General features: G+C 47.2%; 65 protein-coding genes, 1 tRNA gene, 1 pseudogene and 1 riboswitch. Of the genes and pseudogenes, 37 read left to right on the top strand and 30 right to left on the bottom strand.

All coding sequences use genetic code 11. The features are described 5' to 3' along the window. Positions 1 to 398: DUF4372 domain-containing protein (locus C7379_RS08480; RefSeq protein ID WP_116616921.1), on the bottom strand; the 398-nt coding region annotated here is incomplete at its 3' end. A 116-nt stretch (positions 399 to 514) separates the two neighbouring features. Between C7379_RS08480 and C7379_RS08475 the strand changes: the two genes are divergently transcribed. The 9 genes from C7379_RS08475 to C7379_RS12605 all read left to right on the top strand — a co-directional run bounded on the left by C7379_RS08475 (position 515) and on the right by C7379_RS12605 (position 6,655). After that, positions 515 to 1,171: a transposase gene (locus tag C7379_RS08475; protein WP_116616920.1), complete on the top strand. Its 657-nt coding sequence runs from the start codon at positions 515 to 517 to the stop codon at positions 1,169 to 1,171. 290 nt (positions 1,172 to 1,461) lie between these two features. Further along, entirely contained in the window at positions 1,462 to 1,779 is a 318-nt protein-coding gene (locus C7379_RS08470; protein WP_116616919.1) for a helix-turn-helix domain-containing protein, read from the top strand. A gap of 3 nt (positions 1,780 to 1,782) precedes the next feature. Further along, entirely contained in the window at positions 1,783 to 3,036 is a 1,254-nt protein-coding gene (locus C7379_RS08465; protein WP_116616918.1) for a type II toxin-antitoxin system HipA family toxin, read from the top strand. A 51-nt stretch (positions 3,037 to 3,087) separates the two neighbouring features. Continuing rightward, complete coding sequence (locus C7379_RS08460; protein ID WP_116616917.1) at positions 3,088 to 3,756, top strand: AlkZ-related protein; 669 nt, start codon at positions 3,088 to 3,090, stop codon at positions 3,754 to 3,756. Beyond that, on the top strand, positions 3,757 to 3,993 hold the full coding sequence (locus C7379_RS08455; RefSeq protein ID WP_116616916.1) for a hypothetical protein: 237 nt from the start codon (positions 3,757 to 3,759) through the stop codon (positions 3,991 to 3,993). A gap of 325 nt (positions 3,994 to 4,318) precedes the next feature. Further along, positions 4,319 to 5,479, top strand: a complete 1,161-nt coding sequence (locus tag C7379_RS08450) for a TlpA disulfide reductase family protein (RefSeq protein WP_116616915.1) — start codon at positions 4,319 to 4,321, stop codon at positions 5,477 to 5,479. Positions 5,480 to 5,630: 151 nt separating this feature from the next. Next, on the top strand, positions 5,631 to 5,885 hold the full coding sequence (locus C7379_RS08445) for a transposase (RefSeq protein ID WP_116616914.1): 255 nt from the start codon (positions 5,631 to 5,633) through the stop codon (positions 5,883 to 5,885). Positions 5,886 to 5,897: 12 nt separating this feature from the next. Continuing rightward, complete coding sequence (locus tag C7379_RS08440; RefSeq protein WP_116616913.1) at positions 5,898 to 6,404, top strand: hypothetical protein; 507 nt, start codon at positions 5,898 to 5,900, stop codon at positions 6,402 to 6,404. Further along, on the top strand, positions 6,320 to 6,655 hold the full coding sequence (locus C7379_RS12605) for a hypothetical protein (protein WP_133241883.1): 336 nt from the start codon (positions 6,320 to 6,322) through the stop codon (positions 6,653 to 6,655). Before C7379_RS08440 ends, C7379_RS12605 begins: the two co-directional genes overlap by 85 nt. A gap of 105 nt (positions 6,656 to 6,760) precedes the next feature. Here the strand turns inward: C7379_RS12605 and C7379_RS13135 are convergent, their stop codons facing one another. The 8 genes and pseudogenes from C7379_RS13135 to C7379_RS08395 form a co-directional block, all read right to left on the bottom strand. Beyond that, positions 6,761 to 7,219, bottom strand: a complete 459-nt coding sequence (locus C7379_RS13135; RefSeq protein WP_419185309.1) for a hypothetical protein — start codon at positions 7,217 to 7,219, stop codon at positions 6,761 to 6,763. After that, a pseudogene (locus C7379_RS08430) lies at positions 7,205 to 7,732 on the bottom strand (hypothetical protein); the annotation flags it as partial. The gene C7379_RS13135 and the pseudogene C7379_RS08430, both read right to left, overlap by 15 nt. A gap of 48 nt (positions 7,733 to 7,780) precedes the next feature. Beyond that, complete coding sequence (locus C7379_RS08425) at positions 7,781 to 8,848, bottom strand: Gfo/Idh/MocA family protein (RefSeq protein WP_116616927.1); 1,068 nt, start codon at positions 8,846 to 8,848, stop codon at positions 7,781 to 7,783. A gap of 9 nt (positions 8,849 to 8,857) precedes the next feature. Next, the gene (locus tag C7379_RS08420; RefSeq protein ID WP_116616912.1) at positions 8,858 to 9,925 is read right to left on the bottom strand and encodes a radical SAM protein; all 1,068 of its coding nucleotides are present in this window, start codon (positions 9,923 to 9,925) and stop codon (positions 8,858 to 8,860) included. A 99-nt stretch (positions 9,926 to 10,024) separates the two neighbouring features. Then, a complete protein-coding gene (locus tag C7379_RS08415) occupies positions 10,025 to 11,731 on the bottom strand; it encodes a sigma-70 family RNA polymerase sigma factor (protein ID WP_116616911.1) in 1,707 nt (568 codons plus the stop codon). A gap of 892 nt (positions 11,732 to 12,623) precedes the next feature. Beyond that, the gene (locus C7379_RS13130) at positions 12,624 to 13,787 is read right to left on the bottom strand and encodes a GNAT family N-acetyltransferase (RefSeq protein WP_116616909.1); all 1,164 of its coding nucleotides are present in this window, start codon (positions 13,785 to 13,787) and stop codon (positions 12,624 to 12,626) included. A 48-nt stretch (positions 13,788 to 13,835) separates the two neighbouring features. Next, on the bottom strand, positions 13,836 to 14,660 hold the full coding sequence (locus C7379_RS08400) for a DUF7017 domain-containing protein (RefSeq protein WP_116616926.1): 825 nt from the start codon (positions 14,658 to 14,660) through the stop codon (positions 13,836 to 13,838). 706 nt (positions 14,661 to 15,366) lie between these two features. Then, a complete protein-coding gene (locus tag C7379_RS08395) occupies positions 15,367 to 16,134 on the bottom strand; it encodes a radical SAM protein (RefSeq protein WP_116616908.1) in 768 nt (255 codons plus the stop codon). A 169-nt stretch (positions 16,135 to 16,303) separates the two neighbouring features. Here C7379_RS08395 and C7379_RS08390 point away from each other — a divergent pair, with 169 nt between their 5' ends. Genes C7379_RS08390 through folK form a run of 6 tightly spaced genes read left to right on the top strand, consistent with a single transcriptional unit; the run spans position 16,304 to position 20,761 of the window. Beyond that, a complete protein-coding gene (locus C7379_RS08390; protein WP_116616907.1) occupies positions 16,304 to 17,185 on the top strand; it encodes a cell division protein FtsX in 882 nt (293 codons plus the stop codon). Positions 17,186 to 17,219: 34 nt separating this feature from the next. Next, the gene (locus tag C7379_RS08385) at positions 17,220 to 17,519 is read left to right on the top strand and encodes a DUF3098 domain-containing protein (RefSeq protein WP_116616906.1); all 300 of its coding nucleotides are present in this window, start codon (positions 17,220 to 17,222) and stop codon (positions 17,517 to 17,519) included. Positions 17,520 to 17,531: 12 nt separating this feature from the next. Further along, positions 17,532 to 18,362, top strand: coding sequence for an undecaprenyl-diphosphate phosphatase (locus C7379_RS08380; protein WP_116616905.1), 831 nt, complete (start codon positions 17,532 to 17,534; stop codon positions 18,360 to 18,362). 5 nt (positions 18,363 to 18,367) lie between these two features. After that, complete coding sequence (truB, locus tag C7379_RS08375) at positions 18,368 to 19,063, top strand: tRNA pseudouridine(55) synthase TruB (RefSeq protein WP_116616925.1); 696 nt, start codon at positions 18,368 to 18,370, stop codon at positions 19,061 to 19,063. Positions 19,064 to 19,114: 51 nt separating this feature from the next. Next, entirely contained in the window at positions 19,115 to 20,305 is a 1,191-nt protein-coding gene (queA, locus tag C7379_RS08370) for a tRNA preQ1(34) S-adenosylmethionine ribosyltransferase-isomerase QueA (protein ID WP_116616904.1), read from the top strand. A 24-nt stretch (positions 20,306 to 20,329) separates the two neighbouring features. Continuing rightward, positions 20,330 to 20,761, top strand: a complete 432-nt coding sequence (folK, locus tag C7379_RS08365) for a 2-amino-4-hydroxy-6-hydroxymethyldihydropteridine diphosphokinase (protein ID WP_116616903.1) — start codon at positions 20,330 to 20,332, stop codon at positions 20,759 to 20,761. A gap of 152 nt (positions 20,762 to 20,913) precedes the next feature. On the opposite strand, the gene rpsO is transcribed toward folK, so the two are convergent. Then, the gene (rpsO, locus tag C7379_RS08360; RefSeq protein ID WP_036894350.1) at positions 20,914 to 21,183 is read right to left on the bottom strand and encodes a 30S ribosomal protein S15; all 270 of its coding nucleotides are present in this window, start codon (positions 21,181 to 21,183) and stop codon (positions 20,914 to 20,916) included. Positions 21,184 to 21,388: 205 nt separating this feature from the next. Between rpsO and typA the strand changes: the two genes are divergently transcribed. After that, positions 21,389 to 23,191: a translational GTPase TypA gene (typA, locus tag C7379_RS08355; RefSeq protein WP_116616902.1), complete on the top strand. Its 1,803-nt coding sequence runs from the start codon at positions 21,389 to 21,391 to the stop codon at positions 23,189 to 23,191. A 125-nt stretch (positions 23,192 to 23,316) separates the two neighbouring features. Here the strand turns inward: typA and C7379_RS08350 are convergent, their stop codons facing one another. Together C7379_RS08350 and C7379_RS08345 are read right to left on the bottom strand one after the other, a co-directional pair. Further along, a complete protein-coding gene (locus C7379_RS08350; protein WP_116616901.1) occupies positions 23,317 to 24,159 on the bottom strand; it encodes a GSCFA domain-containing protein in 843 nt (280 codons plus the stop codon). A gap of 60 nt (positions 24,160 to 24,219) precedes the next feature. After that, positions 24,220 to 26,718 carry a YfhO family protein gene (locus C7379_RS08345; protein ID WP_116616900.1) on the bottom strand — a complete coding sequence of 833 codons (2,499 nt, stop codon included), beginning with the start codon at positions 26,716 to 26,718 and terminating at the stop codon, positions 24,220 to 24,222. 113 nt (positions 26,719 to 26,831) lie between these two features. Here C7379_RS08345 and C7379_RS08340 point away from each other — a divergent pair, with 113 nt between their 5' ends. Together C7379_RS08340 and C7379_RS08335 are read left to right on the top strand one after the other, a co-directional pair. After that, entirely contained in the window at positions 26,832 to 27,530 is a 699-nt protein-coding gene (locus C7379_RS08340; protein WP_116616899.1) for a 5'-methylthioadenosine/adenosylhomocysteine nucleosidase, read from the top strand. Between the two features lie 36 nt (positions 27,531 to 27,566). Continuing rightward, positions 27,567 to 28,046, top strand: a complete 480-nt coding sequence (locus tag C7379_RS08335) for an S-ribosylhomocysteine lyase (RefSeq protein ID WP_116616898.1) — start codon at positions 27,567 to 27,569, stop codon at positions 28,044 to 28,046. Positions 28,047 to 28,683: 637 nt separating this feature from the next. Here the strand turns inward: C7379_RS08335 and C7379_RS08325 are convergent. Next, positions 28,684 to 29,391 (bottom strand): porin family protein, encoded by a 708-nt coding sequence (locus tag C7379_RS08325; protein WP_165815050.1) that lies wholly within the window; start codon positions 29,389 to 29,391, stop codon positions 28,684 to 28,686. Positions 29,392 to 29,530: 139 nt separating this feature from the next. Here C7379_RS08325 and C7379_RS08320 point away from each other — a divergent pair, with 139 nt between their 5' ends. The 3 genes from C7379_RS08320 to kduI all read left to right on the top strand — a co-directional run bounded on the left by C7379_RS08320 (position 29,531) and on the right by kduI (position 34,610). After that, positions 29,531 to 32,008 (top strand): bifunctional UDP-N-acetylmuramoyl-tripeptide:D-alanyl-D-alanine ligase/alanine racemase, encoded by a 2,478-nt coding sequence (locus tag C7379_RS08320; protein WP_116616895.1) that lies wholly within the window; start codon positions 29,531 to 29,533, stop codon positions 32,006 to 32,008. A 219-nt stretch (positions 32,009 to 32,227) separates the two neighbouring features. Then, positions 32,228 to 33,619, top strand: a complete 1,392-nt coding sequence (locus tag C7379_RS08315) for a PTS galactitol transporter subunit IIC (RefSeq protein WP_116616894.1) — start codon at positions 32,228 to 32,230, stop codon at positions 33,617 to 33,619. A gap of 22 nt (positions 33,620 to 33,641) precedes the next feature. Beyond that, a complete protein-coding gene (gene kduI / locus C7379_RS08310) occupies positions 33,642 to 34,610 on the top strand; it encodes a 5-dehydro-4-deoxy-D-glucuronate isomerase (RefSeq protein WP_116616893.1) in 969 nt (322 codons plus the stop codon). A 359-nt stretch (positions 34,611 to 34,969) separates the two neighbouring features. On the opposite strand, the gene C7379_RS08305 is transcribed toward kduI, so the two are convergent. After that, positions 34,970 to 35,710 (bottom strand): nitroreductase family protein, encoded by a 741-nt coding sequence (locus tag C7379_RS08305; protein WP_116616892.1) that lies wholly within the window; start codon positions 35,708 to 35,710, stop codon positions 34,970 to 34,972. 151 nt (positions 35,711 to 35,861) lie between these two features. Here C7379_RS08305 and C7379_RS08300 point away from each other — a divergent pair, with 151 nt between their 5' ends. The 5 genes from C7379_RS08300 to dnaA all read left to right on the top strand — a co-directional run bounded on the left by C7379_RS08300 (position 35,862) and on the right by dnaA (position 42,897). Beyond that, a complete protein-coding gene (locus tag C7379_RS08300) occupies positions 35,862 to 38,435 on the top strand; it encodes an adenosylcobalamin-dependent ribonucleoside-diphosphate reductase (RefSeq protein ID WP_116616891.1) in 2,574 nt (857 codons plus the stop codon). A 9-nt stretch (positions 38,436 to 38,444) separates the two neighbouring features. Further along, positions 38,445 to 38,825: a dihydroneopterin aldolase gene (gene folB / locus C7379_RS08295; protein WP_165815049.1), complete on the top strand. Its 381-nt coding sequence runs from the start codon at positions 38,445 to 38,447 to the stop codon at positions 38,823 to 38,825. Positions 38,826 to 38,877: 52 nt separating this feature from the next. Beyond that, positions 38,878 to 40,161, top strand: a complete 1,284-nt coding sequence (locus C7379_RS08290) for an N-acetylmuramoyl-L-alanine amidase family protein (RefSeq protein WP_116616889.1) — start codon at positions 38,878 to 38,880, stop codon at positions 40,159 to 40,161. Positions 40,162 to 40,184: 23 nt separating this feature from the next. Further along, entirely contained in the window at positions 40,185 to 41,108 is a 924-nt protein-coding gene (locus tag C7379_RS08285) for an MlaD family protein (protein WP_116616888.1), read from the top strand. Between the two features lie 379 nt (positions 41,109 to 41,487). Then, positions 41,488 to 42,897: a chromosomal replication initiator protein DnaA gene (dnaA, locus tag C7379_RS08280; protein WP_116616887.1), complete on the top strand. Its 1,410-nt coding sequence runs from the start codon at positions 41,488 to 41,490 to the stop codon at positions 42,895 to 42,897. Positions 42,898 to 43,046: 149 nt separating this feature from the next. Here the strand turns inward: dnaA and C7379_RS08275 are convergent, their stop codons facing one another. The 8 genes from C7379_RS08275 to hflX form a co-directional block, all read right to left on the bottom strand. Further along, on the bottom strand, positions 43,047 to 45,125 hold the full coding sequence (locus tag C7379_RS08275) for a TonB-dependent receptor plug domain-containing protein (RefSeq protein ID WP_116616886.1): 2,079 nt from the start codon (positions 45,123 to 45,125) through the stop codon (positions 43,047 to 43,049). A gap of 631 nt (positions 45,126 to 45,756) precedes the next feature. Further along, the gene (locus C7379_RS08270) at positions 45,757 to 46,809 is read right to left on the bottom strand and encodes a DUF7309 domain-containing protein (protein ID WP_116616885.1); all 1,053 of its coding nucleotides are present in this window, start codon (positions 46,807 to 46,809) and stop codon (positions 45,757 to 45,759) included. 189 nt (positions 46,810 to 46,998) lie between these two features. Further along, positions 46,999 to 47,580: a nicotinamide riboside transporter PnuC gene (gene pnuC / locus C7379_RS08265; RefSeq protein WP_116616924.1), complete on the bottom strand. Its 582-nt coding sequence runs from the start codon at positions 47,578 to 47,580 to the stop codon at positions 46,999 to 47,001. Positions 47,581 to 47,744: 164 nt separating this feature from the next. Next, positions 47,745 to 50,132 carry a TonB-dependent receptor gene (locus tag C7379_RS08260; protein WP_116616884.1) on the bottom strand — a complete coding sequence of 796 codons (2,388 nt, stop codon included), beginning with the start codon at positions 50,130 to 50,132 and terminating at the stop codon, positions 47,745 to 47,747. Between the two features lie 26 nt (positions 50,133 to 50,158). Continuing rightward, positions 50,159 to 50,256, bottom strand: a riboswitch (TPP riboswitch). 208 nt (positions 50,257 to 50,464) lie between these two features. Further along, entirely contained in the window at positions 50,465 to 52,120 is a 1,656-nt protein-coding gene (locus tag C7379_RS08255; RefSeq protein ID WP_116616883.1) for a fumarate hydratase, read from the bottom strand. A 123-nt stretch (positions 52,121 to 52,243) separates the two neighbouring features. Continuing rightward, complete coding sequence (locus C7379_RS08250; protein ID WP_116616882.1) at positions 52,244 to 55,153, bottom strand: M16 family metallopeptidase; 2,910 nt, start codon at positions 55,151 to 55,153, stop codon at positions 52,244 to 52,246. Positions 55,154 to 55,199: 46 nt separating this feature from the next. Continuing rightward, on the bottom strand, positions 55,200 to 57,053 hold the full coding sequence (locus C7379_RS08245) for a DUF4954 family protein (protein WP_116616881.1): 1,854 nt from the start codon (positions 57,051 to 57,053) through the stop codon (positions 55,200 to 55,202). Between the two features lie 143 nt (positions 57,054 to 57,196). Beyond that, positions 57,197 to 58,444 (bottom strand): GTPase HflX, encoded by a 1,248-nt coding sequence (gene hflX / locus C7379_RS08240; RefSeq protein ID WP_116616880.1) that lies wholly within the window; start codon positions 58,442 to 58,444, stop codon positions 57,197 to 57,199. A gap of 1,008 nt (positions 58,445 to 59,452) precedes the next feature. Between hflX and nagB the strand changes: the two genes are divergently transcribed. Continuing rightward, a complete protein-coding gene (gene nagB / locus C7379_RS08235; protein WP_116616879.1) occupies positions 59,453 to 60,244 on the top strand; it encodes a glucosamine-6-phosphate deaminase in 792 nt (263 codons plus the stop codon). Between the two features lie 132 nt (positions 60,245 to 60,376). On the opposite strand, the gene C7379_RS08230 is transcribed toward nagB, so the two are convergent. Next, entirely contained in the window at positions 60,377 to 60,703 is a 327-nt protein-coding gene (locus C7379_RS08230; protein WP_116616878.1) for a hypothetical protein, read from the bottom strand. 90 nt (positions 60,704 to 60,793) lie between these two features. Here C7379_RS08230 and C7379_RS08225 point away from each other — a divergent pair, with 90 nt between their 5' ends. Further along, positions 60,794 to 63,517: a 3'-5' exonuclease gene (locus C7379_RS08225; protein ID WP_116616877.1), complete on the top strand. Its 2,724-nt coding sequence runs from the start codon at positions 60,794 to 60,796 to the stop codon at positions 63,515 to 63,517. A gap of 131 nt (positions 63,518 to 63,648) precedes the next feature. Here C7379_RS08225 and C7379_RS08220 read toward each other — a convergent pair whose 3' ends face one another. The 5 genes from C7379_RS08220 to C7379_RS08200 all read right to left on the bottom strand — a co-directional run bounded on the left by C7379_RS08220 (position 63,649) and on the right by C7379_RS08200 (position 76,732). After that, complete coding sequence (locus tag C7379_RS08220) at positions 63,649 to 65,646, bottom strand: OPT family oligopeptide transporter (protein ID WP_116616876.1); 1,998 nt, start codon at positions 65,644 to 65,646, stop codon at positions 63,649 to 63,651. Between the two features lie 597 nt (positions 65,647 to 66,243). After that, positions 66,244 to 68,832, bottom strand: a complete 2,589-nt coding sequence (gene clpB, locus C7379_RS08215; RefSeq protein WP_116616875.1) for an ATP-dependent chaperone ClpB — start codon at positions 68,830 to 68,832, stop codon at positions 66,244 to 66,246. A 219-nt stretch (positions 68,833 to 69,051) separates the two neighbouring features. After that, positions 69,052 to 69,912 (bottom strand): 4-hydroxy-3-methylbut-2-enyl diphosphate reductase, encoded by an 861-nt coding sequence (locus tag C7379_RS08210; RefSeq protein ID WP_116616874.1) that lies wholly within the window; start codon positions 69,910 to 69,912, stop codon positions 69,052 to 69,054. Between the two features lie 145 nt (positions 69,913 to 70,057). Then, positions 70,058 to 71,125, bottom strand: coding sequence for a DUF1573 domain-containing protein (locus tag C7379_RS08205; RefSeq protein ID WP_116616923.1), 1,068 nt, complete (start codon positions 71,123 to 71,125; stop codon positions 70,058 to 70,060). 42 nt (positions 71,126 to 71,167) lie between these two features. Continuing rightward, a complete protein-coding gene (locus C7379_RS08200) occupies positions 71,168 to 76,732 on the bottom strand; it encodes an alpha-2-macroglobulin family protein (RefSeq protein WP_116616873.1) in 5,565 nt (1,854 codons plus the stop codon). A gap of 1,108 nt (positions 76,733 to 77,840) precedes the next feature. Between C7379_RS08200 and C7379_RS08190 the strand changes: the two genes are divergently transcribed. Beyond that, positions 77,841 to 78,251 carry a lytic transglycosylase domain-containing protein gene (locus C7379_RS08190; RefSeq protein WP_473234643.1) on the top strand — a complete coding sequence of 137 codons (411 nt, stop codon included), beginning with the start codon at positions 77,841 to 77,843 and terminating at the stop codon, positions 78,249 to 78,251. 153 nt (positions 78,252 to 78,404) lie between these two features. On the opposite strand, the gene cmk is transcribed toward C7379_RS08190, so the two are convergent. Further along, positions 78,405 to 79,127: a (d)CMP kinase gene (gene cmk / locus C7379_RS08185; RefSeq protein ID WP_116616870.1), complete on the bottom strand. Its 723-nt coding sequence runs from the start codon at positions 79,125 to 79,127 to the stop codon at positions 78,405 to 78,407. A gap of 66 nt (positions 79,128 to 79,193) precedes the next feature. Beyond that, entirely contained in the window at positions 79,194 to 80,144 is a 951-nt protein-coding gene (porQ, locus tag C7379_RS08180) for a type IX secretion system protein PorQ (RefSeq protein ID WP_116616869.1), read from the bottom strand. Positions 80,145 to 80,250: 106 nt separating this feature from the next. On the opposite strand from porQ, the gene C7379_RS08175 reads away from it, so the two are divergent. From C7379_RS08175 to C7379_RS08140, 8 genes are all read left to right on the top strand, one after another. Beyond that, a complete protein-coding gene (locus tag C7379_RS08175; protein WP_116616868.1) occupies positions 80,251 to 80,955 on the top strand; it encodes an energy transducer TonB in 705 nt (234 codons plus the stop codon). Positions 80,956 to 80,993: 38 nt separating this feature from the next. Next, positions 80,994 to 81,971 (top strand): polyprenyl synthetase family protein, encoded by a 978-nt coding sequence (locus C7379_RS08170; protein ID WP_116616867.1) that lies wholly within the window; start codon positions 80,994 to 80,996, stop codon positions 81,969 to 81,971. A 1-nt stretch (position 81,972) separates the two neighbouring features. Further along, the gene (locus C7379_RS08165; RefSeq protein WP_116616866.1) at positions 81,973 to 82,791 is read left to right on the top strand and encodes a TatD family hydrolase; all 819 of its coding nucleotides are present in this window, start codon (positions 81,973 to 81,975) and stop codon (positions 82,789 to 82,791) included. A 95-nt stretch (positions 82,792 to 82,886) separates the two neighbouring features. After that, a tRNA-Ser gene (locus tag C7379_RS08160) sits at positions 82,887 to 82,974 on the top strand. A 146-nt stretch (positions 82,975 to 83,120) separates the two neighbouring features. After that, positions 83,121 to 83,900 carry a MotA/TolQ/ExbB proton channel family protein gene (locus C7379_RS08155; protein WP_116616922.1) on the top strand — a complete coding sequence of 260 codons (780 nt, stop codon included), beginning with the start codon at positions 83,121 to 83,123 and terminating at the stop codon, positions 83,898 to 83,900. Beyond that, a complete protein-coding gene (locus C7379_RS08150) occupies positions 83,897 to 84,406 on the top strand; it encodes a hypothetical protein (protein ID WP_116616865.1) in 510 nt (169 codons plus the stop codon). The genes C7379_RS08155 and C7379_RS08150 overlap by 4 nt, the downstream gene beginning before the upstream one ends. Beyond that, positions 84,403 to 84,954, top strand: coding sequence for an ExbD/TolR family protein (locus C7379_RS08145; RefSeq protein WP_116616864.1), 552 nt, complete (start codon positions 84,403 to 84,405; stop codon positions 84,952 to 84,954). Before C7379_RS08150 ends, C7379_RS08145 begins: the two co-directional genes overlap by 4 nt. After that, entirely contained in the window at positions 84,951 to 85,415 is a 465-nt protein-coding gene (locus tag C7379_RS08140) for an ExbD/TolR family protein (RefSeq protein ID WP_116616863.1), read from the top strand. The genes C7379_RS08145 and C7379_RS08140 overlap by 4 nt, the downstream gene beginning before the upstream one ends. The last annotated feature ends 273 nt before the right edge of the window (positions 85,416 to 85,688 follow it).

The raw sequence follows: 85,688 nt of genomic DNA, 5'->3' as shown, positions 1-85,688 counted from the left end.
CTCAGACGTTTTATCCATTCCTCCGTACCATTGCGTCGGCTGTCCGAAGAAAGTCTGTCCTTATTGGACTCGTAAAGGTCGCGGTACACGTCCTCGAAGAACTTCTCCGAGCGTCTGGCGTTCGCGTCTGACAGGGTACTGCGCTTAGGAACCCTGTCAATGCCTATGTGGTGAAGCTTGCGCACCTCGGCCGTCATTGCCGCCTCTATCTCGCGCAGGGAGTCGAAACGTATGATGACTGCATACAGCATCGTAAGAAGATGGGTGAAGCCGTCAAAGGTCTTCACATACCGCTCACCGCCGTTTTGGCGGCTTATTTCAACTATTTTGTCATGGTCGAGAGATTTTATTAGCTGACCATATACCGGCTGTCCGAAGAAATGTGTACTTTTGCCCATGTTATCTGAGTTTGGGAACAAAAGCAAAGATAACAAAAAGGGCTGATACCTCGTGAGAAGTGTCAGCCCTAAATTTGTATCTTACCCAAAAGTTTAGCGGACAGTAATAGTAAAAAATGATGTTCGAGCAGAACGTCCGCAGATGTGCCGATCGCATCATCAGCATCTACCAGCCGCATCTCCGTTCCATTGTCAGGGGCAAGGCGAAGGCCACGGTTGAGTTCGGTGCGAAAATCGGTGCTAGCATCGTGAGCGGTTACACCTATGTGGACCATGTCAGCCGGGATGCCTATAACGAATCATCCGACCTCGGCATGCAGTTGGAACTCTACAAAAGGCGTTTTGGAATGCTGCCCAAGGAGATACAGGCCGACAAGCTCTATCTGGGGAAAGAGAATAGGATGCACATCAAGTCCTGCCATGTCAATTGCTACAACCGTCCACTGGGCAGGCCTCCCAAGGAAAAGAACGACACGCACGCAGAGGACAAGAAGAGAGCCATCGGCGAGCGAAATGAGATAGAAGGCACATTTGGAACAACCAAGAGAGTTTACCGAGCCAACGACATCCGAGCGAAACTTGACCAAACGGCTGACACTTGGATAGGAGCTTGCTTCTTCGCTAAGAACATCATGAAGTTCCTAAGGGGACTTCTTTGTCTCATTTTCGAAAAATCGGGCTTGAAGACCTTCCAAAAGAGAATTATGAGCATTTTTGACAGCATGGAGGCTGTATTACCCACACCACAAGGTTGTATGAAAGAAATAAATTAGCAGACCCTAGTTAAAGACTTCAAGGATAAAACCTTCGAAGGGTGTTTGCAGTATCATGGCATTAAGATAAGTATGTATGACATGCTATATGATGGCTACAATGTTGAAATAGAAAATATACATTGGTGTCCCAAACATGTTGAAATAGAATTAAAGCCAACAAGTTATGAACGGGGAGAAAGATGTGGAAGGCAATATTGGAAAGAAATATCCGAAAGATAAAAGAAAATCATAATAAAGTATTATAAACTAAACATATTGTCGTATCTTTGCACTGTAAAAGATACATTATGACGAAGTTTACCAAAGCTAACTGGATGACCAGAGCACTGCAAGAGAAGTTGAATGTAGTGGGTGAGCAGTTCCGCCTTGCACGATTGCGCCGAGACCTGACGATGGATCAGGTGGCACAACGTGCGCAATGCACGCGACTTACCCTCTCACGTTTGGAGAAGGGTGAGCCTACGGTGTCGCTCGGTGTGGTGATGCGTGTACTTAATGCACTGCAGCTTGAAGATGATATTCTGTATTTGGCACAAGACGATGAGTTAGGGCACATGGTACAGGACTTAGGTATCAAGAATAAGAAACGAGCTTCAAAGAGATAAGGTATGGAGAAATTAGAGGTAATAGCCAGTTTCGACTGGATAGGCAAAGAAGAAAAAATTGGCACTCTTGGGCATGAATACCTAAGAGGCTCTGACGTGTTTTCCTTTGAGTTTGATAAGAACTGGCTCAAACGCTATCCTAAGATCGACTTCGGGTGTGACCTTCGCCCCTATACAGGTATTCAATATAGCCAGGGTAATCATATTTTTGGCTGCTTCTCTGATGCGTTGCCAGACCGCTGGGGACGGCGACTGATAGACCTCCGTGCTAAACTGGAAACCAAAGGGAAAACGAACTATTCTTTATCCGACTGGGATTATCTCAAAGGTGTGGAAGACGAACTGCGTATGGGCGGCTTCCGTTTCAGAGATCCTGCAACAGGCGAGTATATCAGTTGTTCGCTCGATTATAGCGTACCTTCTACTATACACATCGACGAACTTTTGCAAGCTGCAAGAGAGATTGAGAAAAGTGAGTACAAGCATTTGGAGCCAGAGAAGAAATGGGTGCAACGACTCTTCCAACCTGGTTCCTCAATGGGTGGTGCTAGACCCAAGGTCTGTGTGCAGAGCGATGGCCAGCTATATATAGCCAAATTTCCCTCAATCAACGACAATATCAATGTATCGCGCTGGGAGCACTTTGCCCATCTGATGGCGAAGGAATGTGGCATCAATGTGGCTGAAACAAAAGTGATCAAGGCTGGTAATGGGCAGGATATTCTGTTATCAAAACGCTTTGACAGAAATGACCAAGGGCAAAGGGTACATATGGCCTCTTCTCTCACCTTACTCGGTCTGACCGATGGTGATGGTGAGCGGACACGCAAAGGGTATCTTGACATTGTAGATTTCATCATATCGGGTGGAGGAAATCATGTGGAGGAAAACCTGCAGGAACTTTACCGACGTGTAGCCTTCAATATCTGCATTGGCAATACCGATGACCACTTCCGCAATCACGCCTTTCTGCTCAATAAAGAAGGTTGGGAGCTATCTCCTGCCTATGATATAAACCCCACCAACAGCATGTACCAGGCATTGTTGGTCGATGGTAACACGAATGAATCTTCTTTAGACCATCTTTATAAGGCGAATGAGCTTTATATGCTTGACGAGCGTACTGCTAAAGCAATCATCACCGATGTGCTTTGCTCTATGAAGGATTGGGAAAGAATGGCTAAGGATGTGGGACTGATGAGAGGTGAAGTTACTCATTTCGTTGATAGGTTTGAAGAAGGACTGAAATTTCAGTAACATCACCATTAGTATAAGTACTAAAAGCAATTTTGTAAAACCAATATCAAGATGAATCATCCAGACATATACTCACCAACTGGTCTCACGGACTTTATCCACGAGGTCGGCTTCCTTCCTCTGCTTGATAGTGGCATCAGCAGCTATTCTGCAGAAGAGATCGTTGATGACGACTGCCGTTATGTGGTCTTTCCAGATGGTGGTTGGGACTGGCCACTATGGAAGTGGAAGGGACAAATCGTTACCGAAGGCGATACTGTATATGGCAAGTTCTTCAACAGGAAGGCAGGTTTCATTGCCAAGGAATGGTGGGCTGATTTCTGCAACTATCGCCGTAGTAAATTCCCCCTGCCAGCAGAAGGCACCATTGAGGATGCCATTCTTACGACCCTTCGCATGAACGAAAGCCTGATCACTCGCGAGTTGCGTTCAGCCTGTGGTTTCGAAGGCAAAGGAATGCGAAGCAAATTTGATAGTTACATCACACGCCTCCAGATGGCAACTTACATCGTAGTAGAGAACTTCGTATATCCCACCGACAAGCATGGCAAGGAATACGGTTGGGGATGGTCTTTGCTATCTACCCCTGAAGCACTCTATGGCAGAGAGGCTTGCCGATGTGATTGTACGCCCGAAGAATCATACCTAAGACTTCTCAACCATTTCAAAAGCCTATTGCCAGAGGCAGCCGACAAGCAAATCAATAAACTCATAGGATAAATGAACGCTATAGATACCACCAATATGTGCTTGCACCTTCAGAAGAAGCTGTTTGAGCCGGAAGGCATTTACCATGCTATATGGCAAGCAATGGAGGAAGACGAATCTCTGACTGCCGTTTTGCGTAACTGTCAGCTGCACATCTACCGTGATGGAAAGAAGATCCTTGTCCTGGCTGGTAAAGCAGAACCCAAGGTAATTAGGGAAGATAACCTTAATTCATTGCTGAATACATGATGATAATTCTTCTATCGCAGCATTTTGCTTAACTGAAAAACTACTTGCATAAATTTATCCAAGTAGTTACTTGCAATATAGCTTACCTTCGCCCAAACCCATTCACATATATTAATTAGGGTCTACTAAAAAAAATATAAGTTTTTGATATTCAATGATATATATCGTAATATTTGTATAATTCACCAAAAATGACTATCTTTGGGTGCTAAAACATTAAAGAAGCAAAACGAAAACACTTTGACAAATCAACTATTTTACCTAATTTTGTCGTGAATGAGGCTGCTAGCCGAAACATTGGAAAACAACTTTAAATCCCAATAAGATGAAAAGAGCATGTAAATTGAAATTCTTTTTTTTGTCGGTGGCAACGTGGCTGTTTTCGTCAGGGTCCTCGGCACAGGGCAATTTCACGATGAGCGGCGCGCTGACCGGCGTTGGAAACGACTCCATCCTCGTGGAGTATGTAGAGCGAAACCCGGACAAGAAGATCATCAATTTTGCTACGCCCGTCAACAACGGCCATTTCAATTTTTCGCTTTCTATAGACAAGGCCTATCAAGGGTCACTACGGTTGAAATCCAGTCCCAAAAAGGTCATGTACTTTTTCTTTGTCCCCGACGAATTTGTCAACATAGAAGGAGATTTCATCGACCTGTACAGCGTTCGCATTTCGGGCAGCGCGTTCTATCAGCAGTACGCCAAAGTGACGGACGTGGGAAGGCCTTTCCATAAGGAATTTGACATCGCCCTAAAAGAGTATGTGGCGGGAGTGGCTGCCGGTGGCAATGCTGTTCGTCTCGACAGCATACGCAAAGCCGCCAACCGTGACATCAATCGGCGCAAGCACCCTGTGGTCGAGGAGTACATTGTACAGCATCCCGACGAGGACGCCACGGCGACTTTGGTGCTCGACGTGAATATGGACCGTGTGGTTCCGGTCATACGGAAGCTCAGTCCCGCAGTGCGCAACGGTCGTTTCAAAGGATATTTGGATATGTGGCAGGAAGCCTTCGAGCGGATAGCCGTGATGAGGAAAGCTCGGAAAGAAGTGGCCGACACGGCTAAAGTCGGCGCGATGGCCCCCGATTTTTCCCTCCCCACGCCACAGGGTGATACGCTCACGCTCAGTTCCCTGCGGGGCAAATATGTGCTGCTGGATTTCTGGGGCTCATGGTGCACATGGTGCATCAAGGGATTTCCCAAAATGAAAGAATGCTATGCCCGATACGGCGACCGCATTGAGTTTGTGGGCATCGATTGCAACGACAAATCCGAAAAATGGAAACAGGCTTTGGAGAAATACCAGTTGCCGTGGCCGCAGGTGAGAGATGCCGATGCGAAGGTCGAGACCGCATATAGGGTGAAAGGCTATCCTTATAAGGTGCTGATAGGTCCCGATGGGAAGATATTGAAAACTTATTTGGGCGAGGTAGAGACGTTCTATCAGGAGTTGGGCCAAATCATAACCTCTGACAAAGACTAGTGCCAGACGTTTTTCAACTAATTCGGCGAACACTAATTAGGGTCTGCTAAATAACTTTAACTATTTGATAATTAACTATTTATGTTGTATAAAATTTGGCCAATTCGCCCACAATGACTACCTTTGGATGTTAAAGCATTCAAGAATCGAGATGAAATACTACTCACAATATCGCAGTCACGACCTGTTTGAACTTCAGGAGTCACTTTTGGGATTGAGCAAATCCAACCGTTGGGTCAAGCTGGCCGACCACCTTCCCCGGGGCAGGATAGAGAGAGAATACAACAAACGCCTGAGGAACAGTCACAATGGCGCCGGCAACAAGCCCGCCCGCATGGTGGTGGGAGAGCTAATCGTGAAGCATGTGGAAAAACTGAGCGACGAGAAGACCATCCAAGCCATTTAGGAGAACCCCTACATGCAGTACCTGCTTGGGCTTGAGAAGTTTACGGAAAAGCCGGTATTCGTTCCAGAGTTGTTCGTCCTTGTCCGCAAGCGACTCGACCATGACTTCTTCAACATGCTGACCCTGATGCTGGCGGAAACAGATGGGAGCAAGCCGAAGAAGGAACACACCGACGAGGACGGCAACGATCACGGCGGTACGATGAAGATTGACGCCACATGCAGCGACGCCGAGGTACGCTATCCAACGGATTCCAACCTGTTGGAGGACGGCAGCAGGCTGATAGACCGCCTGCTTGACAAGTTCTGCGCACGCCACAAGGTGAAGAAACCGCAGACCCACCGTGCGGAAGCCCGCCAGGCCTTCATCGGGCTGATTAAGAAGAAACGCAAGGGGAAGAAACTCATTGACAAGACAAAAGTGATCCAGATACGATGCCTGCAGGCAGACCTCCCAAGGAAGAGAACGACACACACGCAGAGGATAAGAAGAGAACCATCGGCGAGCGAAATGAGATAGAAGGCACATTTGGAACAACCAAGAGAGTTTACCGAGCCAACGACATCCGATCGAAACTTGACCAAACGGTTGACACTTGGATAGGAGTTTGCTTCTTCGCTAAGAACATCATGAAGTTCCTAAGGGGACTTCTTTGTCTTATTTTCGAAAAATCGGGCTTGAAGACCTTCCAAAAGAGAATGATGAGCATTTTTGACAGCATGGAGGCTGTATTACCCATACCACAAGGCTGTATGAAAGAAATAAATTAGCAGACCCTAACTATGAATTTAGCCCTTTTTGATCTCGAAGACCAAAAAGGGCTAAAAGTCGTGATAAAGACATACTCCTTTAGATAGATATGTTTGCGTTATTCACTATTCTATCAACTTTCCATGTTTTCTGAGTATTGAGAGAAACTCTCCCCATTCTGTTGCTCGTTTTTCTCGTGATTCCGCAATAGCCTTGTTATCTTTGGCATAGTGACTGTCGTTCTCGATGTTTCGTGGGTAGCAGTCGCTAAGATAAAACTTACCTGATTCCGAGACCAATGATAAATCTGTAAATATTTGACTATTGAGCGAAGATACAAAGGTTGTGATGTGAAGCAGCACCTTGCCATACGAATGTACTTCTATATTACGGTAAATCGGAAAGAGTTGACTTGTAGGCTCAAAATCTTGGAAGACAATCTCACGAGTCTGCACATTGAAAGAGTTGATATTCTCAAGCGTAAAAAGATAGGGCTTTGCAGCAGCCCTTGTTATGCGAGTTGTCCCAACGGCAAACAATTCCGTTTTCGCTCCTTGTATTATAGGAGTTGACTCCGGCAACACCTTGTCAGCATTGAGAGTTATATATGCCTTCTTATTCTGCACGAGATTGACTTGCCCATTATATGCAATATCGGAAGCTTCATATTTCATATTTGGTTTGGCATAGTACACTTTCAGTTGATAATTCCCGGGGATTACTTTGCTCATCTTAAAGTTGACATCATATTTGCAAATGCAATCTGCAAGCGCATCAAGGACATTGTGATACACAACAAGGGTAATCTGATTATCCTGATTAGCGATGTTCACATAGATATTTCTTACGGCACAGTTGGCTTTCACATCTTCCAGCACACATTGGGCTATGCCATCCTTACCCAGCTCTATGCTTAAAGTTGCTGGTACTGCATCATTCTCCAAATAGAAATCAGGACGTGTTTCTGTCAGAGAGAGGCTCGACTTGCAAGTAGAATTTGCGACATCATAAACTCTTAATGAATCAAGGACGACATTTTCTGATGAACATGCAGACAGTCCAATGATGCACAGAAGACTATAAAATATTTTTTTCATAATTACATGGATTTAGGATGTTATTATTTATATAAACGTGATTGTCTATTATTTCTTGCTTGTGTATTTGTGTATTTCTGCCATTAACGAATAAACGTGCTTAACGCTTTCCACCCCCAAAATGTGATTAGCCTCATACCCGTTTTCAACCATATCAGCAAATGTCTTGATTTCGGAGAAGAATCCTTGGGAAACGATTTGGTTATTCCCAATCGTTGGAACAAAGCCGTTTCTTCCGTAGAGATTGACTACGGTTGTATTGTTTCGGAATATTTTCTCCAATGGAACCCCAAACACTGCAGAGCGTCTCGGTGTGAAATCGAGTTGCTCCATTCTGTCCAATACATAAACCCCTTTGTCTGTACTGATGCTCAACAATTCCTCTGCCTTTTGCCACGAATAATCTGTTGAAAGTTCCAGCATACCTGTTATATCTTGGTGCTCCAATACAAGAAATAAGGTCTGTCCACCATCTCTACTGCGAATAACATCCCAACTCTTTATCTTTGCCTCTCCGAAAAGGAATGTTGCATAGTCAAGAGGATGGATGAACAGGTCAAGCAGGGCATCACCCTCTGGGTATAGCCCCGTAAGATAGCGATAATGATAATGTCGTTTGCCATCACCTTTCAATCGCTTTTGCAGAATTTGAGTGGCAGGGGCAAAACGTCTTTGCAGTCCGACGACGACATGTTGTGAGCCATATAGTTTGACGGTATCGGTCAAAGACTTTAGTTTTCTTTCATTCTCACACGGTGGTTTTTCTATAAATAAGGATTTCCCAGCTTTGATGACTTCGGTTGCTATGTGGAAATGTGAATGTGGATGAGCTGCCACAAAGACTCCTGTAACCGTGTTATCAAGCAGAATGTCCTGTAATGAAGTCGTACCTTTGACTCCCTTATACTTTTGAGAAATCAACTTGGCTTTTTTCTCCGAGGTGCAGCAGATGTATTTCAGTGGCAGTTGCAGATACTGTATGACAGGCAAAAGATTGCTGACACAATGATTTCCAATACCCACAAGAGCATATTGCTGTGTGTAGGTATGTCTCAGTTCCCTGATGCTGCGCATATTCTTGTATCTACCAATGATGTTATCTAAATAATATCCCATGTTCATTCGTTATGCGGTTATTTTCTTAAAATGCTTCTTATAGGTGGTATGTCTGTCATCTGTCCATTGGTATTTCCCGTAAAACAACTCTATCAGTCGTTTGGGCAGTATTTTTTCCAAATTTCTCAACAGGATAATATCGTACTTACGATGATAGTTGATCCAGCATTGATTACATTCCTTGGAGTGTTGGCATTGAATTTTGCATGTTTTCCTTGAATTGAATATCTCGTCAAGCGTGTTCTCATGAATATTGCCTAATATCACATCCAAGTTTTGACACAGGGGAACATCGCCATTAGAATGGACAACTAATTCGCTGAGAATGCTATGACACCGCAGCTTCAGTCTGTTGTTCTTCCACTCGTCATACAGGGCGACGAAGTCAAAGTTTTCGTCCGTTTGATGTATGGAGGATGGTATCTGACCGATGAAATCCGCATCATCAGCTTCCATCAAGTCCTTGGTCGTGTCAAAAAACGACATCGTGCTGTATATGCCAATACGAATATCAATGTCATATTTCTTGGCGAGGCCTATAACAAATTCCATATCATTAAACGAGTTCCACGGAGAAAGGCAGAACATCAGGGAGGTGGACACGATGTCTTTACATGCCTCTATAACCTCGATAACCTTGTCGTATCCATCCCGTCCACGCATATAGCGATAGGTTTCCCGATTGCCGTCAAGTGAAATGTATAGATGTTTGGGGTGATGATTTTTTACGGCAACTATTACCTTGTTAGCTGCAAGGCAGTTGGACAGCAATGTATAGTTGGGATGGTTGGTGTCAAACCATCCCAATATCTTGTCGGCCTCGGGATGGAGGATGAACTCTCCTCCTTCCAAGCCGACCATCGTGCGCTTTGTTACACATTTGCTGTTCATTATTTTGATGATGTCATCTAAACTTAGGTTTTCCGTAGGTTTCTTCCAAATGGAGCAGTGCTTACAACGTGACTGGCAGCTTGTTGTGGAATATATCATCAGGGATGTGAGTTCCTTATGCTGCTTGCGTACTACATTGTTGACAAACGCTATTCCGTTGTGGATGTAGTCATAAATACTGTACATTCTTTCTTTTGAGGTTTGCCTTTTATTGTTAAGAGCAGAAAACTACGGAAAGACTGCACTATATTTATAACTTTTCCTTATCTATTCATTTCCTACCATTTACCAAGTAAGCCTCAGGCCGAATGGCACCGTTATGATGAACGGATGCTCCGTGCGATAGGTTTCAAGCCCGCTACCATTCCTAAAGTAATAGAACATATTTGGTTCCAAATACAGGCTGAACGACTTGAATAGCTTGTACTGTACACCTATGCCTAAGTTTACAGACCACTGATAGCGGGCCTTGATGTCACCCCTCAGCGTGTATGACGAGTCAGACGTTATGATATACTTCTTGTCAAGTGAACTGTGGACAGGCATCTCGAATGTCACACCACCGGTTGTATAGGCATTTAAACGCCCCTTGCTCCAGATACGATAGTTCAATCGCAAAGGAATGCCCACATAATCAATCTTTTGGGTTTTCAACAAGGTTGCACCATTAAACTCGCTCTCAAAATCAGACTTCAACCTTGTATAGGTCAAACCCGTGCTAAAAGTCCAATGCGAACTTAATTGCTTATTAAGCGATAATCCAAATGTTTTTGGGCGGTAGTGATGCGCTTTTTCACCTAAGGATGCGTTGCCATCTGTTGCATTGTTGAGTGCTATCCATGACATTTTTGCCATCTCGACAGAATCCATCAAGGCATTGTTCCGGGCGAGATAGTTTGCATAATCATCCCATGTATATAGTTTTGCCGCAGCCCCACCGTTAGCGTAATCTACTACCGACAGGTAGTTCAGGTTGGACATGGCTCCATTTGCTCCGGCATTGGAAGAATAACCGAAGTTAAATGTCCATGGGTATTTCTTCTTATTGCGGACATCAGGCGACATTCTTTCGTTCAATGCCATCATTCTTTCTTCTGGAATTTGTGGAATACGGAACACAGAGTCTTCTATGCTGATGTCCTTTACTGCCAGATGTTTTTGTAAGGAATCTACACAGATTGGTACTGTCTGATGTCCAGATTTTACACTATCAGTTATTATTTGTGAAGAAATCTTTTCAGCAGAAACAACTATTTTTGCCAAAATATGATCATCATTCAAGTTGGTAGTTGATGGGATTGAATAGTTTGGTTGCGCTTTCTTTTGAGGGGCTGTGCCTTTTTGAGCCAGTCTTGGAAGTTCCTTATGAGTGTTTACTGCTGTTGGCTTGTCATCAGAAATGCTGGCAGACTCGTCCCTCGTTACGAAATAGATATAGACTGGTGTAAGAATAGGAAGCAAGAAGAGCATCCAATAATTAATCAGTATGGTGCGTAGCATTTTCTTTGCCCTAAACAACTGTGAAGAAGAACTGTGAGGATTGATACCAAGCAGTTCTCCGATTTCCTTGTGGGAAAGACCATCCAAAACAGAAAGTTTGAACACCTCTCTGTTCCCATCCGGTAACGACTCTATCGCCTCCAACAATAGTTCTATGTCAATATTCTTTTCCTTCTCATCTTCCTCGCTCAAGAGTTCAAGACCCAGACTGGATAGAGGAATATCGTCTTTTTCTGTACTTTGCAGGAATCTTAGGCACAGGTTCCTTACTATAGTTATCATCCATCCCTCCAATTTTGAGTTGTCTTTCAGCGACTTGATGGAGGTGAAGATAATAATAAAAGCATCATGCAGAATATCTTCTGCCGTGGTTTCGTCTGTCACATAGTGCAGGCATATCCGCAACAATCTGTCAGAATATGCCTTATATAAATTTCCGAGAGCTTCTCTTTCTCCCCGTTTGCATGCGTCTATATTAACATCTACTTTCATAGATATACCATACCTTTTTATTAGAGGAGTATGTTTTGTTTAAAAGACTGCACGGATTCAGGAACTTTTTTTTGAAAAACTTGGAAAAAGATTAAAAATCTATGATTACAGACGTATTCTTAATGACAGATTCGTTATCTGCATGAGATTATTGCAAACTTTTTATAGAAAAACTTCATGCTGTATCGAAATACCCATAACAAGCAAAAACTACTCTTGCCCTAAGAAATCCTTAATTCCGCAACACTATTATAAATTAAACTTTTTAAGTACCTGAGCAACAAAAAAATTCTCAGGATTTTGCCATGTCAGAATTTCCACTTATCTTAGTGTTGCAAAAAACAAGAGAATCCGACGATAGACATGGCGAAGATACAAATTAAATCTGAGAGACTCACTCCTTTTGGGGGATTATTTTCAATCATGGAGCAATTTGACTCCACATTATCATCTGTATTGCCTCAAGTCACATTGTGGGGTAAGGGGATATATTGTAGGCCGCAAGCGGGTGTTCCAGTTCAAATCATCTGCAAAATCAGTAATGAGAGGATGTGTACACGCAATAAGGACGTTCAAGGGTTTAGTTGCGGATTTGAGGATAAAATCAAACCATTTGGTACTATCTTCAAGAACGCTATTATATAAAGGTAATAACTTACGTCCTTATGCAATAAAAGTGGAATTTTGGGTTGACGGAAAGAAAATGAAATATAAACCTAATCCTATTTATATATAGGGATCTCCTGATAGAGTTAGGGGTAGATTACTGATAAATCTTTACTATAATTTTTATATCCAGGAAATCCCACATAAACTCAGACTTCTTATGCTCTTTCAAGCCTGCTCCAAGTTTCATCCTTCTAAAATAGATGAGAATAAATTTAGGAACAGATCACATCACTGGGCTTCTGTCGTCCACAATAGTGCAGTTGCGGCTCAAACTGTCATAACGCCAGCACGTGCTCTCATGGTCATTGATGATGCCGATGGCCTGCAAAAAGCTGTATATGATAACCGAACCGACAAATTTAAAGCCCCTTTTTTTCATGTCTTTCGCCACTTTGTCTGACAGGTCGTTGCTTTTGGGGACCTCTCGCTGGTGTGATGGATAGATGAGCGACCGCCCTTGTGTAAACGACCAAACATACTGGTCGAAGCTGCCAAACTTTTTTACCACCTTCATAAAAGCCTTGGCATTGTCAATCATGGCTTCTATCTTGCTCCGCGAACGTATCATCCCCTCGGTCTGCATGATGCGGTCTACGTCGTCTGTTGTAAACTCAGCCACCTTGGATGCGTCAAAGTTGGCGAAGCATTGGCCGAACACTTCCCTGCGTTGCAACATCATTTGCCAAGAGAGACCGCATGACATGGTCTCCATAATCAGGTACATGAAATGCTTTCGCTCATCGTGCACGGGTACTCCCCATTCCTCGTCGTGGTACTTTTCGGATAGTTCATCATGCTTGGCCCAAGCACATTTCATGGGGTATTGCAGGTGTCTCATAGCGTGACCGCCCCACTCGGAGTCGTCCACGTGCACAAACCCCACTCGGTTGTAGAGTCGCTCCGCCTTTGGATTTCCTTTGTCCACAAGTAGCCCTACCGGTTTTTGTCCCCCATGCCGCTTGATGACGGCTTGTAACAACAGGGTGGCGATGCCGCGTTTCTGAAACTCTGGTTTGACGGCCAACGAGTCAATGTAATATTCTTCGGGGCCGGTCTCGTCAAGCATGCCCTCGAAATCTTGGTCCAAATGCGTGCGCGCGGCTTGGAAAAAAGCTTTGCGCAAACGCTTAAGGTCCTTGCCATCGTATACCACACAGGCTCCAGCGATTTTCCCCTCGTTGTCCATGGCTACCAATGTGTTGCGATAACTGTGCTGACTTTCGTCCATATTCACCAGTGCTGTCATCATGCGGTGAAATTCGTCAAGTGTGTGTTGGTTTCCGCAGAAGTTTTGGCAGCAATCGTGGTTCATGGCTAACATGACTAACGTGGCTATTTCTGACGCCTGCTCGGGTTTGGCAGGCACAATAGTGAAATTCGATTTCATAGATGATGTTGTATTTCTTAAACGATCTTCGCGTCGTTGGTACGTGTTTTATCTGTTGATAATCTGTTTAGCGATATTTTTTTGTTTTTGGTAAAAAAGCACTTGCTCGGCCTCTGTCACAGGTGTGTAGGCTGACAAAATACGCGCCATGCGATCCACGTCGGCGGGTATAGGCTGTTTGGCTTTTTTGCGAGCCTCCACGCTTTTGCTTATCTCGTAGGCCGCTCGGGTGGGCGATGGCATTTGCAACAGTTCGGCCAGATGGTAGCGGTTGGCCATGTTATAGCTTTCTTTGGGCTGTTGTGCTACGGCTTGGCATAGTAGGGCCACACGGTCGGCGGCGTTGGGCATCAGCTCTGCCAATTCCGCGTAAAGATAGCTGTCGTCATATTTTCGGAGCAATTGCTTGTAGATGGCGATGGCCTGCGATTTGAGTCGTACCCTAACATAGAGTTGCGCCAAGTGCCGTAGGTTATCTTTGTTACTCGGGTTGTGTTGCAGCGATTTTCTAAAAAAAGGCATTACGGCTTTTATGTAATTGTCTGATCTCTCGGTGATACCATTCATCAATCTGTTGGTGATGCGCTGACCGATTGATGGCACCACATATCCGCCTCGACGTGTGCCTTGCCAGTCAGAGTCTGCCAATCGTATGGCGTATGGCACGAAGTAAGCCAAGTTGAAATTTGCGATGACTTTGTCCAGACCCAATGCGTTGTGCAAGATAGCCTTGTTGCCAGCCATATCGTTATCCTCGATGTTAGGATACAATTGGGTCATGGCGTAGAGCAAACGGCGCGCCTCGACGATGTTGCCATCTTTGAGTTGTCGTTTGAACATGCTGTTGCATTCCCAAAACCTTGTCGTGTCCATATTCTTTATGCCCTTTTTGCAAATATAAATATTTAATTTGGCTTTGTGGCTCATTCTTCCGATTTTTTCCAAAATAGAACCACCTTCCAACCATTTGCCATCCTATGCGTGGGTGAAAGTTTGCCATGTTCTCGCCACTGTCTTGTGACGAATGGTAAGGCGCGTGTGTCTTGATTGCTTTTAGAGTGCTACCACTTGATCGTATGTGTCCGAGCGTATTGATAGCCATTGTAAGAACGTTTTGAAAAAAGCGGACAAAATATGTCTTGTCTTTCGCGTATTTGCAAACGGCGTACACTTCGCTCGCAAATATGCGAAAAATGAGCGTTTCTGCTAACTGACTGTAACTCTGATGCTTGCGCTCATTTTTGTGATTTTGTTATAAAAAGTCCTTTTTTAAAGCTCCCCTTTAATACCCAGTCGCATCGTATTTGAGCCTTATTCGCGAGCCGACTAACATCTAATCATGTTGCGATTAAGGCGTAATCACACATTAAATGGACACTCATCGCGTCATGCCGTATGCGAAAATGGCGACAGAAGTCTCCTTAAAGAAATTTTCTTGGCTTTTTCCTCTGTAGAACGATAGATTTTCATGGGCTTGTTTTCGTGATTTAAATTTAACAAAATCACGATAGCTCTTAGCTCCCTTAACTTTTCCACTGTCATCCACTTTATTAACCCATTCTCATAAGGTACAATTTTTTTAATAGGCCGCCGAGCATGAAATACCTATTGCTTCTACCATGCTTTTGATACGGTCAAGTTCGGCTGGCGTGGCTTTGCGGAGTTCGTGGTCGGGGGTTTCGCGGTCTATAGTGTAGATCATCACGCTCTCTGGTTTTATCGCTTGCAGTGTGTCAAGCCACGGTAGCACATATTTGTCGCTCGTGTTGTCAGTGCCGTCGCCTTTGAGAAACATGGTTTGGATGATGACATGCCCATTGAATAGTTTAAGGTGCTCTATCACTTTGTTTACGTCGTAAGACGGTTGGGTGGGGCGGTCGAGTTTTTTGATGTAGTCGTTATCCACGGTGTCGAGTTTCTGGATGTTGTTGTCCACCATCATCAGAGCTTTTCTTATGGCTGGTCGGCCTGTAAAAGTGGCATTGCTGAGCACGCTGATCTTGGCTTTGGGGCACCATTTGTCGCGTAGCTTGACGGTATCTGCGATAATCTCGGTGAAGTGGGGGTGGGTGGTTGGCTCTCCATTGCCAGCAAATGTGAGCACGTCTGGATGTTCTCCGGCATCGTGCATTTTGATGAGTTGTTGCTCCAGCTTCTCGGCTACAAGTTCGCGCGATGGGTGCTTAGTGCGTGTAAAACCATCTTTGTTGAAACCAATCTCGCAGTACAGACAGTCAAAATTGCATATCTTGCCATCGCCGGGCAGCAGGTTTATGCCTAAACTCAGGCCAAGCCGCCGGCTGCGAACTGGGCCGTAGATGGGGCTGGGAAAAATGATTGTGCTCATAATGCTTGTGCTAATGGGATAAAGTGTAATTATGAACAAAGTTAGTAAAAAATCATGATAATAGCCATTTGTGTTAGCAATATTTGGTTAATGCACGTTAAAGACTTGTTTTGTTATCATTATTTTGTTACTTTTGTGCAAAAGTTGGTAAGTTAACGCCGATCCGTACATGGTAAAAAATCGTAGAAAACCCCGCAGGCATTCAGGCTTGCAGGCCGTTACTCTTTGTATCAGCACCGCCTTGGTGCTCATCCTGCTTGGACTTGTTGTGTTCTCAACGCTCACGGGGCGTAATTTGTCGTCTTATGTAAAAGAGAATTTGGTGGTAACCATGATGCTTGAGCAAGACATGATGGATAATGAGGCACAGGCTGTGTGCAAACGGCTTGAAATGCGCCCGTATATCAAAAATGTTGTTTTTATAAACAAGCAGCGGTCGCTCAAGGAGGCTACCAAGGAGATGGGCATAAATCCGGCCGAGTTTACCGATGGTGTTAACCCATTCTCTTCGTTGATCGAGCTGACATTGAAGAGCGATTATGCCAATAATGACTCGTTGACATGGATAGCCGCGGAGCTGAAGAAATACCCTAAAGTGTCGGAGATAAACTATCAGCGAGACCTTGTCGATTCTGTGAACAGAAATCTCGCCAAAATGGGCTTGGGCATGCTTGTGCTGGCCATCTTGCTCACTTTTGTGTCTTTCACGCTCATCAATAACACCGTTAAACTTGATATTTATGCGCGGCGCTTCTCCATTCATACCATGAAATTGGTGGGTGCCTCATGGAGCTTCATACGGGGGCCTTTCATACGCAGAGCGGTTTTTACAGGCTTGTTGGCCGCCTTGTTAGCCATTGTCGTTTTGGGCGGAGGCATTTATGCCTTGTACCGTTACGAGCCCGAGATACTCAATGTGGTCACTTGGCGTGAGATGGCCATTACCGCGGGGGCGGTAGTGCTCTTTGGCATTATCATCACGGCATTGTGCGCTAATATCTCAGTGAACAAGTTCTTGAAGATGAAGGCCGGCGAACTGTACAATATTTAGCGGTATCATCAATAAAGAAATAATACATATTATAATGGATAAAAGAAATTTAGCCTTGGGCCGTACCAATTTTGTCTTGTTGGGTATCGGCTTTGCCATTGTCGTTATCGGGTTTGTTCTTATGAGTGGAGGTTCCTCAACAGAGGTGGCTTTCAATCCTGATATCTTCAGCGTGAGACGTATCAAGGTGGCTCCAGTGGTGTGCTTCATAGGTTTTATCTTTATGATCTATGCTGTCATCCGCAAGCCCGGGCACACCGTTGACGCCGAGGTTGAGGTTGGCTTGGATGGCGATGTCGAAGAGAAGAAGAAAAATAAAGCCATACAAAACTAACAAGCCAAGGGCATGGATCTGTTTCAAACCATTGTTATTGCTATCGTGGAGGGGCTCACGGAATTCCTCCCTGTGTCGTCTACGGGGCACATGATTATCACCCAAAATCTGTTGGGAGTGGAACCCGGCGACCCGTTCGTGCATGCTTTCACCTTTATTATACAGTTTGGCGCCATTTTGTCAGTGGTGTGTCTATACTGGAAACGTTTTTTCCAGATGCGCAATGCTGATGAGGTATCTGCAAAATTGCGGTTTTATGGCTTGCTCATCGTGGGTGTTTTGCCTGCCGTGTTTATTGGTTTGGCGGCCAAAAAGAGTGGCTTGTTGGACTGGCTTTTAGACTCTGTGCAGGTAGTGGCTGTCATGTTGGTGTTGGGAGGCGTGTTCATGTTGTTTTGCGACAAGATCTTTAATCAAGGCAGAGACGAACACAAGGTTACCGCACGTCGCGCTTTTTTAATCGGCCTTTTTCAATGTATATCGGTCATACCGGGCGTGAGTCGTAGCATGGCGACCATCGTGGGCGGCATGCAACAAAAGCTAACCAGAAAAAATGCGGCCGAGTTCTCTTTTTTCTTGGCTGTGCCTACTATGGCCGGCGCCACACTGCTCGACCTTTTGGAGATGTTTGGCGAGGATACAACGTGGGCCACGTCGCACAATATCACCATGCTGGTGGTGGGTTGTGTGGTGGCGTTCTTGGTAGCTATGGTAGCTATGAAATGGTTTGTTAATTTCCTTGCGAAATATGGTTTCAAAGCTTTCGGCTGGTATCGTATAGTCGTGGGAGGAGTCATTTTGGTGCTGCTGTTTTGTGGACAGTCGTTAGCGATGGTGGATTGATGGGCATGAACTTTATAGAGGGTGAGATTTTTGCTATTGACAAGCCCTACCGCATGACAAGTTTTGGTGCGCTCGCACATGTGAGATACCTCATTTCGCATAGGTTGGAGCGTAGACTCAAAATAGGACACGCTGGCACGCTCGACCCTTTGGCGACAGGCATATTGGTGCTTTGCACTGGAAAATGCACTAAGCGAATAGAAGAATTGCAAAATCACACCAAAGAGTATACTGCCACCTTGCAACTCGGGGCCACTACCGAGAGTTACGATATGGAGCATCCCGTGAATCAAACTTTTTCCACCTCGCACATCACTCGGGATATGGTAGAGGACGTGTTGGGGCGTTTCGTGGGCGACATCGAGCAGACACCTCCCACGTATAGCGCGGTAAAGGTGGGCGGCAAGCGTGCCTATAACTTCAGACGGCAAGGCGAAAAAGTGGTGCTCTCGCCTAAAAAGGTGCATATAGACAGCATAGAACTGACTGATTTTGACGCTTCGACTGCGTGTTTGTCTATCAAGGTGGTATGTGGTAAAGGTACCTATATCAGAGCTTTGGCGCGTGACGTGGGGCGCGCACTGGATAGCGGCGCATATCTCACGGCGCTTAGAAGGACGCGCGTGGGTCAGTTCGACGAGCAAAATTGTATAGATTTTGATAGTCTTGACGAATGGCTTGATAGCGTGATGAAACCCTGACGACTCCTCGTGAGGCTGATAGGCTTGTAGAAACAAAAAGAAAAAATAGATATGAAACTGTCACAATTCAAATTTAAATTGCCCCAAGAGTTGGTGGCTCTCTACCCTCATAGCTTTGAGCGTGAGTATACGAACGACGATGGAACGAAAGGTTCCTTTCGCGTTACACGGCGCGACGAGTCGAGGTTGATGGTGTTGCATCGCTCCACTGGGGAAATAGAAATGTATCGTAAGGACGCCAAGGGCAAACCCATTGAGGGCGACTATCTTGATTTTCGCAATATACTCGATTACTTTGATGAGCATGATACTTTCATATTAAATGACACCAAGGTGTTCCCCGCGCGTCTATACGGCACCAAAGAAAAGACTGACGCTAAGATAGAAGTGTTCGTCTTACGCGAGCTGAATGAGGAGACGCACCTTTGGGACGTGCTTGTGGAGCCTGCTCGCAAGATACGTATTGGCAACAAACTCTTCTTCGACGAGGTGGGTACTATGGTGGCGGAGGTGTATGACAACACCACCAGCCGTGGCCGTTCGCTTCGTTTTCTTTACGATTGCTCGCATGAGCAGTTCAAAAAAGATCTCTTTGCGTTGGGCGAGCCGCCCCTGCCGGCGTATATATTGAATGGGCGTCCAGCTGATCCTGCTATGAAAGACATGCACGTTCGCTCGCATGCCTTGCCTGAAGACGCGGAGAATTTCCAATGCGTCTTTGCTAAAAACGTGGGTGCCGTCACGGCGCCGGCCACAGGATTGCACTTCAGCAGGGAGCTGATGAAGCGCATGGAGATAAAGGGTATCAATGCCGCATACATTACTTTGCATTGCGGATTGGGCAATTTTACTCCCATAGAGGTGGAAGATTTGACCAAGCACAAGATGGATTCTGAGCAAATGATTATTGATAAGAAGGCTTGCGATATTGTCAATAAGACTAAGATGGCAGGACATCGCGTGTGCGCGGTTGGTACCAGTGTGGTAAAAGCGACCGAGACTGCGGTTGGGACGGATGGCTTGTTGAAGGAATATGATGGTTGGACAAGCAAGTTCATTTTCCCGTCATACGACTTTGGTTTGGCCGATTCTATGGTTGCCAACTTCTACCATCCAGAGTCAATCTTGCTGATGTCAACTGCAGCTTTTGGTGGCTATGAGCAGGTGATGGAATGCTACAGGTTGGCCGTGGAGCACGGTTACAAGTTCGGATGTTTTGGCGATAGCTTGCTTATCGTGTAATAATGTTTGTTAAGGCTGTACGTTATGAGTGAGAAATCATCGCACACTCTGTATTTAGGGTTAGGCTCTAACCTTGGCGACAAGCGGCGTCTCATAGAAGAAGCTGTCTGCTTGCTAAACGATCGGGTGGGGCGCGTGACAAGAAAATCTTCTTTGATAGAAACCGAGCCGTGGGGATTTAGCTCGCCAAACAAGTTCCTCAATGGTTGTGTGGCCTGCCAAACCCAACTTTCGCCACGCGAGGCGCTGCGTGAGACGCAAGAGATAGAGCGTGAGATGGGGCGTTCCACCAAAAGTCATGATGGCGTGTACCATGATCGGCCAATAGACATAGATATATTGCTCTATGACGATTGGCACATAAACGACACTGACCTTGTTGTCCCTCACCCCAAAATGAAAGACCGGAATTTCGTGATGATACCTTTAAGAGAAATCTGCCCTGATTTGTCTTGATATTGATACAAGGATTAATATATTAGAGCTTGGAATATTATCCTTTTGTTTTGGATATGAAAAATGCCACGCGCTGAAACTTAGCACGTGGCATTAATATTTCTTGCCATATAGTGGCTTGCCGCCTAACGCAGGCTTGGCTCTTAGCCCTTTTACTTGCGAAGACCCAACGCCTTGATGATAGCGCGATAGCGTTCAATGTCACGATCCTTAAGATAGTCGAGCAAAGCGCGACGTTTTCCTACCAATTTGGTGATGGAACGAGTGGTGACAAAATCCTTGTGGTTCTTCTTGACATGCTCAGTGAGGTGAGCGATGCGATAGGTGAAAAGCGCAATTTGGCTTTCGGCAGATCCTGTGTCGGTTGCCGACTTGCCGAATTGGGTGAAGAGCTCTGTCTTCTTCTCTTTGTTTAAATACATGTTATAAAATGATTAATTGTTGTCGCATCATTACATTCTTCTGTCGAGCAATCGCCTTAATCACAACGATTAACGACGTTGAATGCATCGGATTGTCCGAAAATGCGTTGCAAAGTTACTAAAAATAATCTGTATTCAACACCTTTCTCCTTTATTTTTTGTAATTTTGCAAGCAGTAAATTTAGCGTACTTTTAAGGTTAATCAATGCAGGACATTCGTAATATTGCAGTTATCGCACACGTGGACCATGGTAAAACAACCTTGGTGGATAAAATGATGCTTGCTGGAAAACTGTTCCGTGAGGGTCAGGATAACAGCAGCACGGTATTGGATTCCAATGACTTGGAACGTGAGAGAGGGATAACCATTCTGTCGAAGAATGTGTCAATCAGTTGGAAAGGGACAAAAATAAACATACTCGACACGCCGGGCCACTCTGATTTTGGTGGTGAGGTGGAGCGCGTGCTCAACATGGCTGATGGTTGTTTGCTTCTTGTGGACGCTTTCGAAGGGCCTATGCCGCAGACGCGTTTCGTACTTCAAAAAGCTCTTCAGATAGGTCTTAAGCCCATCGTGGTGGTTAACAAGGTGGATAAACCCAATTGCAGGCCGGAACAAGTATACGAGATGGTCTTCGATTTAATGTGCGATTTGAACGCTACCGAAGATCAACTTGACTTCCCAGTGGTTTATGGATCTGCCAAGAATGGCTGGATGAGTGACGATTGGAAGAAACCAACTGATAACATAGAATATCTCTTGGACAAAATCGTGGAGTCTATTCCAGCTCCTAAACACATTGATGGCACGCCACAAATGCTTATCACTTCTCTTGACTATAGCAACTATACGGGCCGTATCGCGGTAGGCCGCGTACATCGTGGCGTGCTTAAAGATGGAATGAACATTACTATTTGCCATCGCGATGGAACAACCGAAAAGACCAAGATAAAGGAACTTCATACTTTTGAGGGAATAGGACACAAACGCACAAAAGAGGTTGAAAGTGGAGACATTTGCGCCGTGGTAGGGTTGGAACGTTTTGAGATTGGTGACACTATCGCTGATTATGAAAATCCCGAGGCGTTGCCTCCGATAGCCGTGGACGAGCCAACGATGAGTATGTTGTTTACGATTAACGACTCTCCTTTCTTTGGGAAGGAAGGCAAATACTGCACCTCTCGTCAAATCGGAGACCGTTTAAAAAACGAGTTGGAGAAAAACTTGGCCTTGCGAGTGAGCCAGATGGAGGACTCTACAGACAAGTGGATAGTGAGTGGTCGAGGCGTGCTGCACCTCTCTGTATTGGTCGAAACCATGCGCCGCGAGGGCTTTGAGTTACAAGTTGGGCAACCGCAAGTGATTTACAAGGAGATAGATGGTGTGAGATGTGAGCCCGTGGAAGAGCTTGATATCAATGTGCCGCAAGACTATTCCAGTAAAATGGTCGACATGGTGACACGTCGCAAGGGAGAGCTTACGAGCATGGATCCAGAGGGTGATCGCGTCAATATCACGTTTGACATACCCTCGCGTGGCATCATTGGCTTGCGCACCAATGTGCTTACAGCCAGTCAGGGCGAGGCCATTATGGCCCATCGGTTTAAGGAGTATCAGCCGTACAAGGGCGACATAGTGCGTCGTATTAATGGTTCTATGGTAGCCATGGAGACAGGAACGGCGTTCGCTTATTCCATAGATAAATTGCAAGATCGTGGCAAATTCTTCATAGACCCGGGCGAGGAGGTTTACGGAGGCCAGGTGGTTGGAGAGCATGTGCACGACAATGACCTTGTAGTAAATGTCACGAAAGCCAAGCAGCTCACCAACGTTCGCGCTTCAGGTTCGGATGACAAGGCGCGTATCATTCCAAAAGTGGTGATGAGTTTGGAGGAATGTTTGGAATATATCAAGGAGGATGAGTATGTGGAGGTGACGCCTAAGAGTATGCGTATGCGAAAGATTATACTCGACCACTTGGAGCGTAAACGCTCAAACAAGGAATGATGGAATATTTAAATCCATGATTTTACACTTACGTCTCGTAAGTATAAACACAGACTTTTATTATCATTTATTTTGAATTTAGTTAATTCGGGCTTGTCTGGCGCATGCTGGACAAGCCCGTTTGTTTATTCGTAATGGCTCATCAGTTCTTGCTCCCGCCGCTTGGCATCTTTTAAAAAGGCTTGGTACTCTTCGCTGTCTGGATTGAAAGGCTTGTGCGCCAACGCGTCTTTGATGGGTCTCCATGCTTTTATGAAATTGACAGTGGCTTCTGAAAAAAAAGTTTCCGCCATGCGCTCATAGATGTAGTCGACCGCTTGCTCGGTGGGATGGAGCATGTCAGGGGCGTAGAAACGGTAGTCGCGCAATTCGTCGTCTACTATTTCGTAGGCGGGAAAGTAGGTCGCACGCCATGTTTCCGCATCATGGTTTGGGGTGGCAGGACTATCCAAGAGTTTGTCTATGGCGAGCAAAAGTGTGGCTTTTGACACCCTACTGCCGTGGTAGCCATATTTCTTGTAGCGTATGGGACTTACTGTCAACACAAATCTCACAAGCGGAAACTGTTGGTGGATGCATCGAATGGCTTTGCGCAGATAGTCTTCGCACTCCCCAACACCAAGCGTTCGCTCCTCGAAAAGGCATTGAGGCCTCTTGCGACAATTGTCCACAATTTCTCCCGTCTCTTTGAGTATGTACACGTGGTTGGTGCCGAGGGTAAAAACGGCCGTGCCTGTTTTGTTCGGGTCGAAGGGCATAAGACGCTCGTCGCAAAGTCTCTCCACGGTATGTAGAACGCTCGCCGGATTATACATCACGCCGTATGGGTTCACCGTGGCGCGAAATTTGTTCTCCTGAAAACGCTTGCCCATGTTGTCGGCAAAACACGAACCTACGAACAACATTCGCTCTCGTGGCTCTATTTTCCATTCGTTTGGTGTTATTTCTACTTTTGTCCTAAACTCCATTTCTTTTGTGTTTCCACGCGCGTTATGGTTTCTTGTGTCGTATGAGCCACCTTGTCGGTCCTATGCTTTTGCCCCTTTCTTGCGTTTTTTCCATTCCACGAGCAACCCAATGGCGATGAGAAGCAACAATATGCCGTACGAAGTGTAGGCTACGGCCTCTGTCTTTCGTATGGAGGCTGGGTGGAAACTCATTGTCACTTCGTGCTTGCCGGGCTTAACGCTCATGGCTCTCAGCACGTAGTTCACCCGTCCCAATTCCGCGGGTTGGTTGTCCACGGTGACGGTCCAGCCGGGATAATATATCTCTGAGAATACTATCACGCCTCCTTTTTCGGAGTTCACCTCGTAATTAAGGGCGTTGGGCTCGTAGGCCTTGAGCGTGACAATGGAGGTGCCTTGCTGTGGCTTGGCTCGCCCGAGTTGGCTCTCAAATGCCTTGTCGGCCACGGCCTCGTGTTTCAGGTTGATTTTGCCCACGGTCTCGATTTCCTCGTTTGCGTTGTCCACGTAGGTCAGTTTGTCCACGAACCATGCGTTTCCTGCCGCGTATGGGTTCTGTATTGGCACAGTCTGTCCGTTCTGAAGGCCGAGTATAAAGTATTTGGCGTTGAGCATGTTGATTACAGGATAGATGGAGTCTCCGTCCACTTTGGTCATGTCTCCATCCGCATTGGTGATGGCGGGCGCTATTTTTTGCATTTCCGGTGCGATGTAGGCCTCTATCATTTCTTGGTATCTGCGCAGTTTAGCCGGGTGGTAACCGCCGATGCTTTTGTGATAATAAGACGTCTCGTTCTCGTTGAAAGTATTCGACGCAAGGTTCAGCACGCGATAGTCCAACGCCTTGTCACGTAAAATTTGCCTGTCGGTGGCCGTCATGGGTTGTGGCGTGTCGCGTACGCTCTTTTCCACGAACATGTCGTCGTATAGATAGCGTTTGTTTACCTGCCACATGTCCACAAGGCACAGCAGGGCGATGCAGCTCACCAATAACTTGCCGTTCAGTTTTTTCGCCTTGAAGAGTAGCAGCAGCAGGGTGCCCACCGCCACGATGGCAAACGACCGTAGTGCGTCTGCCTTGAAAATGGCCTCGCGCATGGTTGCCAAGTTTGTTTTCAGCGGAACGAGGTATTCTTGTGGTATCTGCGACAGGGCTTGGGACTCCGCGCTCGATATATAGTTAGGGAAAAAGAGTGTTGGCGCCAAATAGAACAGTAACGCCACGCCACCGGTAAGGGCAAAACTCGTGTATACCCACTTCATGTTTTGGGCGAGTGTTTCGGGTTTGTCGATGATTTTTTTCAGTGCCATCATTGCTAATAGTGGTATCGTAAACTCAGCTATGACAAGTATGGAGGCTACGGTCCTGAATTTGGCGTACATGGGCATGTAGTCTATAAAGAGATTGGTGAGCCACATGAAGTTACGCCCCCAAGACAGCGTGATGGATATGATAGTGGCCGCCAGCAGCGCCCATTTCATGGGACCCTTGACGATAAACAGCGCCAAGAAGAACAGCATGAGCACGAAGGCGCCCACGTATACGGGCCCACTGGTGCCGGGTTGCTCACCCCAGTATTGCCCCATCTGTTGATAAATCTGTATAAAATTGGGATCGGCTTTTTCCATGGCCTTGGCGTTTTGCGCCAGTGGCACGCTTGCCCCGCCTTTCACGTTGGGCACCAACAGGGTCCATGTCTCTCCTATGCCATAGCTCCATTGGGTGATATAGTCTCTATCAAGCCCGCTGCTTGTTTGGTTGGCCCCGTCTTTCTTCACCAATTCACTCTTGCCTCGCATGGTTTCTTTGGAGTATTGCCACGTGTGGTAAAGGTTTGACAGATTGAGGCATATACCTATCAATCCGCCTGCCAGGGCCACCAAGGACGCTTTCCAAAAACGCGCCATCTGTCCTTGTCGGATAGCCATGACGAGCCAGGCAATGACCATTAAGAAAATGACGAACAGGTAATAGTATGTCATCTGCACGTGGTTGGCGTTCACCTCAAAAGCGGCGAAGATTGCCGTGACGACAAATCCCCACAAGTATTTGCCTCGATAGGCCAGCGCCATGCCGCCTATCATGGGCGGCAAGAAGGCCAACGCCCATACTTTCCAAATGTGTCCGGCTGCAATGATAATGAAGAAATAGCTTGAAAACGCCCATACGATGGCGCCAAGCGCCGCCAGATGCTGCCTGAAATCAAAAGCCCTCAACATGATATAGAAGCCCAAAAGATACGCGAACACGTACCACACATAGTCGGGCAACCACAAGTGGTACAGGTTGGAGGCCTTGTTCAGTATGTCGGTGCTCTTGTATGATGGCGATGTTTGGTATGTGGGCATGCCACTGAAGGTGGCGTTTGTCCATCGGGTGCGCTCTCCCGTTCGTTCCATGTATTCCTTGGCTTCTTGCCCAGCGCCCCTGCCCGCCGATGAGTCGTGCTGGTACAGTATGCGCCCCTCAAACGTGGCGGGTGTGAAATAGGCGAACGAGATGATGGCAAACAAGAGCACTGCCATCAAGTCTGGCAGACATTTTTTCAAGGTTTCCATAAGTATGGTGTGTGCATTAATTATTGATGTCACAAAGGTATATATTTTTTACTGAATAGTTAAAAGTTAATCGTTAAAAGTAAGGAACGCTTCATTTTTTGTAAATTTGCGGTATGAATAGAATTGGAATTATCGTTGCGATGGACAAAGAGTTCGCGCAACTTAGGACATTGCTTGATGACGCACATGTGGAGCGCCGTCGTTTCAAGGATTTTGTTGTTGGCAAACTGGATGGCGCGGACGTTATCTTGCAGCAATGTGGCATCGGAAAAGTCAACTCGGCCATTGGTGCCGTTGAGATGATAGATGGCTACCGTCCTGACCTTGTCATCTCCACGGGTGTCGCTGGTGGAGCCAGCGTGGAGCTAAATCCGCTCGACGTTGTGGTGGGCGAGGCCTGTGTCTATCATGACGCCTATTGTGGCAGCGAGGTGGAGTATGGCCAAATTATGGGTATGCCCGCCCGGTACAAGTCGCCCAAGGAGTTGGTGGAAAAGGCTTTGTCGCTTAACACCGGCAAATCGGCTGTACGGGTGAGGGCTGGCCTGACCGTGAGCGGTGAATGGTTTGTGGACGACAAGGAGAAGATGCGCGCCATACTGGGGCGATTTCCTGAAGCCCTGGCCGTAGACATGGAGAGCTGTTCCATCGCGCAGGCATGCCATATCTACCAAACGCCGTTCATATCATTTCGCGTTATCAGCGACGTACCACTAAAAGACGACAAGGCGGCGCAATATTTTGACTTCTGGAACCGCATGGCAGAGGGGAGCTTCGAGGTTACCAAAGCCTTTCTTCGCGCCATCCTGTAAATCTTAGGGATATAATAACAACTAAACCATACTATCATGAAAAAAATTCCATCGTTTACGATAAATCACGAGAAACTCTTGCGGGGCATCTATGTTTCGCGCAAGGATGAGGTTGGTGGCGAGGTGGTCACCACTTTTGACATTCGCATGAAAGAACCTAACCGCGAGCCCGTGTTGCACAATGGCGCCATCCATGCCATGGAACATTTGGCCGCAACCTACCTCAGAAACGATCCTGAATGGAAAGAGAGGGTCATCTATTGGGGCCCTATGGGGTGTCTGACGGGCAACTATCTGTTGCTTCGCGGCGACTTGGAGTCGCGCGATATTGTAGACTTGATGAAACGCACGTTTCGTTTCGTGGCCGATTACGAGGGGGATATACCTGGCGCCGGGCCTCGCGATTGTGGTAACTACCTGCTCCATGACCTGCCTATGGCCAAGTGGGAGTCGCGCAAATTCCTCACCGAAGTGCTCGAGAACATCAAGCCCGAGAACCTCGTTTATCCAGAGTGACAGGGCCGGCAGGTATCGCCCCGTTGGTCTGGGTGGCGCTGAATGTGTTAGCTTGTGAAGGGCGATGGCGTGCCTTTGCCCTTGCCGATTGTTGCCGCGCGGTGGTCGCGCGCGCTCTTTCGCAAGCGTTGGCGGGTAATTTCAACGTTTTGAAAAAAAAGTACAAACGCCCCTTTATTTTAGCCATATTTGAAAATTATAAGTAGATTGCTCCAAATATCGCCAAAATGGGCCGTGTTTCTTAATCGGCTATAAAACAGATTGTTGTGGAGATACGGCAGAAAACGCGCACGGAGAATACAGCTTCGCCTTCGCGTTTAAGGCCTATTCGCGTTCCGATTAGGCTCTAATCACGCTCCGTTTAAGCCTTGTTCATGTCGCGTTTCGAGCCTATACGCCACGCCATTAGATACCTAACGCATGGTGACGCATGGGCAAATCGTCCGCGTTTGGCGCTTGAGGGCTATGGTTCTCTGCTAAAAACATTCTAAAACAAGCGTTTTGCAAGTAACTTTTTTTGGTATTTTTTCTTGAATATGCGGCGTCTTTCGTGGCGTGTCCATGTGTTTGCGTTTGGGGCGGCATGGATCAAGCGTTAAGCGTTGGCGTGGTCTTGTCCGCTTTGATAGATGGTGGGTTACAAATTCGTCAAGTCGAATTTGTAGCCAACGGATACTGTCACGCCCCTGTTTTTGCATTTTTTGTCAAGCGATCCTTTGTACAGATTGGTTAGCCCGAACGAGTATCGCGCGTCCAACACCACGTTTTGACGCTCGTAAGAGACACCTATCGGAACGCTTATGTCTGTTTTTTCTACAAATTTGTTCTCCGCGTTCATCACGTCCACATTCCTTGCGTAGGTGTAGCTTCCATCCTCGCCAATGGTTACCGAGGTCTCCTCAGAGTGCATGGTGTTGCTTAACAAGAAAGCCACTCGCGCGCCAACGTTGATGGCCAAGCCCTTGGCCACGTAGAGATGAGCCATAACAGGCATGCCGAGATAGTTCAAGTGGAAGTAGTTGTTCTTAAAAGCGATGTGCTTACCGGCTGTAGCTTGTGTCAGGTCGGTGTCGTCGTATCGGCAGCCCATGCGCTCATAGTATGCGCCGACGGAGAAAGCCAAGGTTGCGGTGGCTTGGTAGCGCGCGTCAGCTCCGGCCCAAAGGCCCACCTTGGTTTTGCCTTTGCTTAAGTTGCCAGGAAGTCCCAAGCCCATCGATTCGTTTGAGATGTTGGAAAAAATGGTGCCCACTCTTGGCGTGATGGACAGGGTCCTTACTTCGCTTTGGGCGCGCGATGCCACGACTGCGCTGGTGATGGCAAGGGTAAAAAAGAGTTTTTTCATTGTCATTGGATGGGCAAGAAATGCCTTTGTTGTTTTCTAAAAAACGCTGTTCGCCAATTATTATTATCCGATTAGATGTATTTTGTTTGTTGGTGTTTATCTTTTTATTAACTTTGCAGTAGGTTTTCATATAGAGACAATGACATATACCATTGAAAAGACAGCCACCTTGATAGGCGCTCGCCGCTATGGCTGCCATGAGTCAAAAATAGGTTTTCTGCTCACCGACAGTCGGTCGCTCTGCTTTCCGGAGGAGACTCTGTTCTTCGCCTTGAAGTCGAGGCGCAACGACGGCCATCGTTACATACCCGAGTTGTATCGCCGGGGAGTGAGAAATTTTGTGGTGACAGACGTTCCAGCCAACTACGCCGCTGATTATCCCGCCGCCAATTTCTTGAGGGTGGTGAGCGCGCTCGAAGCGTTGCAGCGCTTGGCGGAGCGCCATCGTGACGCATTTGACATACCCATCGTGGGCATCACGGGGTCCAATGGCAAAACGATGGTGAAAGAATGGCTCCATCAGCTCATGTCGCCCGACATGTATGTCACCCGCAGCCCGCGCAGCTACAACTCGCAGATAGGCGTGCCACTGTCGGTGTGGCTGATGAATGAGCGCACGCGCTTGGGCATCTTTGAGGCAGGCATCAGCCAAAAAGGCGAGATGGCGGCCTTGCGAGACATTATCCAGCCCACGATAGCCGTGCTTACGAACATTGGCGCGGCCCATCAGGAAAACTTCGAGTCGATGGAGGCCAAGTGCCGCGAGAAGGTGTTGCTGTTCCACGATGCCGATACCATCGTTTACAACGCTGACGACCGGATGATAAGCGAGGTGGTGGGCGAACTTGCCTATACTGGCGAGAAACTTTGCTGGTCAACGCGCGACAATAGCGTTTCCATGTACGTCAAAAGCATTGCGAAAGAGGGCAACGCCACCACCGTGACCTATATATATAAAGGTGGCGAGGAAAACAAGTACAGCATACCTTTTATCGACGAAGCCTCTGTGACCAACTCCATCGTGTGCGCGGCTGTGGCTTTGCGGCTCGGCCTTGGCGTCGACGCGCTCAAAGAGCGCATGTCGCGGCTCGAGCCCGTGGCCATGCGATTGGAAGTGAAAGAGGGAAGGCACGGTTGCACGCTCATCAACGACTCGTACAACTCGGACATCAACGCCCTTGGCATAGCCCTCGACTTCATGAATCGCCGCCCCGATCACAAGGGCAGGTCGCGCACGCTGATATTGAGCGATATTTTTCAAAGTGGCGAGGAGCCTGAGAAACTGTACGAGAATGTGGGCGACTTGGCCGTGAAGCGCGGCGTGCACAAGCTCATAGGCATAGGCCCAACGATATCGAGATACGCCGCGCGCGCTCGCACGCCAGAGAAATATGGTTTTGCCACGGTGGAGGATTTTATCCATAGTAAGGAGTTTAAAAATCTGCGCGACGAGGTGATATTGCTCAAGGGCGCTCGCCAATTTGGCTTCGACAAGATAACAGAACTGCTTGTACAGAAAGTGCATGAGACGGTGTTGGAGGTGAACCTGAACGCCATGGTGGACAACCTGAACCACTATCGGTCGTTCTTGAGACCCGAGACCAAGATGGTATGCATGATTAAGGCCAACGCTTACGGCGCCGGCAGCGTGGAGATAGCCAAGACGTTGCAAGACCACAGGGTGGACTATTTGGCCGTGGCCGTGGCCGATGAGGGCGCCATGTTGCGCGGCAAGGGCATCACGAACAGCATCATCATCATGAACCCGGAGTTCTCCGCTTTCAAAACCATGTTTGACAACGACTTGGAACCAGAGGTGTACTCGTTCCGATTGCTCTCTGCCCTGGTCAAGGCCGCGGAGAAAGAAGGCATCACGGGTTATCCCGTGCACATCAAGATAGACACCGGTATGAACCGATTGGGCTTCAACCCAGAGCGCGACATGGATGAGTTAATAGACCGCCTGAAACACCAAGACGCCGTGATACCGCGGTCGGTGTTCTCGCATTTTGTCGGTTCGGATAGCAATGACTTTGACAATTTCTCGGCAGAGCAATTTGCTCGTTTCGACAAGGCGAGCCAACGGCTGCAAGAAGCGTTTGAGCACAAGATACTGCGGCATATGGACAATTCGGCTGGCATAGAGCATTTTCCTGACAGACAGTTGGACATGTGCCGTTTGGGCATAGGCCTTTATGGCGTGGATAGCCGCACCAACACCATCATCAACAACGTGTCCACGCTTAAGACCACCATCTTACAGCTACGGCACGTGCCCGCGAGCCAGACCGTTGGGTACAGCCGTAAGGGAACGCTGGAACGCGACAGCGTTATCGCTGCCATACCTATAGGTTATGCCGACGGGCTGAATAGGCGGTTGGGCAATCGTCGAGGCTACTGCTTGGTGAACGGCCAAAAGGCTGAGTACGTGGGCAATATCTGCATGGACGTGGCTATGGTGGACGTGACCGGCATCGCGTGCGCCGAGGGAGACAGCGTGGAGATATTCGGAGACCACCTGCCCGTAACGGTGCTAAGCGACATTTTGGGCACCATTCCCTACGAGGTGCTCACGGGAATAAGCAATAGGGTGAAGCGCGTTTACTTCCAAGATTGAGGTTTCGAGAAAATATTTCCTCTGCCCTAAAATTATATGGCAACGTGCATGTTTGTTATAGCGGAACAGAGATAACCTCTTGCGTGGAACGCTGTTTTTGTTTATTTTTAGGGTTCGAAACATGTATACATGCAAATAGTTACTTTAAAGGCGCAGATTTACGATTTTATTTTGTAAATTTGCGTTTAGCTTTTAAAATACAATCTATTAAAATAATTTATGGAAAATGTTTTTAGTTATATCATCAGCTTGGGAGCAAGTGTGATGATGCCTATAATCTTCACGATTATCGGATTATGCATTGGCATGAAGTTTGGCAAGGCGTTAAAGTCGGGCCTATATGTAGGTGTCGGCTTTGTCGGCTTGGGTATAGTGACGGCTCTTCTAACGTCAAATTTTGGAGATCCGCTCACGCTTATATCGCAAATATACCATCTTGAGCTGAACGTGTTTGACATGGGATGGCCCGCGGCCGCGTCGGTGGCCTACAACACTGCTGTTGGCGCGCTGATTATCCCTATATGCTTGGGCGTGAACTTCCTGATGCTCATTACCAAAACCACGCGTACGGTCAACATAGACCTGTGGAACTATTGGCACTTTGCTTTTATTGGAGCCGTGGTGTACTTTGTGTTTGACCAAAGTTTGGCTTGGGGGTATTTTGCGGCTATAGTTTGCTACATCATCACACTGGTGATGGCCGACTTGACAGCTTCCAAATTCCAAGGCTACTATGAGGGTTTGGATGGCATATCAGTGCCACAGCCATTCTGCCAAAGTTTTGTTCCTTTCACGCTCTGCATGGACTGGGTGTTGGAAAAAATACCCGGTTTTAACAAATTGGATATTGACGCGGAGGGCCTTAAAAAGAAATTTGGAGTGCTCGGGGAACCGTTGGTACTTGGAGTTATCGTTGGGGCGCTCATCGGTTTGGTGGCCCAGATGGAGGTTAAAAAGATACTTTTCTTGGGCGTTACGATGGGAGCGGTGATGGAATTGATACCACGCATCACAAAACTGTTTATCGATGGCTTGATGCCAATATCCGAGAAAACCAAGGAAATCGTTAACAAGCGCTTCCATGGCAAGCAAGTGTTTATCGGCATGAGCCCTGCGTTGGTGATTGGTCATCCCACCTCCTTGGTGTGTACGCTGTTGCTCATCCCTACCTATCTCGCTATCTCGGTGGTTCTGCCGGGTAATCAGTTCTTGCCTTTGGCCTCATTGGCTGGTTTGTTCTATATCTTCCCAATCATGCTGCCTTACACCAAGGGCAATGTTGTGCGCACGTATATCATAGGTTTGGTGGCTCTGCTTGTGGGGCTTTGGTTTGTGACCGACATGGCGCCCGACTTTACCAAGGCTGCCGCCGCGGTATACGCCGCCACTGGTGACCAAGCCGCCCATGTGCCCGAGGGCTTTATGGCCGGTAGCATGGATTTTGCCAGCTCGCTCTTTGGGTATGTTATTTATGCCGCTACAAAATACGCTAAATTTATAGGGGCGGCAATCTTGGTAATCATAATGGTATGTATGATGCTTTGGAACCGTCGTCTTATCATCAAGGATGAAAAGACTGCGGCAGAGGCGTTGGCTTCCATGAATAAATAATTAATCACTAATCTGTAAAATAATGAAGAAGACACTATTTACAATCGCTTTTTGTTTGGTTGCCAGCTACGGCATGGCACAGTGCTGTTCTAAGGGTTATGAAGTGAAGGCCGAGAACGCGTACACGAATTATAATGTGCGTTGGGCCACTGGTCCAGAGGATGCTAAACACTACACTACGGATCGCTTGCGAAAGGAATACCTCGTTGAGAAAGTCTTTGCGCCGGGAGAGGTGAACTGGACTTATACATTCTATGACCGTTTCCTCATTGGTGGAGCGCAGCCTATGGCAACGCCACTTAAGTTGGTGTCGATAGAACCGCTCTACGTGGACATTAGCAAAGGAACAAGCGGGCGCACGCTTTTGGATAACCGCGAGCTTGGTATCATTAATATTGGGGGTGATGGTACGGTTACCGTGGACGGAAAACGGTATGACCTTGGTTTCCAAGAGGCCCTGTACATTGGCCGTGGTGCCAAGGACATTGTTGTGGCAAGCAAGAACGTGGCTGAGCCTGCCAAGTTTTATATGAACTCGGCAACCGCACACACCACTTACCCCACGAAAAAGGTGACGCTGAGAGATGCCAATAATATCAAAGCCGGTAGCTTGAAAGAAAGCAACGATCGCGTGATACACCAACTCATCATTGATGGCGTTGCGGGTGTTCGTACATGCCAGTTGCAAATGGGTGTTACTGAACTTAAAGAAGGCTCAGTGTGGAACACCATGCCCGCGCACACGCACACTCGTCGTATGGAAGCTTACCTGTATTACAAGGTGCCTAAGGGACAAAAAATTCTTCATGTGATGGGTGAGCCGCAAGAGACGCGTCCGATGTGGATCAATAACGAGCAGGCGGTTATCTCTCCGCAATGGAGCATACATTGCGCAGCCGGAACTTCCAATTATACTTTTATTTGGGGCATGTGCGGTGAGAATCTTGTTTACACGGATATGCAAGTAGTTGCCATTCCTGATTTGCAATAAAACAAGAAGAATAATGCTTAAAAATCTCTGCTAAACAAATAAAGAAATGCCCAACTTCTGATGGTTCATCTGTGGTTTGCCATGCTTGGCGACCACGATGAACTATTTAGACCATGCACACTGGATGGAGATGGGGAAGGCTAAGATGCTTCGTAGGATGGATATGAATGAAGCTGTTAGCTCCATAATACAAACCAATCGCAGTTGAATAACTGGCTGGTATTGTTTAAAAAATTTGTTTATAACGTAGCTTTGGCTTGCAAGTAAATTTCCTTGCCGTACGAAATGAATACGGGTGAGGTGATTTTTTTATAAGCAATGTAAAATTGGAGATAATTTTTTTAGAGACGTTTTTTCTCTTAAGGTAAGAAACCTTGGCTTTTAAGGGTGCTTATAAAGGTCTCTGACATGGCTTCGTTATCTTTTTTAGTATATCGCATGTCGGTGTAAACCTGCGCCAATGTCTCTTTATGATTGATTGCGACGAAATTTTTATTCTCCTCGAGCGACTCTTTTTCGGCGTAGTAATCGTTGATTTTTTCAAGAGAATAATCTTTGTATTTTTCATGGTGAATGATGCTTTCCAAAGGCAATCGATCTGTTAATGATGGCATTTCGTCAGGCCAACCTAATGTGATTGTGGCCACGGGAAATACTAATTTGGGTAGTTGTAAAGTGTCAATGATCATTTGTGGCATGTAGACGGTAGTGCCAAGAAAACATGTGCCAAGTCCTTTCTCTTCGGCTATATTGCAGAATGTTTGGCAATATAACAAGGCGTCGGTGGCCGCGTTCATAAAGCTCAGAAAATTATTATAACCTGGTTGCGCTTTTCTTTCATTGGCCCAGCGAGTGGTTCGGTTGAAATCGGCACAGAAAGTGAGTATTACGGGTGCAGCTTTTACCATGGGCTGGTTGAAGTGAGCAGGTGATAATTTCTCTTTCATCTTGCTGTCTCGGGTTATCACTACGCTGTAAAGTTGGAGATTGCCCATAGTGGGAGTGCGCTCAGAAAGTGTTAACATTTCGTGGAGCAACGTGTCAGGAATTTCCCTTTTAGAATATTTGCGAATGGTTCTACGCTCTTTTAAGTTTTTCATTTTGGAAAGTTTTAGTTGATGCAAAGATATAAAAATTATATATAAAGGTAATACTTCTGCGATTTTAATCTTTAAAAGTTATTCTTTTTTCATTTTTCTTTTGTAGCTTTGCAATATATATGATGTTGATATAATATTTACTATATATCTGATGGAAAATCAAAAAATTTATTCATACGACGAGGCTTTCGAGGCCTCTCTTATGTATTTTGGCGGTGATGAACTCGCTGCTCGTGTATGGGTGAACAAATATGCCATGAAGGATAGTTTTGGCAATATTTTTGAGAAAACACCCGAGCAAATGCATTGGCGTATTGCCAACGAGATAGCTCGTATCGAAAAAAAGTATAAAAATCCGTTAAGCGCACAAGAAGTGTTCGACTTGCTGGACCATTTCCGCTATGTTATCCCGGCAGGAAGCCCGATGACAGGTATTGGCAATAATCATCAAGTGGCCTCGCTGAGCAATTGCTTCGTAATTGGACTTGATGGAGATGCCGATAGCTATGGTGCCATTATGAAAATAGACGAAGAGCAAGTGCAACTCATGAAACGTCGCGGCGGAGTGGGGCATGACCTCAGTCACATACGCCCAAAAGGTAGTCCTGTGAACAACTCTGCGCTTACTTCCACGGGGCTTGTGCCTTTCATGGAACGCTATAGCAATTCCACTCGAGAGGTGGCGCAAGATGGACGCCGTGGCGCTTTGATGTTGTCGGTGAGCATTAAGCATCCAGATTCGGAAGCGTTCATAGACGCCAAGATGACCGAGGGCAAAGTGACAGGTGCTAATGTAAGCGTTAAAATAGACGATGAGTTTATGGAAGCTGCCGTCAGTGACAAACCATACGAGCAGCAATTTCCTATCAAAGGCAATGAACCTGAGGTACGAAAAGAAATCTCAGCACGTAAGTTGTGGGAGAAAATAGTGCACAACGCATGGAAAAGCGCAGAGCCGGGAGTGCTGTTTTGGGATACCATCGAGCGTGAGAGTATACCTGATTGTTACGCCGATATGGGTTTCCGCACGGTCAGCACAAACCCTTGTGGTGAGATACCACTGTGCCCTTACGACAGCTGTAGGTTGTTAAGTCTAAACCTGTACAGCTATGTTGACAAGCCCTTTACCAAGGAGGCGCGGTTTGATTATGACAAATTCGCCAAACATGTACAGTTGGCTCAGCGTATCATGGATGATATTGTCGACCTTGAAATGGAAAAAATCGACATGATCATGGCTAAGATAAAAAAGGACCCACAAAGTCAGGAGGTGAAAGCTACCGAGTACCATCTTTGGGAAAAGATACAGCATAAGAGTGGGCTTGGACGCCGTACGGGCGTGGGTATCACGGCCGAAGGAGATATGGTGGCAGCCATGGGGCTGCGCTATGGCACTCAAGAAGCCACGGATTTCTCTGTGAATGTACACAAAACTTTAGCTCTGAACGCTTACCGTTCGTCTGTGGACATGGCGCGTGAGCGTGGTAAATTTGAGATTTACGATGCCGAAAGAGAGAAAAACAATCCTTTTGTGAACCGCTTGAAAGCTGCGGACCCAAAGCTTTACGAGGACATGACAAAATATGGTAGGCGCAATATCGCATGCCTAACCATTGCTCCAACGGGCACCACTTCGCTCATGACACAGACTACGAGCGGCATTGAGCCAGTGTTTATGCCAGTCTACAAGCGTCGCCGCAAGGTCAACCCGGGCGATACTGACGTACATGTGGACTTCGTCGACGAGGTGGGCGACTCTTTCGAGGAGTACATAGTTTACCATCAAAAGTTCCTCACGTGGATGGAAATGAATGGAATTGACACTTCCAAGAAGTATTCACAAGAAGAGATAGACGCCCTCGTGGCACGCTCACCGTATCATAAGGCCACTGCCAATGATGTGGATTGGCTCATGAAAGTGCGTATGCAGGGAGCCGTTCAAAAGTGGGTAGACCATAGCATATCGGTTACGGTGAACCTTCCTAACGACGTAGACGAAACATTGGTAAACAATCTTTATGTTGAGGCTTGGCGCTCGGGCTGCAAGGGATGTACCATTTATAGGGATGGAAGTAGGTCTGGAGTGATGATCGCTGCATCAAAAAAAGACAAGAAAAAAGATGAACATCGAGAGGCACCAGCACCTATTACAGTTCCAATTCCAAGTCTCCCACTTGTTCAGGAGGTTCGTCCCAAGGTGTTAGATTGCGACGTTGTGCGCTTCCAAAACAACAAAGACAAATGGGTTGCGTTTGTCGGCCTGCTTGATGGGTATCCTTATGAGATCTTCACTGGCTTGCAAGACGATGACGAGGGCATTGTATTGCCCAAGTCTGTTGTCAAGGGAAAAATTATCAAGCAAACCTGCGAGGATGGCACTCATCGTTACGATTTCCAGTTTGAGAATAAGCGTGGCTACAAGACTACGGTAGAAGGGCTCAGCTCTAAGTTTAATCCAGAGTATTGGAATTACGCCAAATTAATATCTGGCGTGTTACGGTACCGTATGCCAATAGGCCATGTTATCAAACTCGTTGGCTCTTTGCAACTCAAGGACGAGAGCATTAATACATGGAAGAATGGCGTTGAGCGTGCCCTAAAAAAATATGTCGTGGATGGCACCAATGCACCGGGACAAACATGCCCGGTATGTGGACAGGAAACACTTGTGTACCAAGAAGGATGCCTCATCTGTACCAATTGTGGCGCAAGCCGTTGTGGATAGAACGTGTACATGCTAAAAGACAGTTATATTTATATTCAAAACCTGCGTTTCCACGCTTATCATGGCGTGGATGCGCAGGAACAATTAACGGGCAATGACTATGTCTTAAACTTGCGTTTGCAAGTTGATTTAGAGCGCCCGATGGTCTCCGATGATGTCGCTGACACCGTGAACTATGCGCAAGTTTATGACATAGTGCGGCGCGAAATGGGTATTCCCTCAAAGCTTTTAGAACATGTTGCGCGGCGAATTGGTGAGCGTATTTTCTGTCGTTGGCCAGAAGTGGTCTCGCTTTTGTTGCGTTTAACCAAGCTTAATCCGCCCATGGGAGCCGATTGTGACGGTGCTGGAGTGGAATTATATTTAATAAATGATAAAACCCAAAGATAGAATTGGGTTTTGAAATAGTTTTTCATTACATTTGCAAAATACTTTTTTCACTATGCTCAAGAGGCTATTTGTTTGTTTGATAACACTGATGACGTTTACGCCAATGTGTTTGGGGGCTAATGGCAAGTTCAAACTTGTCATAGACGCTGGGCATGGCGGCAAGGACTGGGGAGCCCCGGGAGCTGTGTCTCATGAAAAAAACCTTACCTTAAAGTATGCTCTGGCTCTTGGCAGCATGATTGAACGCAACTGTCCAGACGTGCGCGTTTCGTACACACGCAAGACGGATGAGTTCGTGCCTCTAAAGAAAAGGGCGGAGTTTGCCAATAAAAAGGGAGCGGATCTTTTTATATCTGTGCATATCAATGCGGTCACGGGCAATCGTGCGGTTAGCGGTTTTCAGAGTTATACATTAGGTAGAGGACAGAGAACTGGAGACGGGGGCATACTCGAAAACATTGATGTGGCCAAGCGAGAAAATGCAGTTATTTATTTGGAGGATAACTATAAAACGGTCTATAAGGGCTTTGATCCCAATTCTGTGGAAAGTGATATCATGTTTGAGTTTATCGCAGACAAGAATCGTGAGCGCAGCATTGAGTTGTCTCGGCTCATGCAGCGTGAAGTGTGCAAAGCCACGGGCCGTCGCGATGGCGGATCGCATCAAAACAATTTGGCGGTTTTACGGCTAACCTCTATGCCTGCCGTACTGCTCGAGTTGGGCTTTATCTCCACCCCGGAAGAAGAAAACTTCTTGAATTCTGATGCTGGGCTTGATAGCTATGTTAAGGGTATGTACAATGCGTTCGTTCATTATAAGAATAAGTATGACGACAATATCAATGTGCCTTACCGTACAGGCAAGGCTGCCGGCAGGGCTAAAACCGTGCCAGTAGATCCACCAGCTCCTGCCAAACAATCCATAGAGCCACGCCCTTCACAACCCACGCAGCCTGTTGACGCCCCTACACTTTCATCCCCCCAAACGTCAGGCACACGTCCAAAGACTGCCGGGAGTGGGCAAAAGGCATCTAAAGCATCCATTTCGCCAACATCCACAACCCAATCCAAGCCTGTTTTCAAGATCCAAATTTTTGCCAGTAAATTTACGTTGAAAGCTGATGACACCAACTTTAAAGGGCTTAAGGATTGCGAGTTTTATGAAGACGGCGGGTTCAATAAATACACCTATGGTGCAAGTAACAATTATAATGAGATATACCGATTACGCAAGGAAATCCTCGACAAGTTTCCAGAATGTTTTATCATCGCTTTCAAAGATGGCAAGAGAATGAATGTCAATCAGGCCATAGAAGAGTTCAAAGCCAACCGTTAACATATCATTGAAAAATATTACGTATGAAATTTTTTACAAACGAGGTTAAGATTGCCACCGTAGCCATAGTTGGTGTGGTACTGTTATTTTTCGGAATCAACTTCATGAAAGGCCATTCCGTCTTTTCAGACAATAACACGTACTATATCCGCTTTGCAGATATTAGTGGGCTTTCAAACTCCAACCCAATCTATGCCAATGGCTTTAAGGTAGGATTAGTTGATGGTATTAGTTACGATTACGATGGAGGGCAAGGGGTAATTGTCGCTTTGGATGTAAACAAAAATCTCAAAATACCCCACGGTTCCAAAGCGGTGATATCGAGTGATCTAATGGGAAATGTGAAGATGAACCTTCTTCTGGCTGATCCCGCCAATGGAATTTGTCAGCCCGGCGATACACTTTCAGGCTCTTTAGAAGTTGGGTTGCAAGAGGCTGTGGCCCAATTGATGCCAGCCATCAAGCAGCTTATCCCAAAAGCCGATAGCATTTTGACGAGTGTTAACACGCTTATGGCCGACCCTGCTATCGCAAAATCGTTGCACAATGTGCAGCGTGTTTCGGCCGAACTAACTACCACTACAGCAAGCCTAAACAGGTTGATAACCAATCTCAACACACGCATGCCAGGGATTATGAACAAAACAGAGATGGCCATCGGCAAGGCCAACACTACCCTTGACAACACATCTCAAATAACAGCCAACTTGGCAGCAATAGACATTGAGGGCACGATGAGCAAGGTGAACAACACACTTGACAATGTACAAAACATCACAGCCAAGATGAATAGCAAACATAGCACGTTAGGACTTCTGCTTAGCGACCCAACGCTATACAATAATCTCAATTCCACATTGATGAGCGCAGACTCCTTGGTCACCAACTTCAAGGCCCATCCTAAACGCTATATACACTTTTCGATATTTGGAAGAAGGGATAAATAAAAAAGATTTATCCAGTGCTAATATAAAATCAGTCTAAATAGACGTTCCTTATGTTTCACGCTCTTTGATACAATCTGAAGTTGTGTGTACTGACAAGGAACGTCTTTTATATTCGTATGTTTCACGTAATGGAATTGTAATATGTACGATTTGGGATATAATCTTCATTATCAAAATGTTATATTCCTTTATGTTGTTTATTTTTAACACTTATGGTTAATCTTGGCTAATCTTCGTAATCTTAGTTAGTTACATCCCATTAGATACTAAACGGCTCTTTTATCGATTTGCCAATACGCAAAATCTTTGCTAAATTTGCAATTGCAATAAAGACTAAGAACTGTCTAAACAGACTACATGTCTCAATCCAAAGTTGCTAATGAAAGTAAGTCCTGACGCTCGCTGGGACAAAACACTTGCGCTTATCCGCAAGAATGTCACCGAGCAAGTATATAACTCTTGGTTCAAACGAATCCTTTTCGAGCACTTCGACGAAGCTCGAAAAATGATCCTTGTACAGGTACCCAGCCACTATGTGTATGAGTATTTGGAAGAAAACTTTGTGGATTTACTTGGCAAGTCTCTCACCCATTGTTTTGGAAAGGGGGTGGGATTGTCCTATCGAGTCGTTACCGATAAGGAGCATAACCTTTCCCAAGAGCTTGAGGCGGAACCCTCGACGGGGATGGAAAAACCACGCAATCGCGTGGGAGCGAACCAGTCTCCGACCATTCTTGACGCTGCCCGCCCTCAAGAAATAGACTCCCAGCTCAATCCTCATCTCACTTTTTCCAATTATATTGAGGGCGACAGCAATAAGTTGCCACGATCCGTCGGACTGTCCATTGCGGAGCATCCCAATACGATGCAGTTCAACCCTATGTTCATCTACGGACCGTCGGGATGTGGCAAGACGCATCTTATTAACGCAATCGGTCTGCATACCAAGCAGCTTTATCCGCAAAAACGAGTGCTCTATATCAGCGCACGATTGTTTCAAGTGCAGTTCTCCAATGCGATGTTGAAAAATAGTATAAACGATTTCATCGCATTTTACCAAACGATAGACATGCTCATCGTGGACGACATACAGGAGTGGATGACAGCGGTGAAGACGCAAGAAACGTTCTTTCACATTTTCAACCACCTCTTTCGTAACGGCAAGCGCATCATCTTGGCCTCGGATCGTCCACCCATTGAGCTCAAGACCATGCCCGACAGGTTGCTCACGCGTTTCTCATGCGGCCTGATTGCGGAACTTGAAAAGCCTAACAAACAGCTTTGTATAGACATTCTCAAGAGCAAGATACGCCGCGATGGACTTAATATTCCGAGCGACGTAATACATTTTATAGCAGAAACCGCCAGTGGAAGTGTGCGAGATTTACAAGGTGTTATCAACTCGTTGATGGCATATTCCATTGTTTATAACAGTGATATCAACATGCGTTTGGCCGAGAGAGTCATCAAGCGTGCGGTCAAATTGGATGACGAGCCGCTTACTGTCGACGATATTTTGGACAAGGTTTGCGTGCACTTCAATGTCACCGCGGCGCAGGTAAACTCTCGTAGCCGTAAGCAAGACTATGTCAGGGCACGACAAGTCTCGATGTATTTAGCCCAAAAATACACAAAAATGCCAGCTGGACGAATCGGTAAATTAGTTGGAAACAGAGATCATTCCACCGTCATTCACAGTTGTGCGCAAGTACAGAGGCGCATGCAGGTGGACAAGGCCTTCGGTGCGGATGTAAGCGCTATAGAAAACTCTTTTAAGCTCAAGAGATAATAAGCAGGGAAACGCCGGTGGTGTTTCCCTGTTCCTTTTCGGCTTGGCTTATGCACAATCAGCTTTTCTTCATTCCATAAAAATGGCCTTGACCGTAATGGTCAAGGCCTCCGCTTTTTTTTATCTGGTTTAAAAATGTTGCTATCTCTTTAGAAATTTAGCTTGATATTGCCACCTGCCATGATCCAAATGCCTGGTTGTGGTACCGCGCCAATATCATAGTATCGATGGTTGGTGATATTGTCAGCCTTGACAAAAAGTTGCCACGTGGGCTCGCTCCATGTTAGCCTGCCGTCCAATTTTGCGTATGGATGGTAGCCGTTCATGCGTTGTTGCCAACGCAACGCCCACGATGCCGACAACTTTTTCACGATGGGGTGTGACAGTTCGGCCACAAATTTGTGTCGCAGGTACTCCAAGGCGTAGAGAGATTTGTATATCTTCTGCGTGGTTTCGTGGTTTTGGTGTATGAAGGCATAGCCAAGTTTCAGAAGTGTCGGCTCGCCGCCCACGTTGTGGATGAGCAGTTGCGACAGATTGAGGTTGGTCTCCACGTTGAACCCCATGTTGTCCAATTTGCCGATATTCAATGCGTGATATTTCTTGGATTCTTTCGTCTCGTACACCCAATCTATCATGTTCTCGCCTTTGCTGTAAAAAGCTGACGCCACGACGTTCAGACCATTGGCGCGAAATCTTGAGCCAATTTTAAGCGTGGAGTTGCGTTCGGGCTTGAGGTTGAGGTCACCTTTTTGCGCCGGATTGTTGGTGTACAGATCGGTGTAGGTGGGCACTCGCAACGACTTGTTCCAACTGGCGTAGAACTTCCAATGGTCGTTGGGTCTGTAGCTCAAGTCCACTCCGGGATAAAACCTGAAGTCATTGTCCAATCCCGTGTTCTTGTTGGCCATGATTCCGGCCGATATGGTTAATCCGCCCAATATGATGTTGTGCTCGGCAAAAAGGCTCGTGTTGGTTCGAACGCCCTTGCGTGCGTATGACCGCTCGGTGTCTTTGATGCGTTGCCACTCGCTCTCGGGCAGGTGTTCGCCGTATGCGGTTGAGAGTATCAGCTCTTTGCTGATATCCGCACCGATGGCCGACCGCCCAGCTGCCCAGTCAAAATTCATGTTGAGCGCCGCGCCGTATACGTCCACACGGTGATAGTTCTCGCCTGCCTTGGCACCCACCTTGCCTTTTATGAGCTGGAAGTGATCGTAATCACGGTGACCATAAAGGCGAGGTACGATCTCGAGGCGTGACAGATACTTGCTGTCATTTCCGGCAAAAGGCTTTATGTTCATGCCCAGCGAACCCATCAAACGAGTCGTCTCCTCGTATTGGTTCGGAAATTTGGGCGAGTAAAAAGTGTTGGCGCCGTAGTCTTTGGTGACAAATCCTGCCTGCCAATTCAGGTTTATGTTTTTGGCAGACATGAAACCTTGGTAGAAAGCGCGCCCTTTCTTGAAATCAGCGTTGTCTGTACCTCCATCACTGCGCGTGTATCCTCCGGAGAGCTGGTGGCTCGTGGAGAGAGTACCTCGCTTGTTGCCCAGTCCTGCCACGGTCAAGCCAGCGTCTGCCCCGAGGCTTCCGAAGGAGCCCCCCTCGATCTTGGCTCGAACGTTGCTTCGCGCGTCAGGGGTGGTTACGATGTTGATGGCGCCGCTGAAAGCAGAGACGCCAAACACCTTGGCCGAGGCGCCCTCAAGCACTTCTATGCGCTCTATGTCTGACAAAGAGATTGGGAAATCGGCCGCATTGTGTCCAGTTTGTGGACTTGTTAACGCAACTCCGTTAAGCAAAATGGCGATCTGGTCGAACGTTCCGCCGTTGATAGAGATGTCCGTCTGTACGCCAAATCCACCGCGTTGACGGACATCTACGCCTGTGGATAGTTTGAGAATGTCGTTGAGGGTCTGTGCCTGCGCACGATGAATGTCGTCGCGCGTGATGACCTTCACAATCTGGGCCGACTGTATGGCAGTCAGCGGCGCTCGTGAGCCTGTAATCAGTACTTCGTCTATGCGCTGCTCTCCAACATTGGCAGTGTCTGCCTCAACCATCGAGGGTACCTCCAAGCCATTGGCTTTGGCGTGCGAAAGCGTGGCAACGCTCAGCACGCTTATGAGCACCTCTTTGCCCAATGCGGCAAAAAGGCTGTAGCCCTTGCGGTTGAACTGTTTGAAGACGAGCGCGGAGCGCTTGTTAAACATTTGTTTTTTCATAAATCGGTGCAAAATTACTATTTTTTGAGTTAAACCGTGTTTTTTTATGAATTTTCTTCAAAGGTAATCACTGTTTGTTCTTTTTTTTCAAATATAAGTAATGGCAGGATTGTCAACAAAAGGTCATAAAATAGGAGTTATCTTTTTGACCAAACAGCAAAAAAATATTTGTTGTTTGGTCTTTTCCTGCTGTCAAAGGTTGCTTTAAAAGATTAAATAAATCTGGAATTTATATTTTGCGGCGATGATTAGTGCTTAATGGCATCTTGTTTAGACACTATACGCATGGCGAATGATGGCTAAACGCACGCCGTTTAGGGCTTAATCGCAAGACGAATAAGGTCTAATCGCAGGCTCGAAAAGTCACGCCAACAACATGGATAATGATTTTTTGCAGTAAGATATTGATTTGTTGGCAATTGCGCAAAAGGTTTGTTTTTATAGAATTTCAAATAAAAAGCCCTTGCTTTGCTATTTGGAGTTGTCTGAAATGCTTTTTGTTTGATTTTTTCAGAAAGGTAGATATGCCTGATAGACGATTTTTTTCAATTTGCGTGAGTGCCATGCCCAAAAGTTTGGTATGGCACTCACGCATGTCTTAAACATCCACTTGGAATGTTGCTTGCTAATATTATAATACGGTATACATATATGTCGCCACTTCTTCCCAAACCTCGTCCATCTTTTTTTTCTTGTGGAGCGGTATGTCGCATCTCTCACAGAAGTGTTTCAACAGGTTGTATGTCTTGTCTCCGGCGGTTTCAATTTCCTCAGGTTTCTTGCCGATGTCGCATATTGTCTCACCCAGCTTATTGAGCATCTCTTTAGCGTCGATATTGATGTCTTTGCCCATGATGGGGATGGCATAGCCATCTTCTTTGCCTACAACCAGTAGCAAGTGGGGATATATTGGTGTAGAATGCTGGTCTGTTAATGCTGGTTGGTGCATATGCAACATGCGGCAGCACAATGGTTGGTCTTTGGGCAGTTTCTTGATGCGGTGCGCCATGATGTCATTGTCAAATTGAACTACAGGATATTCCTCATCCTCGAAAGCTGGAAGTTGGGTGGTACTCCATTCATATTGCTCCTCGCCTGTGGAAATAAGCATTGGCACTGTTTTGCCGCCACGGTAGTCGGGATAGTCGCCTTCGGGGCCAAAGCCCACGTTTTCAGACGGATGTTCGATCATGTACGATGCCAGAAACACGGTGGCTCGCATGGCCTCGGTTAAGTTTTGGGCGTCTTGCTTGTCGGTTATGCGCCAAGGAGCATGGTTTGGTTTATACTTTATGAAATTGGGCCAGCCGTTTTTTCGTGGTATGGTTTGGTTGGTTCGTTGCGAGAATTCCCTGATGCGTTTCTTGTCGTTAGCCTCTATGTCTTTGGCCGCATCGAACGAACATACTATATAGTTCAACAACGTGATGTTCTCGAGAAATTCGTAGTGTGGTTCTTTTTTAATCGTTAGGCTTCGTAGGAAACTTGAGAATTGCTTTCGCCCAACGTACAGGCCAAGTCCATGCATGATGCCAGCCTCACCCATGACAGAGCAATAGCCTGTCTCTCCACATGATAGTTTCACGGCAAAGACATTATAATCGCCCAATACATTCCAAGGTTCTTGTTTTCTGAACGCAAACGCAGCTTGAAGCATGTCGTCCGTGAGGATGTTTTTTCCCATTTTTGTTTTATTTTTTTATGACGTTGGCATGGTGCATTTTGACTTACGGGGAACTGTGTGCGCAGATATGCTCATTTGTAAAAATACGCATTGTTTGGTGAAAACAATGCGTATTGGGCAATAAACTTTCGTTTATTTTTTTTTATTTCATTTTGCGCCACTGCTCTCTAACGGTTGAGTGCATGTGCGTTATGCTTCGCGGTGAGCTTGCATGTCGCGCCGCCATTTAAGATAACCGAAGATGGCTATTGCTACGTACAGGCCGTAGAGTGAAGCTTTGAATGGTATGTCCTTGTAGAAATAGAGTGCGCAAGTCACCACGTCCACCACTATCCATATGAGCCATTGCTCAAGATATTTGCGCGCCAACGCCCATATTCCGACGAAACTTAAGGCCGTGGTGAAGGCGTCGGCCACTGGTACGGTGGACCCTATCTGCGTGAGCCAATACCACAATATGAGCCAAATGGCGAGGGTGCCGAGTGTCCACGGCAAGATAAGGTTGCGCTTGAAGTGGGTGATGGGCAACTGTTCGCCTTGCCGCTGATGTTTCTTTTTGCCGAATTTCCAAGTCCAAAAACCGTAGATGGTCATCGCGATGTAATAAAACTCCATGGCACAGTCGGCATAAAGCCCTTTCTCGTAATAGAGCACGATGTCTAATGCTTGCATCACGAAACCCACGATCCAAAGCCAAATGGAAGCCTTGTATTCCAGCAGGATGTAGGCTAAGCCGAGAATGGTGGTGGTGATGTCGAGCCAATGTGCCATGAAAAAGGTGAACCAAGGGTCGGAGTGGGTGTAAATGTCGAGCGTGTATAAGACAAATTGCATGTTTGTATTATTGGGAAATCACAATTTCACAATTCACGATTTATGTTTTAAAAGCAATAAATCATGAATTGAAATTGTGAAATCCGAATTTTAAAACTTCGTTAGAAACGCAGCGCCACGCTGCCCAGCGCCGTGAAACCTGCCATGGGCGTATAGCCCATTTGGTAGTAACGGTTGCTCTCTGGGTGATCTTGGCCTACGATAGCGGAGTAGACCCACGCTGATGAGGCATAGTGAGCGTTGAAGATGTTGTTAAGGTTCATGCCAAATACCACTTCTTTGAGCGCTGATCGGTTTTGGGGCAGTTGCCATGTGTAGCTGAGCCTGATGTCTGTTTGGCTGTAGGCTGGCAACGACCGGTCGTTGTTCTCGGTGTTATCCACATACTGCTGGCTCACGAAGTTGGTATGCCAAACGGCTTGCATGTTGGCATAGTGGAAATCGACGAATCCGTTGAGGATGGCTGATGGCGAGAAGGCCAACGTGGAGTTGTCATAGTGTTTGACAGTTGGAGCTATTTTTATCCAATTTTTGTCACGCGTCTCGATGACCTCGTCGAAGTCTTTTATTTTGTTCATGGACAGGGCTGCGTTGCCTGCGATGGAGAGCCATGCGAGTGGGGCGCAGTCGGCTGTCAGTTCAACGCCGGTGCGATAGCTCTTGGCTATGTTTGTGGTGAGGTTTTCGCCAATGTCGCTCTGTGCGCCGGTTTGCACGAATTGGTCTTTGTAGCCCATGTAGTAGAAGTTGGCCCCGGCATGCCAGCTCGTGCCGCTGTAATTGTAGCCAGCCTCGAAATCGAGTAGGCGCTCGGCTTTGGGTGCGGGGTAAGAACCGTTATCGGTAAAGTTGTTGCGCTCGGGTTCTCGGTTGGCATAGGCCGCGGAGAAGTAAGCGTGGTGACCGTTTTGGTGAAAACTAACGCCTGCTTTGGGGTTGACGAAGTTGTAGTGTTTGTTGATATTGAGTTGCTGGTTTTTGAAAGTGCCGTCCGTTTGCTTGTAGAACCTGTCGTTGATACCGTCTGTGGTGTAGTCCACGTGGCGGTATTGCACGTCGGCAAAGATGTCGAAGACGGGTGTAATCTTGTAAGTCTCTTTGATGTAAACAGCGTAATCGTTCTTTTTTGCGTCAGAATCGTAATATTTTTTAAGTTTTGTATCGTAGGGGGCTGTGAGCTGTATATTTGGGCTCTCCTTGGCGTGAATGTAATCTATAAAACCATAGTGGTTGCAACGGAACTGCTGGATATTGGCTCCGAAGATAATGTCGTTGTGCTCGTCGGTGTAGTTGCTGTTGTAAACCAAGCCGTAAGCGTGCTGTGTCAATCCTTTCCTACGTACGAAGTCGGCTTTCTTTATCTGTTTGCTTGTACCGTTGTCATTGTAGGTGGCGACTATGCCAAAGTCCTTGAACTTCTTTCTTGGGCGAAACTCCTCGTAGTAACCATGCCCATATGTGTAGTGCAGGGCTGCGTTGTGGGTCCATCGTGCCGAAGGCTGCCACGTGGCAGAGAGTATGTTGTGGTCTTGCGTGAAGTTGTCGGTGGTTTTCTCCCACAATTTGCCGTCGCTCATTTTATAGCGCGAAATGCTCCAGTCTCCTTTCCCATCGGTTGTGAAAGCCTCGTATAGGCTGTTGTAACGTCCCAGCCCTCGGTCGTACATGTCTTTGTAAGTTTTCACGCCATCGTAGCTGTTCATGCTGTAATCGCCATTTCCCGCGGTTACGCCGCTCCATGCCTGGCCGGTGTGTTCGTAGTTTCCCACGTTTTTATAACGCACGGTCAGGTTGTTGCCCAGCCATGTAAGTCCGCCATAAAAAGAGCCGGAATTGCCGGATGTGCCATGAACAAAACCGTCTGTTGTGGTGTGATGGTAGGCTCCATCGACGATGAGATGTCCTAAAAGCAAGCCAGAGGAGAAGTTCAGACCCATGTTGGCGGTGTTGTAGCTGCCGTAAGAGCCATTCACCTCAAGGCTTGGTTTCTCGCTGGGCGCGGCCATGTTGAGTGATATGGTGCCACCAAAGGCGCCGTCACCATTGGTTGACGTGCCGATGCCGCGTTGGATTTGGGCGGACCCTAAGAGCGCGGCGTATGAGTTCATATTAGCCCAAAACACGGTCTGGTCTTCGGGAGAGTTGAGCGCTACGCCATCGAGCGTGACGTTGATACGACTGCCTGCCGCTCCACGAATGCGCATATAGGTGGATCCAGTGCCCACGCCGTTCTCGCTCCAAGCGAGTATTCCGGGCGTGCGAGCAAAGAGTAGCGGAAGTTCTTGGCCGGTCTTGGCAAAGTTTCTCAATGTTTTTTTGTTGATGTTTGCAACGGCAAACGGTGCGTTTTTTGATGCGCGAACGGCTTTGACAGTCACTTCTTGTAGTTCGGCCAGCTTCATAGAGTCTTTGCTTTGTGCCTGACTGTTAAGAGGCAAAGCAATGCATGCTGCCATAGCCAAGGATGAAGTCCAAATCAATTTTTTCATTGATGTAATGACATTAAATATTAATAAAACAGGGGATTTATCCTTCCTACGCCGGCATTATCCGGATCAGGTTACAGGGTATGTTCTCAGCCGTCTAATCAGACAAGCACCCCTTGAATAGCATTTTGTTATCCATGCGCAAAGTTACCTAATTAATATGTAATTGTGCAATAATTTGTACAAAAAGAACAAAATTGCGTCGCTCGTCTGCCTATTTAGCCTGTCTTCGGCCATGTGTCTCGCAAGACTAACTGCATTCAAAAAAAAAAGTCCATCCCGACAGTTGTTATGCTGTTGAGATGGATTATCGTAAAAATCTAATGAATGAGATCTTATTTTTTCACTCCACAGTTGTTGCAGGTGGGTAATTGTTTGAAGAAGTCGTTACCCTTGTCGTCCACGAGGATGAAAGCCGGGAAGTGCTCTACCCTTATTTTCCAAATGGCCTCCATTCCAAGCTCTGGGTATTCCACGCACTCAATGCTCTTGATGCTGCTCTGCGATAGCACCGCGGCCACTCCGCCAATGGTTCCCAGATAGAAACCGCCATGCTTTTGGCATGCGTCGGTAACCACCTGCGTGCGGTTTCCTTTGGCTATCATCACGAGAGAGGCCCCATGGTCTTGAAATTCGTCTACGTAAGGGTCCATGCGGTTGGCCGTCGTTGGTCCCATGGAGCCACAAGGCAATCCCTCCGGAGTCTTTGCCGGTCCGGCGTAGAGAATGGGATGGTCTTTGAAATATTGTGGCATTTCCTCGCCGGCGTCAAGGCGAGCCTTGAGCTTTGCGTGTGCGATGTCGCGCGCTACGATGATGGTGCCATTGAGGCTGACGCGTGTGGACACGGGGTATTTGGTAAGTTCGGCTCGCACGGCGTCAATACCTTTGTCGAGGTCAATATCTATGCCCTCGGCGCCTTCTCCCTGTTTGCGATATGCCTCGGGTATGAGCTCTGATGGGTTGCTGTCCATTTTCTCTATCCAAATGCCGTCCTTGTTAATCTTGGCCTTGATATTGCGGTCGGCCGAGCAGCTTACGCCCATGCCGATGGGGCAGCTGGCTCCGTGGCGCGGCAACCTGATGACACGGATGTCGTGCGCCAAGTATTTGCCGCCAAATTGTGCGCCAAGACCTATTTTTTGCGCTTCGACCAGCAGTTTCTTTTCCAGATCTATGTCTCGAAACGCCCGCCCAGTCTCGTCTCCGGTGGTGGGCAGCTCGTCATAATACTTGATAGAGCCGAGCTTCACGGTGAGAAGGTTTTTCTCCGCGGACGTGCCGCCGATGACAAAACATATATGATAGGGTGGGCAGGCCGCCGTGCCGAGGCTTCTCATCTTCTCAACGAGGAATGGCATGAGCGTTCCCTCGTTTTGGATGGTGGCCTTTGTCATGGGGTAGAAATACGTCTTGTTCGCGGAACCACCGCCCTTTGCCACCATCACGAAGCGATACTCGTCTCCCCCTGTGGCCTCGATGTCTATCTGGGCGGGCAGGTTGCAACGGGTGTTCACCTCATCGTACATGTTCAACGGGGCGTTTTGCGAATAGCGTAGGTTGTCTTGCGTGAACGTGTTGAAGACGCCTCGGCTCAACGCTTCCTCGTCCTCGAAGTCGGTCCAGACGCGTTGTCCTTTTTCTCCGTGGATGATAGCGGTGCCCGTGTCTTGGCAAAAGGGCAACACTCCCTTGCACGCTGTCTCCGCGTTTCGCAAGAACTGAAGGGCCACATATTTGTCGTTTTCAGACGCCTCGGGGTCTTCGAGGATCTTGGCCACCTGCTTATTGTGTTCCCGACGAAGCATGAATTCCACATCGTGAAAAGCTTGTTGGGCTAACAATGTGAGCGCCTCGGGGGTTACTTTCAAAATTTGTTTGCCATCAAATTCGGCCGTGCTGACCCCCTCTTTGGTCAGAAGTCGATACTCTGTTTTGTCCTCGCCCAATTGAAACATGGGCGCATAGTTGAATTCTAATGGTTTTCCCATAAGTATAAAGTTTTTGTATATAGTTTAAATGTGTACGCTCTATGATGCCCTTGTTAAAGTCGTGGCTCGAAAAGGAAGAGGTGAATGTACCGGGACATATTTCGCATGTCCCGGTAACTTATCTTAAAATCCGAATATTTCCTTCTCGCTTACGCGACGAATAGGAGCTATTTTTTCCAGAGATTTGGTATCCAAGTTTTTCTCATCGCCTACGATCAGGTATTTGTATGGTTTGTTGGCGATGCGTTCTTTGGCAAAATTGACGATATCGTCGAGAGTGATACTTGGAATCTTGTCGTATATTTTCTGGTCGATATCATAGTTCAAGCCAAGCTCTCTCATGGTCATGTAGTAGTTAAGCGTGTTGAAACGCGTATGGCGATTTGTGGCAAGGCTTTTGAGAAGGCTTTGCTTTGCGAGCTCGAAACCGGCTTGGTTTTGTGGGATGTGGTTGAGCAAGTTGTTAAATTCACCGATGCAATCCATCATCTTGTCACTTTGGGTGATGATGAATGTGTTGAAATACTCCTTGTCTCCCAGTCTGTAAGGTGCGTTGTATCTGGCCGAGGCGGAATAGGCCAGGCCCCTTGCCTCGCGCAGTTCTTGGAACACTATGGCGTTCATGCCGCCGCTGAAGTATTCGTTAAACATGGAGACCAACGGAGCGTTGTCCATGTTCCACACACGGTTGGCGTTGTTGTATTGCACCATGTAGATGTTCTTGGCATCATAATGGGCTAACAATATCTCGTTTTTCGGCGTAGGTTGAGCTGTGTATCTCACCGTGTTCAGTGGTTGTGTAGCCTTTACATTGCGGCGCGGATAGTCTTTTTTCACGAGCGACAGCAATGTTTTTTCGTCTGTCGGGCCATAGTACATGATGGTCATAGGGTTGAGATGGCGCGCGTTTCGCAATACCAAAAGCAACTCGTTGCCGTCAGAAGCCTTCAGTTGTTCTTCTGTCATGCTGTTCAGATAGGGGCTTGTTTTGCCATAAACGCCATAGCTTATCAAGGCCGTGTAGGTGCCTCCTTGGCTCTGCTTGCTGTCTTGTCTCGATTTCAAGACCAATCCCACCACCTTGTCATAGTCTGCCTTGCTGATGGTGGCATGCTCCAAAAGGTTGGTGAAGAGCTTGAGCGCGGCAGGCATATTCTCGTTTAGGCCACTCAAAGAGAGCCGTGTGTGGTTGGGCCTCACGCTCACGTTGAAGTCGCAGGCCAAGTCGTAGAACGCTTTTTTAATGTCGTTTGCCGACATTTTGGCTGTTCCTGCATAGTCGAAAAGGGATGAGGCCATCTGTAGGCGACTGTCGTTTTCACGTCCAACAGGTATGTCAAATTCCAAGTTGAACAGGCCGTCGCTGTCATTTTTCTTATATAACAACACGGTTTTTGCGTCCACGTCGCGTTTGCTCAGGTCTTTGCTGAAATCCACAAAGCGAGGCTCTATTGGCGCCACTTTGGCGTTGACAATATCTTTGAGAAAGTCGCTTTGCATGTCGTTATTGGTCGGGATGGGCGTGATGGCAGGCTTGTCAATCTTCTTCACGCTGTTGTCCACGCCCTTTTTCTTGTACGCCACGACATAGTTGTCGCGTAAATGACGGTTGGCATAGTCCACGATTTGCCGCTTGGTCATGTTTGATATTCGGTCGAGCGCACGCACCTCGTCTTCCCATTTGCACTCATTGATAAACGCATTGACAAACTTGTCAGCCCTGTCGCTGTTGCTTTGCAGCGATTTGTAATAGTCCAATTTCAGATTGTTCACTACCGCGCGCAGCAGTTTTTCGTCAAATTGCCCCTTTTTCAGTTTTTCCATCTCGGCGAGTACAAGTCCTTTCGCCTCTTCCAGGCTTTGTCCTTGGGTGGGCACCACGTACAAAATGAACATGCCATAATCGTGTAGTCTCTCGCTGAACGCGCTTGCCGACTGCACTCGCATGGGCTGGTTGAGGTCTACGTCAAACAGTCCGGCTTTTCCGTTGCTCAGTATATCGGCTATCACTCTAAGTGTGTCTGTGTCATAAGAAGCCGCGTTTGGAGTCTTCCATCCGATCATCAAATGCTCCGCTTCTTGGCCTATGACCGTCGTGTCCGTGGGCGCCACCAAGTCGGCTACGGGCGCATACTCAGGGCGAGAGAGTGTGGAGCTTCTTTGCCAATCGCCGAAATATTTGTCAATAATGGCCATGACCTTGTCAGGATCAAAGTCTCCAGCCATGCAGATGGCTATGTTGTTGGGTACGTAGTAGCGGTTGAAATAGTTTTTAATGTTCGTGATAGATGGGTTTTTCAAGTGCTCTTGGGTGCCGATGGTGCTCTGCGTGCCGTATGGATGTGTGGGGAATAGTTTTTTGAACATGGCCTCCCACATCTTTCTTGAGTCGTTGGCCAAACCAATGTTAAACTCTTCATAGACGGCCTCCAACTCTGTGTGGAAGCCCCTGATGACCATGTTTCTGAATCGGTCGCTCTCTACTTTGGCCCATGATTCTATCTCATTGGCCGGAATGTCGTTCACATAGCATGTCACATCATTGGAAGTATAGGCGTTGGTTCCCTCGGCTCCTATCGACCTCATGATTTTGTCATACTCGTTCGGGATGTTGTATTTGGCGGCTATCTGCGATACGGAGTCTATCTCATGATAGGCTTTCTTGCGCGCTGTGGGGTCTTTGAGTCGGCGATAATCCTCGTATCTTTGCTCAATCTCATCAAGTAGCGGCGCCTCGGCCAGCGCGTCGCTTGTGCCGTATAGCTTTGTGCCCTTGAACATGAGATGCTCCAGATAGTGGGCCAAGCCTGTGGTCTCGGCAGGATCGTTGCGCGAGCCTGTGCGCACGGCGATGTAAGTTTGCAAGCGTGGTTTCTCTTTGTTGACGGATAGGTACACTTTCAGGCCGTTGTCAAGCGTGTAGATGCGTGTTTGCATGGGGTCTCCTGCCACGCTTTTGTAGTGATAGTCCTTAGCGCTTATGGTCAAAGCTAAGAACGTGGCCAATGAGGCCGTGATGAGTTTTAAATTCATTGTATTAATATTTAGGTATTAAATCGTTATAATGCCAGCGCTGTTTTTAGTTTTCATAGTCTTTTTCGTGGTCAAGGCTATTGATAAAATTGTCGAGCACTTCTTGTTCCACGTCGCCCATTTTAAATTCTTTCTCGGCGTCTTTACGTATCTCGGCCACCCACGCTCTACGTGCGTCCACGTAGTCTTGTTTAATCTTTTCGGCAGCTTCCTCGGTTAGTTCTGTCAGGCCATAGTAGTCGAGAATGAGTCGATAGGTCCATGTCCACTGGTATTCGCGGTAGTGTTCGTTGATCTCAATAAACCTGTTGATGATTTTTTCCACCGTGTCGAGCGTGCCATTTTTGATGTCTTTAATGATGCGCCGCTCTTCAGAGTCGGGCAATAGCAGTCCGGACAAATCATTCCAGTCTCCTGTTCCTATTGGCGTGGTAGGCGGGTTGAGGTCCGGGTCGCGCCTGCGCACGCGCTTAAGCACGGCTCCCATATAGATACGTAAGGCTATATCGTAGTATTTGATGCCTTTTTTGAGCGACGAGCCATTGATGACATACTCGTGGAAATTATATTTAGAGACATCCTCTCCCGATGCGTCGCGGAGGGCTTCAAGTATTTTTTTGCCTTTCTCGATTTCGCCCACGGAGAATGGCGACAGCCAGTCGAAGTTGACAATGCTCTTTTGCGAGCCTTTGGGTCGCAGGTCACGCTTGGGCCATTTTTGTATGTCGCGGTATAAACCGACGGTCGTGATGTTCCTGCCGGGCGACAAGCACATCGTGTCTCCGTATGCCGTGAGGTAAGAGAATGGCAGGTTGCGCGTGTCGGGGTGGTGCATCAGCTTGCCGAAGCACACGCTGAACGTGCCGATAGTGGCTGGCATCAGCACGTAGGCTCCGCTTGCGGTCTTGGTTCCTCGCTCTAAAATGCCCCAGTGCATCGGTCCCATTTTGTAGGCGTGGTTGGAGAAATTGGTGGCCGACCCAGCGTTGTAGAAGCTAAACATGCTACCGATAAGCAGTGAACTTTTGTGGTGGCTGGCTGTGAATGGGCCGCAAAACGCGGCGCACGTTTCGCCGTTGCTCATATAGCTATTGGCAAAAAACACGCTGGCAGACGCCGTGAAACCGTTGCTGATATGGCAAGCCTCTCCCACAAAACAGTCTTGCATCTTGACCGAGTTGATAATGGAAGAACCGTCGCTTATGATCGAGTTTTCGCATATCACGCCCGTGCCGATGTACACAGTGGCGTTTGGCGAGCTCATAATGGTTGTGTCGCTTAGGCGGGCGGCACCGTTTATCTCGCAGTCATCGCCCACCACGGTGTTGGTTATCTCCTTGGTGTTCACTATCTTTACACGGTTGCCGATGGTTCCCCTGTCGGGCGTTGTCATCTCTATTTCCTCGCGGATGATGCGCCGAATGGCGTCTTTGAGCTCGCGGTCGCCGAAATGTTTCACCATGAAGGCGGCAAACTGGCTGTTCAATTCTCTGAAGAGTATCACGTTTCCATCGCCCACTTCGTTGAGCACCGATACCAAGTTGCCCTCTCCATAGGTCGCTCCCTCGGTGGTTTCGATGGTGGAAATGTTTGAGATATGGCAGTCGTCTCCGATGTCGTAGTTGTTGATGTAGTTGCCGATGTTTTCTATCAGGCAGTCATCGCCGATAGTCACATTGCGCAAGGTGGCGTTGTTAATGCCCGAATGTTTCCAAAATCCCTTGGACACCTCCACGTTTTTTTCGAATGCGCCAATGTTCACTTCGCCGTAGAGCATCACCCGGTGCATGTATTTCGGCTTGAAGTCGTCAGACACGTTGATGTTGTTCCAGTCTTCGGCCCAGCAGCTGCGGTCCTCGAGCGTAATGATTTCCTCGTCGGTAAGTTTTCTGTATTCCATAATAATATAATGTGTAACCTTTCCAACCGGCCTCTTGGTGTGGGGTGTAGCGATCTGCTGGGTTTGGAGAAACGGTCTTGGGTTGGGTTAAATGGCTAAATGCCGGCTTTCGTTTGTCATGTCGCGCCGCGTTTTGTGAGGTATCAGTCGTCCACGGGATACAGAAAATCGTTGTAGGGATATTTCTGTACATGCAGCTCGCGCACTTTGCGATACAGAGTATCTCGCAACTCATCGAGGTTCTCTTTGAGCTTCGCTGACACGAAGATGCAATCCTCGTCGTGCCTTGCCATCCACGTTTTTTTCAGTTCGTCGAGCGTCACGTTCTCTTTGGTTTCGGGTGTGAGGTCGTCGGGCTCTTTGTCCACCCAATGATAATTGTCTATCTTGTTGAAGACCATTATCATGGGTTTTTCAGCGCAGTCAAGGTCTTTCAGCGTGTTTTTCACCACCTTGACCTGTTCCTCAAAGTCTGGATGTGAGATGTCTATCACGTGCACCAACAAGTCGGCCTCGCGTACCTCGTCCAACGTCGACTTGAAAGAGTCCACCAAGTCGGTGGGTAGTTTGCGTATAAATCCCACGGTATCGGCTAACAAGAAAGGTAGGTTCTCGATGACCACCTTGCGCACCGTGGTATCGAGCGTGGCAAAAAGCTTGTTCTCCGCGAACACGTCGCTCTTGGCCAAGATGTTCATGATGGTCGATTTGCCTACGTTGGTGTATCCCACCAAGGCCACGCGGATGAGTCGTCCACGGTTTTTGCGCTGCGTGTTTTTTTGCTTTTCTATGTCTACCAAGCGTTGTTTCAGCAGCGTGATGCGTTGCAATATGATGCGACGGTCCATCTCAAGCTGTGTCTCTCCCGGCCCTCTCAGGCCCACAGAGCCTTTTCCTCCGCCCGCGCCCGCGCCACCGCGCTGCCGCTCAAGGTGTGTCCACAAGCGTTGTAGTCGAGGCAACATGTATCGGTATTGCGCCAGTTCTACCTGAGTTTTGGCGTTGGCGGTCTGCGCTCGCATGGCAAAAATGTCGAGAATGAGCGATGTGCGGTCCAGTATCTTCACTTTGAGCGCGTTCTCAATGTTGCGTAGCTGCTTGGCCGACAATTCGTCATCAAAGATCACCATGCCCACTTCCCTGTCCTCGTCGGCTTCGTTTTCGATATATGTTTTTATTTCCTCTAATTTTCCCTTGCCTACATAGGTCACTTGGTTGGGCCCATTCACGCGCTGCGTGTATCGCTTCACGGTGACGGCGCCCGCTGTGTCGGCCAAGAAATCAAGCTCGTCGAGATATTCGTTTGTCTTGACCTCGTCTTGCTGGGGTGTGATAAGGCCCACTAATATTGCGGTTTCGGCTTTGGCCTCTGAAATCACAAATTCTTTCATTCTCTGTTTTTTATGTTATTGCAAAGATAATGAAAAGATTGGAAAATGTTAGGATTATGTGTATTTTTTTGATGCCGCTATAATTTCATGGCCTGTACATCGTAAACCATTGCGTTGATTTCCAACTAATTGTCAATATATTATTTGATGATATTTAATGTTCTTCCTTGCTTTGCAAATATAAGAACGTAAGAATCGTCTCGAGCGATTGCTGAACTAAAAACCACGTTAAAACAAATTGCCCAATCATTTTTGAGAGGAAAAAAATGGCTTGGACGTGATGTCACGGCTATTTTCTCATTCTTGCATCATTGAGCGTAGCGCGATGAACGCATGTGTTGCCGCATGTTGGTGGACTATGTGAGAGCGTGCGCCTGAAACGTTGTGTCGGGCTGGACAAACTGACCAAAAAACTTGACAACACCCCTCTTGTATTCTGCGTATATAAAAAAACAAATCCTTTTGTCCAAAATATGGCAAAAAATTAATGTTTTCGTAACCGGCTACTTGTCAGTGACATACGTGCCATTTTGACTTCGCGGAGGTATGAGAGCTGTTATTAGGCTTTGCGATTAGCGCTTAATGGTACGGTGATTGACTATCAATCACGTGACCAATAAATGCTCATCGTGTTGCGAATAGGTCTTAAACACAGGCTGAATAAGTATTAATCGGGCTTTGGTTCTTTTATTTTAGTCTAAAAATGATGACTTGAGGAGAAAAAAGAGACAGTTTTTTCTCTAAATGGATGTTTTTTGGAGACACAAAAATAGACATATTTTCTTTACATCATCATTTTGATGTCATACGCGCCATTGTTTGAAGCCATATTCTCAATCTGTCAAGACGATAAGGAGGGTAGATGCCAAAATGTACAATGGAAATCGATGTTTTGTCAAAAAAAAATAGTATTTTTGCAAATAATAAAATACTTTTTGGCAATATAAGCGTGGCTCTATAGCCTAAAAATTACGTACATTTAGCAAACACTTAAATCATTAAAATCTTATGAGAGTAATCATTCAACCGCATTATGACGGCATCTCGCAGTGGGCTGCCGAGCATGTAATTGAGCGTATAAACAGTTTTAACGCGTCTGCCAGCCACCCGTTTGTGCTGGGTTTGCCCACAGGTAGTTCGCCCGAGGGCATGTATGCCGCGCTTGTCAAGGCCAACAAGGAGGGACGAGTGAGTTTTAAACACGTGTTGACTTTTAACATGGACGAGTATGTTGGCTTGGCAGAGGATCATCCGCAGAGCTATCACAGCTTTATGGCCCGCAACCTTTTTGACCACATAGACATTCCCCGCGAGAATATACACATACTCAATGGCAACGCCAAAGACTTGAAAGCCGAGTGTGAGCGCTATGAGCGGATGATCGAAGAGGCTGGTGGCATAGATCTCTTTATCGGTGGCATAGGCCCTGATGGGCATATCGCCTTCAACGAGCCGGGCTCGAGTCTTGTCAGCCGAACACGTGAAAAGACGCTCACATCGGATACCATCTTGGCCAACAGCCGCTTTTTTGACAATGACGTGAACAAGGTTCCCAAGTATGCCTTGACTGTTGGTGTGGGTACGGTGATGGACGCACGCGAGGTGATGATATTATGCAATGGGCATCACAAGGCTCGCGCGCTGCAAGCGGCGGTGGAGGGTGCCGTGTCGCAATGGTGGACTATCTCTGCCCTGCAAATGCACCGGCACGGTATCATCGTGGCCGACGAGGCGGCATGCGATGAGCTGAAAGTGGGCACATACAAATATTTTAAAGATATAGAGCAGAACAATTTGTGATGGGAATGGCGCCAACCATGATGTGATTTTATCTTGATATCAATATGAAGAAGGCATGCCAATTGTGGCATGCCTTTGTCGTGATTGGGCTAAAGGCGATGTCGTGGTTCGCTTTTACGATAAGGCCGAAGCTCAACGACCCAGTTTGTAATATTTCATCCACGCGAAGTGTTTGCGCCTTTTCAGGTAGTCCGGCTCGTCCATGTGGTCGTAAGCCTCTCGCTCAAAACTGATATGGTGGTACGCGTTGCCCCTCATGAATAGCCTAACAAGCCATTCTATAAAATACCATAGGTAGAAAAAGACGAACAGCAGTTCTGCCATTTGCCGTGTGTGGATTTGTTCATGCCGGACAATTTCGGGCGTTATGATGGTCGATTTGTGGCAAAACAATAACCCCATAATATTGATGGCGTCAAAATTTTTGGGCGGAAGAAGCCTGTTCCTGATAATTTTCATTTGCGCAAAGATAAATATTTTTGATGAATAACGCTTTCCCCGGTTTCTTAATTTTGAAAAAATATAGTAAGTTTGCAGAAACTTTCAACCATGAAACAAAACCAACGGGAGTCATGGACACCTGATTCTACGCAACGAAAAATTATATCCATTGAGGAAGGTTGCCATTTAGTTTTGGCCCCTCCCGGTTGTGGCAAGACCCAAATTTTGGCCGAGCGTATTTGCCATGCCCATGTCATGGGGGTGGCTTATGATGACATGCTTTGTCTGACGTTTACCAACAGGGCCGCTCGCGGTATGCGTGAGCGCATCGCGGAAAACGTTGACGACGAGTCCGCGACAGATGTTTTTGTGGGCAACGTGCACCGATACTGCTCGCGTTTCCTGTTTGAAAACGCACTCGTGCCAGCCGAAAGTTCTGTCATTGATGACGACACGGTGGTAGGAATACTGTCTATGTACCTTCAGGAGGACGAAGAAAGGGTGCTCGACGACAGCGGTCGCAGGCGGGAATACAGTCAGATAATGTTCATGGCTCACCTCATGTTCGAGTTACGTAATGGCATTCCGAAACCACTAAGACTGCATCCAGAGTGCTTGTCTAAAGACGACATTGCTGTTCTCGAAACGATTTGCAGGGTCAGGGAGCAACCGTTTACGAGCGGGTCTGTGCTCGATATATACGACCATACGGATTTCTTTCTTGATTTTGTCAGGTCTGAGGGTTTCGATATCGCGCTTCGCCAGCAGGCCGTGCGTTTGCTCGAGCGTATGCGATACGCGCATGGATACGATGCTTATAGGCGGCAAAACAATCTTTTAGACTTTGAGGACCTGCTTCAGTTCACCTATGTAGCCATGAGAGATGAGCGTTCGCACAAACGCTATCCTTGGATTCAGGTGGATGAAGTGCAGGACCTTAACGCTTTGCAATTGGCCATAATAGACGAGCTCTCAACATTGGAATTCGCGCCGTCAGGTGGCAAGATAGTCAGTGGGACTGGCACTTTAATGTATCTCGGAGACGAAATGCAAGCCATTTTTTCATTCATGGGCGCCAAACTTCACATTTTAGGAGAGTTGAAAAAACGCTGCGAGGGGCATATTTATCACCTCGGAATAAATCATCGCTCACCCAAATACTTGGTAGATTTGCTCAATCTATACGCCGTAAAAGTTCTTAAAGCGGATGCCGATTTGCTGCCGGCCCCCACGGATGGAAGTCTTATGCGGGGCGGAGAGCTACAGATAGTCTCAAGTGACAATATCGAGTCTGAGTACGTTGATGTGGCGAATATGGCGACAAGGCTGTTTCGTGATCATCCCGACGAGACAATAGCCATTATTGTCAACGCCAACAAAGACGCTGATACCATCAGTAAATTGCTTTTGGAAAAACGGCAATCGCATTTCAAGGTCTCTGGAACGGACCTATTCTCCACGCCTGAGGTTAAATTGCTAATGGCGCATTTAAGCGCGCTTTCCAATGACAACAACTTCATTGCGTGGTCCAGGCTACTGAGAGGAACGAAGGCCTTTGGCACAAATTCGGGCGCAAGACAGTTTGTCCATCGTCTTAAAGCGAGGGCCATAACGCCCGCCGACTTCTTTGATTATAAAGATACCACCTATATTCAGGCATTTGCGCAAGCTTATGATGAGCGGGCGTTGGTTGTCTTTGACACCGAGACCACGGGCCTAAACGTGTTCGAGGACGACGTGATACAGATTGCCGCCCAGCGTATTCGTGATGGAATGGTTGTTGGAAAATTCTGTGTGCACATTGCCACCGAACGTGAAATTCCGAGGATGTTGGGCGATGTGGTCAATCCAATCATCGAGGAACGCAAGCGCAATGTCATTGTGACACACGAACAGGGATTGCGAATGTTTCTTGATTTTGTGGGCGATGATGTTCTCGTGGCGCACAATGCTGATTATGATTACCATATAATGGATTGGAACGTGCGTCGTTACCTGCGTGGCGTGAAGTGGCAAACACGATGTCCAAAGTGTTTCGACTCTCTTAAAATTATCCGTTTGTTACGACCTGATTTGCGCGCTTTTAAATTGAAATTGCTATTGAGTGATTTGAAATTGGAGGGCCAGAACTCACACCTTGCGGACGATGACGTTCATGCGACGGTGCAACTTTTGGCGTATTGTAGACGTCAGGGAGCTAAGGTTGTGGAGTCGCAGAGAGAGTTTCTCGGTCGTAAAAGTACACAAGAGCATATCAGAATGATACGTCAAAACTATGGTGACATGTTCGTTGAGGCTCGCGAACGTCTTTATGACAGGCCCGCGAAGTCTGCCGAGTCGGCCATTGTCTCGGAGATGAAACATTTTTACCAGATGGCGAGAGCAAATGGTTGGATGCCCGAGACGGCAAAGATGAAATATGTTTTTAGCTTTATAGATAATGATATTTTAACCACCCAGCGCAAACTTTCGTTAAAAGAGCAGCTGGACAATCATATTACGGAGTTGACCACTCTCAAAGAATCCGACCTATGTGGGTCCTCAGCCATAGATGAGCGCATGTTTGTCTCCACGATCCATAAGGCCAAGGGGTTGGAATTTGACAATGTCGTCGTTTTTGATATGGTGGACAGTCGCATGCCAAGCTATTTTAACAGGAACGACTATAAGGGTTTGGCCGAAGATGCCCGAAAACTTTATGTCGCAATGTCAAGGGCGCGAAAACGCCTTGTAATCACATGTTGTAAAACGAGAAAGGTAAGCGGAAACGTGATACCTCAACACATAACACGTTTTCTTGAGCCGGTTTTGCATTTGTTTGAAAAGGATTGACATGGCATACCCGGTCGATTATTGTCCAACAATTGAACGCAAATTCTACCAATTTTTATAATAAAAGGTCTCAATGTTCATAAAGAATATTGAGACCTTCACTTTTTATTGTTGGAAACCCTACATGTGGGTTATGCTTTTTCTTTTACTTTCGTGGCATGAATGAAATAAGCGATGAGGCATATATAAGCTGCCAAAGAGCATATCTCGGACAGCGGATTGGCCCACCATATCTTGGCTATGGAGAAGTCGATGCCACCAAATTTGAGCAGTGCGCTTACCACGCCCATCAATGCGCCGCCCGCAATGAAACCGCTGGCGATGAGCGTTCCCTTTTCACCTCGAGCCTTGTTAGAGGCCTCGTCCTTGCTGCGTGAGGTGACGAACCAATTGACTGTGCCACCGACCAACAGCGGAATGTTAAGCTCCAATGGAATAAACATGCCCAGCGCGAATGGTAGTGCAGGGATGTGCAAACGGTCGAGCACCACCGCGATGACCGCGCCAATAGCATAAAGTACCCACGGAGCACCCACGCCGTTCATCAAAGGGTCTATCACAGCAGCCATAGCGTTGGCTTGTGGGGCGGCCAATTTACCACTGGCAAAACCGTAGGTCTTGTTCAAAACAATCATCACGCCCACTACAGTGGCCGCACTAACAAGCGTGCCAAGAAACTTCCACGTCTCCTGTTTCTTGGGAGTGGTGCCAATCCAGTAGCCTATTTTCAAGTCGGTGATAAAGCTGCCAGCCATAGAGAGGGCCGTGCACACCACACCGCCCATGACCAAGGCGGCGACCATGCCACCCGTGCCTTTCATTCCGACGGCCACCATCACCACGCTGGCCAATATCAATGTCATGAGCGTCATGCCTGAAACAGGATTGCTACCCACGATGGCGATGGCGTTGGCTGCCACTGTTGTGAAGAGAAAAGCGATGACGGTGACAAGCAAGATGCCCACCACGGCAAACAGCAAGTTGCCTTTCATCACGCCAATCCAAAAGAAGAGGAACGTCAGTAGTATCACTAACACGCTGCCGATGGCAATAATCTTGAACGAGATGTCACGCTGCGTGCGTTTCACTTCATCCATACCAGAACCTTTACCTTTAAGTTCTTTTGATGCCAACCCAACGGCGCTCTTGATGATTTTCCAGCTCTTTATGATACCGATGATACCAGCCATGGCGATACCTCCAATGCCAATGTTGCGAGCATAGGCCTTGAATATTTGCTCGGGGGTCATGACCCCTACTGTCGTCGTTATGTTTGGGTCCCACATGTTGAGCACTTGGTCATGAAAAAAGAGTGACATGCCCGGTACGATGAGCCACCATACTACAACGGAACCAAAACAAATGAATAGCGCATATCGCAAGCCAATGATGTAGCCCAAACCCAGAACGGCCGCGCCAGTGTTCACCTTGAACACCAATTTGGCTTTGTCGGCGATGTCTTGTCCGATGCTTATGAACCTACTGGTGAACATTTCATTCCACCAACCAAAGCTCGAAACGATGAAGTCGTAGATACCGCCCACGATGCCTGCGAGTAGCAGTGGTTTGGCCTGGTCGCCCCCCTTGGCACCTGATACCAGCACTTGCGTGGTGGCGGTAGCCTCTGGGAAAGGATATTTGCCGTGCATATCGCTTACAAAATATTTGCGGAAAGGGATGAGGAACAATATGCCCAACACACCGCCGAGAGCCGAAGCCAAGAACATGTTGAGAAATGATGCGGTCATATCAGGGTATTTGCTTTGCAAGATATAGATGGCTGGCAAGGTGAAAATGCACCCGGCTACCACTGCGCCCGAGCATGCGCCAATGCTCTGAATGATGACGTTTTCGCCCAAAGCCTTGTGGCGTTTGGTAGCCGTGGATACGCCAACGGCAATGATGGCGATAGGTATGGCGGCCTCGAACACCTGCCCTACCTTTAACCCCAAGTAGGCTGCGGCAGCCGAAAACAATACGGCCATGACCAAGCCCCACGTCACAGACCAAGCGTTAACCTCAGGATAGGCATGCACGGGGCTCATAATCGGCTCATATTCTTCGCCGTCTTTCAATTCTCTAAATGCGTTATCGGGCAGCTGCACCGCCTCTTTCTCTTTTTCGTCCATGGTTCAAGATTTGATATTTAATATTTGCAAAGATAATGAAAATATTGAAATTATCATAAAACGCACGTTAGAAATTGTCAAGATATAATTATGTTGGCTGCATAACAGTCTGTTTTTACTTGACAACACAGGTCTTTGAAAATATCTGACAAACACTTGCTCGTGCTTGGCTTATTTGCAAGCTGAGTGGCACTTGCTTGCAAATACGAGAAAAAAAAGAGTTTTTTGTAAGTTTTTGGAAACCAGATTGGTATAGACATATATCTGCTATGATCTCAAAAAAGTTTTCTAAATGCTTTGCCATTCGATACTAAACATCGGCCGAATAAGGCCCATTCACGCTTCGTTTAGGTCTTAAAGCAAGTGTGATTAGACCTTATACGTGGTGTGATTGGACATTAATCATGAGCGGGCTACATTCTTACGATGTCATTTTAAAAATTTTATTCTCATAAAGTTATATTTTTTTCTCTAAAACACCCACTTGCCAAGGGGCTGATTTTAGGCAGTATTTTTTTACAAAATAAGAGGAGGTGCGTCATTGCGACGCACCTCCTCAAATATAGCCTGCCTGTTTGTCAGGCTTGGCACAAGGCTTTAATTGCGAAACACCAAGCCGTTGCCGTTGGCGTCTATCACTATGGGCTTCTCACGATTGACCTCCTCTGCGAGGATTTTCTTAGACAACTCGTTGAGCATGTGCTCTTGGATGGCGCGCTTCACTGGGCGTGCGCCAAACTCGGGGTCATAGCCCACGTTGGCCAACCAATCTACCGCTTGGTCTGTCCATTCTATGTTAAAGCCCTGCGGCTCGAGCATCTTGCGAACGCGTTGCAGTTGCAAGGTCACTACCTTGGCTATCTCTTGTTTGGTGAGAGGCAAGAACATGATGATGTCGTCAATACGGTTCAAGAATTCCGGCCGGATGGTCTTTCTGAGCATCTCCATCACCTTGTCGCGCGTGTCGCTGATTACCTCGTGGCGGTTGTGGTCGTCGAGGGCAGAGAAACGCTCTTGTATGTACTGGCTTCCGAGATTGGAGGTCATGATGATGATGGTGTTCTTGAAGTTGACCGTGCGCCCCTTGTTGTCGGTAAGACGACCGTCGTCAAGCACCTGCAACAATGTGTTGAACACGTCGGGGTGCGCCTTCTCGATCTCGTCAAACAGTACTACGCTGTATGGCTTACGTCTCACGGCCTCCGTGAGCTGGCCACCCTCGTCGTAGCCGACATACCCCGGAGGCGCGCCGATGAGTCGGGACACGCTGAATTTCTCTTGGTACTCGCTCATGTCAATACGCGTCATCATATTCTCGTCGTTGAAGAGGTATTCCGCCAAGGCCTTGGCCAATTCGGTCTTACCGGTACCCGTTGTTCCGAGAAAGATGAAAGAGGCGATGGGTTTCTTGGGATCTTGCAGGCCGGCGCGACTTCGACGCACAGCATCCGACACAGCTTTGATAGCCTCGTCTTGGCCTATGACACGCTTGTGCAATTCCTCTTCCAAATGCAACAATTTATCTCGCTCGCTTTGCAACATCCTTGTCACCGGAATTCCGGTCCATCGGCTCACTACCTCGGCTATGTCATCGGTGGTCACTTCCTCTCGCACCATGCCATCGCCGCCTTGCGTGTTCTTGAGCTGTTGCTGTATATTGTTGATGTCATCTTGTAGCTGTTGCAGCTTGCCATAGCGTATTTCGGCCACCCGTTCATAGTTGCCTTCGCGTTCGGCGCGTTCCGCCTCAAACTTGAGTTGTTCCATCTCTTGTTTGTCTTGCTGTATCTTGTTGACAAGACTACGCTCGGCTTCCCATTTGGCACGGTATTGGTGCTCCTGCTCTTTGAGCTCGGCTATGTCCTTGTCCAATAGCTTAATCTTGTCCTCATCGTTCTCTCGTTTGATGGCCTCGCGCTCAATCTCCAATTGTTTCAATCGGCGGGATATCTCGTCAAGTTCCTCGGGGACGGAGTCTCGTTCCATGCGCAGCTTAGCGGCAGCCTCGTCCATGAGGTCGATGGCCTTGTCGGGGAGGAACCTGTCGGAGATATAGCGCTCCGAAAGCTGTACGGCAGCGATGCAGGCATCGTCCTGAATACGCACCTTATGGTGGTTCTCGTAGCGCTCCTTGAGCCCTCGCAGGATGGAAATGGCGTCCAACTCGTCTGGTTCTTCGACCATCACGGTTTGGAAACGACGCTCAAGAGCCGCGTCTTTCTCAAAGTATTTCTGGTACTCGTTGAGTGTGGTTGCTCCGATGGCGCGTAGCTCGCCGCGAGCCAACGCGGGTTTCAAGATGTTGGCAGCGTCCATGGCTCCCTCGCCGCCACCTGCCCCAACGAGCGTGTGAATCTCATCTATGAACAATATGATATTGCCGTTAGCACTCGTTACCTCCTTGATAACGCTTTTCAGACGTTCCTCAAACTCGCCCTTGTATTTAGCCCCTGCTACCAAAGCTCCCATGTCCAACGAATATAGTTGCTTATTTTTCAGGTTCTCGGGCACGTCGCCACGCACGATGCGTTGCGCCAATCCTTCCACGATGGCGGTTTTGCCTGTACCCGGCTCGCCTATTAATATAGGGTTGTTCTTGGTACGTCTCGACAATATTTGTAGCACGCGGCGTATCTCTTCGTCGCGCCCTATCACGGGGTCAAGCTTGCCTTTGCGGGCCTCGTCCACCAAGTTTTTGGCGTATTTGGACAAGGCTTGAAAGTTCTCGTCGCCACTTTGGCCTTGCACATTTTGGCCTTGGCGCAACTCTTCGATAGCCTTTCTCATGTTATCCTCTGTGCATCCGGCGTCTTTCAGAATGTGGGCTACGGTAGAGTTAACTTGAAGCAGAGCTAAGAGTATAGGTTCTACAGACACAAATTCGTCTCCCATTTTCTGCGAAATGCCTATGGCACGCTGCAACACCGAATTGGTGTCGTTAGAGAAATAGGGCTGCCCACCTTCCACACGGGGCAGTCGGCGTAATTCTTGTTGAACCAATTTTTCAATTTGTGATGTGTTAACGCCTAATTTTTGGAATACGAAATTTGTGACATCCCTACTTTTTTGTATGATGCCTTGCAATAGGTGTGTTGGCTCGATCACCTGCTGTTGAGCCTCTTGCGCTATGTTGACAGCCTCTTGTACTGCCTCTTGCGCCTTGATAGTGAATTTGTCAAATGTCATGTTTGTCTCCTTTCTATATTTTCTTTTTTATGTTTTCTAATGGTGTGATATATTTTTATTTCAACTGTATAAAGTCAAATGGCGTGCCCATTCAATAAAAATGACAAAATGACAGAATATTATTTGCCCTATGTTTAGATGCGTGAAATGTGTGTTTCACCACTCAAACATAGGGCAATGCGGTGTTATGAAGAACGTAAAAAAGTTGCTCGTTTTGATTTAATCATGCCTCAGGATAGCCTCTTTGCACTCTTCCATCAGCCATTTTGGCGTACTGGTGGCGCCGCAAATGCCAATGGTGCTTACCCCTTTAAACCAGTCAAAGTCTATCTCCTCAGCGCTTTCTATCTGATAACTGTTGGGGTTGACGCTCCGACATTCGTGGAAAAGCACCTTGCCATTGGAGCTTTTGCGGCCACTTACGAATAGGATGAGATCGTGTTTGGACGCAAACTCGGCTATGTTGGGCATGCGGTTAGCCACTTGACGGCATATCGTGTCGAAGCGCTCAAAGGTGGCATGGGGTGATATGTGTTGTTCTATGTATGCAATAATATGGTGGAATTCGTCAAGGCTTTTGGTGGTTTGGGAATATAGATAGACGCTACGATTGAAGTCGAGTCGCTTTACGTCCTCAATGTTTTCCACCACGATGGCGTTGGAATGAGTTTGCCCGACAAGACCAAGTACCTCTGCATGCCCGTTTTTTCCGAAGATAACAATCTGTGAATCTGGGTTGTCAACAAACTTTCTCTTTATTCTTCGCTGTAAGGCTAACACCACGGGACATGTTGCGTCGATAATCTCTATATTGTTTTTGCGTGCCAGTTCGTAGGTCTCGGGTGGCTCTCCGTGCGCCCTGAGCAGCACTTTCGCATTGCGCAACTGCCTTAATTGCTCATGATTGATTGTGATTAGGCCTTGTCGATGCAACCTGTTCACTTCCATGCTGTTGTGCACAATGTCGCCCAAACAATATAGGGTTTTGCCGCCTGCAAGCTCTTCTTCAGCCTTCTTGATGGCCGTTGTTACGCCAAAACAGAACCCGCTGCCACTGTCAATTTCTATTTTTACATTCATATTAGGGTATGGATGTTGCCAATTTATGATGTTAAAGATGTGTATATGGCATGCTGTTATCGCATGGTTGAATTATGAATCGGTGTTTGGCGAAGTAAGTTCTCCACTTCTTTGGTAGTCTTTAATCCGTCCGGCTTCTTGTTTTTTACATTTCAACATTGATGTTGATGACTATCTTAGTGTTCTCCGGGTCGTTGGTAATCATTAGTATACGTGGTTTGGAACGTGCCATTTTCAACTCGTTGGCCATCGCGGTTATTTTGAGTTTGGCTTTTTCACCGGGTTCGATTTCTGTTTTGTTGAGCGATACTTCCAATCCCATGGTGAACATTTGAAGGCTGTTTATCTTGAGCGTGGTTCGTCCTTGGTTGGTGATTTCGATTTCGCCTTTCTTCTTAGCCTTGCCTTTAAAACTGCCCAACTCAAGGCTTCCTGCGGACAATCTCAACTTGGGCGCATAGATTCGAGTGGAGTCTGTCATTCCTTTGAAGCCCGGAAGAAGTACGGTCGAGATTGATATTTCTTTTTTGGGAGATACGGTGTCGCCGAGAAATGAGCCTAAATATACAGAAGTTTGAGTTAAGCCCAAGTCTCGAATGCGGTGTGAGTCGAGTGTCAAGATGGCCGTGGCACTGTGCCCAGGGGCTATTTTCGAGGGTGAAATGTTAGCTTTTAGATAGTCGGGAAGATGCATCACAACTGGCTCGGCGACAGTGGAGCCAATGTTTTTGATGTGTATCACTTGGGTAGGTTGGTCACCGCGATTTACATTATCAAATTCTATGTTATTCACGTCGACCTTTAATTTGCCCATTTGAAACGTGTATTGGCCTTCAAATTTGATAATCTTTGAGACGACAACGCCACGTACAGACAGTGTCAAAGGATTTTGGGTGGCGTTGCTGTATATGCCAATTTGTTTGTCGAACCGGCCCATTTGTTTGGCGTCGTAGGTGGCTGCGACCACGAATTTCGCGCCGGGGGCGATGGGGGTTTTCGGATATTGGGCTTGCGTGCAGCCACAACTGGTCTGTACATTGGTTATAACCAATGGCTGACCGCCACTGTTTCTCATTTCAAACTCGGCTCTCACAGGCGATTTGAAAACTACTTGCCCACAGTCTATTGTCTTGTTTGCTATTGTAATCTCTTGTGCTTTAGCTTCGCAGCAAATTAATGCGATAAGAGATATTCCTATTATTTTTTTATTCATCATTTGTTAATAATCGTTTGTAGCGACCCTATTATTGATGCTTTATCGGGTCACATGCAATTCTTTTGCTCCCTCCCTGCCAGAATATTCAGGGCTATAGGCGCATTGCGCGGTGCATATTCCAGTGGTGTAGTCACCCTCGCGGTCCACGTAATAATCGGTCTCGACAATATGTTTCCCTTTGGCGAGACAGTCAAAATAATAGTTGGTCACGTTATCTTGCGGCGCGAGGTAGTAGCCCCAGTGATAGCCACTGAGCTGCTCCGCTGGTTCCAAGCAAGCCGCGCGCTTGTCTTGTACCTGAACAAAGTCATAGTCTCGGTCGGCCGTGATGGTGATGCGCACCCTCACTTTGTCGCCCACTTTCAGTCGGTTGGTTATTTTCTTGCCGTCTGTCGAGCATATCTCACGCTTGACTATAAGTCCAGATGATGCAGCCTTTACATCCGAAGCCTTCTGCCAATACTGTGCGTAGAGTGCCCCCCAAGATGTGCCTTGGCTTGTTTTTTCGGCCGTAAACGTGCTTGCCTTGTTGCCTTTTACCGTTGTTTTTACATATCCAAGCCCTGCCGTTGCCTGAGGTGTTTTGAGAGCTTGTCCATTTATTTTCAGTGTTGTTGGTATGCCAGAGGCAAGCTTGCTCATGTCGATCCCACCCTCATTGTTACCCATAAAAGCGTAAACGGCGTTCACCGCGTTGATGGGTGTGTCCCATCCGGTGGTGCGTTTCTCTTGCAATAGCCACCGCTGCATCTCTTCAATGGTCTTGGTGTCGGTCGGATTGAGGCGTTTTATGGCTTCGATTGCAAACGTCTGTGTGGGTATTTTGTAATCAAACCAACTGTAAAAGGCTTTGTGAGTGTCAAAATATCTGCCCATCTCCGCTTTGTAAACGGAGTACTCGTTGATGCTTTGCAGATATTCCTTGGCTCGCCGCTCCTTGCCATATTGAGACAGGATAACGGCGCAACCAGCCTTTCCATAGATGGTGAGTTCGGTGGGCATCTTTTCCAACAAAGCCACCAAATAGTTCATGTCTTGACTTTCCGGGCGTTTGGCCAATGCGCATGTGTACAGATAATTGCATGCCAGCTCGCTTGGAGAAAGATGCTTCTGCCCTTTCTTCTCAGCCTTCTTCAGCTCTCTCGTTTCCTCGGCGATACGCCTGTCAAGGTATCCAAACGCTTGGTTGAGCATGTTCGTGCGCACGTATTTTGTGCCAATCATGGCATCCAAACGTGTCAATATTTGTGCTACGCTCATTGTTATATAAGAGCTTCCGGCCATGCCCGGCCACCAACTGAACGAGCCATCGCTGTTCTGGAGGGCTTGCAGCTTGGTGGTGAAATTGTTGACGCGATAACCAATGGTCGTCTCGTCCAAGAAGTTGATAAGCTGTTGTTTCTGTTCAGCTTCCCTCTCGGCGTTGGCAACCCACGGTGTTTCGGAGAGTACCATTGTCTTTAGCTCTTGATTTTTCTGCAAACTGCTCATCAGCGAAGTTTCTTCTCGCGTTTCCTTTTTCCACATTTCGACAGTCCGCTTAATTTTTGGCGATGAATTAAGAAGGCTCTGTCCTATGCTGTTGGCATAGATGGCGGTGACCAACGATATAGCGTCCTTGTCGTAGGGACTGGCTATTGATGGCAACGCTTGCACCATGAGCCATGCCGGATGGTTGGTATATTCGATGGTAAGCTTGTTTTGGGCGTCGGCGTTGGGAAACAGTTTGCTCAAATCTATGGTTTTCGTGCCTGTGCCATTCTGTGTGAATGGAACCGTGGTAGTAACATATTCGCGATTGGGTAAGAGCGGCAAATAGTGCTGCTCGCCATCGCTAAAACCGTTGCCCTCCACCATGACACGAGCAATGAACAGATTGCAACCTTTGGCGTTTGCGGCCAAGCGGTCTGCGTCAACGTCAAAATAGACGGTCGTGGTCATGCCTCGGGCCACGTCGAATGCTTTTTCCCATTCTGCCACCACTGCCTCTGTCTCGGGGTCGAGAAGCTGAAAGCGTGCCATACCGTTGATGTTTTTCTCTGCGGTGTTATAGATGCGACCACTGATTTGAGCTTTGTCGCCCATGCGGATAAAACGTGGTAAGTTGGGCTGCACCATCACGTCTTTCTTTGCTACGGCTTCGGCTGATAACTGCTCATGGTTCATCTGCTTGTCGTGGGCGATACCCATGAAACGCCAAGTGGTGACGCTCTCTGGCAGTGTAAACTTGATGTTGACATTGCCTTGACTGTCGGCCATGAGCGTTGGGAAGAAGAACGCTGTCTCGTTGAGGTTTTCGCGCGGTTGCTGGGTGGCATTGCCCTGCTTGTTTCCGCTATCCATCCCGGTGGCTTGATTGTTTGGGGCGTTGTCGAGGGCTGACAATTCGGTCACTTCTTGGTACACGCTGTCAGCCGCATAGCCACCGCCAGTTTTCGCGACGGCCTCTGATTTGACCAATTCGTTTTTTGCGATCGAAATCCCCGCTCCCATGGCGCGTGTCCGCAAACCGTTGGAAGCCTGCGTAGCCATCGACTCGTAGAGCACGTAAGGAGGCGCGATGTAGAACATGCTCTTATAGTAATGGCTGAACGCAAGCATGCGCTCTGGCAGTCTCTTGTAATTGGCGAAGCCGTACAATCCTATGGCGTCGTTGCTGCCGCCGTGCCATTCTGTTTGTGGCAAAGAGAATTGATAGTGGGGCGAGAAATGCCATTGGTGCTTGACTATGCCGTCCAAACTCTTGTCGTACATGGTGGCGAGCAGCTGCGCTTGCGCAGGCTTGCCATCGGGCGTGAGTATTCGCAGTGTCCACTCCTCCTTTTGTCCGGGAGCCAGTCGGTCGCGGAAAGTCTTCCACGAGAGTTTGAGTTTGTTGTCGGGCTCTGGTCTAAGCAGCTGCACGGTATGCTTGAAGAGATGACCTCGTTTCACCCATGCCATATTTATCGTGATGCCATCGCCGTACGCTTCTTTGTAAACCATCTTCTTGGTGAGCACTTCGTTGTTGAGCACCGTGCGCCCTTCGTCGATGACGCGTCCTCCGCTCAGCACGGTATAGTATAGGTACACATCGCTATCAGAGCTGCCCACCTGTATGTACACGGGTTTACCGTCGGCGTGGAATCGATTGTCAGAGACGTAGAACCAGTGTGGGGTCTCTATCGCAGGCTTCTTGTCCTCATAAGAAAATATGATAAATTGTTTTTTCACGGTGTCATTGTCACATATCCCCGTGATAGTATGCTGTCCTGATGTCAATTTGCGAGCGATGGCGACGGGCTTGTTGGCGTCTGTCGTCTGCCATGGCTCGTTGTCAATTTTATAGCGCACTTTGCCCTCGATAACTTCGCCGGCGACGTTCCTGAGCGTGAAAGAGAAGTTGCGCAGGCTGTCTCTTAGCGTCTTGGAAGGTATGTCGCAATTTAAAATTTGCGTGCGATTGCTCAGTGGCAGCGATGTCGTGCCTTCGTGTGTCTCGCCCGAAAGGTCGGTCACTTTGGCGTTCGCCACCACATTATAATATAGTGGAAGCTCCATATTGACATTTGGGGGCAATGTCATTGGCATGTTCAAGTAGAAAGAACCATCATCGGCTGTCACGGTGGATTCTGTCAGCAGGTTGTCCGACCAGTTACCGTCGCTCCAGCGAGACCACATGCTCTTGTTGCGTTTCACGGTGTATTCCACCTTGGCTCCTTGCACTGGCACGCCGGCAAAGCTCTTTGCCACGCCGCGCACTTTTACTACGTCGCCTATTTGGTATGCTTTTTTATAAGGCTCAAATTCTATTTGATATGTTGGGCGTTTGTATTGTTCCACTTGCAACGAGGTCCCGGCGTACAGATCGCGGCCCTCCATCCTGATATAAAAAGTGCCGGTAAGCCCATTTGTCGGCAGCGTGAACATAGTGGAAGCTGTGCCAAAAGCGTCGGTCGTAACTTCTTTTTTGCCCACTTCTTTTCCATTGGCATCGCGCAAGGTTATAGTTAGCAGCTCATTGTCAAGGGCTTTGCTTGATACGCTTTTGCTGTCTATCTCCGTGGCGATAGCTACCGCGTGAACCTGCTGGCCAGGGCGGTATACACTACGGTCTGTATAAGCGTAAAGGTCTTTTCTTACCGATTTTTCGTCCCAATAAGAATAGTACGCGTCTATGTCAAAGTTGCCGCAGGCGCGGTCTTTGTCCGTAAAGACATATATTTTGTTGGGCATTCGTCCTTTGTAGGCATAGTTCACCTCGCCATTTTGGCCGCTCAATATGCTTACTTTGCTGTCTTTCCCATTGCCGTATGTGGCGTTTGTGGTCAGTTCTATATGCGCTCCTTCTATGGGCTTGCCTGTTGTCGCGTTCACCACGACAAACCGAATGTGGTCGTCTGGGCGGCCCTCACTCATCACGTAGAGGTCGCTCACGCGCAGCAAGGCACGTTGAGGCTTGATGCCCTTGTTGTCAGTGGAGGCCTCCATGAGATACACGCCTACGGGCATTCCCTCCAACAAGATGGAGTCACAGTTCTCTTTCCACGCCGGCTGGCCAATGTATCGCCGCGTAATCGACCGCTCAAAGGCTGGGACGATATGTTTTTGCAGCACCTTGTAGTCTTGGGCTTTATTAGGATTGAGCTTGGTTTTTCCGCTCACGTCCACTCGATATATTTTGACGTATAGCTCGTTGATGTTGCGTATGGAATTGACCAGCACCTTGCGCTTGACGTTTGGCAGCAGCATGCAGTCGCCTATGTTGATATTGAAAGATGGCCGCTCCAACTCGGCAAGAGCGTTGCGCAGAATGTTCATCCGTGGCCATGCGCCCCACTGGTTGAGCGCGTAGTTGATGTATTTGACACGTTCTTCGGCCGAGGCGTCAGGGCATTGGGCAAGGTAATCGTCATGCTCGATGGCCAATTCGCCAGCCATAGGCAGGTCGGCGTAAACCTTAATGAGCGAGTCTACTCGCTGAAGATATACAGATTTGTTGGCCACGGCAGTATAGTTGCCACGTTCCTGTCTCAGTTTGTAGCATGCCGTGATACATGCGGCGGGCCGGTTACCTGTTTTGCTATAATAATCGTGCAGGGTGGCATAGTCTTCGGCTTCCAAACCGATGACGTGCAGCAAGTCTTCGTTAAAGATGCGGCTGTCCACGCCTTTTACGATGGCCGGTTCGTATTCCTCGCTCTTATGCTGGGCCAAAAGGGCCGGATTTTGCATGGAAAGCGCAAACCAATGCTTGCTTTTGGCCACCGCACCATCTTCAAGGTGTCCTTGGTATATTTTGCCCAACGCCGACGCGTATACCGCTTGCAGCGTTTTGTCTTTGGTCGTGAGGGCTTTTCGCTCAAGTCTGGCTATCTCCACATCTAATGAGTCGGGTGCTATCTGTGTTTGAAGCGAGGAACGAAGAAGTTGGGCTTTCATCAGCTGGCCGTACGCTTTCTCACCCTCCGCTTTGGCGATAATTTTGTTCAGCCATAGAATTTGGGTTTTAGGCAAATCCTTTTTGGATGCATCGTCCACTTTCTTCCATAATGATGAGTAACTGTCCGCAAGGATATTCATGGGTATTGCTAATAAAATGATAAGATAGAATATCTTTTTCATAAGTTTTTTCTTTAAACAAACATTGCAAAGATAAGTATTTATATTGAAAGTTTGGAAATATACGCCAATGATTTATTATTTTTTACAACGCAATATTTCCACATCTATGTGTTGATAATCATGTTTTTGAAGCTCTTGTGGCGTAATCTTGCCGCTCGTTATGGGCATTTCCTTATTAAATGGTTCTGGTTGAGGGCGGTCAGTCGCACATGTGCAAAGGGTGGTATGCTGGTTGTTCTTCGTATATTGCCCTCATCGTTTTGTGACATTAATCTAATCTCAAACCTGCACGAAAAACAATGCTGAAAACTTCTGACAAATACCTCTCTGTATTCTGTCTATTTGTAAATCCTAATATGTTTTTTGAATATACGCTCTTATTTTGAGTTTTTCGCAACTGTCATTGCACCAGTAATTTATAGATATGGAGTGTGTCTTCGTGGTAAAAAAGTTTTCATTCGCCCATGTCATTAGGGCTTAATGCACTTGCCATTAGTGCCCATTCGTGCACCGATAAAGGTGTAATGACGTTTCGATTAAACCGTAAACGCATTGCGATTACGTTCTAATGGCAACTTGAATAGGCCTTTAACGCGGTTTGAGTGGTTTTCTTCGAGTGTGATTTTCTGAAAAAAAGGAGGCGTGGACATTTGTTTTCTTTCTATTATGAAGAATTTTAACGCTTAAAATTTGGTAAATAAGTTTGATATTTTTGGATATGCATTGCATTTTTTGCTCTTAGCGATGTGATGGAGTTTGAATGAGCGTTAAGCCATGTGTTCGTAGCTTTTTGTAGCGTGTTCTCGCATGCGTCGCAAACCCTATATTATAATTTATAATGTTGATTTTCAATTCTTTAATTTATAATTTGTAATATTAAAAAACATAAATAGTTTGGCTCGGTGAAACTTTTTTCGTACTTTTGCAGCCGATAAAAATAAGGATAACAACTGCTTTTTGTTTTAGTGGGGCTATTCGCTGAAGTATCACGGAACTGAGACTGTGGCTAAACTTTTTCTCATAAGCATAGTCGTGAAATCGGTTTGATTTCAGGTTCCATAAATTTCAAATTATGGAGAAATTACTAAAGACATTCATCTTAGGTGTAATGTTTTTCACTATTTTGCCTGTACAAGCAGGGAATGTTTTTGACAAAACGGGCAATTATTCAAAATTTGACTGGACAAAGGTTATAGAAGCCATTATTATGGTAGAGAGCGGAGGCAATCCGCGAGCTAAAAGTGGAAATTCGGTTGGGGCGATGCAAATCACGCCCATTTTGGTTGCCGACTGCAACAAGATCTTGAAAGGTAGGAATAGTAAGAAGCGTTATACCATGCGCGACAGGTACAGCGTTCAGAAATCTAAAGAGATGTTTCTCATATACCAGTCTAAATACAATCCGACTAACAGCATAGAGCGAGCCATTAGGTCGTGGAATGGTGGTCATAATTATAGTAAACGCAGAACGCAGCGTTATTTTGAAAAAGTGAAAGCTGTGATGAAACGTGGCAAGTAGCTTTCGAATATCTGGTTGAAGATGTCTCGTTCTGTCTGTTCAATGCTAATAGTCAGATGTTCGTATAGCCTTCGATGGTTTATTACATAACAGTGAGCCCAGCTAAAAGCTGGGCTCATGTCGTTTGAGAAATGGTGAGAAAGATCCTGTTTGTTAGCGTGTGGGCTGTTTTTCTCGTTTTGCGTTTTCGTCACAAGCGCGGCGAAATTGGCGCATGAGCCATTCGTTCTGCTCGTCGATGGTGATATGGCTGTTGTCAAGCTCTATCGCGTCAGCGGCTTTTCTCAGTGGCGACACTTCGCGGTGCGTGTCTATATAGTCGCGTTCTTGCACGTTTTTCAATATCTCGTCATAATTGGCGGGCAGGCCTTTGCCCTTTAGTTCGTCGTAGCGTCGGCGCGCGCGCACGTCGGCAGTGGCCGTGACAAATATCTTAAGCTCGGCGTCTGGAAATACCACGGTGCCAATGTCTCGTCCGTCCATCACCACGCCTTTGTCTTTTCCCATCTGCTGTTGGCGCTCCACCATGGCCGCCCGGACAAATGGTATGGCGGCGATGGGGCTGACATGGCCGCTCACTTCCATGTTTCGTATCTCGGTTTCAACCAGTTCGTCGTTTAGAAAAGTATCTGGGCGACCAGTCTCTCTGTTGAGTTTGAACGAGATATGAATGTTTGGCATGAGGCTTTGCAGGCGGTCTGTCTTCACGGTGCCGTCCGCATTGAAAAGTGAGTGGCGCATGGCGAAAAGCGTAACGGCACGATACATGGCCCCCGTGTCAACATATACGTATCCTATTTTTTGCGCAAGGTCTTTGGCCATCGTGCTTTTTCCGCATGAAGAAAAGCCGTCGATGGCTATTGTAATCTTTTTCATGATTGTGGTGGTGATGGTAGTGTGTTAATAATAAATATAGATATGTGAACGTCGTGTGGCATTAGACTACAATGCGTAAGCCGCGTTGACCGTAATACTTGAGCTTGAAACGTGGTATTTGGCGTAAGCCACGTTGAGTTTGAAACGCTCCAAGTTCAGTCCTGTGCCAATGGACAAGCCCGCCCTGCCGTTGGCGTGGCTGCCATCGGCAGATATAATTCTCATCTCTCTCGCGCGTCTGAAGTTGTATCCTCCGCCTATCCAGAATGTCTCTGTGAGCAGGAAGTCTGCCCCAAGCACGAGGTGGTCAGCCATGCTGTAGTCCAAATGGTTGAGGTCCACGATCGTGGCAGAGATACGAAGAGGTATGCTGTGCAAACGCTTGGTGGCGCCTAATTGCATGTCTATAGGCATTTTGTCGTAGTTGTCATGGTATGCCTCCAGTTGTCCGCCAATATTTTTCAGCACAAGAGATACTGACCACTCGGTGTCTGGGTGGTAATAGTTTAGGCCGAGGTCAACGCCAAAAGCCAAAGAGTTGTATGGCCCGATATATGACGTGATGAGTTTGGCGGCGATGCCTCCGGCGATGTGTCGTCCCAACATGTAGGAGAAATATCCCGCCACGGCGATTTCGCGGGCAGAGAAATCTCCGGTTTGTACATTGTTCTCGTCCACTTCTTTCATTTTGCCATAATCCATATATTGTGCGGAGACCGCCCACGACGCTCGCTCTTTGACCACCCGGTTGAAAGCGGCGCTGGCCGTATTGACACCCGACATATAGTTCATGTAGTTGAGGTTGATGGTCTTGTCGCTCACCGATGACAGCAGGGCCGGATTGTGAAAGATAAGTGCCTCGTCGTCCTCGGCAAGGCTCACATTGTCGCCCCCCAGCGCGGCGGCGTGGGCACTCACGGGAAGTCGCAGAAAGTTGTATGCGGTTTGACTTTCGTTTTGCGCCTCGGCATGAATGGCAAAAATCGTTAAGAGAAAAGCAAAAAGGGCTTTTTTCATTTATTTTTTCTAATTATTCGACAAAGGTACTCCTTTTATCAGGATTTGCATTAAATTTGCAAAGCATTTTGATAATTAAACGTTATCGGGCAAAGATTATTGTAACATGGAAACCAAGAAAGTAGAATCGGCCGATTTGGAACGATACCGCGTGGGAGGATTTCTGCTCGGCCTGATAGTGGCTTTGGCCTTGACGCTTGCTGGTTTGGAGTTTTCCACTCGTCCGGCCAATTACGATGACGCGGACAATATGCTTGATAATTTGGCGGAAGACATGGAACTGTTACCTGCCATGAATACCCATGACATGATATCCGCCGCGCCGGCGCCAGCGCGGAAAGCCATCACGGAGAACGTGAAAGAGACTTCGACGCCTGTAGAGACTATGCCTAACGTGTCAGCCTCTACGCCTCTTGCGGTGGATGGTGATGGGTCCGGGGCGATTGGCGAGGCAGAAGTGACACAGGCGTTGCCACAGACGGATGTGGACAATGGCGACGACGTGTCGCGCGTGGTGGAGCAGTTGCCCGAGTTTCCGGGGGGCATGGTGGAGTTTATGAAATGGCTTACGCGTAACTTGCGTTACCCTTCTGCTGCGCAACAGCAGAAAATAGAGGGTAGGGTTGTGGTGACATTCATCGTGAACAAAGACGGTACCATCGCCAATCCCAAGGTAGACAAGCCTGTCAATCCGTTGATAGACGGCGAGGCTCTGCGTGTCATCAAGATGATGCCAGCGTGGAAACCTGGCCGCAATGGCAACAAACCCTGCCGCACGATGGTGGCCATCCCCATCAATTTCAAATTGTAAACACAAGTCTTCGAATATAAACAACAAAGAAAATAGCCATGATTCAATCTGCTGAAAAAATAATGCGATGGGTAAACGAGTATATTGAGCAACTGTCTGTAGACAGAAAGCCCGACACGCTCTATGCTCCCGTGAACTATGTGCTCTCAATGGGTGGCAAGCGCATCAGGCCCACTTTGATGCTGTTGGGATACAATCTCTTCAGGGACGATCCCGAAAATATACTGTCGCAGGCCGTAGGCTTGGAAACCTATCACAATTACACGCTCTTGCACGATGATCTCATGGACAACGCCGACCTGCGTAGAGGGCATGAGACTGTGCATAAAAAATGGAACAACAACCAAGCTATCCTGTCGGGAGACTCTATGCTCGTGTTGGCTTTTCAGCGTATTGCCAATTGCGCCGAGGACAAGCTCAAACTGGTTTTGGATATTTTTACAGAGACCGCTTTGGAGATAGGCGAGGGGCAGCAGTATGACATTGATTTTGAAACACGAAATGACGTGAGCGAGGAAGAGTACATAGAGATGATCCGTCTCAAGACAAGCGTGCTCTTGGCATGTGCTCTCAAGATGGGGGCTGTGCTCGCGGAGGCGCCCGAACGTGATGCCGACAATCTCTATAAATTTGGCGAGCAGATAGGTCTGGCGTTCCAATTGCAAGACGACTACCTTGATGTGTATGGCGATAGCAAGGTTTTTGGCAAGGCCATCGGGGGAGATATCGTGTCAAACAAGAAGACATACATGCTTATAAATGCCTTTAATCGCGCCAATGACATGCAGCGCAAGGAGCTGGCCAGATGGGTTGGCATGGAATGTTTTGACCGCGACGAGAAGGTCAACGCGATGACAACCTTATATAACGAGATAGGGATAGACGAGCTGGCACGTCAGAAAATACACTATTATTTTGAGCGAAGCAAGCGTTATCTTGACGCTGTGACAGTGGCGGATGACCGCAAGCGCGAGCTGCGCGCATACGCAGAGGCAATGGTTGAAAGGAAATATTAGGATGCAAGAGTTACCAAAATACGTGGACACGCACGCTCATCTTGATGGTGAGGAGTTTAAAGATGACTTGCCCGAAGTCATTGAGCGGGCCAAAGCGGCTCGTGTGGGTGCGATATTTTTGCCAGCTATCAATCGTCAATCTATTATGTCGGTGCGGACGGTGTGTAGCCATTATCCCGGCTATTGCTTTCCGATGATAGGCTTGCAGCCTGAGGAGGTGGGCTCCGATTGGGCGGATGTACTTGCCGATATGCGCAATGCGCTTGAGGACAACCTGCGTGAGGAGGCATCGACACCTCTGAGATATATCGCGGTGGGCGAGTGTGGGCTGGATTTTTATTGGTCAAGGGAATTTGAGAAAGAACAACTTGCGGCCTTCGAGGAGCAGGTGAGGTGGGCTGTGGAATATCAATTGCCTTTGATGATACATTGCCGCAAGGCACAAAATGAGATGTTGCATGTGTTGAAACCATACGCCAAGGTGTTGCATGGTGGCGTATTCCATTGTTTCACAGGTAATGCCAAGGAGGCGGAAGACTTCTTGCGCATTGACAATTTTTGCCTTGGGATAGGCGGCGTGTCTACGTTCAAGAGCAGCCATTTGCGTGAGGACCTGCCCACCGCGGTGCCTTTGGAGCGTATCGTTTTAGAGACAGACAGCCCCTATATGGCTCCGGTGCCACATCGTGGAAAACGCAACGAAAGTGCGTTCTTGAAAGAGGTGTTGGAGGTGTTGGCCCAAAGTTATGGAGTTTCAACAAGCAATTTGGCCAAGATCACTAATGACAATGTGCGCCGGGTGTTTGGAATTAATCTTTAAAGAAGCTTAAAATTACATGGCGCGACTTCGTAAATCGGGCAAAATGTAATACTTTTGCACTCGCAATTAACGATTGCGCTTTCTATTATTCAGAAGGAGAGATGCTCGAGTGGCTGAAGAGGCACGCCTGGAAAGCGTGTAAACGGCGAAACCGTTTCCGGGGTTCGAATCCCCGTCTCTCCGCTGGATAGGTTTTATACTTGTTGTAGATTTAATCGCGTTAAGAGATGAAAGTTTTGTTTGTGCGTCTCGTATTTTCCTTTATTCTGTTTTTTTGTCTTGGCAATTCGTATGGTCAAAATGTGGTAAGCAGTAAGCATGGTCAGGCTATGTCCACCCCAACAGATGTGGATTCGGCTGCGAAGACTACGTCAGATGCGTCTGACGAGCTTGATAGTGCGACTGTTACTCAGATGCTTGGTGACGAATCGCATGGCGATGACAGTGCCTTGGAAGGTTCTGTGGAGCAAGTCGGCTTTCACAAGGCTTTGAAAACAAAATTTATAGAAGGTAACGCGGGCTTTATGTCCTTGGTCGCTTTGGCGTTGGTGTTGGGTTTGGCATTTTGCATAGAGCGTATCATTTATCTGAGTTTGTCGGAGATTAACGCCAAGAAGTTTATGGCAGATTTGGATGATAAGATAATGCGTGATGACATAGAGGGGGCAAAAAAGCAGTGCCGCGAAACTCGGGGGCCAGTCGCGTCGATATGTTACCAAGGATTGGAACGATTGGATGAGAGTATTGACAACATAGAGCGGTCTGTCACAAGCTATGGATCGGTGCAGAGCGCGAACCTTGAAAAGGGTTGCTCGTGGATCACTTTGTTCATCGCCATGGCTCCATCGTTGGGTTTTTTGGGTACGGTTATTGGCATGGTGATGGCTTTCGACCAAATTCAAATGGCTGGCGACATTAGTCCGACAATCGTGGCTTCTGGCATGAAAGTGGCATTAATCACGACGATTTTTGGAATTATCGTGGCGCTCATATTGATGATTTTTTATAACTATATCCTGTCAAAGATAGAGCATTTAACATCGCAGATGGAAGAGTCTGCCATTAGTCTGCTTGACTCTGTGATGAAATATAAGTTGAAAAACGAATGATGGGTAAGATTAAAAATTGGAAAAGGTGGCCTGTCGAGAGGCTGTCCATGAGCGTATTTTATACGCTTGTGGCTTTGAGCGTCTTGATTTATGCGTTGCTTTGGTTTGTAGGCTATAGTCGTCCATTCGATGAAAACCCAAACTTCAACGCTCCTTTATTTACCAATGCGCTTATCGGCTGGGTATATTTGCTTGTCATTGGAACTGTCGGCATGGTTGCATGGACAGTTTTTCGTACCTTGAAAGTTAGGGGAAAGAGCGATTCCTACGATAACAACATACCAATCAAGAAAATAGGTTATGGTGTGGTTTTTGGCGTGATGGCATTGCTTGCGTTAAGCTTTCTGGTTGGATCTTCTACAGAAATGCTGATTAATGGCACTCGTTATACCACTTTTTTTTGGTTGAAAGTATCTGATATGTTCATCTATACATCATTGGTTTTAATGGTGATAGCTATCGCGATGGTGGTCTACGGCTCTACAAAATACATTCGAAAGAAATGAGATTTTACCGTCGTCGACATAGCGTTCCAGAGCTCAACACGACCTCAACGGCTGACATTTCCTTTATGTTGTTGATCTTCTTTCTTGTCACTACTAATATGGGTATGGACAAGGGGCTGTCTCGACAGTTACCGCCGGCAGACAAACAAGAGCGGCAAGAGTCGTTTGTCGCTAAAGGTACGATGATGGTTTTGCGTATTGACGAAAACGGCAAACTGTTTGTTGATGGGCGCGTTTTGCCTGTCAACAAGTTGCGAATGTGTGTGGAAGACTTTATCAAAAGGATGGGGAAAAGGCATCTTATCAAAATAGACGTGGCCCCGGAGGCAAGTTATGATGCCTATTTTCAATTGCAAAACGAGTTGGTGACGGCCTATAAGAATTGGCGAAACAGTGCGGCTAAAAGGACTTTCAAAAAAGACTTTGACGTGCTGCTGCCCAAGCAACGAGATGTGATAATGGCCCAATGTCCACAGCGTATAGCCGAACAGTACAATGGAACGATGGCCAATCATTTCGCGGACGGGCAGGAAGGAGGCGAGCCATGAGCATGTTTCGCCACCGTGACCGACAAGTGCCGGGGCTCAACACGGCCTCTTTGCCAGATCTTATATTTACGGTTCTTTTCTTTTTTATGATTGTTACGCACATGCAAAAGGTGGCAGTCAAGGTTCAATACAGGTTGCCACAGGGTACGGAGCTTACGCGTTTGACCAAGAAGACGGCTGTCACCTATATATATATAGGCCGACCGGCTGTAGGGACAAAGTTGGCGAAAGACGGTAAAACCTATATTCAGATAAATGATAGGTTTGTTAATGCTGACGATGTCGCGGACTATGTGTCAGCTGATCAGGCTCGAATGCTTCCTGAAGACCGTGAGATAATGACCGTCTCCATTAAGGCAGATCGCGACACACACATGGGAATTATAACTGATGTAAAGCAAGCTTTAAGAAAGGCTAAGGCCACACGCATTACCTATTCGGCTGAGAAAAGAAAAAAATAATTACGTTGTTTATTGTCGTAGTAGCTATAAACAGAACGTTTTTAATTGCGAGAATAGTTAATTTTCATAACTTTTTACAATTAAAAAGTGCAAAATAAACATGATTATTCCATTTCCTTTGTAACTTTGGGGAAAAATGAAGATACAATATGGCACGTCACAATTTAGATTCGTTAGATAGTCGACCCTCAAAAAGGCGACATCGCATTTTTCATATAGACCTGCGTGATGATTTGGTATTGAAAATTTAAGTTCAGCCTCCCACAGCACCAC

This window comes from Hallella colorans (genome assembly GCF_003096815.1).
Lineage (GTDB): Bacteria > Bacteroidota > Bacteroidia > Bacteroidales > Bacteroidaceae > Prevotella > Prevotella colorans.
Note: the sequence above shows the minus strand (reverse complement) of the source record. Positions and strands in the feature narration are given on the sequence as shown.

What these genes read in the sequence shown, in the direction of transcription:
- C7379_RS08475 (WP_116616920.1), top strand. Translation starts at nt 515, where the DNA reads ATGATGTTCGAGCAGAACGTCCGCAGATGTGCCGATCGCATCATCAGC.
- C7379_RS08470 (WP_116616919.1), top strand. Translation starts at nt 1,462, where the DNA reads ATGACGAAGTTTACCAAAGCTAACTGGATGACCAGAGCACTGCAAGAG.
- C7379_RS08465 (WP_116616918.1), top strand. Translation starts at nt 1,783, where the DNA reads ATGGAGAAATTAGAGGTAATAGCCAGTTTCGACTGGATAGGCAAAGAA.
- C7379_RS08460 (WP_116616917.1), top strand. Translation starts at nt 3,088, where the DNA reads ATGAATCATCCAGACATATACTCACCAACTGGTCTCACGGACTTTATC.
- C7379_RS08455 (WP_116616916.1), top strand. Translation starts at nt 3,757, where the DNA reads ATGAACGCTATAGATACCACCAATATGTGCTTGCACCTTCAGAAGAAG.
- C7379_RS08450 (WP_116616915.1), top strand. Translation starts at nt 4,319, where the DNA reads ATGAAAAGAGCATGTAAATTGAAATTCTTTTTTTTGTCGGTGGCAACG.
- C7379_RS08445 (WP_116616914.1), top strand. Translation starts at nt 5,631, where the DNA reads ATGAAATACTACTCACAATATCGCAGTCACGACCTGTTTGAACTTCAG.
- C7379_RS08440 (WP_116616913.1), top strand. Translation starts at nt 5,898, where the DNA reads ATGCAGTACCTGCTTGGGCTTGAGAAGTTTACGGAAAAGCCGGTATTC.
- C7379_RS12605 (WP_133241883.1), top strand. Translation starts at nt 6,320, where the DNA reads ATGCCTGCAGGCAGACCTCCCAAGGAAGAGAACGACACACACGCAGAG.
- C7379_RS08425 (WP_116616927.1), bottom strand. Translation starts at nt 8,848, where the DNA reads ATGGGATATTATTTAGATAACATCATTGGTAGATACAAGAATATGCGC.
- C7379_RS08420 (WP_116616912.1), bottom strand. Translation starts at nt 9,925, where the DNA reads ATGTACAGTATTTATGACTACATCCACAACGGAATAGCGTTTGTCAAC.
- C7379_RS08415 (WP_116616911.1), bottom strand. Translation starts at nt 11,731, where the DNA reads ATGAAAGTAGATGTTAATATAGACGCATGCAAACGGGGAGAAAGAGAA.
- C7379_RS13130 (WP_116616909.1), bottom strand. Translation starts at nt 13,787, where the DNA reads ATGAAATCGAATTTCACTATTGTGCCTGCCAAACCCGAGCAGGCGTCA.
- C7379_RS08400 (WP_116616926.1), bottom strand. Translation starts at nt 14,660, where the DNA reads ATGGACACGACAAGGTTTTGGGAATGCAACAGCATGTTCAAACGACAA.
- C7379_RS08395 (WP_116616908.1), bottom strand. Translation starts at nt 16,134, where the DNA reads ATGAGCACAATCATTTTTCCCAGCCCCATCTACGGCCCAGTTCGCAGC.
- C7379_RS08390 (WP_116616907.1), top strand. Translation starts at nt 16,304, where the DNA reads ATGGTAAAAAATCGTAGAAAACCCCGCAGGCATTCAGGCTTGCAGGCC.
- C7379_RS08385 (WP_116616906.1), top strand. Translation starts at nt 17,220, where the DNA reads ATGGATAAAAGAAATTTAGCCTTGGGCCGTACCAATTTTGTCTTGTTG.
- C7379_RS08380 (WP_116616905.1), top strand. Translation starts at nt 17,532, where the DNA reads ATGGATCTGTTTCAAACCATTGTTATTGCTATCGTGGAGGGGCTCACG.
- truB (WP_116616925.1), top strand. Translation starts at nt 18,368, where the DNA reads ATGAACTTTATAGAGGGTGAGATTTTTGCTATTGACAAGCCCTACCGC.
- queA (WP_116616904.1), top strand. Translation starts at nt 19,115, where the DNA reads ATGAAACTGTCACAATTCAAATTTAAATTGCCCCAAGAGTTGGTGGCT.
- folK (WP_116616903.1), top strand. Translation starts at nt 20,330, where the DNA reads ATGAGTGAGAAATCATCGCACACTCTGTATTTAGGGTTAGGCTCTAAC.
- rpsO (WP_036894350.1), bottom strand. Translation starts at nt 21,183, where the DNA reads ATGTATTTAAACAAAGAGAAGAAGACAGAGCTCTTCACCCAATTCGGC.
- typA (WP_116616902.1), top strand. Translation starts at nt 21,389, where the DNA reads ATGCAGGACATTCGTAATATTGCAGTTATCGCACACGTGGACCATGGT.
- C7379_RS08350 (WP_116616901.1), bottom strand. Translation starts at nt 24,159, where the DNA reads ATGGAGTTTAGGACAAAAGTAGAAATAACACCAAACGAATGGAAAATA.
- C7379_RS08345 (WP_116616900.1), bottom strand. Translation starts at nt 26,718, where the DNA reads ATGGAAACCTTGAAAAAATGTCTGCCAGACTTGATGGCAGTGCTCTTG.
- C7379_RS08340 (WP_116616899.1), top strand. Translation starts at nt 26,832, where the DNA reads ATGAATAGAATTGGAATTATCGTTGCGATGGACAAAGAGTTCGCGCAA.
- C7379_RS08335 (WP_116616898.1), top strand. Translation starts at nt 27,567, where the DNA reads ATGAAAAAAATTCCATCGTTTACGATAAATCACGAGAAACTCTTGCGG.
- C7379_RS08325 (WP_165815050.1), bottom strand. Translation starts at nt 29,391, where the DNA reads ATGAAAAAACTCTTTTTTACCCTTGCCATCACCAGCGCAGTCGTGGCA.
- C7379_RS08320 (WP_116616895.1), top strand. Translation starts at nt 29,531, where the DNA reads ATGACATATACCATTGAAAAGACAGCCACCTTGATAGGCGCTCGCCGC.
- C7379_RS08315 (WP_116616894.1), top strand. Translation starts at nt 32,228, where the DNA reads ATGGAAAATGTTTTTAGTTATATCATCAGCTTGGGAGCAAGTGTGATG.
- kduI (WP_116616893.1), top strand. Translation starts at nt 33,642, where the DNA reads ATGAAGAAGACACTATTTACAATCGCTTTTTGTTTGGTTGCCAGCTAC.
- C7379_RS08305 (WP_116616892.1), bottom strand. Translation starts at nt 35,710, where the DNA reads ATGAAAAACTTAAAAGAGCGTAGAACCATTCGCAAATATTCTAAAAGG.
- C7379_RS08300 (WP_116616891.1), top strand. Translation starts at nt 35,862, where the DNA reads ATGGAAAATCAAAAAATTTATTCATACGACGAGGCTTTCGAGGCCTCT.
- folB (WP_165815049.1), top strand. Translation starts at nt 38,445, where the DNA reads ATGCTAAAAGACAGTTATATTTATATTCAAAACCTGCGTTTCCACGCT.
- C7379_RS08290 (WP_116616889.1), top strand. Translation starts at nt 38,878, where the DNA reads ATGCTCAAGAGGCTATTTGTTTGTTTGATAACACTGATGACGTTTACG.
- C7379_RS08285 (WP_116616888.1), top strand. Translation starts at nt 40,185, where the DNA reads ATGAAATTTTTTACAAACGAGGTTAAGATTGCCACCGTAGCCATAGTT.
- dnaA (WP_116616887.1), top strand. Translation starts at nt 41,488, where the DNA reads ATGAAAGTAAGTCCTGACGCTCGCTGGGACAAAACACTTGCGCTTATC.
- C7379_RS08275 (WP_116616886.1), bottom strand. Translation starts at nt 45,125, where the DNA reads ATGAAAAAACAAATGTTTAACAAGCGCTCCGCGCTCGTCTTCAAACAG.
- C7379_RS08270 (WP_116616885.1), bottom strand. Translation starts at nt 46,809, where the DNA reads ATGGGAAAAAACATCCTCACGGACGACATGCTTCAAGCTGCGTTTGCG.
- pnuC (WP_116616924.1), bottom strand. Translation starts at nt 47,580, where the DNA reads ATGGCACATTGGCTCGACATCACCACCACCATTCTCGGCTTAGCCTAC.
- C7379_RS08260 (WP_116616884.1), bottom strand. Translation starts at nt 50,132, where the DNA reads ATGAAAAAATTGATTTGGACTTCATCCTTGGCTATGGCAGCATGCATT.
- C7379_RS08255 (WP_116616883.1), bottom strand. Translation starts at nt 52,120, where the DNA reads ATGGGAAAACCATTAGAATTCAACTATGCGCCCATGTTTCAATTGGGC.
- C7379_RS08250 (WP_116616882.1), bottom strand. Translation starts at nt 55,153, where the DNA reads ATGAATTTAAAACTCATCACGGCCTCATTGGCCACGTTCTTAGCTTTG.
- C7379_RS08245 (WP_116616881.1), bottom strand. Translation starts at nt 57,053, where the DNA reads ATGGAATACAGAAAACTTACCGACGAGGAAATCATTACGCTCGAGGAC.
- hflX (WP_116616880.1), bottom strand. Translation starts at nt 58,444, where the DNA reads ATGAAAGAATTTGTGATTTCAGAGGCCAAAGCCGAAACCGCAATATTA.
- nagB (WP_116616879.1), top strand. Translation starts at nt 59,453, where the DNA reads ATGAGAGTAATCATTCAACCGCATTATGACGGCATCTCGCAGTGGGCT.
- C7379_RS08230 (WP_116616878.1), bottom strand. Translation starts at nt 60,703, where the DNA reads ATGAAAATTATCAGGAACAGGCTTCTTCCGCCCAAAAATTTTGACGCC.
- C7379_RS08225 (WP_116616877.1), top strand. Translation starts at nt 60,794, where the DNA reads ATGAAACAAAACCAACGGGAGTCATGGACACCTGATTCTACGCAACGA.
- C7379_RS08220 (WP_116616876.1), bottom strand. Translation starts at nt 65,646, where the DNA reads ATGGACGAAAAAGAGAAAGAGGCGGTGCAGCTGCCCGATAACGCATTT.
- clpB (WP_116616875.1), bottom strand. Translation starts at nt 68,832, where the DNA reads ATGACATTTGACAAATTCACTATCAAGGCGCAAGAGGCAGTACAAGAG.
- C7379_RS08210 (WP_116616874.1), bottom strand. Translation starts at nt 69,912, where the DNA reads ATGAATGTAAAAATAGAAATTGACAGTGGCAGCGGGTTCTGTTTTGGC.
- C7379_RS08205 (WP_116616923.1), bottom strand. Translation starts at nt 71,125, where the DNA reads ATGAATAAAAAAATAATAGGAATATCTCTTATCGCATTAATTTGCTGC.
- C7379_RS08200 (WP_116616873.1), bottom strand. Translation starts at nt 76,732, where the DNA reads ATGAAAAAGATATTCTATCTTATCATTTTATTAGCAATACCCATGAAT.
- C7379_RS08190 (WP_473234643.1), top strand. Translation starts at nt 77,841, where the DNA reads ATGTTTTTCACTATTTTGCCTGTACAAGCAGGGAATGTTTTTGACAAA.
- cmk (WP_116616870.1), bottom strand. Translation starts at nt 79,127, where the DNA reads ATGAAAAAGATTACAATAGCCATCGACGGCTTTTCTTCATGCGGAAAA.
- porQ (WP_116616869.1), bottom strand. Translation starts at nt 80,144, where the DNA reads ATGAAAAAAGCCCTTTTTGCTTTTCTCTTAACGATTTTTGCCATTCAT.
- C7379_RS08175 (WP_116616868.1), top strand. Translation starts at nt 80,251, where the DNA reads ATGGAAACCAAGAAAGTAGAATCGGCCGATTTGGAACGATACCGCGTG.
- C7379_RS08170 (WP_116616867.1), top strand. Translation starts at nt 80,994, where the DNA reads ATGATTCAATCTGCTGAAAAAATAATGCGATGGGTAAACGAGTATATT.
- C7379_RS08165 (WP_116616866.1), top strand. Translation starts at nt 81,973, where the DNA reads ATGCAAGAGTTACCAAAATACGTGGACACGCACGCTCATCTTGATGGT.
- C7379_RS08155 (WP_116616922.1), top strand. Translation starts at nt 83,121, where the DNA reads ATGTCCACCCCAACAGATGTGGATTCGGCTGCGAAGACTACGTCAGAT.
- C7379_RS08150 (WP_116616865.1), top strand. Translation starts at nt 83,897, where the DNA reads ATGATGGGTAAGATTAAAAATTGGAAAAGGTGGCCTGTCGAGAGGCTG.
- C7379_RS08145 (WP_116616864.1), top strand. Translation starts at nt 84,403, where the DNA reads ATGAGATTTTACCGTCGTCGACATAGCGTTCCAGAGCTCAACACGACC.
- C7379_RS08140 (WP_116616863.1), top strand. Translation starts at nt 84,951, where the DNA reads ATGAGCATGTTTCGCCACCGTGACCGACAAGTGCCGGGGCTCAACACG.